At 34.1% G+C, this 114,871-nt stretch carries 121 protein-coding genes, 1 tRNA gene and 2 pseudogenes (1 of these 124 cut by a window edge); 68 read left to right on the forward strand and 56 right to left on the reverse strand.

Features of this window, described 5'->3' with window-relative positions:
- The 3 genes from VIX88_RS00775 to gcvT form a co-directional block, all read left to right on the forward strand.
- Window positions 1-540: the 3' portion of an IS982-like element ISRa1 family transposase gene (locus VIX88_RS00775; RefSeq protein ID WP_127919822.1), read on the forward strand. Its footprint begins 339 nt before the window's first position; only the last 540 of its 879 coding nucleotides appear in the window; its start codon lies off the left edge, out of view; the stop codon is at window positions 538-540.
- 109 nt (window positions 541-649) lie between these two features.
- Window positions 650-1,165, forward strand: a complete 516-nt coding sequence (gene idi / locus VIX88_RS00780; RefSeq protein ID WP_064970724.1) for an isopentenyl-diphosphate Delta-isomerase — start codon at window positions 650-652, stop codon at window positions 1,163-1,165.
- 25 nt (window positions 1,166-1,190) lie between these two features.
- A complete protein-coding gene (gene gcvT / locus VIX88_RS00785; protein ID WP_064970722.1) occupies window positions 1,191-2,270 on the forward strand; it encodes a glycine cleavage system aminomethyltransferase GcvT in 1,080 nt (359 codons plus the stop codon).
- A gap of 78 nt (window positions 2,271-2,348) precedes the next feature.
- Here the strand turns inward: gcvT and gpmI are convergent, their stop codons facing one another.
- On the reverse strand, window positions 2,349-3,878 hold the full coding sequence (gpmI, locus tag VIX88_RS00790; protein WP_064970720.1) for a 2,3-bisphosphoglycerate-independent phosphoglycerate mutase: 1,530 nt from the start codon (window positions 3,876-3,878) through the stop codon (window positions 2,349-2,351).
- Window positions 3,879-4,065: 187 nt separating this feature from the next.
- On the opposite strand from gpmI, the gene VIX88_RS00795 reads away from it, so the two are divergent.
- The 6 genes from VIX88_RS00795 to VIX88_RS00820 all read left to right on the forward strand — a co-directional run bounded on the left by VIX88_RS00795 (window position 4,066) and on the right by VIX88_RS00820 (window position 12,129).
- Window positions 4,066-7,026, forward strand: a complete 2,961-nt coding sequence (locus VIX88_RS00795; protein ID WP_214193948.1) for a tetratricopeptide repeat protein — start codon at window positions 4,066-4,068, stop codon at window positions 7,024-7,026.
- A gap of 30 nt (window positions 7,027-7,056) precedes the next feature.
- On the forward strand, window positions 7,057-8,826 hold the full coding sequence (locus VIX88_RS00800) for a TonB-dependent receptor (RefSeq protein WP_064970715.1): 1,770 nt from the start codon (window positions 7,057-7,059) through the stop codon (window positions 8,824-8,826).
- Window positions 8,827-8,837: 11 nt separating this feature from the next.
- Window positions 8,838-8,909: transfer RNA gene (locus tag VIX88_RS00805), tRNA-Arg, on the forward strand.
- Window positions 8,910-9,127: 218 nt separating this feature from the next.
- Window positions 9,128-10,483, forward strand: coding sequence for a tyrosine-type recombinase/integrase (locus VIX88_RS00810; RefSeq protein ID WP_214193949.1), 1,356 nt, complete (start codon window positions 9,128-9,130; stop codon window positions 10,481-10,483).
- Window positions 10,484-10,495: 12 nt separating this feature from the next.
- Complete coding sequence (locus VIX88_RS00815) at window positions 10,496-11,557, forward strand: Fic family protein (RefSeq protein ID WP_064969995.1); 1,062 nt, start codon at window positions 10,496-10,498, stop codon at window positions 11,555-11,557.
- A gap of 152 nt (window positions 11,558-11,709) precedes the next feature.
- On the forward strand, window positions 11,710-12,129 hold the full coding sequence (locus tag VIX88_RS00820; RefSeq protein ID WP_214194221.1) for a hypothetical protein: 420 nt from the start codon (window positions 11,710-11,712) through the stop codon (window positions 12,127-12,129).
- Here the strand turns inward: VIX88_RS00820 and VIX88_RS00825 are convergent.
- Window positions 12,109-12,987, reverse strand: a complete 879-nt coding sequence (locus tag VIX88_RS00825; protein ID WP_127919813.1) for an IS982-like element ISRa1 family transposase — start codon at window positions 12,985-12,987, stop codon at window positions 12,109-12,111. The genes VIX88_RS00820 and VIX88_RS00825 overlap by 21 nt on opposite strands.
- Before the next feature lie 755 nt (window positions 12,988-13,742).
- Between VIX88_RS00825 and VIX88_RS00830 the strand changes: the two genes are divergently transcribed.
- Together VIX88_RS00830 and VIX88_RS00835 are read left to right on the forward strand one after the other, a co-directional pair.
- Window positions 13,743-14,030: a helix-turn-helix domain-containing protein gene (locus VIX88_RS00830; RefSeq protein WP_013446715.1), complete on the forward strand. Its 288-nt coding sequence runs from the start codon at window positions 13,743-13,745 to the stop codon at window positions 14,028-14,030.
- A gap of 118 nt (window positions 14,031-14,148) precedes the next feature.
- Entirely contained in the window at window positions 14,149-14,769 is a 621-nt protein-coding gene (locus tag VIX88_RS00835) for an antA/AntB antirepressor family protein (RefSeq protein WP_214193950.1), read from the forward strand.
- On the opposite strand, the gene VIX88_RS00840 is transcribed toward VIX88_RS00835, so the two are convergent.
- A complete protein-coding gene (locus VIX88_RS00840) occupies window positions 14,750-15,031 on the reverse strand; it encodes a helix-turn-helix domain-containing protein (protein WP_214193951.1) in 282 nt (93 codons plus the stop codon). The two genes, VIX88_RS00835 and VIX88_RS00840, sit on opposite strands and share 20 nt — an antisense overlap.
- A gap of 153 nt (window positions 15,032-15,184) precedes the next feature.
- Between VIX88_RS00840 and VIX88_RS00845 the strand changes: the two genes are divergently transcribed.
- From VIX88_RS00845 to VIX88_RS00885, 9 genes are all read left to right on the forward strand, one after another.
- The gene (locus tag VIX88_RS00845; RefSeq protein ID WP_236682827.1) at window positions 15,185-15,463 is read left to right on the forward strand and encodes a hypothetical protein; all 279 of its coding nucleotides are present in this window, start codon (window positions 15,185-15,187) and stop codon (window positions 15,461-15,463) included.
- A 28-nt stretch (window positions 15,464-15,491) separates the two neighbouring features.
- Window positions 15,492-15,962, forward strand: a complete 471-nt coding sequence (locus VIX88_RS00850; protein ID WP_250206829.1) for a hypothetical protein — start codon at window positions 15,492-15,494, stop codon at window positions 15,960-15,962.
- 214 nt (window positions 15,963-16,176) lie between these two features.
- Window positions 16,177-16,599, forward strand: coding sequence for a hypothetical protein (locus VIX88_RS00855; RefSeq protein ID WP_310503738.1), 423 nt, complete (start codon window positions 16,177-16,179; stop codon window positions 16,597-16,599).
- Window positions 16,600-16,661: 62 nt separating this feature from the next.
- Entirely contained in the window at window positions 16,662-18,044 is a 1,383-nt protein-coding gene (locus VIX88_RS00860; RefSeq protein WP_214193952.1) for a hypothetical protein, read from the forward strand.
- Between the two features lie 466 nt (window positions 18,045-18,510).
- Window positions 18,511-18,792 (forward strand): hypothetical protein, encoded by a 282-nt coding sequence (locus tag VIX88_RS00865; protein ID WP_154136908.1) that lies wholly within the window; start codon window positions 18,511-18,513, stop codon window positions 18,790-18,792.
- Between the two features lie 338 nt (window positions 18,793-19,130).
- On the forward strand, window positions 19,131-19,463 hold the full coding sequence (locus tag VIX88_RS00870) for a type II toxin-antitoxin system RelE/ParE family toxin (RefSeq protein ID WP_052911093.1): 333 nt from the start codon (window positions 19,131-19,133) through the stop codon (window positions 19,461-19,463).
- Window positions 19,451-19,765, forward strand: a complete 315-nt coding sequence (locus VIX88_RS00875; protein WP_064968565.1) for a helix-turn-helix domain-containing protein — start codon at window positions 19,451-19,453, stop codon at window positions 19,763-19,765. Before VIX88_RS00870 ends, VIX88_RS00875 begins: the two co-directional genes overlap by 13 nt.
- 311 nt (window positions 19,766-20,076) lie before the next feature.
- Window positions 20,077-20,901, forward strand: coding sequence for a S1 RNA-binding domain-containing protein (locus VIX88_RS00880; protein WP_064970713.1), 825 nt, complete (start codon window positions 20,077-20,079; stop codon window positions 20,899-20,901).
- Between the two features lie 53 nt (window positions 20,902-20,954).
- On the forward strand, window positions 20,955-21,257 hold the full coding sequence (locus tag VIX88_RS00885) for an arsenate reductase family protein (RefSeq protein WP_081276920.1): 303 nt from the start codon (window positions 20,955-20,957) through the stop codon (window positions 21,255-21,257).
- Window positions 21,258-21,322: 65 nt separating this feature from the next.
- Here VIX88_RS00885 and VIX88_RS00890 read toward each other — a convergent pair whose 3' ends face one another.
- The 3 genes from VIX88_RS00890 to VIX88_RS00900 form a co-directional block, all read right to left on the reverse strand.
- Window positions 21,323-22,201 carry an IS982-like element ISRa1 family transposase gene (locus VIX88_RS00890; protein WP_214193953.1) on the reverse strand — a complete coding sequence of 293 codons (879 nt, stop codon included), beginning with the start codon at window positions 22,199-22,201 and terminating at the stop codon, window positions 21,323-21,325.
- A 96-nt stretch (window positions 22,202-22,297) separates the two neighbouring features.
- Window positions 22,298-22,903 (reverse strand): hypothetical protein, encoded by a 606-nt coding sequence (locus VIX88_RS00895; protein WP_109474973.1) that lies wholly within the window; start codon window positions 22,901-22,903, stop codon window positions 22,298-22,300.
- Between the two features lie 8 nt (window positions 22,904-22,911).
- Window positions 22,912-23,235 (reverse strand): lysoplasmalogenase family protein, encoded by a 324-nt coding sequence (locus tag VIX88_RS00900; protein WP_237190377.1) that lies wholly within the window; start codon window positions 23,233-23,235, stop codon window positions 22,912-22,914.
- A gap of 138 nt (window positions 23,236-23,373) precedes the next feature.
- On the opposite strand from VIX88_RS00900, the gene VIX88_RS00905 reads away from it, so the two are divergent.
- Complete coding sequence (locus VIX88_RS00905; protein WP_127919822.1) at window positions 23,374-24,252, forward strand: IS982-like element ISRa1 family transposase; 879 nt, start codon at window positions 23,374-23,376, stop codon at window positions 24,250-24,252.
- On the opposite strand, the gene VIX88_RS00910 is transcribed toward VIX88_RS00905, so the two are convergent.
- Together VIX88_RS00910 and VIX88_RS00915 are read right to left on the reverse strand one after the other, a co-directional pair.
- Window positions 24,245-24,550 carry a lysoplasmalogenase family protein gene (locus VIX88_RS00910; protein ID WP_237190375.1) on the reverse strand — a complete coding sequence of 102 codons (306 nt, stop codon included), beginning with the start codon at window positions 24,548-24,550 and terminating at the stop codon, window positions 24,245-24,247. The two genes, VIX88_RS00905 and VIX88_RS00910, sit on opposite strands and share 8 nt — an antisense overlap.
- A gap of 10 nt (window positions 24,551-24,560) precedes the next feature.
- Window positions 24,561-26,237, reverse strand: a complete 1,677-nt coding sequence (locus VIX88_RS00915) for a formate--tetrahydrofolate ligase (RefSeq protein WP_214193954.1) — start codon at window positions 26,235-26,237, stop codon at window positions 24,561-24,563.
- A gap of 259 nt (window positions 26,238-26,496) precedes the next feature.
- On the opposite strand from VIX88_RS00915, the gene rplS reads away from it, so the two are divergent.
- Window positions 26,497-26,853 carry a 50S ribosomal protein L19 gene (gene rplS / locus VIX88_RS00920; RefSeq protein WP_064971174.1) on the forward strand — a complete coding sequence of 119 codons (357 nt, stop codon included), beginning with the start codon at window positions 26,497-26,499 and terminating at the stop codon, window positions 26,851-26,853.
- 104 nt (window positions 26,854-26,957) lie between these two features.
- Window positions 26,958-27,833 carry a GTPase Era gene (gene era, locus VIX88_RS00925; protein WP_049334382.1) on the forward strand — a complete coding sequence of 292 codons (876 nt, stop codon included), beginning with the start codon at window positions 26,958-26,960 and terminating at the stop codon, window positions 27,831-27,833.
- 86 nt (window positions 27,834-27,919) lie between these two features.
- Here era and VIX88_RS00930 read toward each other — a convergent pair whose 3' ends face one another.
- From VIX88_RS00930 to VIX88_RS00945, 4 genes are all read right to left on the reverse strand, one after another.
- Complete coding sequence (locus VIX88_RS00930) at window positions 27,920-28,168, reverse strand: DUF6952 family protein (RefSeq protein ID WP_064971170.1); 249 nt, start codon at window positions 28,166-28,168, stop codon at window positions 27,920-27,922.
- 3 nt (window positions 28,169-28,171) lie between these two features.
- Window positions 28,172-28,480 (reverse strand): thioredoxin family protein, encoded by a 309-nt coding sequence (locus VIX88_RS00935; protein ID WP_014938864.1) that lies wholly within the window; start codon window positions 28,478-28,480, stop codon window positions 28,172-28,174.
- Window positions 28,481-28,558: 78 nt separating this feature from the next.
- Complete coding sequence (locus tag VIX88_RS00940) at window positions 28,559-29,191, reverse strand: peroxiredoxin (protein ID WP_153926813.1); 633 nt, start codon at window positions 29,189-29,191, stop codon at window positions 28,559-28,561.
- 124 nt (window positions 29,192-29,315) lie between these two features.
- The gene (locus tag VIX88_RS00945; RefSeq protein ID WP_222535117.1) at window positions 29,316-30,512 is read right to left on the reverse strand and encodes a pyridoxal phosphate-dependent aminotransferase; all 1,197 of its coding nucleotides are present in this window, start codon (window positions 30,510-30,512) and stop codon (window positions 29,316-29,318) included.
- A gap of 123 nt (window positions 30,513-30,635) precedes the next feature.
- On the opposite strand from VIX88_RS00945, the gene VIX88_RS00950 reads away from it, so the two are divergent.
- The 4 genes from VIX88_RS00950 (at window position 30,636) to VIX88_RS00965 (ending at window position 33,955) form a co-directional block, all read left to right on the forward strand.
- Window positions 30,636-30,782, forward strand: coding sequence for a hypothetical protein (locus VIX88_RS00950; RefSeq protein WP_004919138.1), 147 nt, complete (start codon window positions 30,636-30,638; stop codon window positions 30,780-30,782).
- Between the two features lie 157 nt (window positions 30,783-30,939).
- The gene (locus VIX88_RS00955) at window positions 30,940-31,524 is read left to right on the forward strand and encodes a Crp/Fnr family transcriptional regulator (RefSeq protein WP_004919136.1); all 585 of its coding nucleotides are present in this window, start codon (window positions 30,940-30,942) and stop codon (window positions 31,522-31,524) included.
- A gap of 58 nt (window positions 31,525-31,582) precedes the next feature.
- Window positions 31,583-32,974 carry a tRNA uridine-5-carboxymethylaminomethyl(34) synthesis GTPase MnmE gene (mnmE, locus tag VIX88_RS00960; RefSeq protein WP_064971173.1) on the forward strand — a complete coding sequence of 464 codons (1,392 nt, stop codon included), beginning with the start codon at window positions 31,583-31,585 and terminating at the stop codon, window positions 32,972-32,974.
- Window positions 32,975-33,076: 102 nt separating this feature from the next.
- On the forward strand, window positions 33,077-33,955 hold the full coding sequence (locus VIX88_RS00965; protein WP_127919811.1) for an IS982-like element ISRa1 family transposase: 879 nt from the start codon (window positions 33,077-33,079) through the stop codon (window positions 33,953-33,955).
- On the opposite strand, the gene VIX88_RS00970 is transcribed toward VIX88_RS00965, so the two are convergent.
- The 9 genes from VIX88_RS00970 to VIX88_RS01010 form a co-directional block, all read right to left on the reverse strand.
- Window positions 33,952-34,206, reverse strand: a complete 255-nt coding sequence (locus VIX88_RS00970; protein ID WP_127919817.1) for a hypothetical protein — start codon at window positions 34,204-34,206, stop codon at window positions 33,952-33,954. The genes VIX88_RS00965 and VIX88_RS00970 overlap by 4 nt on opposite strands.
- On the reverse strand, window positions 34,203-34,385 hold the full coding sequence (locus tag VIX88_RS00975) for a hypothetical protein (RefSeq protein ID WP_064970965.1): 183 nt from the start codon (window positions 34,383-34,385) through the stop codon (window positions 34,203-34,205). The genes VIX88_RS00970 and VIX88_RS00975 overlap by 4 nt, the downstream gene beginning before the upstream one ends.
- Window positions 34,370-34,501: a hypothetical protein gene (locus VIX88_RS00980; protein WP_255887025.1), complete on the reverse strand. Its 132-nt coding sequence runs from the start codon at window positions 34,499-34,501 to the stop codon at window positions 34,370-34,372. The genes VIX88_RS00975 and VIX88_RS00980 overlap by 16 nt, the downstream gene beginning before the upstream one ends.
- Window positions 34,488-34,799 carry a hypothetical protein gene (locus VIX88_RS00985; RefSeq protein WP_064970966.1) on the reverse strand — a complete coding sequence of 104 codons (312 nt, stop codon included), beginning with the start codon at window positions 34,797-34,799 and terminating at the stop codon, window positions 34,488-34,490. The genes VIX88_RS00980 and VIX88_RS00985 overlap by 14 nt, the downstream gene beginning before the upstream one ends.
- Window positions 34,800-34,806: 7 nt before the next feature.
- Window positions 34,807-35,451, reverse strand: a complete 645-nt coding sequence (locus VIX88_RS00990) for an AAA family ATPase (RefSeq protein ID WP_081276924.1) — start codon at window positions 35,449-35,451, stop codon at window positions 34,807-34,809.
- On the reverse strand, window positions 35,451-35,711 hold the full coding sequence (locus tag VIX88_RS00995) for a hypothetical protein (protein ID WP_261390767.1): 261 nt from the start codon (window positions 35,709-35,711) through the stop codon (window positions 35,451-35,453). The genes VIX88_RS00990 and VIX88_RS00995 overlap by 1 nt, the downstream gene beginning before the upstream one ends.
- Entirely contained in the window at window positions 35,662-36,309 is a 648-nt protein-coding gene (locus VIX88_RS01000) for an AAA family ATPase (protein ID WP_261390756.1), read from the reverse strand. The genes VIX88_RS00995 and VIX88_RS01000 overlap by 50 nt, the downstream gene beginning before the upstream one ends.
- A gap of 10 nt (window positions 36,310-36,319) precedes the next feature.
- Entirely contained in the window at window positions 36,320-38,299 is a 1,980-nt protein-coding gene (locus tag VIX88_RS01005) for a hypothetical protein (RefSeq protein WP_064970968.1), read from the reverse strand.
- 167 nt (window positions 38,300-38,466) lie between these two features.
- Entirely contained in the window at window positions 38,467-38,739 is a 273-nt protein-coding gene (locus VIX88_RS01010) for a hypothetical protein (protein WP_064970969.1), read from the reverse strand.
- Window positions 38,740-38,853: 114 nt separating this feature from the next.
- On the opposite strand from VIX88_RS01010, the gene VIX88_RS01015 reads away from it, so the two are divergent.
- A complete protein-coding gene (locus VIX88_RS01015; protein WP_214193956.1) occupies window positions 38,854-39,222 on the forward strand; it encodes a hypothetical protein in 369 nt (122 codons plus the stop codon).
- A gap of 289 nt (window positions 39,223-39,511) precedes the next feature.
- Here VIX88_RS01015 and VIX88_RS01020 read toward each other — a convergent pair whose 3' ends face one another.
- Window positions 39,512-39,712 (reverse strand): hypothetical protein, encoded by a 201-nt coding sequence (locus VIX88_RS01020; RefSeq protein ID WP_064970971.1) that lies wholly within the window; start codon window positions 39,710-39,712, stop codon window positions 39,512-39,514.
- Between the two features lie 114 nt (window positions 39,713-39,826).
- Between VIX88_RS01020 and VIX88_RS01025 the strand changes: the two genes are divergently transcribed.
- On the forward strand, window positions 39,827-40,525 hold the full coding sequence (locus tag VIX88_RS01025) for a LexA family transcriptional regulator (protein WP_064970972.1): 699 nt from the start codon (window positions 39,827-39,829) through the stop codon (window positions 40,523-40,525).
- Window positions 40,526-41,071: 546 nt separating this feature from the next.
- On the opposite strand, the gene VIX88_RS01030 is transcribed toward VIX88_RS01025, so the two are convergent.
- The 5 genes from VIX88_RS01030 to VIX88_RS01050 form a co-directional block, all read right to left on the reverse strand.
- Window positions 41,072-41,347 (reverse strand): TSUP family transporter, encoded by a 276-nt coding sequence (locus VIX88_RS01030; RefSeq protein WP_264308802.1) that lies wholly within the window; start codon window positions 41,345-41,347, stop codon window positions 41,072-41,074.
- Between the two features lie 21 nt (window positions 41,348-41,368).
- Complete coding sequence (locus VIX88_RS01035; RefSeq protein WP_064970974.1) at window positions 41,369-42,505, reverse strand: efflux RND transporter periplasmic adaptor subunit; 1,137 nt, start codon at window positions 42,503-42,505, stop codon at window positions 41,369-41,371.
- A 5-nt stretch (window positions 42,506-42,510) separates the two neighbouring features.
- On the reverse strand, window positions 42,511-43,746 hold the full coding sequence (locus VIX88_RS01040) for a TolC family protein (protein ID WP_064970975.1): 1,236 nt from the start codon (window positions 43,744-43,746) through the stop codon (window positions 42,511-42,513).
- 35 nt (window positions 43,747-43,781) lie between these two features.
- Window positions 43,782-46,922, reverse strand: coding sequence for an efflux RND transporter permease subunit (locus VIX88_RS01045; protein ID WP_214193957.1), 3,141 nt, complete (start codon window positions 46,920-46,922; stop codon window positions 43,782-43,784).
- A gap of 104 nt (window positions 46,923-47,026) precedes the next feature.
- Complete coding sequence (locus VIX88_RS01050; RefSeq protein WP_324711482.1) at window positions 47,027-47,344, reverse strand: hypothetical protein; 318 nt, start codon at window positions 47,342-47,344, stop codon at window positions 47,027-47,029.
- A gap of 215 nt (window positions 47,345-47,559) precedes the next feature.
- Between VIX88_RS01050 and VIX88_RS01055 the strand changes: the two genes are divergently transcribed.
- The 6 genes from VIX88_RS01055 to VIX88_RS01080 all read left to right on the forward strand — a co-directional run bounded on the left by VIX88_RS01055 (window position 47,560) and on the right by VIX88_RS01080 (window position 51,481).
- Window positions 47,560-47,760 carry a hypothetical protein gene (locus VIX88_RS01055; RefSeq protein WP_214193959.1) on the forward strand — a complete coding sequence of 67 codons (201 nt, stop codon included), beginning with the start codon at window positions 47,560-47,562 and terminating at the stop codon, window positions 47,758-47,760.
- Between the two features lie 5 nt (window positions 47,761-47,765).
- Window positions 47,766-48,146 (forward strand): c-type cytochrome, encoded by a 381-nt coding sequence (locus VIX88_RS01060; RefSeq protein ID WP_154136924.1) that lies wholly within the window; start codon window positions 47,766-47,768, stop codon window positions 48,144-48,146.
- 83 nt (window positions 48,147-48,229) lie between these two features.
- Window positions 48,230-48,952, forward strand: coding sequence for a lipoyl(octanoyl) transferase LipB (gene lipB, locus VIX88_RS01065; protein ID WP_154136923.1), 723 nt, complete (start codon window positions 48,230-48,232; stop codon window positions 48,950-48,952).
- 34 nt (window positions 48,953-48,986) lie between these two features.
- Window positions 48,987-49,838: a diacylglycerol/lipid kinase family protein gene (locus tag VIX88_RS01070; protein WP_154136922.1), complete on the forward strand. Its 852-nt coding sequence runs from the start codon at window positions 48,987-48,989 to the stop codon at window positions 49,836-49,838.
- A gap of 24 nt (window positions 49,839-49,862) precedes the next feature.
- The gene (locus VIX88_RS01075) at window positions 49,863-51,059 is read left to right on the forward strand and encodes an aminopeptidase C (protein ID WP_214193960.1); all 1,197 of its coding nucleotides are present in this window, start codon (window positions 49,863-49,865) and stop codon (window positions 51,057-51,059) included.
- A gap of 125 nt (window positions 51,060-51,184) precedes the next feature.
- Window positions 51,185-51,481 (forward strand): hypothetical protein, encoded by a 297-nt coding sequence (locus VIX88_RS01080; protein ID WP_014938653.1) that lies wholly within the window; start codon window positions 51,185-51,187, stop codon window positions 51,479-51,481.
- Here VIX88_RS01080 and VIX88_RS01085 read toward each other — a convergent pair.
- The 10 genes and pseudogenes from VIX88_RS01085 to VIX88_RS01130 form a co-directional block, all read right to left on the reverse strand.
- Complete coding sequence (locus VIX88_RS01085; protein WP_038694121.1) at window positions 51,461-51,769, reverse strand: type II toxin-antitoxin system RelE/ParE family toxin; 309 nt, start codon at window positions 51,767-51,769, stop codon at window positions 51,461-51,463. The two genes, VIX88_RS01080 and VIX88_RS01085, sit on opposite strands and share 21 nt — an antisense overlap.
- 101 nt (window positions 51,770-51,870) lie before the next feature.
- Complete coding sequence (locus VIX88_RS01090; protein ID WP_014938654.1) at window positions 51,871-52,623, reverse strand: hypothetical protein; 753 nt, start codon at window positions 52,621-52,623, stop codon at window positions 51,871-51,873.
- Between the two features lie 804 nt (window positions 52,624-53,427).
- Window positions 53,428-54,849 carry a metal-dependent hydrolase gene (locus VIX88_RS01095; protein ID WP_014938656.1) on the reverse strand — a complete coding sequence of 474 codons (1,422 nt, stop codon included), beginning with the start codon at window positions 54,847-54,849 and terminating at the stop codon, window positions 53,428-53,430.
- 40 nt (window positions 54,850-54,889) lie between these two features.
- Window positions 54,890-56,398 (reverse strand): tyrosine-type recombinase/integrase, encoded by a 1,509-nt coding sequence (locus tag VIX88_RS01100; protein ID WP_127919815.1) that lies wholly within the window; start codon window positions 56,396-56,398, stop codon window positions 54,890-54,892.
- A gap of 4 nt (window positions 56,399-56,402) precedes the next feature.
- On the reverse strand, window positions 56,403-56,657 hold the full coding sequence (locus tag VIX88_RS01105) for a hypothetical protein (RefSeq protein ID WP_214193961.1): 255 nt from the start codon (window positions 56,655-56,657) through the stop codon (window positions 56,403-56,405).
- A gap of 225 nt (window positions 56,658-56,882) precedes the next feature.
- A complete protein-coding gene (locus VIX88_RS01110) occupies window positions 56,883-57,098 on the reverse strand; it encodes a hypothetical protein (protein ID WP_014938659.1) in 216 nt (71 codons plus the stop codon).
- A gap of 18 nt (window positions 57,099-57,116) precedes the next feature.
- Window positions 57,117-59,210 (reverse strand): VapE domain-containing protein, encoded by a 2,094-nt coding sequence (locus VIX88_RS01115; RefSeq protein WP_014938660.1) that lies wholly within the window; start codon window positions 59,208-59,210, stop codon window positions 57,117-57,119.
- 16 nt (window positions 59,211-59,226) lie between these two features.
- Entirely contained in the window at window positions 59,227-59,625 is a 399-nt protein-coding gene (locus VIX88_RS01120; RefSeq protein ID WP_038694124.1) for a hypothetical protein, read from the reverse strand.
- Window positions 59,626-60,098: 473 nt separating this feature from the next.
- Window positions 60,099-61,880, reverse strand: coding sequence for a 30S ribosomal protein S1 (gene rpsA / locus VIX88_RS01125; protein ID WP_064970945.1), 1,782 nt, complete (start codon window positions 61,878-61,880; stop codon window positions 60,099-60,101).
- A gap of 225 nt (window positions 61,881-62,105) precedes the next feature.
- Window positions 62,106-62,516 (reverse strand): annotated as a pseudogene (locus tag VIX88_RS01130) (IS982-like element ISRa1 family transposase); the annotation flags it as partial.
- Window positions 62,517-62,604: 88 nt separating this feature from the next.
- Here VIX88_RS01130 and VIX88_RS01135 point away from each other — a divergent pair.
- A complete protein-coding gene (locus VIX88_RS01135) occupies window positions 62,605-63,483 on the forward strand; it encodes an IS982-like element ISRa1 family transposase (protein ID WP_267274608.1) in 879 nt (292 codons plus the stop codon).
- On the opposite strand, the gene VIX88_RS01140 is transcribed toward VIX88_RS01135, so the two are convergent.
- The 3 genes from VIX88_RS01140 to holA all read right to left on the reverse strand — a co-directional run bounded on the left by VIX88_RS01140 (window position 63,480) and on the right by holA (window position 66,124).
- The gene (locus VIX88_RS01140; RefSeq protein ID WP_237190372.1) at window positions 63,480-63,935 is read right to left on the reverse strand and encodes a hypothetical protein; all 456 of its coding nucleotides are present in this window, start codon (window positions 63,933-63,935) and stop codon (window positions 63,480-63,482) included. The genes VIX88_RS01135 and VIX88_RS01140 overlap by 4 nt on opposite strands.
- Window positions 63,936-64,034: 99 nt before the next feature.
- Window positions 64,035-65,057, reverse strand: a complete 1,023-nt coding sequence (locus VIX88_RS01145) for a glutaminyl-peptide cyclotransferase (RefSeq protein ID WP_064970580.1) — start codon at window positions 65,055-65,057, stop codon at window positions 64,035-64,037.
- A 29-nt stretch (window positions 65,058-65,086) separates the two neighbouring features.
- The gene (holA, locus tag VIX88_RS01150; RefSeq protein WP_064970577.1) at window positions 65,087-66,124 is read right to left on the reverse strand and encodes a DNA polymerase III subunit delta; all 1,038 of its coding nucleotides are present in this window, start codon (window positions 66,122-66,124) and stop codon (window positions 65,087-65,089) included.
- A gap of 4 nt (window positions 66,125-66,128) precedes the next feature.
- Here holA and VIX88_RS01155 point away from each other — a divergent pair, with 4 nt between their 5' ends.
- The 6 genes from VIX88_RS01155 to VIX88_RS01180 all read left to right on the forward strand — a co-directional run bounded on the left by VIX88_RS01155 (window position 66,129) and on the right by VIX88_RS01180 (window position 72,705).
- Complete coding sequence (locus VIX88_RS01155; RefSeq protein ID WP_064970575.1) at window positions 66,129-66,566, forward strand: type I restriction enzyme HsdR N-terminal domain-containing protein; 438 nt, start codon at window positions 66,129-66,131, stop codon at window positions 66,564-66,566.
- Window positions 66,567-66,635: 69 nt separating this feature from the next.
- A complete protein-coding gene (locus VIX88_RS01160; protein WP_064970573.1) occupies window positions 66,636-69,131 on the forward strand; it encodes an FtsK/SpoIIIE family DNA translocase in 2,496 nt (831 codons plus the stop codon).
- 11 nt (window positions 69,132-69,142) lie between these two features.
- Window positions 69,143-69,790 carry a LolA family protein gene (locus tag VIX88_RS01165; RefSeq protein ID WP_064970571.1) on the forward strand — a complete coding sequence of 216 codons (648 nt, stop codon included), beginning with the start codon at window positions 69,143-69,145 and terminating at the stop codon, window positions 69,788-69,790.
- Window positions 69,791-69,802: 12 nt separating this feature from the next.
- Window positions 69,803-70,558: a DUF4476 domain-containing protein gene (locus tag VIX88_RS01170; protein WP_064970569.1), complete on the forward strand. Its 756-nt coding sequence runs from the start codon at window positions 69,803-69,805 to the stop codon at window positions 70,556-70,558.
- Window positions 70,559-70,641: 83 nt separating this feature from the next.
- Window positions 70,642-72,096 (forward strand): LptF/LptG family permease, encoded by a 1,455-nt coding sequence (locus VIX88_RS01175; protein ID WP_214193962.1) that lies wholly within the window; start codon window positions 70,642-70,644, stop codon window positions 72,094-72,096.
- A 90-nt stretch (window positions 72,097-72,186) separates the two neighbouring features.
- The gene (locus VIX88_RS01180) at window positions 72,187-72,705 is read left to right on the forward strand and encodes a methylated-DNA--[protein]-cysteine S-methyltransferase (RefSeq protein ID WP_064970565.1); all 519 of its coding nucleotides are present in this window, start codon (window positions 72,187-72,189) and stop codon (window positions 72,703-72,705) included.
- Window positions 72,706-72,737: 32 nt separating this feature from the next.
- Here VIX88_RS01180 and VIX88_RS01185 read toward each other — a convergent pair.
- From VIX88_RS01185 to dapF, 3 genes and pseudogenes are all read right to left on the reverse strand, one after another.
- Window positions 72,738-75,334 (reverse strand): annotated as a pseudogene (locus VIX88_RS01185) (TonB-dependent receptor domain-containing protein).
- 58 nt (window positions 75,335-75,392) lie between these two features.
- Window positions 75,393-76,418, reverse strand: coding sequence for an endolytic transglycosylase MltG (gene mltG / locus VIX88_RS01190; protein WP_064969880.1), 1,026 nt, complete (start codon window positions 76,416-76,418; stop codon window positions 75,393-75,395).
- 9 nt (window positions 76,419-76,427) lie between these two features.
- Window positions 76,428-77,189, reverse strand: coding sequence for a diaminopimelate epimerase (gene dapF, locus VIX88_RS01195; RefSeq protein ID WP_064969882.1), 762 nt, complete (start codon window positions 77,187-77,189; stop codon window positions 76,428-76,430).
- Window positions 77,190-77,440: 251 nt separating this feature from the next.
- Here dapF and VIX88_RS01200 point away from each other — a divergent pair, with 251 nt between their 5' ends.
- Complete coding sequence (locus VIX88_RS01200) at window positions 77,441-79,111, forward strand: glutamine--tRNA ligase/YqeY domain fusion protein (RefSeq protein WP_064970563.1); 1,671 nt, start codon at window positions 77,441-77,443, stop codon at window positions 79,109-79,111.
- Window positions 79,112-79,180: 69 nt separating this feature from the next.
- Here VIX88_RS01200 and VIX88_RS01205 read toward each other — a convergent pair whose 3' ends face one another.
- The 4 genes from VIX88_RS01205 to VIX88_RS01220 all read right to left on the reverse strand — a co-directional run bounded on the left by VIX88_RS01205 (window position 79,181) and on the right by VIX88_RS01220 (window position 82,858).
- Window positions 79,181-80,119, reverse strand: coding sequence for a geranylgeranylglycerol-phosphate geranylgeranyltransferase (locus tag VIX88_RS01205; RefSeq protein ID WP_064964669.1), 939 nt, complete (start codon window positions 80,117-80,119; stop codon window positions 79,181-79,183).
- Window positions 80,120-80,136: 17 nt separating this feature from the next.
- Window positions 80,137-81,063, reverse strand: a complete 927-nt coding sequence (locus VIX88_RS01210; RefSeq protein WP_214193963.1) for a mevalonate kinase — start codon at window positions 81,061-81,063, stop codon at window positions 80,137-80,139.
- Between the two features lie 83 nt (window positions 81,064-81,146).
- A complete protein-coding gene (locus VIX88_RS01215) occupies window positions 81,147-81,758 on the reverse strand; it encodes a SanA/YdcF family protein (RefSeq protein ID WP_214193964.1) in 612 nt (203 codons plus the stop codon).
- Entirely contained in the window at window positions 81,758-82,858 is a 1,101-nt protein-coding gene (locus VIX88_RS01220) for a 2Fe-2S iron-sulfur cluster-binding protein (RefSeq protein WP_004920004.1), read from the reverse strand. The genes VIX88_RS01215 and VIX88_RS01220 overlap by 1 nt, the downstream gene beginning before the upstream one ends.
- 27 nt (window positions 82,859-82,885) lie before the next feature.
- Here VIX88_RS01220 and VIX88_RS01225 point away from each other — a divergent pair, with 27 nt between their 5' ends.
- The 4 genes from VIX88_RS01225 to VIX88_RS01240 all read left to right on the forward strand — a co-directional run bounded on the left by VIX88_RS01225 (window position 82,886) and on the right by VIX88_RS01240 (window position 86,501).
- A complete protein-coding gene (locus VIX88_RS01225; RefSeq protein ID WP_064970559.1) occupies window positions 82,886-83,425 on the forward strand; it encodes a TlpA disulfide reductase family protein in 540 nt (179 codons plus the stop codon).
- A gap of 4 nt (window positions 83,426-83,429) precedes the next feature.
- Window positions 83,430-84,407 (forward strand): iron chelate uptake ABC transporter family permease subunit, encoded by a 978-nt coding sequence (locus tag VIX88_RS01230; RefSeq protein ID WP_064970557.1) that lies wholly within the window; start codon window positions 83,430-83,432, stop codon window positions 84,405-84,407.
- A gap of 3 nt (window positions 84,408-84,410) precedes the next feature.
- Window positions 84,411-85,313, forward strand: coding sequence for an ABC transporter ATP-binding protein (locus VIX88_RS01235; protein ID WP_153926466.1), 903 nt, complete (start codon window positions 84,411-84,413; stop codon window positions 85,311-85,313).
- Between the two features lie 309 nt (window positions 85,314-85,622).
- Window positions 85,623-86,501 carry an IS982-like element ISRa1 family transposase gene (locus tag VIX88_RS01240; RefSeq protein WP_324711485.1) on the forward strand — a complete coding sequence of 293 codons (879 nt, stop codon included), beginning with the start codon at window positions 85,623-85,625 and terminating at the stop codon, window positions 86,499-86,501.
- A 19-nt stretch (window positions 86,502-86,520) separates the two neighbouring features.
- Here VIX88_RS01240 and VIX88_RS01245 read toward each other — a convergent pair whose 3' ends face one another.
- The gene (locus VIX88_RS01245; protein WP_310503727.1) at window positions 86,521-90,024 is read right to left on the reverse strand and encodes a T9SS type B sorting domain-containing protein; all 3,504 of its coding nucleotides are present in this window, start codon (window positions 90,022-90,024) and stop codon (window positions 86,521-86,523) included.
- Window positions 90,025-90,148: 124 nt separating this feature from the next.
- On the opposite strand from VIX88_RS01245, the gene VIX88_RS01250 reads away from it, so the two are divergent.
- From VIX88_RS01250 to VIX88_RS01260, 3 genes are read left to right on the forward strand one after another with little or no spacing between them, the layout of a single operon-like run.
- Window positions 90,149-91,822: an APC family permease gene (locus VIX88_RS01250; RefSeq protein WP_064968396.1), complete on the forward strand. Its 1,674-nt coding sequence runs from the start codon at window positions 90,149-90,151 to the stop codon at window positions 91,820-91,822.
- Window positions 91,823-91,870: 48 nt separating this feature from the next.
- Window positions 91,871-92,257, forward strand: coding sequence for an acyl-CoA thioesterase (locus VIX88_RS01255; protein ID WP_064970449.1), 387 nt, complete (start codon window positions 91,871-91,873; stop codon window positions 92,255-92,257).
- Window positions 92,258-92,305: 48 nt separating this feature from the next.
- The gene (locus VIX88_RS01260; protein WP_064970448.1) at window positions 92,306-92,761 is read left to right on the forward strand and encodes a phosphohydrolase; all 456 of its coding nucleotides are present in this window, start codon (window positions 92,306-92,308) and stop codon (window positions 92,759-92,761) included.
- Here VIX88_RS01260 and rluF read toward each other — a convergent pair.
- From rluF to truB, 3 genes are read right to left on the reverse strand one after another with little or no spacing between them, the layout of a single operon-like run.
- Window positions 92,758-93,480, reverse strand: a complete 723-nt coding sequence (rluF, locus tag VIX88_RS01265; RefSeq protein WP_064970447.1) for a 23S rRNA pseudouridine(2604) synthase RluF — start codon at window positions 93,478-93,480, stop codon at window positions 92,758-92,760. The two genes, VIX88_RS01260 and rluF, sit on opposite strands and share 4 nt — an antisense overlap.
- Window positions 93,481-93,483: 3 nt before the next feature.
- A complete protein-coding gene (locus VIX88_RS01270; RefSeq protein WP_064970446.1) occupies window positions 93,484-94,044 on the reverse strand; it encodes a hypothetical protein in 561 nt (186 codons plus the stop codon).
- Between the two features lie 3 nt (window positions 94,045-94,047).
- Window positions 94,048-94,746 carry a tRNA pseudouridine(55) synthase TruB gene (gene truB / locus VIX88_RS01275; protein WP_064970445.1) on the reverse strand — a complete coding sequence of 233 codons (699 nt, stop codon included), beginning with the start codon at window positions 94,744-94,746 and terminating at the stop codon, window positions 94,048-94,050.
- A gap of 208 nt (window positions 94,747-94,954) precedes the next feature.
- Here truB and pyrH point away from each other — a divergent pair, with 208 nt between their 5' ends.
- The 11 genes from pyrH (at window position 94,955) to VIX88_RS01330 (ending at window position 103,750) form a co-directional block, all read left to right on the forward strand.
- Window positions 94,955-95,662, forward strand: a complete 708-nt coding sequence (gene pyrH, locus VIX88_RS01280; protein ID WP_064970444.1) for a UMP kinase — start codon at window positions 94,955-94,957, stop codon at window positions 95,660-95,662.
- Between the two features lie 36 nt (window positions 95,663-95,698).
- On the forward strand, window positions 95,699-96,253 hold the full coding sequence (frr, locus tag VIX88_RS01285) for a ribosome recycling factor (protein ID WP_214193965.1): 555 nt from the start codon (window positions 95,699-95,701) through the stop codon (window positions 96,251-96,253).
- A 124-nt stretch (window positions 96,254-96,377) separates the two neighbouring features.
- The gene (gene tsaE, locus VIX88_RS01290; protein WP_038693267.1) at window positions 96,378-96,785 is read left to right on the forward strand and encodes a tRNA (adenosine(37)-N6)-threonylcarbamoyltransferase complex ATPase subunit type 1 TsaE; all 408 of its coding nucleotides are present in this window, start codon (window positions 96,378-96,380) and stop codon (window positions 96,783-96,785) included.
- A gap of 49 nt (window positions 96,786-96,834) precedes the next feature.
- Window positions 96,835-98,025: an alanine dehydrogenase gene (locus VIX88_RS01295; RefSeq protein ID WP_064970442.1), complete on the forward strand. Its 1,191-nt coding sequence runs from the start codon at window positions 96,835-96,837 to the stop codon at window positions 98,023-98,025.
- Window positions 98,025-98,396: a DUF4258 domain-containing protein gene (locus VIX88_RS01300; RefSeq protein ID WP_064970441.1), complete on the forward strand. Its 372-nt coding sequence runs from the start codon at window positions 98,025-98,027 to the stop codon at window positions 98,394-98,396. Before VIX88_RS01295 ends, VIX88_RS01300 begins: the two co-directional genes overlap by 1 nt.
- On the forward strand, window positions 98,396-99,238 hold the full coding sequence (locus VIX88_RS01305; protein ID WP_064970440.1) for a prephenate dehydrogenase: 843 nt from the start codon (window positions 98,396-98,398) through the stop codon (window positions 99,236-99,238). Before VIX88_RS01300 ends, VIX88_RS01305 begins: the two co-directional genes overlap by 1 nt.
- A 10-nt stretch (window positions 99,239-99,248) precedes the next feature.
- The gene (locus VIX88_RS01310; protein ID WP_154212617.1) at window positions 99,249-100,997 is read left to right on the forward strand and encodes a TrkH family potassium uptake protein; all 1,749 of its coding nucleotides are present in this window, start codon (window positions 99,249-99,251) and stop codon (window positions 100,995-100,997) included.
- 6 nt (window positions 100,998-101,003) lie between these two features.
- Complete coding sequence (locus VIX88_RS01315) at window positions 101,004-101,696, forward strand: potassium channel family protein (RefSeq protein ID WP_064970438.1); 693 nt, start codon at window positions 101,004-101,006, stop codon at window positions 101,694-101,696.
- Between the two features lie 3 nt (window positions 101,697-101,699).
- Window positions 101,700-102,320 carry an NUDIX hydrolase gene (locus tag VIX88_RS01320; protein WP_038693277.1) on the forward strand — a complete coding sequence of 207 codons (621 nt, stop codon included), beginning with the start codon at window positions 101,700-101,702 and terminating at the stop codon, window positions 102,318-102,320.
- Between the two features lie 28 nt (window positions 102,321-102,348).
- Window positions 102,349-103,155 carry a lysophospholipid acyltransferase family protein gene (locus VIX88_RS01325; RefSeq protein ID WP_064970437.1) on the forward strand — a complete coding sequence of 269 codons (807 nt, stop codon included), beginning with the start codon at window positions 102,349-102,351 and terminating at the stop codon, window positions 103,153-103,155.
- Window positions 103,139-103,750 (forward strand): L-threonylcarbamoyladenylate synthase, encoded by a 612-nt coding sequence (locus VIX88_RS01330; RefSeq protein ID WP_064970436.1) that lies wholly within the window; start codon window positions 103,139-103,141, stop codon window positions 103,748-103,750. Before VIX88_RS01325 ends, VIX88_RS01330 begins: the two co-directional genes overlap by 17 nt.
- Here the strand turns inward: VIX88_RS01330 and VIX88_RS01335 are convergent.
- Window positions 103,747-105,024 carry a replication-associated recombination protein A gene (locus tag VIX88_RS01335; protein ID WP_064970435.1) on the reverse strand — a complete coding sequence of 426 codons (1,278 nt, stop codon included), beginning with the start codon at window positions 105,022-105,024 and terminating at the stop codon, window positions 103,747-103,749. The two genes, VIX88_RS01330 and VIX88_RS01335, sit on opposite strands and share 4 nt — an antisense overlap.
- 117 nt (window positions 105,025-105,141) lie before the next feature.
- On the opposite strand from VIX88_RS01335, the gene VIX88_RS01340 reads away from it, so the two are divergent.
- From VIX88_RS01340 to clpP, 7 genes are all read left to right on the forward strand, one after another.
- The gene (locus VIX88_RS01340) at window positions 105,142-106,020 is read left to right on the forward strand and encodes an IS982-like element ISRa1 family transposase (RefSeq protein ID WP_127919813.1); all 879 of its coding nucleotides are present in this window, start codon (window positions 105,142-105,144) and stop codon (window positions 106,018-106,020) included.
- A 71-nt stretch (window positions 106,021-106,091) separates the two neighbouring features.
- Window positions 106,092-106,346: a membrane protein insertion efficiency factor YidD gene (gene yidD / locus VIX88_RS01345; protein ID WP_064969823.1), complete on the forward strand. Its 255-nt coding sequence runs from the start codon at window positions 106,092-106,094 to the stop codon at window positions 106,344-106,346.
- 7 nt (window positions 106,347-106,353) lie between these two features.
- Window positions 106,354-107,205, forward strand: coding sequence for a prolipoprotein diacylglyceryl transferase (gene lgt, locus VIX88_RS01350; protein WP_064970434.1), 852 nt, complete (start codon window positions 106,354-106,356; stop codon window positions 107,203-107,205).
- Window positions 107,206-107,365: 160 nt separating this feature from the next.
- Window positions 107,366-108,478: a peptide chain release factor 2 gene (gene prfB / locus VIX88_RS01355; protein WP_064970451.1), complete on the forward strand. Its 1,113-nt coding sequence runs from the start codon at window positions 107,366-107,368 to the stop codon at window positions 108,476-108,478.
- A gap of 77 nt (window positions 108,479-108,555) precedes the next feature.
- Window positions 108,556-109,233: a DedA family protein gene (locus tag VIX88_RS01360; RefSeq protein WP_004917711.1), complete on the forward strand. Its 678-nt coding sequence runs from the start codon at window positions 108,556-108,558 to the stop codon at window positions 109,231-109,233.
- A 15-nt stretch (window positions 109,234-109,248) separates the two neighbouring features.
- On the forward strand, window positions 109,249-111,171 hold the full coding sequence (dnaG, locus tag VIX88_RS01365; protein ID WP_064970433.1) for a DNA primase: 1,923 nt from the start codon (window positions 109,249-109,251) through the stop codon (window positions 111,169-111,171).
- Between the two features lie 79 nt (window positions 111,172-111,250).
- Entirely contained in the window at window positions 111,251-111,925 is a 675-nt protein-coding gene (gene clpP, locus VIX88_RS01370) for an ATP-dependent Clp endopeptidase proteolytic subunit ClpP (RefSeq protein WP_004917707.1), read from the forward strand.
- 65 nt (window positions 111,926-111,990) lie between these two features.
- On the opposite strand, the gene VIX88_RS01375 is transcribed toward clpP, so the two are convergent.
- The 4 genes from VIX88_RS01375 to VIX88_RS01390 all read right to left on the reverse strand — a co-directional run bounded on the left by VIX88_RS01375 (window position 111,991) and on the right by VIX88_RS01390 (window position 114,760).
- The gene (locus tag VIX88_RS01375) at window positions 111,991-112,695 is read right to left on the reverse strand and encodes a M949_RS01915 family surface polysaccharide biosynthesis protein (protein ID WP_064970432.1); all 705 of its coding nucleotides are present in this window, start codon (window positions 112,693-112,695) and stop codon (window positions 111,991-111,993) included.
- Between the two features lie 26 nt (window positions 112,696-112,721).
- Window positions 112,722-113,354: a hypothetical protein gene (locus tag VIX88_RS01380; RefSeq protein WP_064970431.1), complete on the reverse strand. Its 633-nt coding sequence runs from the start codon at window positions 113,352-113,354 to the stop codon at window positions 112,722-112,724.
- A gap of 74 nt (window positions 113,355-113,428) precedes the next feature.
- Window positions 113,429-113,992, reverse strand: a complete 564-nt coding sequence (locus tag VIX88_RS01385; RefSeq protein ID WP_064970430.1) for a hypothetical protein — start codon at window positions 113,990-113,992, stop codon at window positions 113,429-113,431.
- Between the two features lie 66 nt (window positions 113,993-114,058).
- Window positions 114,059-114,760: a hypothetical protein gene (locus VIX88_RS01390; RefSeq protein ID WP_127919814.1), complete on the reverse strand. Its 702-nt coding sequence runs from the start codon at window positions 114,758-114,760 to the stop codon at window positions 114,059-114,061.
- Window positions 114,761-114,871 lie beyond the last annotated feature (111 nt).

The following is a 114,871-nucleotide window of genomic DNA, read 5'->3' on the forward strand; positions in this document are numbered from 1 at the left end:
AATGCTCGTTCTACTCGTTCAAAAATTTGTAAAGAGCAATCCTATTCTTCACCAACATATGGTTATTGTGCTTCACAGAAATTATATTTCTATGGCTATAAACTACACGCAGTATGTTCTTTAAATGGTGTGATTAAGAATTTTGATATAAGCCCTGCATCCGTTCACGACATCCACTATTTAAAAGATATTGGTGAGCAAATGCGAAACTGTACTTTAATTGGAGATAGAGGCTATTTATCAGCAAAAGTTCAAATAGATTTATTTAACTATGCTAATATTAAATTAGATACACCAATGAGAAGTAATCAGAAAGATTATATTCCTCAATTTTCATTGTACAAGAAAAAGCGAAAACGAATTGAGACATTTTTCTCTCAACTTTGCGACCAATTTATGATTAAAAGAAACTATGCTAAAACTTTTGAAGGCTTTAAAACAAGGATAATCAGTAAAATAACCGCCGCAACGGTTATTCAATATATCAATAAATTTATCTTCCAAAGAAAATTAAATCATCTAAAAATCAGTATTATTTAAAATGCACAACGAGTTAGATAAAGTAATTTCGTATAAGTAATTGTTTGGGTATTAAATTCAGTTTAAACAGTTTCTTGTAAAGGAATAATACCTTAAATTTGCCACCATTATGTGTGAAAAAGTCGTTTTAGTAAATCCTAAAGATGAGGTTTTAGGTGTGATGGAAAAACTCCAAGCGCATAGAAGTGGCTTTTTGCATCGTGCTTTTTCGGTTTTTTTATTCAATACCAAAGGAGAGATGTTGCTCCAGAGGAGGGCAGATGCTAAGTATCATTCGCCTAAACTTTGGACTAACGCGGTTTGCTCTCACCCAAGATTAGGAGAAAGTTACAAGGCTGGAGCTCAAAGAAGACTCATTGAAGAGTTGGGTATTGATGCTGATATTTCCGAAAAATTCAGTTTCATTTATAAAGCCGAAGTTGGTGATAATCTTTGGGAACACGAGCTAGACTATGTGTTTACAGGGATTTACGAAGGTGATTTTAACCTTAATCCTGAAGAAGTTTCAGAGGTAAAATACATCTCTATGGAAACTTTGGATAAAGAGTTAGAAGCTAATCCAGAGCAATTTACAGAATGGTTTAAAATCATTCTCAAAGAATATAAACAAAAAATGTTGAAGTAATAAAATAATTTAATAATAAGTAATAATGAACAAAACCGCTTTATTTAACAAACATGTTTCGCTAGGAGCAAAAATGGTTCCTTTCGCTGGGTTTGAAATGCCTGTGCAATATTCTGGAGTAACAGAAGAGCATTTTGCTGTAAGAGAAAAAGTAGGAATTTTTGATGTATCTCATATGGGGCAATTCTTCATAGAAGGTGCTGGTGCTAAAGAACTTCTACAATATGTTACCTCTAATAATGTAGAAGCTTTAGAAAACGGCAAAGCACAATATTCTTGTCTTCCTAACGGAAAAGGTGGAATTGTAGATGATTTGATTGTTTACAAAATGGAGGACCAAAAGTATTTTGTAGTAGTAAATGCCTCTAACATAGATAAAGATTGGCAACATATCTCTAAATACAACGAGAAATTTGGAGCTAAAATGACTAATGCTTCAGATGAAATTTCCCTTATTGCAATACAAGGTCCTAAAGCATTGGATACTTTACAAAAACTAACGGATACTCAACTTGCGGATATTCCTTACTATCATTTTACCGTAGGAAGCGTAGATGGTGTGGCTGATGTTATTATTTCTAATACAGGTTATACAGGAAGCGGAGGCTTTGAGATTTATTTTAAAAATGAATACGCTGAGCAAATTTGGGACGCCTTGACTAAAGCAGGAGAGGAGTTTGGGCTTATCCCTTGTGGGTTGGCGGCTAGAGACACCCTTCGTTTAGAAAAAGGATTCTGTCTATATGGAAACGATATTGATGACACCATTTCTCCATTAGAAGCAGGTTTAGGCTGGATTACCAAACTAGATACAGAATTTGTAGATAGAGATTTTCTTGCTCAACAAAAAGAACAAGGCATTACGAGAAAATTAGTAGGTTTTGAAATGCAAGAAAAAGCCATTCCAAGACATGACTATCCTGTTGTAGATTCAGAAGGAAATATAATTGGTAAAGTAACTTCTGGAACCATGAGTCCTATGAAGAAAATTGGTTTGGGATTAGCCTATGTTGATCAGCCTCATTTTAAATTAGGGAGTGAGATCTTTATTCAGATTAGAAATAAAAATGTACCAGCAAAAGTGGTTAAGATACCTTTTGTTTAATGAGTTATTTACCCTAAATAAAAGCATCGCCTCGAATTTTATTCGAGGCGATGCTTTTATTATAATTAAAGTATTCTTTTAAGAAAGAATTACATTCCCTGTCATTGCTTCAGGTTTCTCTATATTCATTACTTTTAAGATACTTGGTGCAATGTCGCCTAATTTCCCTGGAGTTAAATTCCATACCTTGTCTTTATCCATAACAATAAGAGGAACTAAGTTGGTAGAATGTTGAGTATTAGGACTACCATCAGGATTTATCATAACATCAGAGTTTCCATGGTCAGCTAGTATAAATACAGTATAACCATTTTCGTAAGCTGTAGTGGCTACTTTTTCTATACATTTATCTACGGTTTCAGCTGCTTTTACAGCTGCTTCAAAAACGCCAGTATGCCCTACCATATCAGTATTAGCAAAATTAAGACAAACGAAATCTGCCGTTTTATTCTCTAGTTCAGGTACAATTTTGTTGGTAATGTCATAAGCAGACATTTCTGGCTTAAGATCATATGTAGCCACATCTTTAGGGCTTGGGCATAAGATTCTTTTTTCAGCATTAAATTCCTTCTCCCTACCGCCTGAAAAAAAGAAAGTTACATGAGGATATTTCTCTGTTTCCGCGACTCTTATCTGTGATTTCCCATTTCGTTCTAGTACCTCTCCTAAAGTGTCATTTAAAACTTCTTCATCAAAGACTACCTTTACCTCTTTAAAATCTTTATCATAATTGGTAAGTGTGATGTAATGGAGTTTTAGTGGTGTCATACCAAAATCAGGAAATGCTTTTTGAGAAAGAACTTCAGTAATTTCTCTACCTCTATCGGTTCTAAAATTAAAACAGAATACCACATCATCATTTTCTATCTTTGCAATAGGATTCCCGAGTTCATCTACACAAAGAATAGGCTTCAGAAATTCATCAGAAACGCCTTCTTGATAAGATTTTTCTATGCTTTCTATTGCATTTTTGCTAGGTTTTCCTATTGCATTCACCATCACATCATAAGCTAACTTTATCCTTTCCCATCTGCGGTCTCTATCCATCGCGTAGTATCGCCCCACAACGCTAGCAAGCTTTCCTGTGGTACTTTGCATATGCTCTGTAAGCTCTTTTATGAAACCTTTTCCTGAGTGAGGGTCGCAGTCCCTACCATCTGTGAAGGCGTGTACAAATACATTATCTTTTAATCCAAAATCACTCGCAGCAGACAATAATCCTTTTAAATGATTGATATGAGAGTGAACTCCACCATTAGATACTAAACCAATAAAATGTACTTTTTTACCGTTTTCTTTAGCATAATTAAAAGCCTCTAAAATAGCCTTCTCTTGCCCTAAGGTTTTATTTTCCACCGCCATATTGAGCTTTACCAAATTCTGATAAACCACTCTTCCAGCTCCTAAATTCATATGACCTACCTCTGAGTTTCCCATTTGTCCGTCTGGTAACCCTACGGCTAAGCCACTAGCCTCCAATGTGGTATTAGGAAATTTACTGTAACAGCTATCCATAAATGGTGTGTGTGCTTGGGCAATTGCAGAAACTTTATCATCTGTGCCTAATCCCCAACCGTCTAATATTGCTAAAAGTACTTTTTTTGACATAATATGTTGTATTTTCCTACAAAATTACAAATTAAAACTTTTATGATAAGATATGTTTAATATCATATTTACACTTAATTCAACTGAAACATATGGATCTCTCTTACTTCGAAAGTTGTTTAAATAATAAGTTTTGTTTATTTTCGTTCCTTTAAATAAATGCTAAAAACCTCATTTTAAAATCAAGATGAATAAAAATAAAATATGGATAGCTACGGCTGTGCTGTTTTTTGGACTTTCGGAAGGACAACAGTCGGCTGTTTTTAATCAAAAAAATACTTTTTCTTCGGATTTAGCGAGCCAACTCTACACCACTAAAGTTTTTGCGACTTCTCAATATCAATACACTCAGCAATATCTTTATCATCAGTCTTTAACTCAATCTCAAAAAGAGGTTGCTGGGTTTTACACTCATTTGATTGATGTTATTTTACAAAATCCTAATGCGGAAAAAGGGTTGGATACCTTCATAGCAAACCATCCTAATACAGAACATTTCGCAGAGGGACAAGCTCCTTTAGCTGATTTTTATTTAATAAAAAAAGATTTTCCAAAGGCATTAGAAATACTTAATAAATTAAATGTTAATCATTTATCATCTTCGGAACAGACCCAACATTCTTTAAAGCTAGGGTATGCTAAGTTTATGTCTGGCGATTCAAAAGCGGCTATTAAGGATTTGGAGAACGCTTACACTTCTTCTGAAGATTCAGAAAAAGGAGACATCGCCTATATGCTAGGACATTTGTACTACACAGAAGGACAAACAGGAAAGGCTTTTGAATACTTTAACGAGATTAAAGACAAGGAAAAATACAGCAAAATAGTAAAGCCTTATTTTGTTCAGATGTATTTTAATGATAAAAACTATGATTTAGCAATAGCTGAAGGAGAAATGCTTTTAAAAGAAAATTTAAGTAGTTCTTACAAATCCGAGGTTCATAAAATAATAGGAGAAAGCTATTTTATGAAAGGAGAATACAGAGCTGCATATCCTCACCTAAAGGTATTTTTAGACTCTAAAGAAGCTCCTAGTGAGTCCGATTTATACGAAATGGGGTTTGTAGCGGCACAAATGGGTTTGTATGATGAGGCGGTATCTTATTATAGTCAGTTGGTTAATAGTCAGTCTGCTTTATCTCAAAATGCCTACTATCAACTAGGAAATGCTTATTTAGAAACCAATAAAAAGCAGGAAGCTCTGTCTGCCTTCCGTTCTGCTTATCAGATGTCCTATGATGCTAAAGTTAAAAAGTTAGCTCATCTACAATATGCTAAATTAAGTTATGATATAGGAAACCCTTATGAATCTTCGTCTTCGGTGATACAATCTTATATCCACAGTTATAAAGATACTTCTCCAGAGATGCAAACTTTATTGGTGAAATCTTATCTTTATTCGGGTAATTATAAAGAAACTTTAAGTGCTTTAAATCAAATCAATACCAAAACTACCGAAACAGATAAAATAGAACAAGAGGTAGCCTATCTATTAGGAACGGAAGAATTTAATAAAGGAAATTACAAAGAAGCCGAACTATATTTTAAAAAGAGTTTAAAGTTTAATCATAATCAAGAGTTTTATCTAAAGGCTCAATATTGGTTGGCTCAAACTTATTATCAGTTGGAGGATTATCCTTCGGCTATTAGTTATTTTGAAAAACTACAAAAGACAGAAGGTAGCTTTGATGAACGCTCGCAAATCAATTATGATTTAGGATATGCTTACTTTAAGAATAAAGATTTCGGTAAAGCTAAGGAGTGTTTTAAACTTTACCTTAAAAATCCTAAAGCAGAGTTCAAAGCTGATGCGGAACTAAGACTAGCCGACACACACTATGCTGATAACGAACTAAACGATGCTATCGCTATTTATAACAATGCCGAAACAACCGATGAATACACTCTGTTCCAAAAGGCAATGGCGTTAGGCTTTAAAGGTGATACTGAAGCTAAAATTTCAGAAATGAAAAAGCTAGTTGCTCAGTATCCAAACTCGGAGTATAAAGATGATGCATTGTACGAAATAGGTACTGCTTATGCCGCTAATGATGAGTTTGTTCTTTCTAGCGAATACTTTGATAAAGTGGTTAAAACCAGTACAGATACTCATTTGGTAGCCAATGCAGAAATTTATATGGTACAAAATGATATCGAACAAAACCAAGAAGCCAAAGCGTTTTCTGGAATAAAAGCGTTAGCTAAAAAATACCAAAATACCGTTTATGCAGATAAGGTGTTAGTGGTGGCTCGTTCTCTTTATTTAAAAACAGGAGATACGGCAGGTTATCAAGATTTTGCTAAGAACTTAGGTGTTAGTCTAGACAAATCTGAAATAGACGAAATTAACCTATCTACCGCAAGACAGCTTTACGCCAAAAAGCAGTACGAAAAAGCAATCCCTTACTATGAGAAATATTTAGCACAAAATGTTTCTAGCAGTACAGCCTTCCAAGCTCAATACGAACTGGGAGAATCTTATTATCAAAATGGAGATGATGCTAAAGCATTGAAATCATTCAATTTCGTAACAGCTTATCCTAATGATTATCAAGAGGAAGCAAGGCTTCGTTCCGCTCAAATTCTTCTATCTAAAAATAAAGGAGAAGAAGCTGCAGAACATTTAGCCAAGTTAGTAGATTCTAATAACCCAAAAATAAAATCTTTCGCCCAACAAGAGTTGATGAAATATTATGCTGATAAAAAAGACTTCGCTAAAGCAGAAACTTATGCAGGTTTAATTTTAAGTAATACTAAAAACTCACCTGCAGTGTTAGAACAGGCTAAAGTCATTAAAGCTAGAAGCCTTATGAATCAAGGAAAAGACAAAGAGGCTCAAAAATCTTATACAGATTTAGAAAAATCATCTAATCCTAGCGTAGCGGCGGAAGCCCTTTATGCTAAGGCTTATTATCAAAATAAAGCTAAAGCCTTTAAAAATAGTAACGAAAGTATCTTTAAACTCGCTAATAATTACGCTTCGGAGGAATATTGGGGAGCTAAGTCTTTGGTATTGATGGCTAGAAACTATTTGGCGTTAAAGGACAAATATCAAGCGAGTTATACCTGTGACCAAGTGATAGCTAACTATCAAGACTTCCCTGATGTAGTGGCAGAAGCTAAGGAAGTCAAAAAAATGATTAAATAATTTTTAGCGATTAAAAAACTAGAATTGAAAATGAACAAACATAAAATAATAACACTAATATTGTTAGGTTGGGGAGGTATCTCGTTAGCTCAGATTAAAGAGGAAAAGCTTATCCTAGACCGCAAAAGAGAGCCCGAAGTTAAGCGTATAGAAAAAAAGAAAACTTCTGTAGCTCTAGAAAAAAATTATCCACCTGAAGAAAAACAGCAAGAGCCTATAAATTACGAAGTAGTAAATGTGCCTGTATTGTCAGATTTCAAAACTTCAGCAATACAAGGTGAAGATATTTCGCCAGAATTCAATAGAAATTATCTAAGAAACTACTTTAGAATAGGTTATGGTAATTACAATCAATTTTTAGCCGATGCTAATGTTTCTGGTAAGATGCAAGATAATTTAGAGGTAGGGGCAAATGTGCATTATCTATCTAATGAAGGTTTAAAAAAGCAATATGCTTGGGATTCCTCGCAGAAACAAGCGGAAATTTCAGGATTTCTTAATCATTTTGGAGAAAAAGGCAAGGCTAATCTTACCACTTCCGTAGGTCTTAATGATTATAATTATTATGGCATCTATGCCTTGGTGCCTAACGCTGATGCTGATTTGGGACAAAAATACAGTCGTTTTCAGATAAGTGGTAATTATGATTTTTACTCTAACGAAATTCTTAACGATATTACTGTAAAAACTTCGGCTATTAGAGATAGATTTAAAGCTAATGAAAGTCAAATAGACGCTCTTGTAAATCTGTCTAAGCATCATTTAAAATTAGGTCAAGATTTAGATGTTAATTTGGATTTGGGAGTAAAAATGGATATGGTAAATACTCAGTTTAATATTTTAAATCAACATAATTCTCGTTATTTTGGTGGTGGATTATCGCCCAAAATCACTTTTAAAAAAGGGCAATCTTACTTAAAGATTGGTTCTGGATTTAATCTATTAAGTTCTAGCTTAACAAAGCTGAATGAAACACAACAAAAATCTAATCGTTTTTATTGGCTCCCTCAAGCAGAACTATTTGTAGCGGCAACTCCAGAAGCTAATTTATACGGTGGGGTAGAGAGTGGACTTCAGTTCAATACTTATTCGGAACTATTGGAGCAGAATCCGTTTTTGGTATCTGATTTAGAATTAAAACCTACACATACTAAATATCAGTTTTATTTTGGGGTGAAAGGAGTTGTTTCTGAGCAAATTAATTATGATGTTAAAGCTAGTTATGGTAAATTGGACAATATGATGTTCTTTAGAGGTAACTCTTTGTTTTCTAATCTAATGGACGATAACTCAAGGCTAGGATATGATTATGCTAATACTTTTTCTACTACTTATCACAACGGTACTCTTAGTCAAATTAAAGGTGAAGTAGAGTATAAACCTCTAGCCTCTCTAGTTTTAGATGGAAATATTCAGTTCCAAAAGTATAATTTAGAAAACAATGCTAATGTTTATTATAGACCATTGTTACAAGCATCAATAGGAGCAAAATATCAAACGCTTAAAGACAAATTATTATTAGGATTTAGAGGCTTTTTTGTAAGTGATAGAACGGCTAATCGTTTTTCTATCAATCCTTCAGGCGTTTTACTTTCTCCTCCTATATATGCTGAAGAAGAGATTGATAACCAAAAAGTAGGTGGTTATGCAGACCTTAATATTTCAGCGGAATATCAGATTAGCAAGAATTTCAGTATTTTTGCACTCGGTAATAATCTTTTAGGAGCTAATTACCAAAATTACTATGGTTACAAAGTTTTGGGTACGCAAATTATGGGTGGACTTAAAATTAAGTTTTAAATAAAATAAGGGGCCCTATAGTTTAATGGATAGAATTAAAGATTCCGGTTCTTTAGGTTGAGGTTCGATTCCTCATAGGGCTACAAACCACGCTTTTAGGCACTTTTTACGAAGTGCCTTTTTTAGTGCATTTTTGTTTGCAAACCCTCTGTTTATGGTATATTTCAAAAATTAACCTCATTGCAATAGGTTGCAATAGATTTTAGTAAAATGCACTTCGGTGGTTACAACGGTGGTTACAAATTTGGAATTGTAACCACCAACCTATATATTTGTCTCGTTGAATTGTAATATCCCTATAATGGCAAATATCATTTTTTACCTAAGAGGCACTAAAGAGCCTAAAAAAGTTTATCTAAGGTACAGACCTAACAGGGATTTTAATTTATCTATAAACACCCCCTTTGTTATCCATTCTGAAAATTGGGACGACACAACCAAGCAATGGGACCACTCCCAAATTGTTAAAGGGGCAAAAACCATAGAGACCAAAAAACAAAACGCAGAAATTTTAGATTTCAACAAGCGTATAGAGACCTTTAAGCTAGATATATCTAATCAGATAGATAATAACCTCAACCTAACCGCTCCACAACTTAAAGAGCATTTAAAGGACTTTATTTTAAAACACTACTTTGCCCACAAGCTGGAGACAAAGAAGAAATACACTATCCCTGATAAATTAGACGCACTTATAGACTACTACATACAATTTAGAAGCGTAGAGGATAAAACGCAGGGTAAAAAACCAATATCAGCAAACACCATTAAAAAATACAGAGGGCTAAAAAGTACCCTGATGAAGTTTAATAAGAACCTCATCGTAACGGATATAAATAATATCTTCCGTAACAAACTAGTAAAATGGTTTAATGAGCAAGGGTACACGGCACAAACCCAAACTAAGTATTTGAAAGATATAAAAATGTTGTGCAGGTTTGCGGAAACAGAGCATAACATTAGCAAAGATGTTTTAGCGTGGAAGATAGACCGCAACCCTGATAATGTAACTAAGGGGCTTTACCTCAACTTTGATAAACTAGCTATCCTAGAAACGCTAGACCTTACAGGCAGTTTAGATGAGGTTAGAGATTGGCTTTTGATTTCGTGTTATACAGCGTTAAGGGTTTCAGAACTTTTCAGCTTAGATACTGCTAATATAGTAGAAGACCCCAACGGTCGCAAGTTTATAAAGGTTATAGAGAAGAAAAACCGCAACACAAAAGATAAGGGTATAAAGTACACGGCATTACTCCCTAAAGTAGTGGATATAATGAGCAAAAGAGGCGGTAAATTCCCTAAAGTGATAAGCGAACCATATTATAACCGTCAATTAAAAAAACTCTGCAAAATCGCAGGATTTGATGAGGTGGTGCAAAGTGCAAAGATAGAAGCCACCGAGAACGGAAATAGAAGAATAGAGGGCGAATATCCTTTTTATGAATTAGTAACCTCTCATATAGGGAGACAAACCTCGGTTACTCTATTTGGGCAGTTTATGGATACCGAAACTATGCAGATGATGACTAACCACCACGATAAAACCCTCCTAGAGCATTACAACAAAATAGATATAGACACTAAACAGCTACAAAAGGCAAAAAAGGTTTACGAAGCCTTTAAAAATATGAACATTACCCCTGAACAACTAAACTAATACTTTAAGACAATGGATTTTAATTTACCTCATCTACCGCCTACCGCAGAAATAGAGACCACCGTAGTATTAAAACAACTGACAAAGTCTCATAGATACCTAGCTGAACTAAAGGGCACGGTAAAGACGATACCCAACGAGCATATTTTAATCAATACTCTAGCGTTGCAAGAGGCTAAAGATAGTAGCGAGATAGAAAATATAGTAACCACCCACGACGAACTATATAAAGAAAACATTTTAATAGAGACTAAAAACCCTGCAACAAAAGAAGTATATAACTATGCTCAAAGTTTAAAGTTAGGCTTTGAAATAGTGCGTAAAGAGGGGTTATTATTAAACAAACATATCATAGCTATACAGCAAGAATTAGAGCGAAATAATGCAGGATTTAGGACGCAAGCAGGGACTAAATTAGTTAATTCTCTGGGCGAGGTAGTTTATACCCCACCGCAAGAGACTAAGGCTATTTTAGACCTAATGGCAAACCTAGAAAGGTTCATCAATGATAATAGTTTTTCAGACTTAGACCCTTTGACTAAAATGGCTATTATACACTATCAGTTTGAGAGCATACACCCATTTTATGACGGTAACGGTAGAACAGGCAGGATTATAAATATTCTATACTTGGTATTGCAGGGACTTTTAGATTTACCTGTATTGTATTTGAGCCGTTATATCACGCAAAACAAACAGAAATATTATCAAGTATTGCAAGGGGTAAGAAGTGAGAACGATTGGGAAAGTCTTATTTTATACCTCATCAAAGGCGTTGAGGTTACAGCAATACAGACCATTGATTTAGTCCAAAATATAAAAACACTAATGCAGGAGACTAAATATAAACTTCGTAACGATTTACCGAAGCTGTATAGTCAGGACTTGCTGAATAACCTATTTAAAAATCCTTACACTAAAATAGAGTTTTTGGAGAAAGATTTAGGGGTATCATACCAAACCGCAAGAAAGTATTTAGAACTACTATCAGAACATAAGTATCTAAATAAAATACAGGTAGGTAAGTACAGCTACTATATCAATGAGCCACTACTAAATTTATTTATACAATAACCCACCTTTATACAAAAACGCTGTTTTGCATAAACGAACCTCCTAACCTTTATGTAAAAACGCTGTTTTGTATAAACGAAAATAAGATAATGGAAAATAACCGCCATTTTTTACCATATAAAAAAAATTGTTGAATTGTAAACTTGAACACTATGGAAATCCCCTTTTATACCTCTTTTAAAGAGTTTAAGGATAATTACGAAACTGATTTAGAGAAGTGGCTAAGTATATACCCTGACGGCGATGAAATGGATTATTTAGGTTGTGTATATGAAAGATATTCCGATTATGCAGTAACCGACATAAGCGGTATAACGATAGATGAACGGTGTTATAAGGATAAAGAGGTGTTAGCATTAGTAAATTTTGTAGAGGTAGAGGGTCTTCCAGAAAAATACGAATATAAGGCAGAGGGTTTTCAGGTAAAATACAAATATTATGATGAGGGAAACGGCAAGTATTATAGAGTATTTACCATTAAAGAGTTGGTAAACAAAATAATTTTAATGATTAACAAAGTTAAAATATATTATACCTACTCGTTGTGCATTTTAAATAATACTGATTTTTAGATGATTTAATTTTCTTTGGAAGATAAATTTATTGATATATTGAATAACCGTTGCGGCGGTTATTTTACTGATTATCCTTGTTTTAAAGCCTTCAAAAGTTTTAGCATAGTTTCTTTTAATCATAAATTGGTCGCAAAGTTGAGAGAAAAATGTCTCAATTCGTTTTCGCTTTTTCTTGTACAATGAAAATTGAGGAATATAATCTTTCTGATTACTTCTCATTGGTGTATCTAATTTAATATTAGCATAGTTAAATAAATCTATTTGAACTTTTGCTGATAAATAGCCTCTATCTCCAATTAAAGTACAGTTTCGCATTTGCTCACCACTATCTTTTAAATAGTGGATGTCGTGAACGGATGCAGGGCTTATATCAAAATTCTTAATCACACCATTTAAAGAACATACTGCGTGTAGTTTATAGCCATAGAAATATAATTTCTGTGAAGCACAATAACCATATGTTGGTGAAGAATAGGATTGCTCTTTACAAATTTTTGAACGAGTAGAACGAGCGTTTTCACAAACTTTCATTGGCATGCTATCAACGATAAAAATATCTTCAAACTCATTGAACTCCATCGAAATACGCTGTCTAATTTGCTCTGTTTGTAGGGATAGTCTTCGTTTTCGCTTATTGTAAACACTTCTTTCAATTTTGTTTATCAGAGAGTTTGGCAATTTTCTAAATAACTGTAATTCGCTATCAATACTCAAGTATTCAGCAGTAATATTAAGACTTATGACTTCTAAATCGCTCATTTTAGGTGTTCTTCTCTGATAACTAATCAGTTGATTTTCTGAAAAAAGTCCTAAAACTTCCAAAATTCTTTCATATATTTGCTCTAAGTTGTTCATTTATATCGTTTTATAGCAAAAACAATATACTGATTTTCAGTCTAATAAACAACTCTTGTTTTTTTCATTTCATAATGCACAACGGGTTATACCTATATTGAGAATAAGGACTACAAAAAAATAAAGGAACTATTAGAGTTTAGTAGTAGTTACACTCCCTATAAGGAGAGCAGTGAGATATACGCACGTTATACTTACAAATTAGAGGATATTGTAGAGGTTGTTAGTTTTATACGACTGAACCATTATGACTATGAAATACTTTTTGATAATATTAAATACAATAATTTCAAGTTATCAATCCCTAAAATATATAAATTCATAAGCGACCGTAAAAAAGAAATAAACGGAGTACAAACAACAGATGAGGTAACGCCAACCGCAGAAGAGCAACACACAACAGGCGAAGAACACGAAAAAACATTTACCAACCCTCAAAAAATTAAAATATTAGATACTTTAAACATAAGGGGTTGGCTACAAGATAAGGGCTTAACAATGTTTCAAATAGAAGTATTGTTATCCGACTTATTTGATATATCAACAAAGAGCATAAGGAATGCTATGTCTAATGATATACATTCAGATTTTGCAGAAAATTACATTAAGGAACTTAAACAAAAAAAGGCAAAACGATAGTATAACATTAAATAACATATACTTAAAAAAATGGGAACATCACTTCGGAATGTTCCCATAATTGTTTTAAAACGCATTCTTTAAATCTTTGCCCCATAATTCTAAACCAAAAAATTATGGAGGCAATACAATTTATAGGGACGAACCCTAACGAACTAATCAAAGCGATTTCTAACGCTATTGTTCCTGAATTGGAGCAAAGACTATCAAAACAATTTCAACCCAAAGAACCCACAACCTACCTCACACGGAAAGAGGTATGCGAATTACTGCATATAGATTACTCCACTCTGAACCGTTGGGCAAAGGGAGGTAAGCTAACGGCGTACGGTATAGGTAATAGGGTATATTACAAACGCAAAGAAGTAGAGGCATTAGTAGATAAAGGTAAAATCAAATACTAATAAAAAAAGGAAGCCCAAAAGCCCCCTTTAATTGTTGAATTGTAACACCAATAAACGGCATTTACATAGGGCAAATATAGGTAAAAAAGTTATAAATCATAAACACTAAAATATAAAAATGAACGAGTTAATCAAAATTACAGAACAAAACGGCAAACAAGCCGTGTCAGCTAGAGAGTTACACTCTTTTTTAGAGATAAAAGATAAATTCGCAGATTGGATAAAGCGAATGTTTGAGTATGGATTTATTGAAAATATTGACTATCAGAGTTTATCGGATTTTTCCGAAAAACCTAACGGCGGTCGCCCCTTAATAAATTACGCCCTTACGCTAGATTGTGCAAAAGAGATTTCAATGTTACAGAGAAGCGAAAAAGGCAAACAAGCGAGGCAGTATTTTATAGAGTGTGAAAAACGCCTGAAAAAACCACTTTCGCAGGTGGAGATAGTGGCACAATCCGCTCAATTATTACTGCAACAATCACAACAACTAGAAACGCTACAAAAAGAAGTTAATCATATCAAAGCGAGGATAACCACAAGCGAGGAGAGTTTCATCACAATAGCAGGTTACGCCACACTAGAGAAAAAACGAATTGATAATAAAAGAGCCTCTATCATAGGGCGTAAGGTAGCGAAATACTGCCGTGATAATGATATTATCATAGGGCAAATATTTGACCCTCGTTTTGGCTATGTTAATACTTACCCTAGAGATATTATTCAGATATTTTTTTAGGACTAAGGGTATCTATTCTAAGACTACCTACCTCTACATAATCCCCTTGCTCGTTTTGGATATATAAAGGTGTTTCGTTATCAGAATGAGTGAATAAGTCTCTAACAGGAATATTTAAGGCGTTGGCTATTTTTTCAAGAGAAGACAAAGAGGGATTTCCATTTATTAACTTATTTAGTCCAACCTGAGAAATACCCAAAGTTCCTGCAAACTCTGTTTGCGTTATCCCTTTTTCCTTTAAAATTTCTTTAATCCTCAACATATACGATTAGGTTTATAAAGGTACAAATATAACCATAAAGCTATAAAATGAATGTAAAAATAACTGAAATGTTTAAAAATATTTTGTTGTTATAAATTAAGAGTATATATTTGTAGTTAAATTATAAACTTATAAGATATAAAATAAACCACTATGACAACCCAATCCAACAATGGGCAGGTAAGCCCCAAAAGAACCTATTTAGAGCCTTATATGGTAAAACACCTAGAGCAGTTACTCAACAGCGAAGAGGCTTATAATAACCTACTAGCTAACCTTTGGCGAGTGCGTTCAGGACTGCACGAGGTAGCCTCTAATAATCCACAAGTAAAGGAGATGACGAACTCTATAAATGAGATTATGGGGTGTTTATTACCCCTAGAACCTCAACGGATACAAGCTATATCAGACCGAGCAAAAGGAATTATCTAATCAATTAACTAACTAAAAAACAAATAAAATGAGAATAATAAACAGTATCAGCAATATTTATGAAAACGAATTGAAAGAAGCTGAAAACAAAAGACCAACCCTAGTATATGATGAGGATTTTGGAACAAATACGGACTATTTCAACAGCTTTGAGTTGTCTTTGTACTTGTTAGAGACAATGGATAACACCCATAACCTAAACCTATTCTTAGAGGGGTTGGGTATGCCCAAAGTAAATGCAGATATATTTTACACTTTGCTGAGGTGTATCATAGAAAACAAAGAAATTACAGAAGAACACAAACAAACCTATTTCAATACCACAAAGGAGTTGTACAGGATAAGTAATGTATTTTGGTATGTATCGCAAACTGTATCTTTTGTACCTGATTGGGATATAGACTGTTTCATTTTTGATGTAAGAAATGACCTTAACGATGACTACCCTGATATTTACGAAAGGGCAATGAAAGGGGATATAACTATGACGAGTTTTTAGATGAGATTAAGACACTCAACAACCGAGTATTTGAGAAATTAAACCAAGATACCGCCTAAAACAAACCACTAAAAACGCAATAAAATATAGGGGTGCAGGTTGTCAGCAAACCGCTGACGAACCGCCGACAAACCAAAGGTAAACCAACGAATAACCTAACTATAACCGAAAGATAACCTAACCATAACCAAAGGATAACCAAAATAATAAAATTATGAACACACAAAAGGAGGGCTACAAAGCCATAATAAAAGAACTACCTGAAAGAATGACAACGGTATTAAAACAGATAGAGCAATTAGGAGAGTGCACCTATACGGAACTCGCAAACGCCTACAATATAAACACCAATCTAGTAACCAACCGTATTAGCGACCTGCAAAAGGTGGGTTTAATCCGAAAGATAGGCACGAAAGAATGCAACGGTAGGCAGCAAACCATATTTAAGGTATGCAGTTTAGACGAAGCTAAAGAAATACAAAAACAGTTATACATAGAGTACCGCACCAAGCGAGAGGATTTGGAAACGGACTTTATAACCTTAGCCAATAAGACCGAAACTACAAAAGACCTCATCAGAGGCAAAATAGAATACTATAAAACTAAAATAGATTTACTGATGAGGTTTGCAGTATAACCTCATCAGATAAACCAAATAAAACGCTAATTGTCGCTAATCATCACTTAATAAAATGTAATATGATAGATTATATCCGTGCGAAGTACGAAGCCCCTTATCAACTTAGAACCGAGTTAATGGATTTTATCACAGAGGTAAACACCACAACAGGCGAAACGAGTGGTAAAATGGTAGGGTTATACAACCAAATGAAGATAATACAATACCCCTCTAGGAGTGTATATATAGAGGGCAGTTTGCATAAGTTTTTTAATAAGGCAGATTTTAACGGTAACGATTTTAATAGTCAGGATTTATCCGTAACCCTTTACGAGATAGAAAGGGTACTAGGTTTAACACCTCAACACCTAAAGCTGACTAACTTAGAATTTGGGGTAAATGTTACGCTCCCTTTTGACCCTCAAAAGGTACTCAATAACCTACTATTTTACCAAGATAAAGAGTTTACCAAGAGCATAACGGCGGGTAACTTTAGAGAAGTGGAAAAAACGCAGTATTTCGTAAAGATATACGACAAGTACAGGCAGTATAACGGCGATGATATAGAGGTAACCATAGTTAAGAACATACAGCCGAACACTTTTCGTTTTGAAATGAAGTACAGGAAAATGGAAAAACTCAACGATATAGGTATAACTTACCTTACGGACTTATTGGATACTGAAAAAGTGGAGCAATTAAAATACAGGCTACTAGAGTGTTTTAACGAGGTCTATTTTTACGATTTTACAATGCGTACCGATAAGATGAACAAGAGGGAGAAAGAAGCCATAAAAGACTACTGTAACCCTAATTTTTGGAGTAATATAGATGACAAGCGTAAAAAACATAAACATAAGCAGGATTATAATAAAATCGTTGTGAAACATAGCCAAAATATCAAGGCTAAAATATCCAATTTAATAGCTGAAAAATGGGACGAACTTTTGGCAAAAAGTGGTGACCAAATGACCGATATTTTAAATCAAAAGTGGCGACCAAATGACCAAGATTTAAGCAGTAAAAGTAGCGACCAAATGACCGATATTTTGAAACCTCAAAAAGCGACCAAATGCCAACTAGTATATAGTGTCATTCAGTCGCCTTTTACCCCTCTTGAAAAAACGGCTAAAAACGGAATAAAAAAAGAGGGTAAAAATGGGGCGACTGAATACGAAAAAAAAGAGAGGGTTTGCGAGGTTACGAAATTGGATATTTCAATGCAGAAAAAAGGGAGCAAATTTTTATGTTTCACGGGGCTAAAATATTATTGGAAAAATGAGCGTGAAATATTCAACAATTTAGAGAAAAAATATCTGCCGAGAAATAAGAGGGGTGTAAATTTGGAAGACAAGATTTATTTCATTGCTCACAATATCCGAAACGCTAAGTTTAACAAGAAACACAACAGGGCAAAGTTTGAGTCTAGGCATTACCCTGAATGGCAAATGCGGTTATTTTAACCAAAAACACCTCAAAAATCAATTTAAAAACATTTCTAATGTTAGGATATTACTTAGTAAAATATAATTGATTTTTGATACCTTAAAATCATTTTTAATGATAAGGGTAAAATATGAATCCAATAGGTACAGTTTAATTTACTTTTAGTTTAATCCTCTCCATATTACGAATTATTTACATTTACACTATCACTTACACTATCGGCATTTTTGGCATTGCTTGGTATGCGATTTATGCGAGTGCCATTTTTCGGTTACGCTCAATATACTAATAAGATTTCAACCTATCTAAATACTCAAAATACAGAAAAGTAAACTAATGGTTTACTTTTAATCCGCTTAAACTTACCGTTTGCGTCCGTATTATGGGCACTGTCTAAAATAACATCTATTTGATACAGTTTCTGACACGGTTCTTGATACGGTTGTTAATACAGTTCTTGATACAGTTGTTTATATTTGTAATATGGAAGACACAAAGGGACTAGGATATATGAGTGCAGATAATAAACCTTTATTTAAACTAATGGAGACGGTGTGTATCACTCGTAAGAGTAGAAACCCCTTTATAAACTTTGAATGCTTCGCTAGTGCCTTACAAGTAAACACAAAGAAGTTACATAGTATACTAAAAGATAGGCAAATTCCTGATGAGGTTATCGTTGGAGGTTATGAGGCTTTAAATCCAAAGAAACGCCCTTTATTCTACCGAGATAAGGCACTAGAGTATATAAAACAGTTGGGGTAAATATGGGGTAAAATGGGGTAAGTTAGAAAAGCGGTAATGTTCGGTAAATATTCGGTAAACTGCGGTAAAAGAGAAAGGAAAAAGGTTCGGCAAATATTCGCTAAACTTCGCTAAAACGAAATGTTCAGTAAATATTCAGTAAACTTCAGTAAAAATAACCTCATCAAATATTTAATGTTTTTAATATCCTCCAGGGGGAATTTTTGGAGTCCATAAAAAAGGGTAACATTTATTACATTCTGACACTATAAAAAGGGATTAGATGAGGTTATAAAATTACTTTACACTTTTGTATATATGTAACAAATTCATTACATTTGCAATATCATAACAACAAGATGAGGAAAATATATAGGACTGATGAATTTAATCTTTTCTTTGAAACAGCAGACCAAAGGTTAAGAGAGAAGATTGTTTATATATCAGAAATAATAGCAACGCAAACGATAATAAACACCAAAATAGCGAAAAGATTAGTAAATACTGACTTATATGAGATAAGGATAAAAACAGATAATGAGTATAGGATATTAACCTTTACAATGGATAACAAGGATATAAACCAATGCAAAAAGTTGATATTTATAAACGCATTCAAAAAGAAAGACACAAAGGACTATAATAAACATATTAAGGTAGCAATAAAAATATTAGAACAATGGGGGCAATAAAAATAAATTGGGATAAAGTAGAAAAAGAACTACCTACAATGAACGAGTATATAGATACTACTCACGGAAAAGTAGGAACACCACAAAGAGAAGAGTTCCAAGCAAAGGCACTAGCTTACTATTATGGGGAATTGATAAGAGAAGCTAGAAAAGAAAGAGACCTAACGCAGGAAGAACTAGCAAAAAAGGTAGGCAAAAACAGGGCGTATATCGCAAAAATTGAACAGGGTAAAACAGATTTGCAGTTATCTAATTTTTTAGCCTTATTGAGGGCATTGGATTTGTCTATGAATATCGGTTAAATATTAACTACGGTAACGAATAAAAAACAGGGGTAAAAATACCCCCTTTTCATTTATTCAAAATGAGGGTAAAAATGAGTAAAACGCACTTCGGTGGTAACAACGGTGGTAACAAATTTTCAAAAAATAAGTTAAAATATTGATTATCAATATATGGTTGTAGTCCTCATAGGGCTACAAACTACGCTTTTAGGCACTTTTCACGAAGTGCCTTTTATTTTTTCTATAAATAATCAAAAATAGAATTAAGTGAAAACAAAGAATTTTCTGAATAGAAAGCCCTAACTTTGCAAGACATAATTTTTTTTGAAATGCAAATCGGAATTACTCAAACACTTGAAATAAAAGAAAAAACAGATAATGGTTGGCTACTAACATCAGCTAGCGGTGAACAATGCCTACTCCCTAATATTTTCACTTTACCTAATATGGAGGCAGGAGATAGCCTAGAGGTATTTGTTTATCAAGATGAAGGAATCCTCAAAGCTACTACGGAAATACCTCTTTGTCAAGTTAATGAATTCGCCGTTCTCAACTGTGTGCAAGTATTGCCTAGCGGTGCTTTTATGGACTTAGGGATTATCAAAGATTTATTTGTACCTTATAAACAACAAAAGGGTAAAATGCAAGAGGGAAAACGCTATCTTATCTATGTTTATATAGATGAAGAAACAGGGTTACTTACAGGAACTACCAAATTTAAAAGAAATCCTCAGTATCAAAATTTATCATTAAAGAAAGGGGAGAAGGTAAACCTTATTCTTATGAATGAAACAGAATTAGGGTGGAATGTTATCATTAACCAAAAGTACATTGGATTGGTTTATAGTTCAGATGTTTACCAAAAACTTTATCCATTAAACGAAATAGAGGGGTATATTAAAAACATCAGAGAAGATGGTAAAATAGATGTAAGTCTGCAACCTGAAGGTTATACTAATATAGATGAATTCAAACAAAAAATATTAGATAAACTAGATGAAAATTATGGATTACTCTATCTATCTGACCAGTCATCTCCAGAAGAAATAAAGACTGAACTCCAGATGAGTAAAAAGAATTTTAAAAAAGCCATTGGAGGTCTTTATAAAGACAAAGTGATAGAAATTTTAGACGATAAAATTAAACTTCTATAAAAATGACTAAGACTGTTTTTTATCTAAAAACCTGTAGCACTTGCAAAAGAATTATGCAAGATTTAGATTTATCAGATTGGAATCTAAGAGAAATCAAAAGTGAGCCTATAAATGCAGAAGAACTTTCCCAAATGTATGCTGTTACAAAGTCTTATGAAGAGCTTTTTAGTAAGCGTTCTACTCAAATTAAAGCAAACAATATAGATGTGAAAGAGTTGAAAGAAGAAGACTTCAAAACACTTTTATTACAGCATTATAGTTTCTTAAAACGACCTGTATTTCTTATAGGAAAAGAAGATATCTATATAGGTAATAGCTCTAAAACTATAGAAGCGTTAAAACAAAAATATTTTTAAATAAACAACCGTTTCAGTACAATTTGAAACGGTTGTTTATATTTATATATAACTCGTTGTGCATTTTAAATAATACTGATTTTTAGATGATTTAATTTTCTTTGGAAGATAAATTTATTGATATATTGAATAACCGTTGCGGCGGTTATTTTACTGATTATCCTTGTTTTAAAGCCTTCAAAAGTTTTAGCATTGTTTCTTTTAATCGTAAATTGGTCGCAAAGTTGAGAGAAAAATGTCTCAATTCGTTTTCGCTTTTTCTTGTACAATGAAAATTGAGGAATATAATCTTTCTGATTACTTCTCATTGGTGTATCTAATTTAATATTAGCATAGTTAAATAAATCTATTTGAACTTTTGCTGATAAATAGCCTCTATCTCCAATTAAAGTACAGTTTCGCATTTGCTCACCAATATCTTTTAAATAGTGGATGTCGTAAACGGATGCAGGGCTTATATCAAAATTCTTAATCACACCATTTAAAGAACATACTGCGTGTAGTTTATAGCCATAGAAATATAATTTCTGTGAAGCACAATAACCATATGTTGGTGAAGAATAGGATTGCTCTTTACAAATTTTTGAACGAGTAGAACGAGCGTTTTCACAAACTTTCATTGGCATGCTATCAACGATAAAAATATCTTCAAACTCATTGAACTCCATCGAAATACGCTGTCTAATTTGCTCTGTTTGTAGGGATAGTCTTCGTTTTCGCTTATTGTAAACACTTCTTTCAATTTTGTTTATCAGAGAGTTTGGCAATTTTCTAAATAACTGTAATTCGCTATCAATACTCAAGTATTCAGCAGTAATATTAAGACTTATGACTTCTAAATCGCTCATTTTAGGTGTTCTTCTCTGATAACTAATCAGTTGATTTTCTGAAAAAAGTCCTAAAACTTCCAAAATTCTTTCATATATTTGCTCTATGTTGTTCATTTATATCGTTTTATAGCAAAAACAATATACTGATTTTCAGTCTAATAAACAACTCTTGTTTTTTTCATTTCATAATGCACAACGGGTTTATATATACTATCCTCTAAGTCTTTCTAACAAAACCATCATAAGGAAAGACAAAACAACCAAAGTTTCCTCTTCATCATCTATGTCTAACATTCGGTTAAGTTGAAATTTTCTACCAAAAAAAGAAGGCATTTTTTTCAACTGAAAATAAGTTTTACCCGAAGCATCTTTAACGGAGTAGCTAGGATTAAACAAATAACCCGTAAAAAAACTTAAAATAGGGATTTCACCTACAAAACTATCCAAAATCTTAACGAAAGCATTATCCTCCGAAATACTATACTTTAATTGGTTATTTTCGTCTATTATGTCATAATGAGCCTTCCATATAGAACGCATACCTTTTCTGGCCAGTCTTCCATAAAGTTTATTATTAACAATATCTAACATAGAATAAGACGCATTAAAGTCTAGCCATCTATCTGCCTTTATACGAAATAATTCTTGCTCTTTTTTCTCGTCATTATAAACTACTACATCTTCTTTTAGCTTAAACATTTTCTGTCTTACATAGGCTACATAATTGCCATTTTTATCCGTAATATTAAAATCACTGGCAAGGGTAGTTAGTTTAAACTTAAAGTCTAACGGATAATTTAAATTTTTAAGTACCATATTTAAAATTATTTAGGTTGAATCTCTCTTTGATATTTTACAATATTATAGATACCATAAGCTAAACATACTTGAGCTATAATATAAGTTATCATTACCGCAAGACCTTTGTACACATTATAATATTCAAAGAAAATAGAATGAGCAAGAATCGTATCCGATATTACAAAAAACAAAGCTCCAAATTTAATGTATTTATTTTTTAAGCCTAACGAAAAATAAAGCATTACCGATATAGCAGAAGCATACACAATTACAGGGATTTTCATCTCACCTAAATGACCCCAAAACAAGCTAATAAAAGTAACTAAATAAATAGCTATCGGTAACAATTTTACTAAAGAAAATTGAGGCGACTTTATTCTATAAAAACAGATAATATAACCCGTTGTGCATTATGAAATGAAAAAAACAAGAGTTGTTTATTAGACTGAAAATCAGTATATTGTTTTTGCTATAAAACGGTATAAATGAACAACATAGAGCAAATATATGAAAGAATTTTGGAAGTTTTAGGACTTTTTTCAGAAAATCAACTGATTAGTTATCAGAGAAGAACACCTAAAATGAGCGATTTAGAAGTCATAAGTCTTAATATTACTGCTGAATACTTGAGTATTGATAGCGAATTACAGTTATTTAGAAAATTGCCAAACTCTCTGATAAACAAAATTGAAAGAAGTGTTTACAATAAGCGAAAACGAAGACTATCCCTACAAACAGAGCAAATTAGACAGCGTATTTCGATGGAGTTCAATGAGTTTGAAGATATTTTTATCGTTGATAGCATGCCAATGAAAGTTTGTGAAAACGCTCGTTCTACTCGTTCAAAAATTTGTAAAGAGCAATCCTATTCTTCACCAACATATGGTTATTGTGCTTCACAGAAATTATATTTCTATGGCTATAAACTACACGCAGTATGTTCTTTAAATGGTGTGATTAAGAATTTTGATATAAGCCCTGCATCCGTTCACGACATCCACTATTTAAAAGATATTGGTGAGCAAATGCGAAACTGTACTTTAATTGGAGATAGAGGCTATTTATCAGCAAAAGTTCAAATAGATTTATTTAACTATGCTAATATTAAATTAGATACACCAATGAGAAGTAATCAGAAAGATTATATTCCTCAATTTTCATTGTACAAGAAAAAGCGAAAACGAATTGAGACATTTTTCTCTCAACTTTGCGACCAATTTATGATTAAAAGAAACTATGCTAAAACTTTTGAAGGCTTTAAAACAAGGATAATCAGTAAAATAACCGCCGCAACGGTTATTCAATATATCAATAAATTTATCTTCCAAAGAAAATTAAATCATCTAAAAATCAGTATTATTTAAAATGCACAACGAGTATAATATAAAAAATATGTGCTAATAAAAAACTAGCTAATCCATACAAAAAACCAGAGTCTTTTAGTAAGAAAACATCACCTAAAAAACTAAAAAACAACCCTGTTAAAAAAAGCTTATTATTACTTAGTGACTTAGTTTTATTAAGTTGATAATAAATTAAAGCTATTATAGGAATTAGTAGTGGCTTACTATATATTCTTATACCTATCTTGTCAAAATAGATTCCTAGTAAATCTACAATGAAAACAATACTCAATAGTATGATGTAGCCTATTTTTTTCATTTCTTAATTATTAGTTAAGCCCTGTAATTACACCATTATCATCTATATCCATTCCTTCGGCAGCAGGGATACTAGGCAACCCAGGCATACGCATAGTAGTCCCAAGCAACGGGATTACAAATCCTGCTCCAGCAGCAAATTCAAACTCTCTTACTGTAACTTCAAAATTTTCAGGTCTGCCAATTTTAGAATCGGTATCACTAAGAGATTTCGGTGTTTTTACCATACAAACAGGAAGTCCTGAAAGTCCTAAAGATTCTATCTTTTTCAATTGAGTTTTAGCTTTGGAAGTATAGGCAACAGATGATGCCCCGTAGATTTCTTTAGCTATTTTTTCTATCTTTTCTGGTATGGTTTCTGTGTAAGTATAAAGTGGCTTAAAATTGCAACTATTACTTTCCGCTAACTCAGCAACTGCTTTAGCTAATTCTTTCGTACCTTCTCCACCTTTGGTAAATCCATAGGAAACCACAGCTTCTATGCCTTTCTCTTTACATTTTTCTTTAATAAAATTTATTTCCTCCTCACTATCCGTATCAAAATGATTGATAGCTACCACAGGCTTCAATCCAAATTTCATTATATTTTCTAGATGTTTTTCTAAATTACCTATTCCTTTTTTTACAAAATCTAGATTAGGTGTACCATACTCCTCTTTTTTAGATCCTCCGTGATGCCTCAAAGCCCTTACCGTAGCCACTACAACCACCGCATAAGGTTTTAGTCCAGAAGAAACACATTTAATATTAAGAAACTTTTCCGCTCCTAAATCTGCTCCAAAACCAGCTTCAGTTACGGTATAATCAACTAAAGAAAGTCCCATTTTAGTCACTAAAACAGAATTAGTACCTTGTGCTATACTTGCAAACGGACCACCGTGTAAAATAGCAGGATTGCCTTCTAGGGTTTGTACGAGATTAGGTTTTATAGCGTCTTTTAGAAGTATAGCCATTGCCCCTACAACATTTAAATCTCTAGCATAGATTGGCTTTTTATCGTAAGTACTTCCTACATAGATGTTTCCTAAACGCTTTTTGAGATCCGAGAAATTTTCAGCTAAACAAAGAATAGCCATAACTTCAGAAGCAGGTGTGATATTGAAACCATCTTCTCTAGGAATACCATTTGCAGAACCTCCAAGCCCAATTACTATTTGTCTTAAAGCCCTATCATTCATATCCATTACTCTTTTCCAAACCACCGTTCTAGAGTCTATATTAAGCGAGCGAGATGCGTTTTGAATATTATTATCAATAGCTGCTGCCAATAGATTATTTGCTTTTTCTATGGCAGAAAAATCACCTGTAAAATGTAGGTTAATGTCCTCCATTGGAATCACTTGGGAATAACCACCACCCGCAGCTCCACCTTTAATTCCAAAAACAGGACCTAAAGACGGCTCTCTTAATACTGCTATAGTTTTTTTTCCAATTTTATTAAGTCCCTCGGTAAGTCCTATACTTACGGTAGTTTTACCTTCTCCTGCTGGTGTAGGTGTAATTGCTGTAACAAGAATAAGTTTAGATGTTCTTATTTTACTTTCGTCAATTAAAGATAACGGAAGTTTAGCTTTATACTTTCCGTATAGTTCTAAGTCATCTTCTGGAATGTTAACCTTTGCAGCAATTTCTTTTATCGGTAATATTTTTGCACCTTGTGCTATTTCTAAATCTGATGGAAAGCTCATAATACCTAGTTTTTAACAATTTAACTAAATCCAAATTTACTAAAACCTAAAGCAATTGGAAAATTATTAAACCTATATTTTATCATTGTTTTGTAAATTTCCAAATACTTTCTATTAAATTTACCATTGACTCCACGATAATTTTTTCTCATAAAAATTAGGCTGATTAAAAAAAATATTTTAATTTTGCCGACTGTTAATCAACCTCTGACGAGAGCCGTGTATGTTGTTTGGCATAAACTTATTTTATTTATTAAAAATGGATTTAATTAAGTACGTACAAGACAAGTACATTACAAAGAAAGAATTCCCTGAATTCAAAGCAGGTGATACCATCACTGTTTACTACGAAATTAAAGAAGGTCAAAAAACAAGAACTCAGTTCTTTAAAGGAGTTGTTATCCAACTAAGAGGAACTGGAGCTACTAAGACTTTCACTATCAGAAAAATGAGTGGCGATGTGGGCGTAGAAAGAGTATTCCCTATCAATATGCTTGCTCTACAAAAAATCACAGTAGACAGAAGAGGTAGCGTAAGAAGAGCTAGAATCTACTACTTCCGTGACCTTAGAGGTAAAAAAGCTAGAATTAAAGATAAGCCTTATATTGCTAAATAATTTAGGCTTTACTAGAAGATTTAAACCTAAATCCCTCTTAATTATTAGAGGGATTTTTTTATTTATACACCATTTCATAACTTTGTAGAATATAAAATAATATAATGCACAAAGCAGGATTCGTAAATATCGTAGGAAAGCCTAACGCAGGTAAATCCACTCTTCTTAATCAATTGATGGGTGAGAAACTAGCGATAGTAACTAAAAAAGCACAAACCACAAGACATAGAATATTCGGGATTTATAATGAACCTGATTTACAAATTGTTTTTTCAGATACTCCAGGAGTGTTAGACCCAAAATATGGACTTCAGGAAAAGATGATGGATTTTGTGAAAGATTCTCTACAAGATGCAGATGTCTTTCTTTTTATAGTAGATGTAACAGACAAAGAGGCTCCGTCAGAATTTCTTGTAGAAAAGTTGAATAAAATTCCTGTTCCTGTACTTATCCTTATCAATAAGATAGACCAAACCAATCAAGAGGAATTAGAGAAATCAATGCATTTTTGGCACGAACAAATACCTAAGGCGGAAATACTGCCTATATCTGCACTAGAAGGATTTAATACAGATGTTATTTTACCGAAACTAAAATCTTTACTTCCTGAAAATCCGCCATATTACGATAAGGAACAGTTTACGGATAAATCTGAACGCTTTTTTGTAAATGAAGCCATCAGAGAAAAAATCTTGCTTAATTATGAAAAAGAAATTCCGTACTCAGTAGAGGTGGTTACAGAAATGTTTAAAGAAAAAGAAGGCATTATTTTTATAGACTCTATCATCTATGTGGAAAGAGACAGCCAAAAAGGTATTTTAATAGGACATAAAGGTGAAGCTATAAAAAAGGTAGGCACACAGGCGAGACTTGATTTGGAAAAGTTTTTTGATAAGAAAATCCATCTTAATCTTTTTGTAAAAGTTAGAAAAGATTGGCGTAAAAATGAAAGAGATTTGAAAAGTTTTGGTTATAGATAAAACCAATTATTTACGAGTACAAAAAAAGACTATCTTAAATACTTAGAGATAGTCTTTTTTTATATATTCTTTAGAACCAAATCTTTTTATCTATCTATTGACCCCATTACTTTTTGGGCAAAGCTATTGAGGGCGTCTTTTTCAGCCATACCATCTTGTACATTATGATGTACTTCTATAGCTCCACAGATATTAGTTATCATTTCGCCGATTAAGTTCATTTCTTCTTCGGATACGCCTCTAAATTCGGTATAAGATTCTAAAACCTCTAGCGTTGCTGCTAAATTTTCAGCTGTATTATTTTGATAGAATTGTCTTATAATTGGTAATTTCATAGCTTATTTAATTTCGTTGAACAAATTATTAAGGCTTTCTGCTTGGTTGGTTTGCACTTGGTTTACCAATGCTCCATTTTTAAAAGCAGCAAAAGTAGGTAGGTTATCCACTTTAGCAAGCTTACGGCTCTCAGGCAGTTTTTCAGCATCTACATAGTAAAATGGTATATCTTCGTTTTCCGAAGCTAATTTTTTAAATTTAGGTTTCATTATACGGCAATTACCACACCATGAAGCACCGTATTGCACCATTACTTTTTCATTCTCGTTTACTATTTGTTGAAGTTGGTCTTCTGTTAATTCTTGATACATTGTATTATATTTTTAAGTTAAAAGTATTAAAAAAGAGGTCTGAGAAAAATCAAACCTCTTTTTATTAAATTACTATTTTTAGTGTTTTGCTAAATATTCTGCGGTTGATTTTCTATCAGCATGCATAGCCTCTTTACCTTCTTCCCAGTTAGCAGGGCAAACTTCACCGTGCTTCTGTACGTGAGTATAGGCATCTATAAGTCTTAAAAACTCTTTTACATTTCTACCTAGAGGCATGTCGTTTACTGCTTCGTGGAAAATTTTTCCTGTTTCATCTATCAAATAAGTAGCTCTGTAAGTTACATTTGAACCTGAAAGAATTTCATTTCCTTCTTCATCATAATCAAAATCTTGCTCTACAATTCCTAAAGCATTAGCTAGTTGTCTGTGAGTATCTGCTAAGATTGGGTAAGTAACGCCCTCAATACCACCATTATCTTTAGGTGTGTTTAACCAAGCAAAGTGTACTTCGTTAGTATCACAAGAAGCACCAATTACTTTAGTATTTCTCTTTTCAAACTCACCTAGAGCTTCTTGAAAAGCGTGTAATTCTGTTGGACAAACAAAAGTAAAATCTTTTGGATACCAAAATAATAATACTTTTTGTTGATTTTTTGTTGCTTCTTCTAGAATGTTAATTCTTAGATTATCTCCCATTTCAGACATTGCATCTACTGTAATGTTTGGGAAAGGTCTTCCCACTAATGACATATTTTTATATTTTTTGAGTTATTTAAATTTTTCTTTTACAAATTTTACAGATATAAAAAGATTCAGTTAATGAATTACATTATTATTGATAGTTAATATCTATCAATCAAAAAGAATTTATGAGTTAAACATTATATTTAGCTAAAGTTTCTTTGATACGCTTCATTGCTTCTATTATCTGTTCATCGGAAGTGGCGTAAGATAAGCGAATACAGTTGGTATCTCCAAATGATACACCTCCAACAGTAGCCACATGAGCTTTTTCTAAAAGGAACATCGCAAAATCATCAGAGTTATTGATGGTAGTATCCCCCAAGGTTTTTCCAAAATAGTAAGAAACATCAGGGAAAAGATAGAATGCACCTTTAGGCAGATTACATTTAAAACCTGGTATTTCGGATATAAGTTGATGAGCTAGGTTTCTTCTTTCTTTAAACTTATCTATCATAGGTTGTAGTTCTAATGGCTGCATTTCTAATGCCGTAATAGAAGCAATTTGTGCAATGGTATTAGCCCCAGAAGTTACTTGCCCTTGTATTTTATCGCAAGCAGATGCCAACCACTGTGGAGCAGCAGAGTAGCCTATTCTCCAGCCCGTCATAGCATAAGCCTTAGAAACACCATTGATGACTACCGTCTGATTAAACACTTGTGGAAACTGGGCTATAGAAGTATGTTTACCTTCGTAATTTAAAAACTCATAAATTTCGTCGGAAATTATCACAATCTCTGGATACTTAGCTAAAGTATTAGCAATAGCTTCCAATTCTTCATAGGTATAAAAACTTCCAGAAGGATTACAAGGCGAACTAAATAAAATCGCTTTAGTCTTTGGAGTAATGGCAGCTTCTATTTGTTTAGGAGTTACCTTAAAATCAGTTTCTATAGAAGTTTCTATAAAAACGGAATTCCCACCCATCATTCTTACCATTTCGTCGTAGCTTACCCAATATGGCGAAGGCAAAATGACTTCATCTTCGTCGTCTATAAGAGCGGCTAATACATTAGAAATGGACTGTTTAGCTCCCGTAGAAACACAAATTTGACTAGGAGAGTACTCCAAATTATTATCTCTTTTTAACTTATTACAAATAGCTTGTCTAAGTTCAGGAAATCCTGTTATAGGAGAGTAATGACTATAATTATCATCAATAGCTTTTTTAGCAGCTAATTTTATTTTTTCAGGAACATCAAAATCGGGTTCCCCAAAAGTCATACTAATAACATCTATACCTTCCGCTTTCATAGCACGGGCTTTATTAGACATTACAAAGGTTTGGGAATAGCTCAGTCTCTCAACGCGTTTAGATAATTTGCTCATAGTATATTTTTATTAGCAACAAAATTACGGATTTTGATTAAACATTTCACCATATTTATGGCTTAAATGTAAAGCTAAGTTAAATCAAAATAAATAATTATTTTTGCTAAAAATATCATCGCAATGAATAACACTTCTGATTCTAAATTTAAAAAATGGCTTAAACGAGTAGGTTGGGGAGGACTAATCTTCTTTACCGCAAAAGGGTTGGTTTGGTTAGCTGTATTTTATTTCGGTGCAGATGCTTTAAAGGGATGTGTGAATAATTAAACTCTGTATAAAATTTCTTTAAACTAAGTTATACTGCAAAACAGCTGTGAATTTTGAAATAAACCTAAGCTATAAAAAAGTATAATGAAACAAAAAAGCCGTTGAATAGTTTTAAAGTTTGAAATTATTTAACTACCCGTTATTGTAAATATCAAATATGATAAACTTTGAAAACCATTTGTCAGAAATTTTAGACTTACCAGATACTTGTCTTGATTTTTGTAAGGATGAATACGAAATAAAAAATGTTAAAAAAAACACCTTTTTATTAGGAGAAGGAGAGGTGGCTAAATGGGCTGTTTTTGTAGAAAACGGACTTTTAAGAATGTATTCTATAGACACCCAAGGTAAAGAACACATCATTCAGTTTGCTCCAGAAAAATGGTTGCTTTCAGACAGAAATAGTTTATTCTTTGATGAAAAATCTAAATTCTATATAGAAGCAGTGGAAGATAGTCAAGTCTTATTACTAAAACCTTCATTTTTTGCTCAAATAATAGAAAAGTTTCCACAAACAGCAGCATCACAAGAGATGTTGTTACAAAAACACATCAGAAATTTACAAAACAGAGTTAATTCCTTATTGGGTGCAACAGCCGAAGAAAGATACTTAGATTTCATAAAAATGTATCCCGATATTTTGCAACGAGTACCACAATGGATGGTGGCTTCCTATTTAGGGATTACCCCAGAAAGTTTAAGCAGAGTTAGAAAGAATATTGCAGAAAAAGGGAAACTTTAATCTAAAGATAACTTTCTTTAGAAAACCAAATTATTTTTCTAAGTCTTATATTTGCGGAATGAATCAGCAAGATACCATTTGTGCATTAGCTACAGCCAATGGAGTAGGAGCCATAGGCATTATTAGAGTTTCGGGAGATGACTCTATTAACATTACAAATACTATTTTCAAAGGGAAAGATTTAACTAAAGTTGACTCTCACACGCTTCATTACGGATTTATCGTCCAAGGCGAGGAAGTGATAGATGAAATCATGATAAGTATTTTTAAAGCCCCAAAAAGCTTTACTACAGAAGATTCCGTAGAGATTTCGTTTCATGGGTCGCCTTTCATTGGTAAAAGAATTTTAGATTTATTGATAGCCAACGGTTGCAGAATGGCTAAGGCTGGAGAGTTTAGTATGAGAGCCTTTATGAATGGTAGAATAGACCTTTCTCAGGCGGAATCTATAGCAGACCTTATAGCTTCTGAAAGTGAAGCAGCAAGAAAAGTAGCCCTAAACCAACTCAAAGGCGGTATATCTAATGAGATTTCTATTTTACGAAACGATTTACTTAATTTTACTTCTCTCATAGAACTTGAACTTGACTTTGCTGAAGAAGATGTAGAATTTGCTGACCGAACTGAATTGACTCAATTATTACAAAAATTAAAGTCTAAACTTGGTGGTTTATTAGAAAGTTTCCAATACGGAAATGCCGTTAAAAATGGAGTTCAAGTAGCTATCATTGGTAAGCCCAATGCTGGAAAATCTACCTTGTTAAATGCTTTACTTAAAGAGGAAAGAGCTATAGTATCTGATATTGCAGGAACTACCAGAGATACCATAGAAGAGGTACTACATATTGGTGGACACGCTTTTAGATTTATAGATACCGCGGGAATTAGAGATACCGCCGATAGAGTAGAGAGCATAGGTGTAGAAAAGGCTAAAGAAAAAATAAATACAGCAGATATTCTATTGTATTTATTTGATATAAAAGATAGTACTCCTAACGAAATTATAAATTTCATTACCTCTTTAGGGCGCCCTGACCTTAAGGTTATTTTACTCCAAAACAAAATAGATTCTAGTAGTGAAACTAAGACTGATGATTTTTGGAAACAGTTAAAAGAGGTTCTCGTTCCTGATTTTACTCAAACCATTTTGGGTATTTCGGCTAAGGAAGGTAAGAATATAGAAATTTTAAAAAACGAACTGGTAGCTTATATAGAGGAATTAAAAACCTCTGAAAGTACCATTATTACCAATCAGCGTCATCAAGAAGCAGTACAAAAATCGCTTCTTTCAGTACAAAAAGTGGAAGAAGCCATAACAAATAGAATCTCTACCGAACTTTTAGCCTACGAACTTCGTGCTGCCATGGAGCATCTAGGTGAAATTTCAGGGGAGTTTACCAATGACGAAGTGCTAGGCAATATCTTTGGAAAATTCTGTATTGGAAAGTAAAATTTATAAAACTTAACCCGTTGTGCATTATGAAATGAAAAAAACAAGAGTTGTTTATTAGACTGAAAATCAGTATATTGTTTTTGCTATAAAACGATATAAATGAACAACATAGAGCAAATATATGAAAGAATTTTGGAAGTTTTAGGACTTTTTTCAGAAAATCAACTGATTAGTTATCAGAGAAGAACACCTAAAATGAGCGATTTAGAAGTCATAAGTCTTAATATTACTGCTGAATACTTGAGTATTGATAGCGAATTACAGTTATTTAGAAAATTGCCAAACTCTCTGATAAACAAAATTGAAAGAAGTGTTTACAATAAGCGAAAACGAAGACTATCCCTACAAACAGAGCAAATTAGACAGCGTATTTCGATGGAGTTCAATGAGTTTGAAGATATTTTTATCGTTGATAGCATGCCAATGAAAGTTTGTGAAAACGCTCGTTCTACTCGTTCAAAAATTTGTAAAGAGCAATCCTATTCTTCACCAACATATGGTTATTGTGCTTCACAGAAATTATATTTCTATGGCTATAAACTACACGCAGTATGTTCTTTAAATGGTGTGATTAAGAATTTTGATATAAGCCCTGCATCCGTTCACGACATCCACTATTTAAAAGATAGTGGTGAGCAAATGCGAAACTGTACTTTAATTGGAGATAGAGGCTATTTATCAGCAAAAGTTCAAATAGATTTATTTAACTATGCTAATATTAAATTAGATACACCAATGAGAAGTAATCAGAAAGATTATATTCCTCAATTTTCATTGTACAAGAAAAAGCGAAAACGAATTGAGACATTTTTCTCTCAACTTTGCGACCAATTTATGATTAAAAGAAACTATGCTAAAACTTTTGAAGGCTTTAAAACAAGGATAATCAGTAAAATAACCGCCGCAACGGTTATTCAATATATCAATAAATTTATCTTCCAAAGAAAATTAAATCATCTAAAAATCAGTATTATTTAAAATGCACAACGAGTTATTGCTATTATTATTTTATCTATTTCACTTATAGCAGTTTCCTTATTTTCTAATTCTTTGAATACCTTATTAGCTTTTTTTCTTGATTTTATATTAAGACTAAATACTGGCATGACCCCTTCTAATTCAAATTGATAGGTTATCTTATAGAATTTATCTTCTAAATCATATTCCTTTGTTATGAGGATTTGTCCGTGCTTTTCAGTATCGTGTAGAATTGCAAATTTTTCTTTCATATCTCGTTATTTTTTATTGTTTCTTTTAGTTGCCTTTGTCTAAAAAGGAGTTCCTCGTGGATTTTAACCCACTCCTCCTCATAACTTTCATCTTCGAGTCTTCTCTTCAGCTCGGCGATGATTTCGTTGAGTTCCTCCTCCGTTGGAGGAAAAAATTCATTTCCTATACTTTCTTGCATTTGTTCTGTTTTTTGCGTTGTTCTTCTAACTCTTTGGCTTTTCTTAAAGCCATTTTAGCGTCTTGCTTCTGCTGATATTTCCTAAACTCAAATTGGAAATTATTAAAGGTCTTCATCTAGTAAATCGTTTATTTGGTCTGGTATGTAGCTGTGCTGAATGATATATGCGTCTATCAATTGCCAATTTCCTTTTTTGTTTTCAAAATGAAGGAGGCGGTCTTGTCCGTATTTCATTATTGGAGCTTCCCATTTAGCGTGGGCTATCCAATCACTTATGACCTGCAATTTCAGAGTGAATTTCATTTCCTTTCTTTTGGATATGCCGTGATGTAGCAGAAGTCTCTCTTGCCATGTTAGTAGCCTAAAAATACTATCTAGGCTTAGGATGTGGATATAAGTGTTATATGCTTTCATTTTGTGTTTAGTTTAGTATTACATTTTCTTTTCGATAACCTTCTTCCCAAATAATCATTGGCTTGTTTCCACCGTATCGGGTGGTTTCTGCTGGGGAGGCGAGAAACTTATGCACTCGTATTTTTACATCCGAATGATAGCGTATTTCATCTGCTACTTCGCCTTTTGGCTGTGAACCTTGGGCGTGGCTGATGAAGATAAATAGCTTGTTTTTAAACTCATTTAAAAGGGCTTTTAAATCCTCTCTATTGGCAGAGAGATATTGCAAACTGTCTATAAAGATGATATTCGGACTTCTCTCTTTTCTAAGTCTTGCTTTTAATTGCTCCAAATCATCGGAGTAAAAACTAAACCTACTCCCCACGGATTGCATATTATTTGCCTCTAAAGCCTTTCTAAAAGAGAGTTTCATTCCCTCCTCTAAGGTATTGTAAAATACTTTTTGAAATTTTGTCAGATATTTGGCTAACTGCAGGGCAAAGCGTGTTTTTCCGTTGCCCGAAAGCCCCCAAATAATCCAACACCCCAAAACTTCGGGTTCGCCTATTAATTCTAGCCAATCGCCCTCGAATTTCATCGTGTTAAATTTGCGTTTGGCTATATCTTTATAAGAAAAAGCAGGCGGTACTTTTATTTTGTTTTCTTCGTTCATTATGCTGCTTGATTAAGTAATAAGTGTTTTTTCACCTTTTGTTTTACTATTCTCAAATCGCCGTTTGATAAATGATATATCATTTCGGCTTCCTCTCTATCGTTTAACCCATTAGCCTCACATACTGTTATTACATCTTCAAGGCTCGTTGGGTTCAGTTTGATAAAAGTACCTCCAAGGCGAGAGAGTACCTCTTTGTAGCCTATTTTGTCAATTTTCGCCCCTCTGATAATCCTTTTCTCTAAGGCAGGAACACCCACAACAACGAAATAAGTCGTTGTATAAATCCATAAAGAGGTCAAACGCTCCCTCTTTTAGTTTATCCATTTGGTCTATTATTATGAGTGGGTTTTCTAAAGTCATCACATGGGAAATAAACGCCTCTATCATTTCTTCTTTCGTCCCTTCCGCTTTGATACCGCAGGCATTCAAAAGGGCTTTTATATAAGACTTTGTTTGCCAGTAGTTTTTACATTCGACATAAATTACATTGTCGTTGTTGCGTTCATACGCTTTGTATGCTTCACTTTTTCCAATACCAGCGTCGTAACTTATAGCGGCTGTTAGTTGCGTTTCTTGAGCTTTTCGTAAAAGTTCCGTAAGCAATCTGAAATTAGAAGTTTCAGCCGTTTTCCAATTGAGGTCAATCTTCAAAGTCGCCTGCACTTTTCGCCACATACTATCGGCGATGTTCTGCCATTTGCCTGCAATCATATTGCTCACGGTTCCGTTAGAAACACCTAGTTTCACAGCTAGCTCTACTTGGGAGAATTTGAATTGTTCGGTCTTTCTCTTACCGTTTCCTGCCAGTCTAAATAGCTCCGTTGCAATCGTTGTTTTTTGTGCTTCTGTTATCATATCGTCTTGTTTAAAGTTGATGCAGAAGGCTTTCGCCACGGTCTGCTTTTATGTTTAGTTTTTTGCTATTCACATTTTGTGTTTTTATCGCCATTTCTTGCTCGGCGATAAGGCGTTCGGTGCTAATACCCGTTTTCTTTTCTAAATCACGGAGTAGTTGTAAATCTCTTTGATACTCCAGCTCTGCCACTCGCATATCCTTTTGGGCTTGTTCTTTTTCGCCGTCGGGCATTAGTTTTGGTACAACCTCAAAACTTCGTTTTGGTTCCGCGTATGCCACAAAATATTTTTCCCCGTTTTGGTTCACTTTGATTAGTTGAATGTGTGCGTCCATAGCATCAGGGTCATAACGAACGATGAATTTATCGCCGACATACTTTCTTCTAAATTCAAGGTCTATATCGCCGTTGTGGTCATACACCTCGTATGTATATGCTTTTTTATCCACGACCACCTCTATCCCGTGAGCTCTATAAGTGATTAGTTTTTTCTTTTCTTCCACCCACATCATTCTCATAATCTCCATTAAATCTAATGGCTCACTTACGAGCATTTCCTCTGCAAATACCTCATTTCGTGTTTTATCTTTTTTGTCGAAGTGTTCGCTATTGTTCCATTGTTTTACTATGAATTTCCATTGTGCCTCCACTTGCTCCTTAGTCGGCATTTTATCTATGTTTGCCGTGATGAAATCGGCGTTCATTCGGCTTTGGTCGCTTTTGGTTTTCACGCCCAAACCGTCGCTATTGTAGAGTTTTGTAACGCATTGCTGTTGTAGTCTTCGGATAATTCCCTCAGCAGGCGAGCTGTGTCGTCTTGCTTGGTGTGGATAGTGAGTTCCTCCATCTTTCGCCACTAACTCCGAATAAATCTCTTGCATCTTTTGCGACTTATGCCCCGCTTGCTGGTCGTAAGTGAATAGGTAAGGTCTTACGCCCGCCGTTTGTACCGCCATTTTTACCGCCTTAAAGTGGTCGGTCATGCTTTCAGTTTCAGAGAAGCTCCAGCCGATAATCTTTTCTGAGTACACATCAAACAGAATATTCACACGCTTGTAAGCCTCCAGCTTGTTGGTCTCGGTATTTAGATAGAGTAAGTCCAGCTTAGTCCCGTCAATTGCCCAGTAGCAATTCGGAAACCAACGGCGTTTATCTCTTTTCAATGTATGTTTAAACTTGCGGTCGTAGGCTTCTTTGCCGTTTCGTCCGATAGTCCAAATACGGACATTTTCTTGCTTATTCAGAAAACGATTAACTGCAGATTCTGAAATAGTACCCCAGCCGTTTTCCTCTCTAATTTCGTTGTATTTGGCAATGAGTTCGGGAATGGTGTATTTTATAGGTAAAGCGTAAACCGCTAAAATCCAATCGGCAATATCGCCTTTTATAATTGCGGTGTTTTGGTTGCCCTCTCCTTTATGTATGAAAGACGAAAAGCCCTCTTTGATATAGCGTTTGTATCGGATTTTTAGGTTCTTGGTTGTGGTAGGCAAATTATGCTTCCATTTCTCTGTATCTAAGCTATTTACCGCATCGGATACATTGTCCCATATTTTGGTCTTTTGCTTATTGTTCTTTACTGCATAATTTTTTTGCTCCAAAATAGCTGTTATAGCATTGAGTATACAGCAATTAGTGGCTCTTTCTATTTGCTTTTTATCCGATAGTTTTCGCCCGTCGGGGTTTCTATGTTTAGAGAAAAAACGAATAGCGGCTGCATCGGGGACAATGTAAGGCTCTAAATCATTTCTTTGTACTACCTTGTTGTAATCCCCTAATTTTTCTTTGCACATCGTTTTTATTTCTTCTGGCAAGTCATGGTAACTTAATAGAGCGTAGTTACCTTCTCCTTTTCCATCTCTACTCCTTACTAATACCTTTTTTTGGCATTTTTTCTTATATACATCATACGACATTACACCCCAATCCTCATACAACAGGCTGGCTGGTATGCTTAGGATATTTTTGTAATATTCGTATGTCTTGCTCATTTTAATTATTTTATCACTTAGCTCCCGAGGCGGTTTCGCTCCGCTTAACTAGTCTTACTAGCTCGGGATAAATCACTAAATTTGTGGTGTCTAATCAAAAAATTATAGTGATATGTTAAAAAAGAATATTAGGGCAGATGTTAAAAATTGCCTTCTTTCCATTTCTTTTAGAATTGAGTGTTCCGCTTCCGAAGTTCAGGCGTTAAAAGAACATTACGAATGCCTTTTGCGTTTTTATAAACTGCAGGGCAACTTTCACCTAGAGGATTTATCTGACGCATATAGCATATTTCTATTTTCTTTGGATATTGAGAAGTCAATAAAGAGCTTCCATCTTTCCGTAGTTGCTCTTCGGAATATTTTCTTAAATGATTTAGAAATAATTCGGCAGCTTCATTATATACATGAGCCGGAATTTTCATATCGGGTGTTACCTCCATTTTTAAATACATAAGTTCTGTTTTTTTTTGTTCCCGCTGGGGGCTTGAACCCCAGTGCCTGCCTGTCGGGATAAATCACTAAATTTGTGTCGCTAAACTTTAAATTTTCGTGATATGCATATTCTTAAATCTCAGTTCTATGAGTGGTATCATTTGTTTTTTACTGAAGAATCAAAAAATCGTTTTTTAGATGCTAATTCAGAATTTTACAATCAATTAGCCTCTATTGGTATTCCTCTTTCAGATTTGGCTTGTTTGGAGGTATTGGCAACCTACCGAAAGGAATGCTATTATTTACCCTTATACTGGAGTGATAATGCAAAGGTGCAGGGGATTCTATTGGAAAATATAGCTCGTAATTATAGGGCTGTACCCGTTGATAAAAGCCCCGATTTACTTGATGCTGACGCACCCCTTCAAACCCCACTATTACCAGATGAGCAACCAATCTTGAAACAATATCTAATGTTTTTTGATAGTTAAAAGCCCGTAGCTCCACATCGGTTATCTCATCGTAGTAGCAAGTGTTTACAAGATTTTCTCTGAAAACACTCTCGCCCTCTTGTGTCTGTATATCAAATGATATGAGAAATTTGTAACCTTTCATTTTAAAGTAGTTTTAAAAATAGTTTAAAGACCTAAGTGCTTCTTCTCTTGTGGCAATTCGCTCTCTTAGAACAAAGAGCTTTTTTCCAAAAAGAGTGAACCAATATTTTTTTATGCAATACCTCTCTACTAAAGGGTGGTGGTAAGTAATTGTTATCATATCTTATTATTTTATTATTTCTTTCAATACTTCATCGGTCACTTTGTTTAAAGCATTTAGTGCTTTGTGATAATCCTTTTTTATATTTTCGGCGGTTTCACTATGTCTGTCTCCACGAAGACTTTTTCTCACGGTGTCCGCCTCTACATTATACTTTTCGCATAGCTCTGCTATAATGCGTTGATTGTACTTATGTTTTTTATTCATACTTTTGTCGGTGGTTTTGTTTGTATTATTTAACAGGACAAAATTCGAAACTTATTTCGATATTACAAAATATAATTCGAAATATTTTTCGATAAATATTTTAAAATACTGATTATGAGTGATATTAATTTTAGAATAAAAGAGCTTGTTGTTCACTTTTCTAATGGAAACAATAGTGATTTCGCTAAAAAATTAGGAGTAAATGAAGCCAATGTTCGTAATTATATAGCTGGAACAGAGCCTAAATTTAATTTTTTAGAGAAGATAGTAAACGTATTCGAAATAAGTTACGAGTGGCTCCTTACAGGTAGGGGCGAAATGTTTAAAAGGGAGCAAAATGGAGATATAGAAAAATCTAGAAACCTAATACCTTTCTATGATGATGTGGCTACTATTGGAGGGACGGATTTAGTCGCAGATACCTACAACGCAGTATCCGTAGCTACAGACTATATAGACGCAGGAGATTGGTTCCCGAGTGCTACTGCTGCAATTAGACACTATGGTACCAGTATGATAGAATATCCGAACGGGTGCATACTAGCCTTAAAGCGTATCTATGACACTAATAGCATTGTTTGGGGTAGAAATTATGTTATAGAAACTGACGAAATAAGAGTAACAAAGCGAATGCAAACCTGTAAAACAGATGATGAGTGCATTATGGCGTATAGTACCAATACAGAAACTTATCCCGACGGACAACTAGTCCACGAGCCATTTAAAATAAGAAAAGAAAACATTAGAAGAATTTTCTTGGTATTGGGTAGAGTGGTAAAAGAGTACAGTTCAGACCCTGTATTTGTAGGATAATAGTAAAAAAATACTACAAAATATCCTTCTATTACTGTTTTTTACATCTTTAAAACATTAAAATGCTGAATATCAATAATATAAATAATAAGCAATATTGTTTATATGTAGTTACACCCCCTTTAAACCCTATTTTTTGCGTGTTTAATTCGTGTTTAATGTAATTACACCCCATTTAAAAGGTTAAAAAAATACGCTTTTTGTCCCCCTAAGTATCCCCCTAAGTGTCCCCCTAAATATAAAAATGCGGTTTTTGGGTTGGGTTAGGGCAGCGGTGGTCTGGCATTGGGGTATTGTTGTTATTGGGGTTCCTTTTTAGGTATAAAAAAAGCCCCAAAAGGGGCGTTTTTACGGTATTTTTTGGGTTTTGTAGGTGTATCTTATATAATCCTAAAATAATTCATTTTAGTTGCATTTTTCAGGGTTTCAAAAACTCAATTAAAACTCAATTATTCTCAATTAAATGTATATTTCGTTTAGTTTGCTTTTTTGGGGCTTTTTTCGCTAAAACGCCTTTATTTTCGGGCTTTTTCGGGCTTTTTTATTCTATTCTAATTTAGATATTTTGTTATAAGGGGGATAAGGAATAGAAAAGGGCACAAACCAAAAAAATATTTTCCAACTAATATGTTTTTTGAATACCACAATCCTAGAAGCAGAGTTGGTAAAAGTTCCTATCGTTAATGAAAAAGGAACTACAGATGAAGGTAATAGCAAATTGAGTATCGGGATAAGTATAAGGCTAGCTCCGCCACCACAAATCGCACTAACCCAAAATGCTAATATAGTTCCTATAAACAGTAATGAAATTTTTAGTAACATTTATTTTCCTACTATTCTTTTTTATTCTTCTACATTTTTAAGTCCCATAAGGAGGTTATAAGCTCCTTTAGTAACAAATTTTTTATTCATAAGTTTGGTTAAATCTCCTGAAATTTCGGTATAACCATTTTCTGAATTTCCTATAGTAACAGGTACCATTCTAAATGTCTTCGGCTTTATTTCTTCAAAGATATACTGCTTACCTTCCCAAGTAAGAACGGCATCATCTGGCACAGACAAACTGTTTTGAGCATTAGCTTCTACATCAGCATTCATGAAAGAACCTGGAACCAAATCTGGCTGTCCACCAACAAAATGGCAGTGTACAGGAACACTTCTATCTGAATCAAAATTTTTACCAATTAAAATGATAGAGGCAGTGTATTTTTTATCTGGGTTTTGATTGGCATATGCATATACTTTCTGACCTATTTTAAGGTGCGATAAATCCTTCTCAAAAGCCTTTAATATCAGGTGAGTATCCTGAGTGTTTACTATTTCAAATAGCTTATCTACAGGAGAAACATATTGTCCTATATTTACATTTACCCTTGTGATGTATCCTGATATTGGGGCTCTTAATGCCACACTTCTTTGGATAGATTGAGGTGTGATTTTATCAGGGTTTACTCCTAAAATTCTAAGTCTTTCCGCTAAAGCGTTGATAGAAATATTTTGGTTTTTAGCTTCTGTGTGAGCCATTTGCATCGCCTTATCACTACTTGCTTGGCTTTGGTTAAGGTCTTTTTGACGCTGATAGTCTTTCTCTGCATACCCAAAATTAGACTTTGCCAATAAATAATCCTGCTGAAGCTGAACTAAATTAGGGTCTTCTAATATCGCCAAAACATCTCCTTTATTTACAAAATTTCCAGGCATAAACTTCGCAGACTTTACATAACCTCCACTAGGTGAAGATACGCTAGCCATACCTTGTGGCGGAACATCTATATTACCATTAAGGGTAATTTTAGAAGAAATTTCCTGTTCTGATAATAAAGTGGTTTGTATCCCAACGCTTTTCATTTGAGCATCGGTAAGGGTAATTTCGTTCTGATTGGCAGAAACTTCAAATGCAGGTTCTTCCGTAGTGTTTTCTTTTTTAGAGCAAGATAAAACAATGCTCCCTATGCTAAGTATTATTATAATTTTTTTCATTAGATTTAATATTGAGAGTTATCTAATAAGGCATTGATTTCTATAGCTCTATCATTAATTTCCTTTAACTTATCTATATACATATTTTGTATATCTAATGCTTGGTTCATTAACAAGCTCCACTCTAGGTAGTTAATCTGCCCTTCATATAATTGGCGATTAGCTGTTTTAATAATGGTTTCAGAGTTTTCTAAACCTTTAGATTGGTAGTAGTTAATTTCGTCTTTTAACTTATTGTAAGCATTACTTAGCTCTACATATTGTCTTTTTAGATTGTTAAGACCTAGTTTCCATTGGTTTTCTGCTATTTCCTGATTGATTTTTTGTCCAGAAATAATAGATTTTTGAGCCGAATTAAAAATAGGAATAGACACCCCAACTACCACCGAGTGGAAGCGAGTGGAGTGGTCATAAAGCAAGTTATCAGCACCCATACCATACATAGTCATAGTATTGTAACCAATATTGAAAGAGGGAAGGAGTTTAGACTTCTCCGTAGCAAGTCTAGCCATTTCCACATTTTTTTGTTGGTTCATAATTTCCAAAACTCTATTGTTTTGTAATTGGGATTCTTCTGATAAGTTGGCAATACTCATCATAGACAGAGCTTGAGAATCATTAGTATATACTTGCCCATCATTGATTAAAAAACTTAGCTGTTTTTGAGTTATTTCTCTATCTCTTTTTATGTTGTTTACTTGTATTTCTGCTTGTGCCTTAAAGTTTTCCGCTGTGGTTTTTTCTAAAATGTTAGATTCTCCTTTCTGTAACCTTAGATTAGCTCTGCTAAAATACTGCTGATAAATCTGTTCTATCTTTTTCAGTAGAGCTTCTTTTTCGTCTAAATAGCACAACTGGTTATAGATTAGGCTTATTTCTCTTTTTAACTGCCACTTTTCTAATGAAGAAAGCATTACGCTAGTTTTCCATTCTTCTAGCAGAAGTTGTTTTTGTTTTTGATAAACCCCAGGAAGTCTAAATCCTTGAGAGACAGAAAATCTATTATCCTTATATGATGAGTTGATTTGTCCATATTCTCCTGATACATTCAAAGGGTCTATCGTTAAAAAAGACTTCTTTATCTTTTCTTGATATTTTGATCTTAACTCTGCATTTTTGAGAGTCAAGTTGTGCTCTAAAGCTTTTTGGTAAGCCTCGTCTAAGCTAATCTTAGTCTGTGCATTGGCAATACCACCAAAAAACACAGAAGATAACAACACGAATTTTATATTTAGTTTCATTGTTTTCTGTTTATTAAAAAATTAATACAGTTGGGTTAGGCTTTGGCCTTTTTAATTTTTAATCCTTTTTTACTTTCAAACCAAATGTAAAGAATTGGTAGAAGATAAAGCGTTAAAAATGTAGCTAATAAAAGCCCACCAATAACTACTGTTGCTAACGGACGTTGTACTTCGGCACCTTCTCCTGTACTTGTTGCCATAGGTAAGAATCCTAACGAAGCCACGAAAGCAGTCATTAGTACAGGGCGAAGTCTGTTTTTACCACCAGCTCTCACGGTATCTTTTAAAGAGGTTTGTAGAGCTTTTTGTCTGTTAAATTCGGCGATGAGTACAATACCATTCAGTACCGCTACACCAAATAAAGCAATAAACCCTACACCAGCTGAGATACTGAAATTCATTCCTCTAAGCCAAAGAGCCAAAATTCCCCCAATAGCAGATAACGGAATTGCCGTGAAAATAAGCATACCATATTTGATAGAACGAAATGCAAAATAAAGCATTAAGAAAATCATAAGTAAACTTGCAGGAACAGCTATTGATAGTCTTGCTTTAGCTTGTTGAAGATTTTCAAAAGTACCTCCATATTTAATAAAGTAGCCTGGTGGCAATTTTAGTTTTTGTTCTACTTGAGTTTGCAAGTCTGCTACCGTCGTTTGTATGTCTCGGTTTCTAACATTAAAGCCTACAATAATTCTTCGTTGAGCGTTCTCTCTTTGAATTTGGTTAACACTTTCCTTTAATTCTACATCAGCAATGGAGCTTAATGGAATTTTAGTGCCTGTAGGAGTGCTTATCAGTAGGTTTCTAACATCATCTATATTCTTTCTTTGCTCTCCACTAAGTCTTACCACGAGGTCAAATCTCTTTTCGCCTTCATAAACGGAGCCTGTGGACTGTCCAGCAAATGCGGTATTTACAATACGGTTGATTTCGCTGATATTCACTCCATACTGTGCTATCTTAGCTCTATTATATGAAATTACAATCTGTGGAATACCAGAAATAGGCTCTACATAGATATTTTGAGCTCCTCTAATGCTTTTAGATATTTCTCCTAATTTTTCAGAATAAACCTTTAAAGTATCTAAGTTTTCACCAAATATTTTACAAACTACATCTTGTCTAGCTCCCGTCATAAGTTCGTTAAAACGCATATTAACAGGATATTGGAAAGAGTAGGTTACACCTAGCATATTCTTTTTAAGTTCGGCAGACATTTTTTCTGATAACTCTTCATAGGTTTTAGCAGAAGTCCATTCTTCACGAGGTTTTAGAATTACCATCATATCACTCGCATCAATAGGCATTGGGTCGGTAGGAATTTCGCTACTACCTGTTTTACCTACAATTTTCTCTATCTCAGGGAATTTTTTTAATAAAATTTGAGATGACTTTTGTACAGCATCTGTAGATGTTTTAAGATTACTCCCTGTAAGCACTCTAGTATCTACCGCAAAATCTCCTTCTGGAAGACTTGGGATAAACTCTCCACCCAAACGCGTAAGAATAAATACCGAGAACACAAACAATGCTAAAATAGCAATAACGACTACTTTTGAACGATTGAGTATTTTGGCTAAAGTTTTCTCGTAGAAGACTTCTACTTTCTCCATCATCTTGTCAGAGAAATTCTTTTTAAAGTTTATTTTTTTACTTAATACCAAACTACTCATCATAGGTACATAAGTTAAGGATAGAATAAACGCCCCTAAAAGTGCAAACGCTACCGTCTGTGCCATAGGTTTAAACATTTTACCTTCAATCCCTTGTAGTGTAAGTATTGGTAAATAAACTATTAAGATAATGATTTGTCCGAAAACAGCAGAGTTCATCATTTTTCCAGCAGAAGATTCTACTTCATCATTCATCTCTTGTTGAGAAAGTTCAGATTTATCAGATTTCTTTAACTCGTGGAGTTTATGCAATACAGCCTCCACAATAATTACGGCTCCATCTACAATTAAACCAAAATCTAATGCTCCCAAACTCATTAGGTTACCACTTACACCAAAGATATTCATCATTATAATAGCGAATAACATAGAAAGTGGTATAACTGAAGCTACCAAAAATCCTGCACGGAAATTTCCTAAGAATAAAACCAATATAAAAATTACAATTAAAGCCCCTTCCATAAGGTTCTTTTGTACTGTTCCTATGGCGTTGTTTACCATTTTTGTACGGTCTAAGAAAGGCTCTATCTTTACACCTTCTGGTAGTGTTTTTTGAATTTCTTCAATACGTTCTTTTACATTTTTGATAACTTGGTTAGAGTTAGCTCCCTTCATCATCATTACTACTGCACCAGCTACTTCGCCTTTACCGTTGTAGGTCATAGCACCATACCTAGTGGCATTTCCATAATCTACCTTGCCTATATTTTTTACTAAGATAGGAGTTCCATCAGGAAGTGTTTTTACTACGGTATTTTCTATGTCCTCAATTTTTCCTACCAAACCTTCTGTACGGATAAATAATACTGTAGGACCTTTTTCTATGTAAGCTCCACCTGTATTTTGGTTGTTACTTTGTAAAGCGTTAAAAACCTCTTGCATTGTAACGCCCATCGCCTTTAGCTGAGAAGGATTAACGGCTATTTCATATTGTTTAAGATAACCACCGAAACTCGCAACATCGGCTACACCTTCTATTCCAAGGAGTTGTCTTCTTACCACCCAATCTTGTATGGTACGAAGTTTCATTGCATCATAACGGTGCTCGTAGCCTTTTTTAGGGCGAACCACATATTGGTAAATTTCACCTAACCCAGTGGTAATGGGTGCCATTGTAGGAACGCCTAATTCGGCTGGAATATCTTTGGATACCTGTTGTAACCTTTCTGATACTTGTTGACGAGCTAAGTGTATATCTACATCATCTTTAAAAACAATGGTAATTACAGACAAACCAAAGCGAGAAAAACTTCGGATTTGTTTAATCCCTTGTATGTTATTATTTGCCTGCTCTAATGGGAAAGTGATGAATCTTTCCACATCAGGAGCTCCTAAACTAGGAGATACAGTGATGATTTGAACCTGATTATCCGTAATATCAGGTACAGCATCTATGGGGAGTTTTCTAACCTCAAAAATACCGTAGATAATAAGTGCTAAAGTAAATAGACCAATTATTAGTTTATTTTTGATAGAAAACGCTATAATTTTATTTAACATATTCTTTTAAGAGTTATTAATTTATAAATAAAGTAATTGGTTAAAAGCAATTTAACCAAACGAACACCTTTAAAAAAGAAAGAATAAAGGGTTTAAGTATAAAACTAAATAAGCCTAGGAGGACGAAATACAGAAACACTACTTCCCATAGTAAAACCTTCGGAGTAGCCAAAATTTTGTGATTTTTCTTTGTGTATTTTTGACGATTTTATATTAAAATCAAAACTGGCAGGGGGTATGGCTAATAGCATGACCGCAATAGTTTGATTTTGAGATTTAAACGGAAGTTTCATATCCTCGTTATAATCGTCATCGTGTACATCTCCACTGAGGTAGTGGAGTGTAATAAATTGTCCAAAAGACATTTCTGGATTACTGCTTCTATGTTCTATAAAATGTTCTATCAATACAGGTAATTTCAAAACTTCTCTCACCTCTGAAAAAGAAACGAGATAGCATGTGATAAAACCGTATATAATAAACTTTCTGAACATATCTTGCGACAAAGGTAAGCATTAAAACAATAGATTTTCTATTGGGTATAAATTTAGAATGAGTTTAATTTAACATAGCTGAGATTTAATATTTATCAAAAATTATTACTTTTGTAGAAATAATGTAAATAATATTTAGCCTTATGAAAAAAATATTTGTGATAGCCTTAGTTTTAGGTTTAACTTCAGTAGCGTGTTCTAAAAAAGAAAATGCAAATGCAGAGGGTAATATTATGCTTCCAGAACCTGAGGTTGCTGTAGCTGTTGATACTACTAAGACTACAGTAAGCACATCTGCTGCTGGAACAACAACTCCTACAACTGATTCTACAGCTACAAAATAAACCGTATGAAGTATACTTATTTCGGAATATTAACTTTGGTTCTATTTTCTTGTACTCAGAAAGAAACCTCTCAAGTAGAGACAGTGGAGGAGAAGCCACGAGTGGTATCAGAAAGTGCTGTAGAGCCTAACCTAGAGCATCAAGGATATCAGTTAATAAAGGGGTCAGACTGTTTGAGTTGTCATAGTATTGATAAGAAAATGGCAGGTCCTTCTTTTAAAGAGATTGCAGATAGATATACTCAAGAAGATTTAGGAACACTATCGAAAAATATTATTGAGGGCGGTAGTGGTAATTGGGGCGAAATACCGATGCAACCACATCCTCAACTATCTAAAGAAGAGTCGGATAAAATGGTAGAATTCATCATGAGTCTTAAAAAATAGATAGTACTTTAATTATAAATAAGAAGACCCTACTGTAAAAGAGGTCTTCTTTTATTTTTTAATTTAGTTTATAAAAAGAATTCATGGATAAAAAATATAATAAACAGCTAAAGTTTAGAGATTTAGGTTTGATGGATTATCCTGATGCGTTTGAGTATCAAGAAAATCTCATGAAAGAAATTATAGAACTAAAACTCAAAAATAGAGATAGGGTAGATGGGGTACAGGAATTAACGCCAAATTATTTTTTATTTGTGGAACACCCTCATGTATACACTTTAGGAAAAAGTGGTAATGAAAACAATATGTTGGCAAATACAGATAAGTTAAAAGAAATTAACGCCACATTTATAAAAACTAATAGAGGTGGAGATATCACTTATCATGGCTTTGGACAGATTGTAGGTTATCCTATTTTAGATTTGGATAATTTTAAAACAGACATACACGCTTATATGCGTAGTTTAGAGGAAGTTATCATAAGAGTAATTGCAGAATATGGCTTGAAAGGAGAGCGTTCCGAAGGAGAAACAGGGGTTTGGCTAGATGTAGGTAAACCTTATGCTAGAAAGATATGTGCCATGGGGGTTAAAACTTCTAAATGGGTTACTATGCATGGTTTTGCACTAAATGTAAATACAGATTTAAGGTATTTTGAATATATTATTCCGTGTGGGATAAAAGATAAATCCGTAACCTCTATGGAGCGAGAGCTAGAACGAAAATTTACTGATAAAGAAATAGTAGATTTAAAGGAAAAAATAAAAAAACACTTTACACAAATATTTGGTTCAGAATTTATATAGAAACTAAAGGTAAAAGTGTTATATTTGTTAGATTATGCAGAATTTAGCGTTTATCATCAATCCTTTTTCAGCAAAGGGGAAATATCAATCTTTTCTAGAAAAAATGGAAAAGGAGTTTCCTCAGGCATTGTACTATATTTCAGATTCGGTAAAAGGGACGGAGGCTTTTATAGAAAATAATTTCTCAAAAGTTGATATGTTTGTTGCCGTAGGGGGCGATGGAACTATTTCTAGTATTGCTAAAAAACTGATAGGTACAGATAAAATTTTAGGAATTTATCCAGCGGGGTCGGGTAATGGTTTTGCTTACGAAATGGGTTTTACTAAAGATATAACTTCTTTAATCAATAAAATAAAAAATCCTAAAAGTAGAGAGGTTGATACTTTTACAGTGAATGGTCAGCTTTCCATCAATGTTTCAGGTATTGGTTTTGATGGTGCCGTTACCAAAGCATTTGAAAATACAAATAGAGGATTTGCCAATTATATTAAAACGAGTATTAAAACTTTTTTTAAATATCGTCCCATTCAGATTAACTTTAAAGAAGAAGAACTAAAAAAATATAATGGCAAATATTTGATGTTCAATATTGCAAATACTAGGCAGTTTGGAAATCACGCTTACATAGCTCCGAAGGCATTGGCTAACGATGGACTTTTGGATTTAGTTTTGGTTAAAAAATTTCCACTTTGGTATGCTTCAATATTTGCAACGAGAATGTTTAAAAAACAACTGAAAAATGACCAATTTGTAACCTTTTTGAAAAAAGAGAGTTTCTCTTTTGAGGCGAGTGCTAAAGATTGGCATCTAGATGGTGAGTATCACGAAATATCTTCACCCATATCGGTAAAGGTTTCAACTGAAAAACTAAAAATTTTATACTAAAATTAACCTTTTATACTATATATTATGATAAAAACGAAACTAACAGCTTTAGCAATGGTATCTTGTGCAACTTTTGCGTTTGCTCAAGATGGCTTAGTGAATAGCCTGAAAAACAATCAATCCGAAAATCCTGATTTTAAATTTACGGTAATTAAAGAGAACGGTGTTACGGCTGTAAAAGACCAAGGTTCTTCAGGAACTTGTTGGAGCTACTCAGGAAACTCTTTCTTAGAATCTGAAATGATAAGAATGGGGAAAGCTCCTGTAGATTTAGCAGAAATATTTACTGCTAGAAATTCTTATCACGATAAAGCCAAACTTTATGTACTTAATGGTGGAGCTATTTCTTGGGGAGACGGTGGCGAATTACACGATGTTATCAATATGTATCGCAAATATGGTGCAGTTCCGCAAGAAGTATATTCAGGTTTAAAGGAAGGACAAACGAGAAACAATTTCTCTGAAATGCAAGCAATTATAAAATCAATGCTAGATGCTTATGTTAAAAATCCATCAGGGAAATTATCGTCTAACTGGTTGTCTAATATAGATGCTATTTTGGATAGTTATTTAGGTAAGTATCCAACTCAGTTTACTTATAAAGGTAAACAATATACACCTCAAACTTTTGCTAAAGAGGTAGTTGGGATTGTTCCTGAAGATTATGTAGGCATATCATCATATAAAGATTATGCTTATTATGAGAGATTTGTAGTGCCTATTCCAGACAACTGGAGTCACGAAACTATGTGGAATGTCCCAATGGAAAACCTTACAACTATTATAGATTATGCTATCAAAAATGGACACACTGTGGGTTGGGCAACAGATGTATCTGAACCTTATTTCTCATATAAAAATGGGGTAGCTTATGTACCAGATTTAGATTTGGATAATCTTAATGCAGCTACTAAAAAAGATTTATTTAAAGGTCCAAAACCTGATAAAAAAATTACGGAAGAAATGCGCCAGGAAGCTCTTAACAATCTTACAACAACAGACGACCACGGTATGCACATTGTAGGTATTGCTAAGGACCAAACAGGTAAAGAATATTATATGGTGAAAAACTCTTGGGGAACAACCAACGATTATGAAGGTTATCTCTATGTAACTAAGCCGTATGTATTGTATAAAACAACAGGTATTTTACTTCATAAAGATGGTATTCCTAAGAATATAACTAAGAAGTTTAAAATAAACACTAATATAGGTTTATAAAATACTCGAAGAGACCGAATAATATCGGTCTCTTTTTTCAGTTTAGATTTCTCCTATAATTTATATTATGTTTTATCATTTTTAATTCATATCTTTGTTGCAAATATAATAAAAAAGTTTCAAATATGATACAGGAAGTTATCGCATACAAAAATGTTTTGAATGGTATTGAAAGCCTTTTGGATAATAGCCCTTTTAAGAAAAATTATATTATAGAACAGGTAGGGATTCCTGCTCCTACTTTTTATAGAAAGCTAAAGGCTCTGTCTTTTACTCCTGATGAAGTACTGAAAATCCTTACCCTTGTGAAGCCTCAAGAAGCACTCTTATATGAGATAGAAATGGCTGAAAATGATTATAAAAATGGTAGGGTACAGGAACATAAAGAATATATGAAGGAACTAAGAAAGAAGTACCTCTAGTTTATAAGGATTCTGATAGTTGTTGAAAAAGGTAATTAAAAGTATCTCGTGGCTATTTACAATACGATAAACTAGACTTATTTGTGGGACAACTAATAGACTACGGTATTCTGAATGACCATTAAGGGGTTTACCTATATAGGGATGAAATCGAAGATTGTCTATTGCAGTATCTGTCTTATCTATAAATGTAGCTATTTCTTTGTCTGTCCAGTCTTCTAAGAGGTAAGCTATGTTGTCGTCAAAAGAGGTCTTAGCTGTATCCGTCCATAAAATTACTCTATCCATTCTAAGTGCTTATATCAAATGTGATACAAATATAGTAAAAAAAGACTATCTACAGTGATAGCCTTTTTTTGCTGAAATGAATTAAGAATTGTTATGAAAATTTATTGTACATAGTAGAAAGAGTTGCCTTGATAGCCTAAATTAGCGTCTGATAAATCTACCTTATAATGTGGATAGGCTTTATTATCCTCATTTACAAAATCACAATAGGTAAATTTAGAGTTTTCAAATGTAGGTACTTCGGTAGGTGTTTTTTGAACCACAAATTGTATGAAAATTCGTTTACCTACAGGTAGGCTTCTTTTAACTTCGTTTTCTAGATTGAATGAGGTTTGTAGTTTGCCATTAATTTCTCTATGGTTAATATTGAGTACTACATAGGGATAAATGCCTTCAAATAAGCCTCTATCAAACCCTAGATAGTGATTTCCGCTTTGTATTTGTTGTTTTGCTTGCTCTACCTTGTTATCTCCAATATCAAAGACAAATACTCTAGCATAGGTAATGGGCTTAAATAGTTGTTTTGAGTCTGTACCGTAAAACCAAAAGTGAGTGGCTTTGGTTTTAACATTTGCTAATGTTTTTGGTGATGCAGATAGTGTAATTAAATCTGAATTTTTGTGCTGACTATTGCTATTAGCGGGAACTGAAATAACCTCTATACCTGGCCCTGGTTTACAAGTGGTACGGATGAGTGTCCCAAATGTATTAAGTGTAGAAGCGGTGTTATAGGTTTTGTTACACATAGCGACTGGGCTAAGCTCGTTAAGTTCATTGTCTTCATTGTGAAGCTCTCTTTTACACGCTACTAATGTTGTAAGTGTAATCCCTGTAAGTAAAATTAGCTTTTTCATGATAAAATAAATTAATGGTTAAGTGGCTGTAAGATAGCACTAATACGATTAAAAACAAATGTTTTTTTTTAAAACTTATGAGGATTGAAAGGAGCGACGAAATTGCTATTTTGTCGCCCTTTCAATCCTCTAAAAAGTAGACAAAATTCTGATTCTAAAATGGGGAAAAGGGGTGTTTTTTGAGAGGCTAGTGGTTAAGTTACCTAGAAATCGGTGCTTTTTTTTGTTGGTATTGGGGCGTGCTTTCTGCGGAGCGACCAGATGTGGGAAAGGGTAGGGGTTGGCTTGGGAAAGCGAGGGAGGGGGAGCGGAGTAGCGTGCGGAGGCGATGCCCGAAGGTGCGGAATGGTGGAGCGAAGCGGAACTGATGAAGCACCGTAGGTGAAAGGGAACACCATAGATGCCAGCAGGAGCGGAGCGGATGCGAACTAAATATAATAGTGGAATCAGCGCCGACTAAGCGGCACGCCCCCAATGGGTGGAGTGTGGCAACGAGGGCTCTGCCCGAAGTAACGAAGTGGTGCCACGCGGAACGATGAGGGGGAACGGAGCCCACAAGGTGCGAAGGTATAGGCAAGGGCGTAACGAAGTGGAGCTTTGTATACCCTTGCCGATACCGAAGACACCGCAGGGTGGGGAGTACCCCCGAACACCTTATAACCCTCTACAAGAGCTATAGCCGAGAAACTGGAACAAATGGTTTTTTCGGCTATGGCGATATAAAATAACTTGTTTTTTTATAGAGCGGTTTTTGTAGGGCGAAGCGGAGCGGAGACGTACAAAAAGCAAGATTTTTTTTTTGGTCTAACCACCCCCACTCCCTCCTTTTTTCTCTTGCTTGGGGAGTACAAAATAATCAAAATATCCAGAGAAAAGCAAAGGGGATTTAGGTGTGTTTTTTTTGTTACTGATGTATTGGAATGGTTTGTTTAGTTGGGCATTGAGCCCTGATAGTTGTACTTTGAGTAAGGCTAGGTTACGGCTGTCTTTTGGGTGGTTATTTTCTAAATATTTCTGAAGGGTTATGATTTGGTTTTTTAGTTCGTTGATTTGGTAGCTGTCGGTCTCGGTAGCTAGTTTTTGTTTGGCTGTTTTGATTTCTTCTAAGGCTTTATAATAGGGTTCATTTATGGCTTTGATATTGGCTTCTTCTTGGGCAATTTGGGTTTGTTTTTCTAGAATTTGCTGTTGTATTTTTAGGCGATTTTCTTCGTATTTTAAACGTTGATTGGCTTCTGAGTGGTCTATGGTTTCTATTTTTAGGGTGTCTTTTAGGGATTTTGAAAAGTATAGGTTATGTTCGTTTTTGAGTTCAAAATAGTAGTCGTGTAGTTTTCTTTCTAGTGTGATAACATCGGCTTTTTCTGTGGCTGTAATTTTGGTGTAGGATATGAATTTATCATCTACCAATATATTTAAACTATCGGCTGTAATATGGCTAAAGGATACTCTTTTGGTGGTAAGTAGATGATTGGTATTGTATGGTTTTAGGGTGTTGATTTTGAGCCCTTGCTGCCCTTCTCGTAGTCTTATAATGGTGTCGTTTGATACGATGTATAGTTGTTGGAAATCTGCATAGACTAAATAGCCTGTTCCTTTGATTGGTTTTTGGAAGTGGTATAAATCGTAATCTATTTTGTAGAGTTTGTTTGATTTTTTGAATTCTCTGTAGATGTGTGTAATGTCGTTGAATTGTTGGTTATAGGTAAGCCAAAAGCCTTGTGTAAATAGGTTGTTCATAAGTGCGGAACTGCATAGGAATACGATAAATAAAACGCCTTCTTGCTTGAGGTTGCCTGTGCTAAATCTGTAGTTGGGGTTACCTGGTATAACGCAGGGGTTTCTCCAGAATGGGTAGAGTAGGGGGACGCCAGTGGTGGTAAGCATATCTAGGAGTAAATGCCCAAAGTAGGCAAAGAAGGTAATGAGGGCGTAATGTTCTGGAATGATTTGTAATTTTTGAAATATGAAGGCTAGCAGTGTAATGATGATGGTTGCGAGTAGGGAGTGGGTGATGGTTCTGTGTCCGTATCTTCGGTAGAGCCATTTGGATATGGGGTAAAAGGGTTTGCCGATGATGGATTTTGGGGTGTCTATATCTGGTAGTAATGAGATGAGTATGGTGGTGGCTAAGTAGGTGGGTTCTGCAAAGATATTGACATTCCAAAGGCTGGTAAATATGCCTGTGAATAGTATGCCTCCTGCGATGTGGTTGGGTGCTGTCATTTGATTTTTATTTAATTACAGAAACAAAAAAATATTAGTATTAGATGAATTTTCGTTTGAGCTCTTTGAATAATGGGCGTGAGATGATGAGTAGGATTAGGCCTATGGAGCCTATCATACGGAGTGCGGGCTCGTCTAGCTCTCTGCTGGCATAGCGTAGTGCTGTGATGATGCCTAAGAATACGACGATGATAAAGGTAAAGTCTATTTCGGGTAATGCTCCAGAGTGTTTGATGTTTTTGACTATATCTAGGGTTAAGAATGGTTCTTTTCTGTAACGGTCTATCATTTCTGCCATTGCACGAGGGTTGCCGTTGGTTTGTTGGTAGATGTGGTTTCTAAAGTCTTCCCAAGATTCTACTTCTAAGCCGAAGGAGTTTTGCTGAATGAATTTGATGGCGTTCTCTCGAGATAGGTTTTTGAGGTCTATTTTTTCAAAGTTCCAAAGGAATGAGGTGTTGCTATTTTTGATATACCTGGCTGCACAAATGATAACAAAGGTGTCTTTTAGGCGTTCTATAATTCTTTTACTAGCGGTTGTGATGTCTGTGATATTATCTATTAGCAATATGTATTCTTTGGGTTCTACGATGGTCATAATTTTATCGCAAATGAATAGGGCTGATTCTCTTTGTATTTTTTTTTCTACGGCTTCTATGCCTATATCGCCATAGAGTAGGGACAGCATATTTTCTTTGTCGCCTTTGAGTAGGTGTAACATCATATACATTAGGGATTTTTTTGCCATTCTGTCGTCTTCAAATTTTAGGATTTTTTTGTTTGTTTTGAGGTTTTCTAGGAGATGGGTTTTGCCTGTGCCTATATCGCCTATTATGATGGTGTTGATGCCTAATTCTGCATTGACATTTAGTTTTGATAGTTCTTCATTTCGCCCAATGGTAAAGTAATTTTTGTTGAATGATAGATTGATAAGTTTTGTTTTTTTAGGTGGGAAGAATTTTTGTTGAATCCTAACCCAAAAGTTTCGTTTTTGTGTGGTAACGGCTTCTATTTTTTTGCTTAGTTGTTCGGTGGGGATTTGTGCGTATATGAGTGTGGTGTCATAAGAGCTGTGTCCTAGCATGGTTTTGATTTCTTCTAATTTAGTGCCATTGTTTAAGTGGTGTGTGGCGAAGGTATGCCTAAGGGTATGAGGGTGCAGGTTTTGTATGCCTAATTTTTTTCCGTAGGCTTTAAGGACTTTCCAAACGGTTTTACGGCATAGATGCCCTTTGTGGGTGTAGCTTGGGAATAGGTAGTTTTCGGGTTGTGTAATGGGGATTTTGGTTTGTTCTAAATAGTGGGCTATGGCTCTATATAGGCGGTCTGATATGGGTATGGTACGGTAGTTTTCGTTTTTCTTTTTGAGTGATTTTACTGTAATGGTTCTTTTTTGAAAATCGAAGTTTTTAAGCCTAAGTGTTACGGTTTCGGATACTCTAAAGCCACAATCTAACATTAAAAGAATGATGCATTTGTACTTTGGGTTTTTGCATTTTTCAATGAGCAATAGGCTTTCTTCTTTTGATATGTAGTCTATGGTCATCATAGGTTTAAAGGTCTTCTGGGGTATTGTTTTGGTATTGTTCTTCTTTGAATTCTTGGGATAAGTCCTGCTGATGTGCTTTTTGTATGCTGTCTGCAATTTCTAGTTTGCGAGCTCTGACTAGGTGCGAGTAGCCGTTGTGAGAGAGGTAGGTTTCTGGGTATTTTTTTAGTAATGCTCTGTCTTCTTGGGTGAGCTGATAGTGGTTGCAGGTGGTGAGTAGTAATACTGCTGCTGTTAAAAGTGTGATTTTTGATTTCATAATATTTTTATTTAAACTGTTTTTGCTAAAAAATCTTACCTATATTACCAAAGTCTTTATTGATAGGGGTTAAGGCTACCTACCTATACTTACCTGAACTTACCCAACCTACCTAAATGGTTTAGGTAACTTAGGTAACTTGTAGGTAACTTTATTTTATTATCTTACCTAAATTTAGGGTGCTGATTTTCATTTGATTATATTTGTTAGGTAACTTTGGTAAGTTTATTTATTTTTTTGTTGCTGTAATTGGTTTAAAAAATGGTTAAATTCTTTTTCTGAAATGTTTTTCCAAATTTCGGAGTGTATGATTTTTTTGATGATTTCTTTTTCGTGATAGAGATAGTCTGTGTCTTTGTCTATGACTTCTAATATATAGCTTAGTGCTTCTCTGACCCCATCTATATATTCTACTTCGTTTTTGATTTCTACTTGTTTCATATTTGAAATATTTTTATATTATAATACTTTTACCCAGTATCCGTAGGTTTGTTTGGTTTTGTGTTTTTTTCTTTCGAAGCCTAGGGCATTAAATGCTTTACCAATCTGTACACTAGAGAGTCTAACGCCTAGTTCTGATAGCCTTATGAGTACATCTGTACTTGTTACAAATACGCCTTCGTTTTCTTGAGCTGGTTTGTAATTGCTGGCGATGAGCTCTTGCTCGGTGCTTAGGATTTGGTATTTTTTGTTTCTATCTTCGTTGTCTTGTATTTCTTCTAGGGTCATTTCGCTATTGAAATTGTTATCAAATGCAAGGGCATAGGCTTGGGACCAGAATAAGTCTATATTGCACTCTTGGCGGTAGTTCCAATTGATACCTGTAATTTGAAAGCATAGCCATCTGACAGAACCTGTTTCGTCATCTAAAAATGTATCTCTGTTGGTGGAACCTATAAAGCTGCATATTCTGGGTAGTATGCTGTTTTTTCTGTCGTAGGGTAGGCGTTCGTTGATTTGGTCTTTTGAGAAGTAGGATTTTAGGGTATTGATTTCCTTTTTGGCTAGGCTTGAGAGTTCGTCTAAATTGATAAGGAAGTTTTTGCATAATAGTATTCTTGCATCTTTATCATTACTGATGTCTTCGGCTAAATATTGTGATAGTTCTGGTGGGCATAAGAAACGACAAAAGGAGCTTTTACCAGAGTTCTGTGCTTTGTGTACCAAAACGAAGGCTTGTTTGTTAAAGTATCTTTCTAGTAGGGCACATTTAACGGTTCTGACTGCCCATTTTTTAAAATGATGATTGAATTTTTCTCGGTCTAATGGATAGACATAGTTGGCAAGGTTGCTGATATAATCGGTTTTACCGTCCCATTTTGGTAGGTTTTCGAAGTATTCTTGTATAGGGTTGTAATGGGGTACAAACTCGCTTTTTAGTATGGCTATGAGGTTGTTTATGCTGATTTTGATGCCTTTTTTCTGAAGTTCTAAATACAGTGAGTTTTCATTGAGTGATTTCCATTCGTGTGTTGTTTTTTTGCAATATTCTATGTCTAGGGCGATGGTATTGTATCTGAATTTGTAGTAAGTGGATAAATATTCTTCTGTGATATGAAATATAGTGTTTTGAGTGTCTTTTTTTGTTTCGGCTTCTTCTAGTTCTCTTATTTCGTCTATTAATTTCTGATAGTGTGATTTGTCGTACACTAAGAAATAATCGGCTATATCGTTGTATTTTTCGGGTAAAATAATTTGTTTGATGGAGTAGGAGTTACAGAGTTTTAGGGCTGTTTCTAGACCTGTTTTATCATTGTCGTAGCATATGTATATGTTATCTGTTTTCTGCTTGAGCTTGAGTATTTCTTCTTCTTTTATGAAGCCACTTTCTGACCTAAAGGATACGGCAGGGAAGCCGTTGGCATTGAGTATTAGGCAGTCTTTTTTGCCTGCGGTAATGATGATATAGTCTTCTTTTTCTTTGAGTTGCTCGTAGCCGAATATGTCGGAAAATTGGAGGTTATTGTAAAAGATTTTTTTGTTTTTGCCTTGGGCAGGGATATAAATTTCGGCATTGCTATTGACTTTATAAATAAATCCCACGATGCCAGAATAAAGTTTTATTTTTTGTATGGTATTTTTTTTGGAATTAAAGTACTCGTATTTATCAAGGTTTTTGACATTGTATTTTTCTAAAATGGCTTTTGTAACCTTCCAATTTCCTTGTGTCCAAAATTCTAAACTTTGGGAAGTATATGGCTTATCATAATATTTAAAGTGATGATTGTCTGTATTTTTGCTGATAGACTGATGAGAGCTATTTTTTTGTTGCTGTTGTAGAATAACTCCCATATCATTGGAAATTGTTTTGAGTACTTCTGCAAATTGTGTTTTGCAATCTAAGCCTTTTATGTCTGCTACAAACTGCCAAACATCGCCTTGTTTACCTGTGCTAAAGCATTTGAAAGTTCCATTTTTAAAGACTTTGAAACTTGGATTTTGGTCTTCTGAAAAGGGAGAGGATATTTTGGTATAGGGCTGAAAATGTGAACCGTAATAAAAGTTATAAATTTCTATTTGGTTGGTTTGCTGTAAAATTGTATTTTTGTCCATAGAGAATAGAGTTTTATCATAGGCCTAAGAAATCTGTTGATTTTGAGGGCTTTTTTAGTTTATTTATGAGTTTGTTTCGTCTATTGATATAGTTTATTTTTCTGATTTCAAATGTGTTCTTACTGTTGTTCAGATTCATCTGATGTCTGATTTTTTCTTCTAAATTGATTTGATTTTGTTCATACTGTTTTAATTTTATGGTGTTTAGTTCTTCTAATAGGGTAATGTTTTGATATTCGTATGCTAGTGCAATAGAGTCTCTTTGTAGGTCTAATATTTCGGCATCTATGGTATTGATTTCTGAAGATAATTGCTCTTGTAGTGAAATGGCTAGCTTTTCGCGTTCAATACGATTGCGATTTGAAACTTGGATATATGTAGATAAATTGGATAAGGTTATTCCAAAATTGACCATAGGTCTATATACCTGTGTGAATGGATCCCAAGTGCTGGATACTGATACTGATGGTAATAATGATAACCAACGCCATGACTTTTTTTGTGATGTGAGTGATAATATTTTATTATGTGTGCTCATACGATTGTCTATGTAGTTGATTCTTAAACTGTCTATGCTTTGTGCTCGAGTTTTTAAAATATCTAATGTGAGAATAATTGATATTACTAATTTTATATAACTTATTGATATGTATGTTTTTATATTTATATTTTTCCTATAATTTATATTATGTTAAATATATATTTACTGTATGTCATCTAAATAAAATGACATATATACATATAGAAAGTTCTTTATACATTAAACTTCATTTTTTATACACTTATTTCTTTTGTTTTGGCGTCAAAATAATGGCAAACTAAAAAACCGCCTCAGAATTGAGGCGGTTTAAAGATATTTTAGAAAAGTATCTAATCTAATTATTTAGATTATTTACCTTCTTCCATTTTCTTTTTAAGTTCTGCAAGAGCATCAATATCTCCTAGAGTTGTTTTCTCTTCAGATGCAGAGCTTTTAGTAGCAGCTTCTTTTACATTTTTCTTTTCTTCTTCACGGAAAAGACCTGTGTGAGATACTACCACTCTCTTAAATTCTTTATTGAATTCAATTACTTTAAATTCAGCTTCATCACCTTTCTTGATTTTAGAACCATCTTCTTTTTCAAGTAATCTAGCAGGACAGAAAGCTTCTACCTCTACATCTTCAAATTTAACTTGAGCTCCTTTATCAAAAACATCAGATGCTACACCTGTGTGTACAGTACCTTCAGCATATTTAGTTTCAAATTTGTCCCAAGGATTTTCTGTAAGTTGCTTATGACCTAAAGAAAGTCTTCTAGCATCTACGTCTAACTCTAGAACTACTACATCTAACTTGTCTCCTACGCTGCAGAATTCAGATGGATGTTTGATTTTCTTAGTCCAAGAAAGGTCAGAAATATAGATAAGTCCATCAATTCCTTCTTCTAATTCTAAGAATACACCAAAGTTAGTAAAGTTTCTTACAGTACCAGAATGCTTAGAACCTAATGGATATTTATCTTGAATGTTAGTCCAAGGATCTTCAGAAAGTTGTTTCATACCTAAAGATATTTTTCTCTCTTCCTTATCCAAAGTAAGTACTTGAGCTTCAACCTCATCTCCTACTTTTACGAAATCTCCAGCACTTCTAAGGTGTGTACTCCAAGACATTTCAGAAACGTGGATAAGACCTTCTACACCTGGAGCTACTTCTACGAAAGCACCATAGTCAGCCAATACCACTACTTTACCTTTTACTTTATCACCTACTTTTAGGTTTTCATCAAGAGCGTCCCAAGGATGAGCTTCTAACTGCTTCATACCTAATTGGATTCTTGTTTTATCCTCATCAAAATCAAGGATAACCACTTTCACAGTTTGTCCATCTTCTAAGATTTCTGTTGGGTGGTTTACTCTAGACCAAGAAAGATCTGTGATGTGTACTAGACCATCAACACCACCTAGGTCGATAAACACACCGTAAGAAGTGATGTTTTTAACTGTTCCTTCAAGAACTTGACCTTTTTCAAGCTGAGCGATGATTTCTTTTTTCTGATCTTCAATATCAGCCTCGATAAGAGCTTTGTGAGATACCACCACATTTTTGAATTCAGGGTTAATTTTAACCACTTTGAACTCCATAGTTTTACCTACATACTGGTCGTAATCTTTAATAGGCTTAACATCTATCTGAGAACCAGGTAAGAATGCTTCGATACCAAATACATCTACAATCATACCACCTTTTGTTCTAGACTTAACGAAACCGTTTACTACTTCACCACTTTCGTGATATTGGTTTACTTTATCCCAAGCCTTAAGCGTTCTTGCTTTTTTATGAGAAAGTTGTAATTGTCCTGTTTTGTCCTCTCTTCTGTCTACCATTACTTCTACCTCGTCACCTACTTTTAAGCTAGGGTTGTAACGGAATTCGTTAAGAGAAATAACACCTTCTGATTTGAAATCAATGTCAACGATAGCTTCTTTGTCTGTAAGTCTTACTACTTTACCTACGATAACATCATCTTCTGCTAAATCGCTTAAAGAACCTTTGTAGATTTCCTCAAGCTCTTTTTTCTCGTTTCTGTCCTCAGCATTAAGACCAGATTCAAAAGAATCCCAATCAAAATTTTCAGGTGCTACATTTTGGTTCATAAGAACCTCTTCTTGTTGTTTTGTCTGTTCTGACATAATAAAATAATTTGTATCCAAAACTACCATTCTTTGAGCTAAAACGGATAAATGGGCTTTGAAGTTGGTTAAATATTATAGTTTTTTACTTTTTGCTCAAAAAAAGTCCGTAAAAAGTGGTGCAAATATATGTAAAATTTATTATCTGACAATATGATTTTTAGACTTTTAAATCAAAATTATTATCAGATATAATATTTAAAGTAAGTTTACTCGTTGTGCATTTTAAATAATACTGATTTTTAGATGATTTAATTTTCTTTGGAAGATAAATTTATTGATATATTGAATAACCGTTGCGGCGGTTATTTTACTGATTATCCTTGTTTTAAAGCCTTCAAAAGTTTTAGCATAGTTTCTTTTAATCATAAATTGGTCGCAAAGTTGAGAGAAAAATGTCTCAATTCGTTTTCGCTTTTTCTTGTACAATGAAAATTGAGGAATATAATCTTTCTGATTACTTCTCATTGGTGTATCTAATTTAATATTAGCATAGTTAAATAAATCTATTTGAACTTTTGCTGATAAATAGCCTCTATCTCCAATTAAAGTACAGTTTCGCATTTGCTCACCAATATCTTTTAAATAGTGGATGTCGTGAACGGATGCAGGGCTTATATCAAAATTCTTAATCACAACCCGTTGTGCATTATGAAATAAAAAAAACAAGAGTTGTTTATTAGACTGAAAATCAGTATATTGTTTTTGCTATAAAACGATATAAATGAACAACTTAGAGCAAATATATGAAAGAATTTTGGAAGTTTTAGGACTTTTTTCAGAAAATCAACTGATTAGTTATCAGAGAAGAACACCTAAAATGAGCGATTTAGAAGTCATAAGTCTTAATATTACTGCTGAATACTTGAGTATTGATAGCGAATTACAGTTATTTAGAAAATTGCCAAACTCTCTGATAAACAAAATTGAAAGAAGTGTTTACAATAAGCGAAAACGAAGACTATCCCTACAAACAGAGCAAATTAGACAGCGTATTTCGATGGAGTTCAATGAGTTTGAAGATATTTTTATCGTTGATAGCATGCCAATGAAAGTTTGTGAAAATGCTCGTTCTACTCGTTCAAAAATTTGTAAAGAGCAATCCTATTCTTTACCAACATATGGTTATTGTGCTTCACAGAAATTATATTTCTATGGCTATAAACTACACGCAGTATGTTCTTTAAATGGTGTGATTAAGAATTTTGATATAAGCCCTGCATCCGTTCACGACATCCACTATTTAAAAGATATTGGTGAGCAAATGCGAAACTGTACTTTAATTGGAGATAGAGGCTATTTATCAGCAAAAGTTCAAATAGATTTATTTAACTATGCTAATATTAAATTAGATACACCAATGAGAAGTAATCAGAAAGATTATATTCCTCAATTTTCATTGTACAAGAAAAAGCGAAAACGAATTGAGACATTTTTCTCTCAACTTTGCGACCAATTTATGATTAAAAGAAACTATGCTAAAACTTTTGAAGGCTTTAAAACAAGGATAATCAGTAAAATAACCGCCGCAACGGTTATTCAATATATCAATAAATTTATCTTCCAAAGAAAATTAAATCATCTAAAAATCAGTATTATTTAAAATGCACAACGAGTTAAATAATCATTTTGCAAATAATATAAGAAGCCATTATCTACGATAAAATCTTTAATATCGTTAAAATCTATATCTAAAACAAAAGAGTTAAGTAATCTATTTTCTCTGAAATGATACTGCAACAAGGTTTTAGACATAGGATTAAGCAACCACATAAATTGTAGATTTTCCATATACAAATGGCTGATATAGCTAGGACTCTGGCTAGGCTTAAGACTTTGGATTTCGTTAAGGTTTTGGTCTAGCATTTTTATTTCCTGCTGATTTTCCGAAAACAAAACGATATTAAGAGGATTTTGCACCGATTGAACCTTAAACGGAAACACCATCATCATTCGTCCTTGCTTTTGCCCTTGTATGTTATATTTGGTAAAGCTAAAATCGTTATTCTGATATAGGTAGATATTTTCATAATCGTCTATAAAAATATCTTGCACAGATTTTAATATCTTCTCATCTATAGGTATAATAACCTGCGCAGCAAGGTTTGCTACCCAAAAACTTATAACGAAGACAAGGGTTCGCACTTCACTAAATTATTTAATCTTAACCTCGTAGATTTTATCCCAATTTTTTCCTGTAACTAGCATATTTTCACCTTTGAAGGCAATTCCATTTAAAACATCATCTTCTCCTGTGGTGTGTTTTTTAGCTATCTCCGAAAAATCAAATTTCCCTACCACTTCCCCTGTGTTTGGATTGATTTTCAGTATATACGGCTGTTGCCATACATTAGCGTAAATAAATCCTTGATGGTATTCTAGCTCATTAAGTCGGTCATAAGCTTGGGTGTTTCCTGCTACGGCAATCTGCTTAACAATTTCAGACGGGTTATTAGGATTTAAAAAATAAAGATTTTTTGTTCCATCTGACAAAATAAGACTTTTACCATCATAGGTAAGTCCCCACCCCTCGCCTATTGCACCAGGATAAGGGAATTCTGATAAAAGTTTTAAACTAGCCTTATCATAAATAAACCCTTTTTTGTTTTGCCAAGTGAGTTGATAAACTTTATCGCCTACAATAGTAGAACCCTCCGAAAAAATATCGTTAGACTGTGGCGTTACAGCCAAAGGCGTTATACTTCCTAAGTTATATTTTAAGATTCTGGAGCTACCGTGTTGCCCATCACTTTCGTAAATGGTATTACCCTCTAACTGAAATCCTTGTACGAAGTTTTCGGTACTATGCGGATATTCGTTCACGATAGTATAGCTTAAATTTTGTTCTGGATTTTTAGCAAAAACATAGATAGTGGCGTCTTGAGTTAATGTTTCTCCACTTTTAGTTTTAATAACAAAAGATACCTCGTTATCACCTAGGCTAAAAACTTCAGGCGTAACCTTAAGGTCTGATATTTCCTTATCTCCAAAACTAATACTTATTGTTTCAGCGTTTTTGGTAACCTCTTCTGGAAGTTTAATAGCATCACCGAAATGATACCCTTTTTCTTCCATAGAAAGGTTATACTCATTAAGTGTATTTAATATCTCTTTATCTTTATTACAAGAGGCTAAAAGCATTAAGCCTAAACAAGCCACAATAATATTTTTTTTCATAATTAGAATCTTTATTTTTCAGTTTTTAATTATACTTTAACTTTTGTTTTATCTACATTCAAAATTTTATAAACCATTTCTTTAAGAAGCTCAGCGTCCGTCATATTTACCGCTCCTAGACCTTTACTTTTCATATCAAATTCTCTAAGAATGGATATAATTCTAGTAGCGTGTTTTAGCGGATAAAGTCTCGCCGAAGTTTCATAATCTTTAATAAAATAAGGATTAACGCCCATCTCTGCCGCAATACTCTGTGGCGACATACCTTTAAGACTATGAAAAACAATGAGGTTAGAAAAATAATTGTACAAACTACCCAACATCATCACAAACGGATTAGATTTTGGATTTTTACCGATGTAATAAGCTATTTTCATCGCTTGTTCTTCATTCTTCGTTCCTAATGCCTTTTGTAATTCAAATACATTATAATCTTTACTAATCCCAATATGTTTCTCCACTAGAAGGCTATTAAGTACCTCGCCTTCCTTTAAAATCAGTTTAAGTTTATTGATTTCATTAGCTATTCTAGAAAGGTCGTTTCCTAGATATTCGGCTAAAATTGTAGGGATATTAGGTTCTGCTTTCAGCCCTGCTCTAGAAATTTCATCTTGTATAAATTGAGGCAAATTCCAATCTTTGACAGGTTCGCTAAGGAAAAGCATTTTGTTCTTAGCCAAAGTTTTAGCAAACTTTTTTCTAGAATCTACTTTTTTATGCTTGTGAGCAATTACCAAAATGGTAGACGGCACAGGATGATTAACATAGGCTTCTAGGGCTTCTATCTCTTTTTCCGTAAGTCTAATATCTTGAGCTTCTTTGAGTACAATAAGCTGTTTATCGCCCATCATTGGGAACTGTCTTGCTAACGCCAACACTTCCGAATAGGTAGTATCCTTACCATAAACTACGGTTTGGTTAAACACTTTTTCGTCTTCCGTAAGGACTTCATTTTCGAAATGTTTTACCGCTACATCTATATAATAGGGCTCTTCCCCATAAAAAAAATAAATAGGGAGAAGTTCTTTATTTTTAATATTTTTGAGGATTATTTCTAACTCTTTCATAAAAATGCAACTTCCAAAACTTAATTTTTCGGAAACTTTTGATTTCCAGTTTAGGAAAGACAAAGATACATTTTTTATTTACGATTTACCAAGAAAATCATGGTTGATGCTTACACCCGAAGAATGGGTGCGACAACACTGGATACATTATTTCCACAAGACTAAAGGTTATCATCTCTCTGCTCTTATTACAGAACAAAAATTAGAGCTTAACGGAACAACAAAACGCCTAGATTTACTAGTTACAGAAAAGGCAAAACCTAAAATTTTAATAGAGTGCAAAGCTCCTTCCGTTCCTCTTACCGAAACCACTTTTGAACAAATTGCAAGATACAATAGCATTGTAAAATCTCCTGAAATTATTTTAAGTAATGGCGTGCAACACATCTATGCCAAATATGAGAATGAAAATTACACTTTCTACAAGAGAGAGTTATACTAATTTATAAGTAGTCTAGCCTATTTTGTCATTGTTAATTGTTAAATTTGCAATTCTTATAATTTTTAGAGTATGAATCCAAAACAAGATATAAAAACTCCTAGTAAAACCTTATCCAAAGGGCGTATTATTATAGGTGTAAGTTTAGTTTTAATTTCTGCCATCTTAGTTCTTTCTTTCATTTCTTATTTGGGAAGTTGGAAGTCTGACCAAAGCCAAGCAGGAATGCTTACGGACAAATCTGTAAAATCTTCTAATTTTATAGGAAAATTTGGAGATTGGCTAGGGAATCTATTCATCTTTGAAAGCTTCGGAATAAGTGCGTTTATTATTGCTTTCTTAATCTTTATGCTAGGAACTTTAGTTCTTAAAAAGAAATATTTTAAACCTTTAAAAGCATTCTCTCATTCGTTATTTTTTATTTGTTGGTTGCCTATTTTTATTGGAGCCATTACCAAAGGCGAAGGAGTTTTAAGTGGTGTATATGGTTTCCAAATATATGATTATCTAAGCGTATTCATCGGAGATTTTGGGCTTTGGCTTATCCTTATCACTAGTATTACTTTATACTTTGTTTTAGAGTTTAACCTTCGTCCGAGCGTTATTAAAGCTAAGTTTGACCATCTTAACGATAAAGCGACTTCTACTTTAGAAAACATTAAAGCTAAAACAGGTTTCCAAGATGACGAAGAAAATGAAGATGCTTCTTCTGAGGATACCACAGATTTAGACTCTGATACAGATAACCTAGTCAAAGAAGAACCCACTAATAATATTATCTCTACTCCAAAAGTAGAAATTCCTACTAAAAAGGAAAATATCTCCTTTGATAATATCAATTTTGATTTAGAGCCTCAATCTACAGCCGAAATCATTGCGACACCTAATAAAACTTCGGAAACTAAAAAGGAAAATATTGTAGAAGTTTCTTTAGAATCAACTCCTAAGGAAGAGGTTTTAAATGATGATGATATTGATTTCAGTATAGAAAAAACAGCTCCTGTAGAAGTTGTGGAAAGTGAAGATATCGCTAGTGAATTAGTAAAAAAACACGGACTGTATGACCATAGACTAGAATTAGCTAAATTCCAAATGCCTAGCATTGAACTACTAGCCGACTATGGCAACGAAGAAATTACCATCAATAAAGAAGAACTAGAGGAAAACAAAAATAAAATTGTAGGACTTCTAAAAAACTTTAATGTAGGTATCGCACAGATAAAAGCAACCATCGGTCCTACCGTTACTCTCTACGAAATAGTACCAGAAGTAGGTACAAGAGTAGCGTCTATTAAAAAACTACAAGATGATATAGCTCTTAACCTTTCGGCGTTGGGGATTCGTATTATTGCACCTATGCCTGGTAAAGGGACAATAGGTATAGAAGTACCTAGAAAAAATGCGTCTATGGTATCTATGCGTTCGGTAATTGCTTCTCAAAAGTTCCAAACCACGGATATGGATTTGCCTATTGTATTCGGTAAAACCATTTCTAACGAGGTCTTTATGGCAGATTTAGCCAAAATGCCTCACCTCCTAATGGCAGGAGCTACAGGACAAGGTAAATCCGTAGGAATCAATGCGATATTAGCTTCTTTACTTTATAAAAAACACCCTAGCGAACTTAAACTAGTATTAGTTGACCCTAAAAAAGTGGAACTTTCGCTTTATTCCAAAATAGAAAGACACTATTTAGCCAAACTACCTGATACCGAAGAGGCTATACTTACAGATAATTCTAAGGTTATCAATACACTTAACTCTCTGTGTATTGAGATGGATAACAGGTACGATTTACTTAAAAATGCTTTCTGTAGAAACCTTAAAGAATACAATAAAAAATTCACTGAAAGAAAACTAAATCCAGAAAACGGACACCGTTATTTACCTTATATCGTTTTGGTAGTAGATGAGTTTGCAGACCTTATTATGACGGCAGGTAAAGAGGTAGAACACCCTATTGCTCGTCTAGCACAGCTAGCTCGTGCGGTTGGGATTCATTTGATTATTGCAACCCAAAGACCATCGGTAAATGTTATCACTGGTATGATAAAGGCTAATTTCCCTGCTAGAGTATCTTTCCGAGTAAATGCAAGTGTAGATTCTAGAACGATATTAGATGCTACTGGTGCTGACCAACTAATAGGCAAAGGAGATATGCTCTACACCAATGGTAATGATATTATCCGTGTACAATGTGCCTTTATAGATACACCTGAAGTTGAGAAAATAGCTGATTTTATAGGCGAACAAAAAGGCTACCCTGGAGCTTACGAACTACCTGAATATAGTGGAGAAGATAACGGTGGTTCTAGTAGCGATTTTGACCCTAATGAAAAAGATTCCCTCTTCGAAGAGGCTGCTAGAATTGTAGTTTCTACACAACAAGGCTCTACTTCCATGCTACAAAGACAGCTTAAATTAGGATACAACAGAGCTGGTAGAATTGTAGACCAGTTAGAAGCAGCTGGAATTTTAGGTAGCTTTAATGGTTCTAAAGCAAGGGAAGTCCTCATTCAAGATTTAACATCATTGGAACAGTTTTTGGAATCAATGAGACGAAATTAAAAAAACAATCTATGAAATCTATATTAAAAAAAACAGGATTAGTCGTTTTATCTCTAGGAGCTATTTCTTACCTATCAGCTCAAAAAGTTGATGCAAAGGCGAAAGCTCTTCTAGATGGTGTATCAGCTAATTATAAATCAAAAAAGAATACCTACTTTAAATTTTCATACGGTTCTGGTAAGAATAAAGTTCAGAAAGCTGAGACAGGTATTTTCTATTCTAATGGTTCTCAATACAAACTAAAAATAATGGGAATTGAGCAGATATTTGACGGAAAAAAAGTTTACAATATCAGTGATGAAAACCAAGAGGTTACCATAGCAATGCCCAACAATGATACAACAATGTTTTCTCCTATAAACTACCTAGACGATTACAAAAAGGGCTACAATATTGAGTATCTAGGCAAAAAGAAAATCAGTACAGGCAAAGTAGCCGACTTAATAAGAATGAAACCCACTAAACAAGGTGAAATAAAATATGTTTATCTTTTTGTAGATGCTGGTAAAAAAGAACTCTTAAAACTAGAACAACAATCTAAAGACAATGATATTGCAGTGATTGATATTAAAGACTTTAAGTATAACCAAAATTTAAGTGTTGATATCTTTAGCTTTAATAAATCAAAATATCAAAACTACATCATTACTGAACTCTAAATATTTATACAAATGAAATCTTTAATATTAACATTAGGGCTTCTCTCCTCCTTTGCTTTAGGGCAAAACCATAATTTTAAGAGAGAAATGCTTCCAAATGAAATAGAGACTCAAAAGCTCAATCGTATTAAAAATGATTTTTATAGAAATAAAGATAATGATTATAGCAGAGCTAATACTTATGCCGAGTTGTTTATAAGAGTTCCTAACCCTAATTATAGGAGATACACCATTAGTATTTCTGACCAGACTATTGAAAACAGAACAGGTTTCTTTAGGTTCTTTGATTTGGAGGCGGGCAGACATCAGCTTACGGTACTTAGAAACGGTATTCCTATTTACAAAACTGTAGTATTTTTGAGAAACAATCAGCGTTCTTTATTAGATTTTTATCCTTTTGAAGGTCTATTTCTAGTAGATGAAATACCTATACAGCAGGAATACCCTGAATATCCCAATTGGAGACCAAACGAAAATGTAATGAACTCCACCGAATTTCAACAATTTTTGGAATATTTCAAAAAACAAAATTTTGATGACAATAAAAAGGAGGTATTTTTAGTTCAAAGTCAGACCACCAGCTTCACTTCCCAACAAGTATTAGAACTCATAAAGATAATGAATTTTGATAAAGGAAGGCTAGAAGTTGCCAAAGCTGCTTACATCTATTGTCCCGACCCACAAAACTATTACATAGTCTCGGAAGGGTTTTCTTTCAGAAACTCTAAGACGGAACTTTCTGACTTTATACTAAAAAATAGACGCTAAAAATTATTATTAAAAAAACTATAAAAATTGCCACAGAGGTTTTATCTTTGTGGCTTTTAAATTGATTTTGTAATCATAAACATATGCTGAAAAAACTAGATCGCTATATCATTAAAACTTTTTTTGGACCGTTTTTGTTCATATTCAGCGTATTGTTTTTTATTTTCTTGGTTAATATCATTTGGATTAAACTCTATCAGTTTACAGGAAAAGGGCTTTCTCCCTTTGAAATAGGCAAACTTTTGTTCTATATGGGCGTTAGCGTAGTTAATATGGTACTCCCTCTTACGGTACTCCTTTCTTCCATAATGACCTTCGGAGCATTTGGTGAACGCTATGAACTCGCAGCAATGAAAGCGGCAGGTATCTCGTTATTTAGAATTATGCGTCCGCTCATATTCGTTGTAACGCTACTCTCCATCATTTTATTTATCTTTTCTAATAATGTAATTCCAGATTTCAACAGAAAAGCCAAAAATATGCTCTACAATATTGCGGTTACCAAACCTGCACTCAACTTTACTGCAGGTCAATTTATCGGAGTAATACCTGGAGCATCTGTAAAATTTGATAAAATTTCTGGAGAAAATGGCGAGAATTTAGAAGGCATCATCATCCATAAAGAAGTAAATGGAAACAATCCACAACAAACTATTATTGCTCCTAAAGGGAAGTTTGTACCTGCACAAAACAGAAACTATCTAAAACTCATCTTATATAAAGGTTATGTTTATGAAGATGAAAATACTAGCTACAATTATAATGAAAGGACTAAACAACCTAACAAAAGTATAAAATTCGATAGTTTAGTAGCCCATTTTGACGTAAGTGAACTTGTAAACAAAGCCATAGAAGAAGAAAAAATTACCGAAAATTATCAATTCCAAACCTATCTAGACATCAATGGTTCTATCGCTCAGCTAGAAAAAGAGCAAAAGACTAGGTTTGATAATATTAGTAACGAGCTAGTGGCTCAGAATAATTTTTATGTCAATTATTTAGATAAATCAAAAAATAAAAAAGCTACACAACCTTTTAAAATTGATACGCTAAAAAAAGAGAAGAAAATAGAGATTCTTTATAATGCATATAAAAAAATAAACACTCTTAAAGAGGACAAAAAAAGTAATAAAGACCCTGAATTATATGAGATGCTTAAACAACGTAGCAAGATGATTATGTATCAGCAAAGGATACTTTCATTTTCCATAACTTGTATTATTTTCTTTTTAATAGGCTCTAGCTTGGGTTCTATCATAAGAAAAGGAGGTATTGGCTTTCCTGTGGTTATTGCGATTGTAATATTCATTATTTTTTATGTTCTTAACTTGACCGTTGAAAATCTATCTTGGAAAGGGAAACTCAACCCTTATTTAGCAGCGTGGCTCCCAAACTTAATACTAGCTCCTCTAGGTATATGGTTTACTGTAAAAGCACTTACAGATTCGCAAATTTTAGATGCTGAAAAGTATAAAGCTTTCTTTAAACCTATAATACAGAAATTCTCAAAGAATAAAGAACATAAGAGGTATCAATAGATTCATTATTCTTTTTATTTTCAAAATATGTCAACTACATACTTTAATTAACTTTTTTATAGCTAGTTTAGCTTTACAATTTTTATCAAAATGCTCTATTCAAAAACTATAAATACTCCTTTAGGTGAAATGATTGCTATTGCTGATGATAATGGGATATATCTATTAGAATTCACAGATAAAAAACATTTAGATACAGAACTAAAAAAACTATATTCCACTCTAAATAATAGTAATATTAAAGAGACCTCAAACCCAAATCTAGAAACCTTAGAGAAAGAATTAAATCTCTACTTTAATCAAAGTTTAAAAGAATTTTCTGTCCCAATACAACTATTAGGGACGCCTTTCCAAAAACAAGTTTGGCAAACTCTACTTAAAATACCTTACGGAAGTACCAAAAGCTATCTACAACAAGCCATAATGATGGATAGTCCAAAAGCAGTGAGAGCTGTAGCTAACGCTAACAGCCTCAATAAGATTGCTATTATAGTCCCTTGCCACCGTGTTATTGGGAGCAATGGTACACTCACAGGCTATGCTGGTGGACTTTGGCGTAAGGAGGAATTACTACAACTTGAAAAAAGCCTTGTCCACCAACAAGATTAATACTTATTTAATACTTAACACATCAATCTCAATTAGAGCATACCGCCACCACCTTCAAAGTCTTCTGAATTGTTTCCTTCCCTCTTTCGTTTAGGTTGTTCTACCTTTTCTCCTTGTTTGAAACGATAAGTTAAAGATAGATTGATTTGTCTTGGTTGCCATTGCATATAAGACTCTCTAGTTGTATTTTCTGTGAAAGTATTTACCGTTCTGTTTCTGGTATTGAATATATCCTGAACATTAAACGCTAAAGTACCATTGCCATTCCAAATAGTTTTAGAAGCTCCAAAATTAAGGGCATACATTGCTTTTCTATCTTGAAACTCGGTTCTAGTACCACCTCTGTAAAATCCTTGTAGCTGAATGCTCAATGTCCTATCTATTCTAAAAGTAGAATTAAGTCTCATTATGCTAGAAAAACCTTTCCCTACAAACGAAGCATTTCTCACCGCAGATGCTCCATCTCTATCTATCACGTTATAAGAAGTTTACCCATCTAGCTTATAGGCAAATAGATTAACACTTGCCATAATCTTCCACCAAGGGTAAAGGTCTGCCGTACCATTAAGATCTAGCCCATATCTAGTATCTGTACCTAAGTTGATAGGCGTTACATAAAAGATATTGGTTCTTTCGTCTTCCCTATAGACCAACATTTTATTGTCATCTGTCGTGCGTCTTAGATAAAAGGTTGGGTTAATGGTAAATTTTTTCTTCTGTATGCTATAACCTAGTTCGTATGAGTCCACATAAGACGGATTCAAATCCATATTTCCTCTAAAGACATTTTGGTCGTCTGTTAATGAAAAATATGGAACTAAGAAAAAGGCTCTAGGTCGGTCTATCCTCCTAGAATAATTAACCAACAACTGATTATTTTTAGCAAAATCATAACTCAAATATACACTAGGGAAAAGATTATTGTAATTTTTGATTTTGTTATCAATAATTTTACCCTCCGACATATTCTGATAATCTATTTTAATGTTAGAAAATTCGTCTCTCAATCCTACTTGATAGCCTAAATTCCCAATTTTACTCTTGAACTGAACATACGCTGCATTGAACAACTCATTATAAACTGTATTATTAGTAAACATACCCAACGGCGAAAACGCTCCACTAGCCCCTAGACTTCTATTCGCTGTATTATCATATTGATTATTATTACTATCCAAACGGTAACCTAGTTCTAATTTAGAATTTTCACCAATGTTAAGTTCATAATCTGCCTTAGCTATAATAGTCTGATTCTTTGAAGCTTGAGAGTTGTCATTAGTTTGAAAACTAAGATGTGGAGTAGCTAAATCTGCCAAAAACAAGGCATCAAAAATATTATTAGACTCTTGACTAATGATAGTATAAGCATCGTTTTTACTTTTTTGATAACTTAATGATAAGGAAAAGTTGTCTTTATCGCTAAACTTATGGTCTAAACCTAAATCTCCTTGAAACGCCAAATTATCATTAGTCCCTTTACTATTCCTTACTGTATAAGGTGTTGGCAAAGTAGTATTATTGTAAAGATAATTAAAATTATTAAAGGCGTCTTCAGTCCCTTTAATACTTCTTATCGTACCCGAAGCATTGATGGAGGTATTTTTACCCAAATCATAGACTATACCTGTAGTAGCATTATAGGTTTTCATTGCGGTATTTCGCTCTCCATTCTGTCTAGACTCTAGCAACTGATTAACTTGGGTATCATTTTTCTTATAAAAGTTGTTATTCCTCGTAGTTCCTTTAGATTCTCTATAACCGCCGCCGCCATTAACAAACCAAGTAAAATTACCTTTTCTCCAACTCAAATTAGCATTAAGGTTAGTCTGTGGCAAATAACCAATAGCCCCAATAACGCTACCATTAAATCCTGTTTTTTTATTTTTTTTCAGAATAATATTGAGAATCCCAGAAGTACCCGAAGCTTCAAATTTAGAAGACTGATTTGTGATAACCTCAATTTTTTCTATTTGTTCCGCAGGGATTGATTGTAATGCATTAGCACCATCATCTATACCCAACATAGATGAAGGTTTACCATTGATTAAAAATCTCACATTAGAGCTTCCTCTCATAGAGACCGTTCCATCTGTATCCACATCTACCGAAGGTACATTTTGCAGTACATCTTGTAAACTCCCTCCCTTACTTACCAAATCAGAAGATACATCATAAGTCTTCTTGTCTAGAGCTCTACTTTGTATGGCTTAGGAGCATTCACAGTAATGGTAACTCTTTCTATTTCCTTAGTCTTAGCATGGGTTACAGTAGTCTCCTTTTCTATTTTAAAATCACCTAAACTTCCACCTGAAAGAATTTCTTTAGTGAGGATTTTTTGTTTAAAATCTATAGCTTCGATAGTAATTTTATAAACTCCTGCATTAAGTGGCAATTTATAATTCCCCTTTTCATCTGTTAACGTAGCATCACTATAAAGTTTATTAGACTGGTGCTCAAAACTTACAGAAGCATAAGGTATTGGCTGGTTATAGGCATCTACTACTCTACCCAAAACTATATTTTTTTGTTGAGCAAAAGAAAAACTCGCCACTCCCACTGTAAGGGTCAGAGCTAAGGTTCTTTTTTTAATAATGCTAACAATTTCTATGTTGTGATTAGGTATTTTCATTTCTAAATATCTTAAATTAATTGTATGATTATATTATTCATAAAGCATAAAGCATTTTTTACTTTATCTGTTTTTCATTAAGCCAATCTTGATATGCTTCTGCGTTTTTTGCATGCTCTACATCGCTGCTTGTAAATTTATGAAAACCCATTCTCTGTGGGTCTGCACACATATAGATGTAATCGTGGTTTTCGGCATTTAGCACTGCATCTACTGAGTTTTTATCTGTTACACAAATAGGTCCAGGAGGAATCCCGACATTAGCATAAGTATTGTATGGCGAAGGCGTTTTTAAATCCTTATAATACACCCTTTTAATAACTTTATTAAAACCACTTGACTGGTTAATAGCGTAAATCACCGTAGGATCAGACTGTAGTTTCATACCCTTTTTATAACGGTTAAGATACAGTCCTGCAATGGTTTTTTGTTCATCTACCCTCCCCCCAGACTCTTTATACACAATAGAAGCCAAAGCATAAATTTGATTTCTATCTAAACCTAATTTATTTTCTTTCTCTAGACGTTCAGCATTCCAAAAATCGTTGTATTGTTTCTCAAAAACACCAAAGAACTCCTTCGGACTTACCGTCCAAAAAAACTGATAAGTATCTATAAAGAAATACTTTTTTAAGTCTTCCGCTTCCGACAAACCTTTAGACTGAGCAATTTGGTTAAACTCTTTTATAAAGGTTAAGGAATCTGCCTCCGTTTTTTTGGCTACACGCCCCATCATTTGGTAAACATTATCAAAAGCAATAATTCTAAAATTATCAGGCGACTGATTGCCTGCTTTTATCATATTTACCAAAGCGGTATTATCCATACCTTCGGTAATTTTATAACGTCCCGTATGAAAAAAACGCTTCATATTTTTGCTCAATGCTACCTGTTTAAAGCTTTCTTTATCTTTAAGATAAGGAGCAACAGAGTCTAATATTTGTTCAAAATGAGCCTCTTTTGGGATATAAAAAACACCTTCTTTTGAAACATTATTCCCATAGTATTTCTTATAAAAACTGTATCCGAAATAACCGCCCACCACAAGAGCAATAGCTAATATAAATCCGATTATTTTTTTCATTTTCTAATTTCAAATAGTTCCTTTAAAAACCTGCAGTGCAGGACCTTCTAACCACACATTACAAAAACCCGCATCTTTCTTTTCGGCATAAACTTTGAGATTACCTCCTAGAGTTTTAATATCTACAGAATTTTTATCCTTATCCTGAATAAAAGACAATGCAGATGCCGTTACTCCTGTACCACAACTATAAGTTTCATCTTCTACACCTCGTTCATAAGTACGCACAAAAAGAGTCTCATCATCTATTTTCTCAACAAAATTGACATTGATACCTTCCTGCTGATATTTTTCAGAGTACCTCACTTGTTTACCTTCTTTATAAACATCTAACTTTTCTACCTCCGAAACAAATCTCACATAATGAGGCGAACCTGTATTAAGCACAAAATCAGACGCATCTCTACTTATATTAGAAACATCTATCATTTTAAGTTTTACCACATTTCCATTTACTTCAGCTTCGTGCAGTCCATCTATTGCATTGAAGGTACATTTATTTTCAAAAACACCTAGAAAATGCGCAAAAGCCACCAAACAACGCCCACCGTTACCACACATTGTGCTTTCTGCTCCATCTGCATTATAATACACCATTCTAAAATCAGTATCAGGGCAATTTTCTAGCAAAATGAGACCATCTGCTCCCACCCCAAAACGCCTATGGCAAAGATGTGCTATATTTTCTTTGCTTTTATCAAAATTCATTTGGCGGTTATTCACCATAATAAAATCATTACCAGTCCCTTGATATTTATAAAAAGTAAGCATAAAGATATTTTAATATTGCAAATGTAACCTTTTTATTTTATACCAAAATCATAAAAACAAGATAAGGCTGACTTCTATTAAAACAATAGATGAACAGCCTAACCTTTCTTCAGCATTTGTGTTTTGAAAAAACTATTTATGATGGAGTTCTATATACACAATCTATGCCAAAACTGTACACAAATAAAAAAAACAAAGTTTTTAACTCACAAAAAATTTCTAAATTTGCATCTTAAGTTATTACAACCCTTATGAAAGAAAAGAAATCACTCAATTTTATTGAACAAATTATAGAAAACGATTTAGAAAACGGACTCCCTAAAGAGAAACTAAGATTTCGTTTTCCACCAGAACCTAATGGTTATTTACATATTGGACATACTAAAGCCATCTGCATCAATTTTGGTTTAGGCGAAAAATACAACGCTCCCGTAAACCTAAGATTTGATGATACTAACCCAGAGAAAGAAGAACAAGAGTTTGTAGATTCTATAAAGAAAGATGTAGAATGGCTGGGCTTTAAGTGGGACAAAGAGCTGTATGCGTCTGACTACTTCCAACAACTCTACGAATGGGCAGTAGAAATGATAAAACAAGGCAAGGCTTATGTAGATGAACAGCCTTCGGAAGAAATTACAGCTCAAAGAAAAACACCTTTTGAAGACGGAGTAGAATCTCCTTACAGAGATAGACCAATAGAAGAGTCGTTAGACTTGTTTGAAAGAATGAAAAACGGGGAGTTCCCAGAAGGTAGCATGAGTCTTCGTGCTAAAATAGATATGACTTCTCCAAATATGAACATGAGAGATCCTGTGATGTACCGTATCTTGAAAAGACCACACCACAGAACAGGCGAGCAGTGGAAAATCTACCCTATGTATGACTGGGCTCATGGTGAAAGTGATTATTTGGAGCAAATCTCTCACTCGCTATGTTCATTGGAGTTTGAAAATCATCGCCCATTATACGAATGGTACTTATCTAATGTCTATGAAGAAGGAAAAAATGCTCCTAAGCAAATAGAATTCGCTAGAATGAATGTCTCTTATATGATTACTTCTAAAAGGAAATTACAGCGTCTAGTAGCTGAAAAAGTAGTTACTGGTTGGGACGACCCTAGAATGCCTACCATCTCTGGTATGAGACGATTAGGCTATCCACCTATTGCCATTAAAAAATTTATTGAGCGAGTAGGCGTTACCAAAAGAGAAAATTTAATTGATGTACAGTTACTAGAGTTTTTTGTGAGAGAAGAACTCAACAAAAAAGCCAAAAGAGTAATGGCAGTGGTAGATCCTGTAAAACTTATTATAGAAAACTACCCTGAAAATGAGGAAGAATGGCTAGAAACGGAAAACAACCCTGAAGATGAAAATGCAGGAACGAGAACCGTTCCTTTCGCTAGAGAACTTTACATAGAAAGAGAGGACTTTAAAGAAGAAGCTAACAAGAAGTTCTTTAGGCTAAAATTAGGAGGCGAGGTACGTTTAAAGTCAGCTTATATAGTTAAGGCAGAGCGTGTAGAAAAAGATGAAAATGGAGAAATTACTACGATATATGCGACTTACGACCCTAAATCAAAATCTGGAAGTGGAACGGAAGAAAGTCTTAGAAAGGTAAAAGGGACTCTGCATTGGGTTTCAGCAAAGCACGCTTTGCCTATAGAAGTGAGAATTTACGACCGCTTATTTACTACGGCACAGCCAGATGCAGAAAAAGAAACCGATTTCTTAGAATACCTCAACCCTGATTCTCTAAAAGTAGTACAAGGCTATGGTGAACCATCATTAAAAGATGTGGATACAGAAGCACCACTTCAGTTCCAAAGGATAGGATATTTTACGAAAGACCAAGACTCTACAGAGGAGAAACTAGTTTTCAATAGAACGGTTACTCTTAAAGACTCATACAAGCCTGAGTAAAATAAATATTTTTAAATCATAAAAAAGGTCAAATGCAATTTCAAGTATTTGACCTTTTTATTTTATAACTTACGCTATCCTCTCAAAAATACCATTGAGCAACATAAAAACCACACCTATGAAAACCCACACTCTAAGAGCGTTGATAAGCCTAGACATTTTAGAATATCTAAAAAAGTACAGTGAAATTCCAACTAATAAATAAACCAAAATAGATACTGAAAAATAATAAGCAACTAGATTAAAATATTTTAATTCATTTACTATTAAATAAGAAGTCAATGAATTAGTTATCAATAGTAAATATAACAAATATATTGTTTTAGTTTTTCCCAATAATACAGGTATAGTAGTATATCCAAACAGTTTATCAGCGGCTCTAGTTACAATATCTTTGATAACATCTATTATCAAAAGTAATATAAACAAGAAAACAGACATTAGAAACAACAAACCTGAAAAATGCCGATAGTAAACCAATAATCCAAAAAAAGGATATAATGATAACGATACATAAGTTAGATTATTCACTACTGCTATTCGGCTCAGTTTATGGCTATAAAACCATATCAGAAACTGATAAATAAGAAAAAATATTAAAATTCGATAAGAAAGAACCAAGGCTATCCCCAACGACAATACATTAAGTAATAAATAAGAGTAAAGAATATATTTCTCTTTAACAAAAGACTGAAAATAACTTCTAAAAGGTTTAGTAATTTGGTCTTTCTCCTTATCGTAAAACTGATTGATAAGCCCTCCTGCCGCTATGGAGAGCAAGGAACAAGCTATAATTCCGTGGACTTTATAATCAAAGACAAAGGCTCTAAGACTTTCTTCTTGATTAAACAAAAAAAAGGTGGATACATAAAGTGTAAACACATAAAAAGCCAAAACAAACACCCTAGCCCCAAGCATTAGGCTAACCATCTGAGAGGCTCTGTAAAACCATCTACGGCGTTCTAGTTTAGACCTTAATTTTTGAAAATCAGAGTTGGATAGCTGCATTTAATTATCATTACTCATCAAAAACGATAAATTACTTCTTTTTTGAAACCTTCCAACATTTTTTCTGCCTTATCATAATCTTGAGTAAAACCTAATATATAGCCTCCACCGCCACTACCACAAAGTTTGAGGTAATAAGTATTGGTGTTTAAACCTTTTTTCCATGCATTAAATATACCTTCTGGAATCATTGGTCTAAAATTCTCGTAAGCCCATAAAGACAGCTTCCTTAAATTCTTAAAAAACGGATTCATATCCTTTTTTAGAAAGGCTTCTATACAAGCATTATTGTAACGAATAAACTCCTCTTTTAAAGTCTTTCTAAACCCTTCTTGTTTTAACTTTTCAAAGAAAATCTGAACCATTGGTCCCGTCTCACCCACCACACCAGAGTCTATAAGAAAAATTGCTCCTTTACCTTGCTGTTCTTTAGGAATAGAAACTCTGTCTACATTTTCTTTATTTTCTATAAGAATAGGTAAATTCATGTAACAGATTAGCGGATCTATACCCGAACTTTTACCATGAAAATAGCTTTCTAACTCTCCAAAGACCTTTTTTAACTGCTTTAAGTCTTCTTTACTAATGTGTTCTGGATTATATTTTTTAAGAGAATAACGCTCAAAAATAGCCGCCACCAACGCACCCGAACTCCCCACTCCATATCCTTGTGGAATATTAGAATCAAAGAATAAACCTTTATTTATATCCTTTTTAAGCTCAGATACATTTAGTTCAAAGTCTTTTGGCAAAGCTAAACTCTGAAGATAATCAGTATATTTTAATAACGATTGGTTAGATTGGCGTTCAAAATCAGAGGATAAATCAGAAAATTTTAAAGTCCCCTTATAAAAACTGTAAGGTAGCGTAAGCCCTTGAGAATTTTCTATAATGCCATATTCTCCAAAAAGTAAGATTTTAGCATAAAAAAGTGGGTTAGCCATTCGTTATCATATTTTGTGATGCAAAGATATAAATTTATTAAAAGTTTTTAAATAAATCTTAAAATATTCTTAGTGCTTGTGATTTAGTCTATCCCTAAAATAAAATAAGCCACTGCTTGTACCCTTGCCAAAAACTCCCGAGTATGATTTCTATAAAAACTTTCTGGTTTGGTAACATCTTGAGCACCAAAAGCTAAAGCATTCATATTCAAGTTTCTTGCAATAAATAAAGCTCTCAAATTATGAAATTCTTGAGAAATGATGATGACCTCATTTTTCTTATAATTGTTCTTACATCTTACAATGCTTTCCTTTGTACTAAAGCCTTTAGGGTCTTGTATAATGACACCTTCTGGGATACCTTCGGTTCTAATGAGATAATTAGCCATAGCTTGAGGTTCATCGTAATACGGGCTTTTTTCGCCACTTACTATAATTTTCTTTATTTTCCCATAATGATAAAGTGCTGAAACAGCCTCCATTCGTTTTGTAAAGTAAGGGTTGGCAATTCCCGACCTCATCTTAGGCGACGTCCCCAAAACCAAAGCTACCTCTCTAGCTGGGATTTTACTAACCTTAGTATAAGTTCTACCGTTGGTAAGGGCATACACCCACAGATTAGCTAGCATCATAGCCAATACCATCAGCTCTGCCAATCCTAAAATAGTTTTAATTATGCCCTTTAGTAGCCTCACTAATCAAAATTAAGTTTTATTTTATCCGACAGAACAACCGAAGTACAAGTTAATATCTTCCCTTGCGAAAGTTCTTTATCGGTAAGATATTCATTTTCGGTCATTTCTACTTCGCCTTCTTCTAGCATACATCTACACGCCCCACATCTACCCGACTTGCAAGAATATGGCAAACGATAACCTTTATCTAAAATCTGTTGCAATAGCTTCCCATTATTATTTTCTAGCACCACTCCAGAGAAAGAATTTCCATCTATTTTCCATTCCACCTTAATATTTTCTACTTTAGGGAAAGTTTCTTCTTCAGGGAAGATAGTTCCTTCGTAAGTATCAAAAAATTCAAAATGAATATTCTTCTTACGAATACCATTTTCATAACTTCCTATTGCCACTTCCTTTATCATTTCCGCAGGACCACAAATCAAAATTTCGTCCACAGCGTCCCAAATAGTAGATTCTTCATCATCTTCGTCCAAATGTAATATTTGATTGATGATAAGGTTCATTTTATGTCTATCTATCCTACCCGAAAATAAAGCGTTGGCATCTTCTTGAGTATAGAAATAATAAACTTGCAATCTATCTCCGTAGAGTTGCTCTAAAGCCTCCAATTCCTCCTTAAGAATAACCTCCGACTTGGTTTTATTAGAATAGAAAAGGTAAAAACGAGTGCCTTTTTCTGTATGTAAAATATGCTTTAAATGCGAAATAATAGGCGTAATTCCTACACCTCCTGCATAGCCTAATATAGTACGCTTTTCACTCGGTTTATCTGCCAAAGTAAAGCGTCCTTTGGGAGCAGAAACCTCAATAATATCCCCAACTGAGTAATGGTTAAATATCTTCTGCGTAAAAGATTGAGGACTATGGATTTTAAGCACTAGCTCTAGCTTACCCTCATAAGGAGCATTGATAATACTATAATCATTCATTTCTCCCTCATGCCTTAGCTTTACATACTGCCCAGATTTAAAACAGAAATGCTCTTTATCCTCATACTCTAACGCTAGAAGGAAGGCATTTTTGGTAATTTCTTCTTTTTTAATTATCTTTAGCCCTTTGAATTCGGGAGTTTTAGTCTTCGGATTTAATTCATTCATAATAGTGGACAAATTTATAAAAAAATTATGAGAAAAATCTTAGTAACACTCGCACTTACGGCTCTAGTAATAAGCTGCAACGACAAAAAAACAGAAACTGTAACTACTCCATCTTCTAGCGATAGCACCAAGGTAGAACAAACTCTTAAGGAAGTATCTAAAGACAAACTTAGCCAACTACTAAAGGCTAAAGAAAACGACACTATCTATGTAACTAATTTCTTTGCAACTTGGTGTGGACCGTGTATGATGGAAATCCCTCATTTCAAAGAAAAAATGAAGGAACTAGACGGTAAACCCGTTAAATTTACTTTTGTAAGTATAGATGATAAGAAAGATTGGGACACAGAGGTTAAAAAATTCGGAGAAGAACAACAACTTTCTAAACATATCCTTTTGTTTGACGGGCAACAATTTGATGATGCCTTTTTCAGCCAGAATTTTAAAGTTTGGCAAGGGCAAGGCATTCCGTTCACTCTAGTTAGAAAAGGTAACAAAACTGAAGAAATAGAAGGCAGTATGTCTAAGGAAGACCTAGACCAACTCCTTGCTGAATTCTTAAAATAAATTGATGCTTAGAGGCAAATTCGGTATTTTAATGGTTAGTATTCTATTGGCGATAATCGTTTTGGTTATCGTCAATTTGAATATAGGCTATATAGATTTAAGCCTAAACGATTTCTTCCAAAATACACCTCAATCGGATATTGCTTCGTTGAGAATCAATAGGACTTTAGCCGTTCTCCTCGCTGGTATGGCGATACCTACCTCTGGCTTTCTGCTACAAGAATATTTCCAAAATCCGTTGGCAGGACCATCAGTATTGGGCATTACTTCCATCGCCAGTTTGAGTGTGGCATTTTATATCTTTTTTTCGCATCAACTTCTCATTCCCGAGTTTTTACAAAACGGATTTATCAGCCTCGTGGCAATTATGGGCAGTTTGGGACTGATGTTCTTCCTTATACTTCTCTCTAATAGATTTCGAGACAATACCTTTCTTGTGATTTTTGGATTTTTAATCTCCGCTTTGGCAGGAGCCATCATTTCCATTTTGCAAGTGTACGCCGAAAATCAAAGCCTAAAAAACTACATTCTCTGGAGCTTTGGTGCAAATAACCAACTCAACCATAACCAAATGATAATCCTTATTACCCTTATCGGTATTGGACTATTCTTTAGCTTCCGAAGTATAAAACCGCTCATCGGTAGCACTCTAGGAACCGCTTATGCCAAAAGTTTCGGCATCAACACCAATGCTCTTAAAGTATCGGTGATTTTAGCCTCATCTCTACTTTCTGCTAGTGTAACGGCTTTCCTTGGACCTATCCTCTTTATAGGTATTGTAGTACCTCATTTTTGTAGAATGATTTTCAGTCCTGCCCTACTTTGGCATCAGTGGGTGCTTAACCTCACGCTAGGCATTGCTATTATGGAGTTGTTTTCTATCCTGTCCGAAATCAGTAAATTGCCTTTAAATATCATCACTTCCTTATTTGGAATCCCGGTGATTTTAGTAATGATGATGAAGCAACGCTCTAAGTATTAAACTATGTTTTTGGAACTTCGCAACCTCAATATTGGCTACCAGCAGCCACTCATTAAAGAAATCAACGCCCAAGCCCATTTAGGCGAAGTGGTTCTCATTATGGGGAATAATGGCATTGGTAAAACCACCTTAATAAAATCTATACTCAACCAGCTCAAGCCTTTAGCAGGGCAGATTTTCATCAATCATCGTGCTATTGCCACTTTAGCTCCAAAGGAAATGGCACAGCTAGTTTCCATTGTTTTTTCTAAATACACCCTTCCCGAAAATTATACTGTAACCGATTTGGTGGCTTTAGGCAAACTCATTCACTACCCATATTATTTTCAACTGACCTCGCAAGACCAAGCCGAAATACAAAACATCATTACCCATCTTGGGCTGGAGCATTATAAAAATCAAAAACTAACCACCCTATCCGATGGCAACTTGCAGAAGGCTTTTATAGGCAGAGCTTTAGCTCAAAACACGCCTGTAATGGTACTAGACGAGCCCACCACCCATCTGGACGAATACAACAAAATGGCTATCCTGACACTCCTACGAGAGTTGGCTCAACAGCACCGTAAACTTGTTTTATTCTCGTCCCACGATTGGCGATTGGCGAAAGATTTTTCCGACCAAATTTGGTTTCTAGAGCACGGCAAACTAACGGCAGGTATGGCAGAAGATGTCTTGTTAAAGCTACCACTACACACTCCACTAGCCGAAACTTACGCAATGCCACTCATCAATGCCCCAGAAAGAGAAAAAGAACTGCTATTGAGTTTCATTAAAAAACACACCAAAGCCAATCTTTCTTGCTATGAGTTTACCTATACCTCTACCGAATGGCTCATCACTACCCCACTTGCCACACACCGCTGCGGCTCCTTTGCAGAAATGTTACCACTATTTAAAGCCTAGATTGAGGGCTTTAATCCTAAACTTCGCACTTAAAACCATAAGAATTTATAGAGGCTAATTTACGGTCTAAAGGGTCTAATTTAATACCCAAAACCTCTACTTTAATGCCCATAGGCTCAAATGTAAGACCTAGAGGGTCTAATTTAATACCTAAAGGATTGATTTTAATATCTAGTAAAAGTTATCAAATAGCCCAAGGGATTTATTCTAAAACCTAATTTAACCCGTTGTGCATTATGAAATGAAAAAAACAAGAGTTGTTTATTAGACTGAAAATAAGTATATTGTTTTTGCTATAAAACGATATAAATGAACAACATAGAGCAAATATATGAAAGAATTTTGGAAGTTTTAGGACTTTTTTCAGAAAATCAACTGATTAGTTATCAGAGAAGAACACCTAAAATGAGCGATTTAGAAGTCATAAGTCTTAATATTACTGCTGAATACTTGAGTATTGATAGCGAATTACAGTTATTTAGAAAATTGCCAAACTCTCTGATAAACAAAATTGAAAGAAGTGTTTACAATAAGCGAAAACGAAGACTATCCCTACAAACAGAGCAAATTAGACAGCGTATTTCGATGGAGTTCAATGAGTTTGAAGATATTTTTATCGTTGATAGCATGCCAATGAAAGTTTGTGAAAACGTTCGTTCTACTCGTTCAAAAATTTGTAAAGAGCAATCCTATTCTTCACCAACATATGGTTATTGTGCTTCACAGAAATTATATTTCTATGGCTATAAACTACACGCAGTATGTTCTTTAAATGGTGTGATTAAGAATTTTGATATAAGCCCTGCATCCGTTCACGACATCCACTATTTAAAAGATATTGGTGAGCAAATGCGAAACTGTACTTTAATTGGAGATAGAGGCTATTTATCAGCAAAAGTTCAAATAGATTTATTTAACTATGCTAATATTAAATTAGATACACCAATGAGAAGTAATCAGAAAGATTATATTCCTCAATTTTCATTGTACAAGAAAAAGCGAAAACGAATTGAGACATTTTTCTCTCAACTTTGCGACCAATTTATGATTAAAAGAAACTATGCTAAAACTTTTGAAGGCTTTAAAACAAGGATAATCAGTAAAATAACCGCCGCAACGGTTATTCAATATATCAATAAATTTATCTTCCAAAGAAAATTAAATCATCTAAAAATCAGTATTATTTAAAATGCACAACGAGTTAGTTTCAATAGTTTTTAAGCAAAATCCAACCTTGTTTAACTTCGTTTCTTTGGGTAGCAGGGTCGTACCATTTTATAACATACCAATAAGTGGCACTAGGTAGTTCTCGTCCTTTCTCTGTACCGTCCCAAACCAAGTTACCACCAGATTCCGCTTTAAAAACAGGTTTCCCATAGCGGTCCATTATAATCATACTTACTTCTTTCATTTTATCTAAATGTTCCACCGTCCAAACATCATTTTTACCATCTCCGTTAGGCGTTATCACATTAGTAAATTTCAGAAAATAAACGGACAAAGGAGCTCCTAAACATCCAGTTGCCGACCTTACTTGTATTGTGTATTGGCTACCAGCGGGGTTCAAAAGTATATTGGACTGTTGCGGGACTCCGTTAAAAATGTAGGTGTAGGGCTGAACGCCTCCTTCGGCAGTAACTTCTATCCTATCATTATCGGTTGTAACATTTACAATTTTAGGTTGATTTTCGTCTGTTATCTTAAATGTTATTGTTGATGGGCAACCCACAGCGTTAACTGCTTCTACCGTATAAACACCCCACTGAACCTCAGAGTAATTTAAATTAAGACTTGTACCTGTTTTGATAGTACCGTCTGGTAGCTTCCATTTAATAGAAGTGAAATCAGATGCGTTGGATACCGAAACAGACACAGGTTCACCATAACACAAATGCACATCGCTAATAGGCAATATTTCGGTTGGTATTTTAACCTTTAAATCAAATTCAAAATCGCTAGGACATTGTCCTGTTTTTTTAGCAATACCATAAATTCTCTCTCCAAAAGCAATTTGATTTTGATAGTTCTGTGGATTACTTATTAAATTTGTTCTTGCTACATCTCTATAAAATTCGAGTGCAGCAGCATTGTCTGACGTAATTTGAGATTTCCAATCGTTAAGGTTAAAGGTGGCTATTCCGTCAAAGTTAGTATCACATATTTCAAATGTATTGATAGTATGATTAACCGTTACAGATGTATTTTGCACAAATGAAACTTGCTGTAAATCAGATATACAATCTGTTTCATTATTTTTAATGTAGAATTTTACTACATAAGGCAAAGCACTCCAAGAAAAATCTGAAGTGAGTGGATTTCCGCTCTCGTCTAAAAATGTATAGCTACTAGGATTACTGATAACCTTTGATTTAAAATTATCTAAAGTATAGCTACTTTCAGTACAGATTAAAATCTGATTACTTATCGCTTGTGGCTTCACTTTCTCTAGTAAATCATAATTGACTTGCCCAAAATATCCTCCATAATAAAAAATTTTTGCATAAGCTCGTCCTCGAGTGCTAAGATTATAGCTTCTCCACTCGGATTCTGTTAGCTTTTGATTACTACTATCATAATACTCAACAGTTAAATAGCGATTGCATCTTCCTCCATCACTAGTAAACCTCGCCAAATCTGTAATTGTTAAATCAAAAATAGAAGAACCGCAAGTAGACTCCCTTTGCTCTCTTTGACTTATAAAAGAAGGCTTAGGATTTACCTTCAATATCAAAGGATCTTGCACAATTACAAAACACTCTGTAACCTTATTTTTTACTTTTATATAAATCATTCCTCCTCCCCTATAATTAAGATTACTAATTAACTGTGTTAAAGCTGCATCTGTATAAAATGTAGCTTCAATATCCGGACTATATTCTAGCTCTCTTTTAGTTTGGTTAAGGTCAAAATATTCTGTAGAGTTAAAACAATGTTCAGGAAAAGGTGTTATAGGCATTACTCTAACTTCGTCCAAAAACTCAAAGTTTAGGTTTATGACACTTTCACAACTAAAATTAGGGTGTTTTATTTTTACCATAAGTTGTGTGTTTACTCTAGGATTTACCTCTTGCAAAGCACTATAAGTATTGCCTCCATCTACCGAATAAAGAAAGGTATAACCTCGACCTCCGAAATAAACATTTTCAAAACTTTCTCTAAGGTTATAAGTAGTTGTATCAAAACACACTCGCTCCGCTATTGGGTCTTTAGGTAAAGATAGATAACTTAATTTAAAACTTCTAATCTCTGTACAGTTGCTAGAAGACACTTTCATTTGCAATGTTTTTTCAACTCCTGTAGCAATGGTATACTTATAACCATTAGCTTCTGTAGCTACTACATTACCTTGTTCATCTAAAAACACTACTGTATATCCTGCTCCAGTTAGGTAACCTACCTTATCCAAAAGGTTAATTTCTCTTTGATTATTCCCTAAAGCATCACACTCTGTAAAAATCTGATTCTCTAGAAAGCCTATAGGTAGTAAATCAGAACTAATATCTACCGTTGTTCTAGCCGATTCTTGGCAACCATTGGCTTTAACATAGTAATTACCGTTTGTAGTCGCTATAAAAGAATTGCCTGTTGCCACTGCAAAAGATTCTCCTTCTTTGTACCATTGGTATACGATACCCGTAATAGGGTTTTGTACAGAAAGTTTATAACCCGCAGCACAACCTGTTTGTCTTTCAGAGCTAATACTTGGTGTTAATACTTTTTTAAACTCAACCTCTTGAGAAATGGGATTCCCTACAGGTGTGGTACCGTCTGAAAAAGTGATTTCGGCTTTTAGTCTTTCTGCATCATTTACAGGCAGGTAGGTGAAATTTCTATCTGTAGAGCGTTCTACACCATCTACAAACCATTTTGCACTCGGTGTAAGTGTTTGGTTAGGCGTAAATAAATAGGCTATATTTCCACTTTCAGTCCAGTTGGTGTTGTTGTAGTTACGAACAAATTTATGTTTACTTGCATCTGAATTTTGAATTCCTAGAATAGCGTTTTGTCCCAATCTCTTAACTACCCTAACAATAAAAGAATTATCTTCTAACAATAACACTTTAGAGCTAATTGTTCTATTATAGTCAGAATGAAGTTCTATAATATTCTCAAACGAAATTAACAAGCCCCTTTTACCGCTATAAATGGTTTGTGAATAGGTTATTTTATCATAATCGCTAGAGTTATAGTAACCTATATCTGTAAAACCTAAAAATAAATTAGCTAAACTTAAAGCCCTTGAAGGGTTTGAAGTATCTACCTGATTATAAATAATATTAGGCAACTGACGATTAGCCTCTGTACCATTACCACTATAAACTTTATCTTGATAATTGCTTTGATATAAATTCTCTAAATCAGCATTATCACCAAAAACCAATCTACCATTAGAACCTACAACAACTTTAGTATAGGTTTTGCCATAAAAACTAAAGGGAAAGCCAATATCTATAGCTTTAGAAAAATTACTATTTCCTGTTCTCCTTTCAAAAGGAACAAAAGTAGAAGGATTAGCTATATTTAAAGTAGTTTCTGTAATGCTATAATCTCCCGTACTCGTGGATTCAGCGTTCAAAGTTAAATTATAAATACTGCCTTCACAATAATGTACCGTCGCTGGCAAAGCTGTATTATCAGCACTATTTATAATTATTTGACTAAAAATAACAGAACTCCAAAGAAGTAAATAGGTAAGTATTAACTTTTTCATCTTACAAATTTGCGAAATTTATAAACAACTCTACTGCCTTGAATACGAAAAAAATAAACAAGTAGCATTTTTAAGAAAAAAACTTTTACATTTGTTCCCTTTTTAATGTTCATCTTTATAAGGTATGAAACAACTATTTAAAACAAAATCATATAACCCTAATGACCTAGGAAGCTCCTTTGTGAGAACCTTAGGGGTTTGGGACATTGTATTCTTCGGGATTGCTGCCATTATAGGAGCCGGTAGCTTTAGTAGTCTAGGCGAAGCTATTTTTAGAGGTGGTCCTGGAGTTATTACACTTTATATTATCTGTGGTGTAGCTTGTGGTTTTACGGCTCTATGTTATGCTGAATTTGCTAGTAGAATCCCTGCCGCTGGTTCTGCCTACACCTATGCCTATGCTAGTTTTGGAGAGCTTATAGCTTGGATAATAGGCTGGGCTCTAATTATGGAATATTCTTTTGGAAATATTTATGTTGCCTTTTCTTGGTCAGATTACTTTACTTCGTTTCTTTCTAGAATAGGAATTAATATACCTGACTACCTCACTTGTAGCTACTCCGAAGCTAAAAAAGCCTTTTTCAAAGGGTCTACTCACCCTGCCCTTATTTCGGCTTGGAAAAACGCTCCTGTTATTGGCGGATTAAAATTTATAGTGGATATTCCTGCCTTAGTTATCAATGGGTTAATTACTTGGGTATGCTACATTGGAATAAAAGAAAGTAAAAACTTTAACAACTTATTGGTAATCTTAAAACTTGCTGTTGTTATATTAGTGATAGCTGTAGGTGTATTTTACATCAATACAGATAATTGGACTCCTATAAGCAACATTACACACCAGCCTACAATGATGCCTAATGGATTTATTGGAGTGATGAGTGCCGTTTCTGGCGTATTTTTCGCCTATATAGGTTTTGATGCTTTGAGTGTTTTATCCGAGGAAACCAAAGACCCTCAAAAAACTCTTCCAAAAGGTATGATAATCGCTTTAGTACTTTGTACAGCCATCTATATGGTACTTACACTAGTACTTACAGGTATGGTAGATTATAGAAAGTTTGATGGTGTGGGTGACCCACTTTCATTTATTTTTGAACCTTCCAACGCCAATGTCGCGTGGATGGAACTTGTAGTTTCTGTTACTGCAATTATTGCGATAACCAGTGTTCTTCTCGTATTTCAAATGGGGCAACCTAGAATATGGTACTCTATGAGCCGTGATGGACTGCTTCCTAAAAAATTCCAGCAAATACACCCTACAAGAAAAACCCCTTCTTTTGCTACTATCATTACAGGGTTTGTAGTCGGTATTCCTATACTGTTTACGGATAAATCTTTCATCTTAGATTTTACGAGTATCGGTACTATATTTGCCTTTGTTTTGGTGTGTGGCGGCGTTCTACTTTTACCAAGAAAAGAAAAAGTAGAAGGTCGTTTCCAGATGCCTTACATCAATGCTAAATATATTTTCCCAGTTTTATTTACCAGTGGAGTCGTTTTCTTCTATAATCTCATTCCTGAATTTTTCAGTACTTTGATGGATTGGAACGACCCTGAAGAAGGAGAATTTAGATTGGCCATATTTATTTATCTAATCATTAACCTAGTTTTGTCTCTATTAGCTTTTGTTAAAAATCTATCTCTTATCCCTCTACTAGGATTAAGTTCTTGCCTTTATCTCCTTACGGGAATGACTCACGAAAACTGGTTCTGGTTTATTGTTTGGTTTGGGATTGGGTTGGTAGTTTACTTTGGTTATGGCTACAAAAACAGTAAACTTAGAGTACAACAATAAGTCAAAAAAAGATTATATTTGTAAGATGGCTAGAAACACTTAATTAAAATGACTTACGAAGAAAGAATAAAACAATCTGAAACGCACACTTTTAAGGTAGTATTTCCTGACACTACTAACCACCATAATACTATGTTTGGAGGTACTGTTATGAAAATGATGGATGAGGTTGCCTTTATTACTGCAACTAGATTTTCTAGAAAGACCATTGTAACAGTAAGTTGTGATAAAATTGATTTCAAAAAACCTATTCCTGCAGATACTTTAGTAGAACTTATAGGGAAGGTAAAATCTGTAGGAAACACCAGCTTAAAAGTAAGTGTAGAGGTTTTTATCGAAGAAATGTATGCTAACACAAGAGAAAAAGCAGTATTTGGTGATTTCACTCTCGTTGCTATAGATGAGAACAAAAAACCTATTAAAATACTTGACTAATTCTATCACTAAAAATAGTTTAATTCTTTTTGTTATTAAAATTATCAGATGACAGACAAAATGATGAAGGAAGAATTACTCCATAAAGCTATTAAAATAGCTCAAAATGCCCACCGTGGACAAACCGACAAATACAAGGCTCCTTATATAGGGCATGTGATGAGGGTAATGAATTACGGTAAAACTCTAGACGAAAAAATAGTAGGTGTACTACACGATGTTGTAGAAGATTGTCCAGAATACAGCATAGAATATCTAAAAAAACAAGGCTTCCCAGATGAAATATTATTTGCTATAGAATGCCTTTCTAAAACTAATCCAGAGGAAAGCTATGACGATTTTATTAAACGCATAGAACAGTCGCCACTAGCCATTGCTGTTAAAATAAATGATTTAACCGACAATATGGACCTGAAGAGAGTAAATAAGCCTCTCACAGAGAAAGATTTAAAAAGGTTTAATAAATATCTAAAAGCCTATCATTATCTTATAGAAAAATACTAATCGTAGGTTTTCGCTGAATCTTTAATCAGATGGTTGAGGGTTTTCATCTCGTTGGGTGTCAGCTCTCGCCACTTTCCTATTGGTAAATCTAGGTGGATATTCATAATTCTGATACGCTTTAGCTTCTTCACTTCGTATCCTAAGTATTCACACATACGGCGGATTTGTCTGTTTAATCCTTGAGTAAGCACAATCCTAAATTGCATTTTATCTAACTGTTCTACTTCACATTTTCTAGTAACTGCACCTAGTATTGGCACTCCTGCTCTCATCTGCTCTAGAAATTTATTGGTAATAGGCTTATCTACTCTTACAATATATTCCTTTTCGTGGTTGTTTCTTGCCCTTAATATTTTATTAACAATATCACCATCCGAAGTCAGCAATATTAAACCCTCACTGGGTTTATCTAATCTCCCTATCGGGAAAATGCGTTTGGGATATTTGATGTAATCAATAATATTATTCTTCTCTCGTTTAGTATCCGTTGTGCAAACAATACCCACAGGCTTATTAAATGCAATATAAACATGCTCTTCATTTGGTTCAGCAATAAGTTTTCCATCTACTCTTATTTCGTCTTCCGCACTTACTTTAGTCCCTAATTCTGGTATTTTACCATTGATGGTAATTCTCCCCTGTTCCAATATTTTATCCGCTTCCCTACGAGAACAAAAGCCTACTTCCGATAAATATTTATTGATTCTAACTTTTTCCACCCACTATAAATTTTTATTACTATAAAATACAATACCATAAGAGAAACCTATAAACCAATTCCCCATACTATAGCCTTCTAAAGACAGCTCAAACTTCTGCCCTAAATTGCGATAAATAGAAGCATCAAACTTGCCAACACTTAGTCCCCAATACGCCGTATCATTAGCTGCGGAACGATTGAACTGTTTACCCAATTTTAGCCCAATGTAGCCAAAATCGTGGTCTTCGGCTTTGGTAACAAAAATATAGGGATTGATGGTGTAATACAATAAATGATAATTATCCGAAACATAGCTATACTTAATTCCTCCAGAAATAGCCAACCAATTAAAAGGTTGTACGCCCAATTCAGAAGCAAACCCGTAAGCAAATTTTTCATCGCTTCGGCTATTATTTAATGTATGATTATTGGTGTTAGTATTATCTCTTCTAAGAATAGAGGCTAAATCTAAGCCTACATTGGCATTTACTCCCGTAAATATCCCCAACTTATCTGACTTTTGTTTTTGGGCAAAACCTCCTAAAAAGATAAATGTAAAACAGAAGACTAAAAATTTATACATTTCTTAAATATCATTAGCAAAACTAAACTCATTCGTTAAAAATTGCTCCGAAGCCTGTTCCACAGAAAAATCACCAATTTTGGTTCTTCTTAGCTGTGTAAGGTAGGCTCCTACGCCTAAAGCCTGACCTATGTCGTGTGCCAAACTTCGGATATAAGTCCCTTTAGAACACCCCACGCTAAACCTCACAAAAGGCCAATCAATCTCTATATTATCTATAAAGTAAATGGTGGTTTGTCTCTTCTTCAATTCTACTTCCTCTCCTGCTCTAGCAAGATTATATGCTCTTTCGCCATCTACTTTAATCGCAGAAAATATGGGTGGCGTTTGGTCTATCTCTCCCACAAAACTACTCAATGTTTCTAAAATTTGCTCTTTAGTGATGGCACTAATATCTTGTGGTAGTATTTCTGGTTCTTCGGTGTCATAAGAAGCCGTCTGGACTCCAATTTTTATTTCGGTGTGGTACTCTTTTGGAGCGTTTTGTATTTCTGGGATAGTCTTAGTTGCTTTGCCTGTACATACCACCAAAAGCCCTGTGGCTCTAGGGTCTAATGTACCTGCATGACCAATTTTAATCTTCTTTAGCTTAAACTCTCTTTTTAGTTTGAATTTTATCTTGTTAACCGCCTGAAAGGAAGTCCAATCCAAAGGCTTATCTACCAAAAATACCTGTCCAGCCTGTATTTCTTCTAATATCATCACTTCTATATTCTCTGCTACAAAAATAACAATTAAGTTTTACTCATTAACATCATCATAAGGTTTATTCATAAAATTAACATAGCTTAAAGAAATACTTTTTTGATATTTAATTAAATCAAATGAGAGTTAATTCTGTCGTAATACTTATATTTGCAGAGGAAATTTTAGTCCAAAGTAAATATTGATTTAATTAAAAAGTAAACCTATGAAATATAAAAGAATCCTTCTCAAACTTAGTGGTGAAGCACTTATGGGAAACCTACAATACGGTATAGATAACGACAGACTAAAGGAATATGCCGCAGAAATTAAGAAAGTAGTAGACCAAGGTTGCGAGGTCGCTATCGTGATAGGAGGAGGTAATATTTTCAGAGGGTTAGCAGGTGCTGCTAAAGGAATGGATAGAGTTCAGGGCGACTATATGGGAATGCTAGCAACCGTTATCAATGGTATGGCTCTACAAGGTGCTTTGGAAGACATTGGTATTAAAACAAGACTACAATCTGCCATTGAAATGGATAAGGTAGCTGAGCCTTTTATTAAAAGAAGGGCAACTAGACACTTAGAAAAGGGGCGAGTAGTCATCTTTGGAGCTGGTACGGGTAACCCTTACTTTACTACGGATACTGCGGCTACACTAAGAGCTATAGAAATAGGTGCTGATGTTATCCTTAAAGGTACTCGTGTAGATGGCATCTACGACAGCGACCCTGAAAAGAATAAAGATGCAGTAAAATTCAACAGCCTTTCGTTTGATGAAGTTTATGAAAAGAATTTAAAGGTAATGGATATGACTGCCTTTACTCTCAGCCAAGAAAACAAACTCCCTATTATTGTTTTTGATATGAATAAGGAAGGAAATCTACTAAAAGTAGTTCAGGGCGAAGAAGTGGGAACTGTGGTAAGAAACTAAGAATTTTATATAATTAAAAAATAATCATTAAATAAAATGGAAGAAATACAGTTGATATTAGACAATGCTCGTCAGGAAATGGACGCTGCGATTAAACACCTAGAACACGCTTTCTTAAAGATTAGAGCTGGGCGTGCTTCTACGGCTATGGTACAAGATGTAATGGTGGAATATTATGGTAGCCCTACGCCTCTTAACCAAGTTGCGAATATTTCTATCCCTGATGCGATGACTATTGCTATCCAACCTTGGGACAGGTCAGCTATTAAGGATGTAGAGAAGGGGATTATTAACTCTAACTTAGGGTTTGCTCCGTCTAACAATGGTGATACTATTATCCTAAATGTACCCCCGCTAACTGAAGAGAGAAGAAAAGACCTTGCAAAGCAAGCTAAAGCGGAAGCAGAACAGACTAAAGTAACTGTAAGAAATGCAAGACAAGACGCTATGAAAGACCTTAAGAAGCTAGACGGTGTATCCGAAGATATTATTAAAGATACCGAAAACGAGGTTCAGCAACTTACAGATAAGTACATCAGCATGATAGACTACCACTACAAACACAAAGAGGTGGATATTATGAAAATATAAAAACTAAAGCTACCTTTTTAGGTAGCTTATTTTTTCAAATGTTACTGTATATCATCTACTTTTCTTCAAAAGATTGATTAGTCTATAATAAGTTAAACTCAACCCTATCTAAACTTCCTAAATTATGGAATTTAAAATATCTACCATCGAAGAGTGGCAAGAAGTTATCCATCAAATTTTGCCTCAACTAAAACACCCTATCCTTTTATTAAAGGGAAACTTAGGTGTTGGTAAGACCTCTTTTACTCAATTTTTATTGAAGACTCTTGGCAGTACAGACGAGGTTTCCTCCCCTACTTACGCCATTGTAAATGAGTATGCTTGCCCAAAAGGCAACATCTATCATTTTGATTTATATAGAATGAAATCCATTGATGAGGCATTTGACATCGGTATCGAAGAATATCTAGAAACAGGTTTTTTATCTATCATTGAATGGCCAGAAATTTATGAGCCTGAACTTGAAGGAATCCCCTATCACGAGATGAAGATAGAAAATATAGAAGGAGAAAGGCATATTGTGTTTAAATGATTCTTATATTTGCTTATATTTTTCATATACTGAATAATCCCTAATAACTATGAGTAGCACTATATTTACTCCATTTAAAGAAGAGCAGCTTCTACCAAAAGAAGAAAGATTAGAAATTATAAAAAAAGGACAAAGACTTTTTATAGGTGTTCCTAAAGAGACTTGCCTAAACGAGAAAAGACTATGCCTAACTCCTGATGCAGTACAAGTTCTCACACAAAATGGTCACCAAGTAGTCGTAGAAAGTGGAGCAGGAAAAGGTTCATTTTTTACAGATTTACAATACTCCGAAGCAGGAGCTATCATCACTAACGACCCTAAAGAAGCTTTTGGACAGCAACTTATACTAAAGATAAACCCACCTACAGAGGAAGAGATTGATTATTTAAAGCCTTCAGCTTTTTTGATTTCAGCACTACAAGTTAACCTTCAGACGCCTCATTATTTTAAAAAATTAGCCGAAAGAAAAATCACTGCTATTGCTTTTGAATTTATTAAAGATGAATATCAACAATTAGCTTTAGTAAGGCTTATTGGAGAAATTGCAGGTAATGTTTCTATCCTTTATGCTTCAGAACTTTTAGCTCAGTCTAACGGCTTAATGCTTGGCGTCATTACAGGTGTAAGACCTACCGAAGTAGTGGTTTTAGGAGCAGGTATTGTGGGCGAGTTTGCTACAAAAACGGCTATCGGTCTAGGTGCTAATGTTAGGGTTTTTGATAATTCTTTAGCCAAATTAAGAAGATTACATAATTTTATAAACAATAGGGTTTCTACCTCAATTATTGACCCTAAAGAACTGACGAAAAGTCTCAGAAGAGCCGATATTGTAATAGGAGCTTTGCAAAGGCATAATCTTCCTCCTGTTGTAACGGAAGAGATGGTACAACTCATGAAAAAAGGCAGTGTAATTATTGACCTTACTATTGATTACGGAAAGTCTATTGAAACCGCCGAACTTACCACCCAAGAAAATCCTACAATTATAAAACACGAGGTGGTTCACTCTGGAATTCCAAACCTGACTTCTAAAACGCCTAGAACTACAACTAAAGCTATTAGCAACTTCTTCCTAAGTTACCTATTACAATCTGACCATGAAGGAGGTTTAGAAACTATGCTTCTAAAAAATACCAGCAGCAAAGATTCTATATACATGTACAAAGGCAGACATACAAAGAAAATTATTTGTGAAAAATTTGGATTAAACTATCACGATATAAACTTATTAACCTTCTAATGAGAAAACTCAAATTTTATTTAATAGGAGTTATACCAGGATTTATTATTGTATTTTTTGTACTTAATCAGAAAGGAGTGAGTTGTAGTGGCTACCTTCCTAACAGCCGTGTAATAGCAGAAACCCTATCTAAAGAGTTCAGCTATTCTGAGGAGTTTAAAACTCAAATGCAACACCTACAAATCACTGAAAGTTTTTTAAAAGATAGCCTTATTACCCACGGTGAAATAGATTTCCAAAAGAGTAATGCTCAAAAAAAGCCTTGCCCTTCTTATCTACTCTACTATCCTAAAAAAAATCCGATGTACGAAATCAGTTTTGAAAAATGTGAGAAAGAAGCTCGTTTCTTTAACCTTAAATCTCTTAAATAATGGTTGTAGGACTAATTGGCGTTGGGTTAATTGGTGGTTCAATGGCTTTAAAGCTGAAAAGTAAAAATACCTCAATAAAAATATGTGGTACAGATAACTCCATAAACCACCTCAACGAAGCCTTAGCATTAGGCATCATAGATGAAGCTGATGATTTAGAAAATACGGTAAAAAAGGCTGACCTCATCATCATAGCGATTCCTGTAGATGCTACCCAAAAGATACTACCTAATGTATTGGATTTACTAGACCAACATCAAACCGTAATGGATACTGGTTCTACAAAGTTAGGGATTGTAAATGCTATCAAAAATCATGAAAATAGAAATCGTTTCGTAGCTTCGCACCCTATGTGGGGGACGGAAAACAGCGGACCTAAGTCAGCCCAATTAGACTCTTTTTCTGGTAGAGTAGCTGTTCTTTGCGATGCTAAAGATTCTGCAAAAGACGCTGTGGAAAAGGTATCCGAAGTTTACCAACTTTTGGAAATGAACCTCGTGGAAATGACTTCCGAACAGCACGATATACACACGGCTTATATTTCGCACATTTCACACATTACCTCTTATGCTCTAGCCAATACGGTTTTAGAAAAAGAGAAGGAAGAAGATACTATTTTCCAGTTAGCCAGTTCGGGATTTTCTAGCACGGTAAGGTTAGCAAAATCTCACCCCGAAATGTGGGTTCCTATCTTTAAACAAAATAAAGAGAATGTACTAGATGTACTTAATGAGCATATTTCTCAATTAAGAAAATTTAAAGCTGCATTAGAGAAAGAAAATTATGATTTCCTAGAAGAACTCATCAAAAATGCCAACAAAATAAGAGGTATTTTGAAATAAATTTTTAATAATGATTATTAACTTTAAACTTCTCTATATATTTTCCTTTATCATCAGCACCCTAGGGATTGTTGCTTTCTTTGGCGATTTTGGTTTTAACCAATCTAAAGATTCTAGAATGATGTTTGATGGCTACTACCACTTCGCTATTGCCATAGGACTCATCTCCACTGCTGCCAGATATTATGAGAAAAGAACTTCTGTTAATCGGAAAGCCTTTATTTTTGATTTAGCTACAGTAATATTTACGGTGGTTATTTTCTACTTTCATTTTTTAAGCCCATTGTACGGTAGCCTAGACCGTTTTTTTGAAAGTAGATATTGGGTTATTATGGCAGTGGTATTTACTTTTATAAGAGAGTTTTCGGATTTGAAAATCAATTTTAAAAGGACGATACTCAATCCAGCCCAATTATTCATCAGTAGTTTTATTGTGATTATACTAATGGGAGCTTTTCTGCTCACGCTCCCCAAAGCTACCACACACGGGATTTCGTTTTTAGATGCTTTGTTTACCTCTACTAGTGCGGTTTGTGTTACGGGCTTATCGGTACTGAATACGGGTAGTGATTTTACAACTTTTGGTAAACTTATCATTATTATTTTAATTCAGATTGGAGGTTTAGGGATTTTAACTTTCGCAAGTTATTTTAGCTACTTTTTCAAAGGTGGCACTTCTTACGAAAACCAATTGGCTCTAAGCGATATGACGAGTTCAAAAAAACTCGGCGATGTGTTTTCCACTCTAAAAAACATTATTCTCATTACTTTTGGGATAGAACTCTTCTCTGGAATTTTGATATATACAAGTGTAAGCTCCACTCTGTTCACCTCGGAGTTTCAGCATATCTTTTTTTCTATTTTCCATTCCGTATCTGCCTTTTGTAATGCAGGATTTTCTACGCTAGATGCTAGTCTTTATGATGAGGCTTATCGGTACAATTACTACTTGCATTTAGTTATTATTTTCACCTTTGTGTTCGGTGGTTTAGGCTTCCCTATCGTGGTAAATATCATCAATTATATTAAATACAAAATTGCCCATATAAGTCCATTCTCCGAACAAAAAAGAATGTATAGACCGTGGGTATTAACCTTAGATAGCCGCATCACTTTGGTAACCACCGTATCGCTCACGATAGTTGGTACTATTATTTTTTACATTTTAGAATATCACAATACCTTAGCAGAACACGAAGGTTTTGGGAAATTCGTAACCGCTTTATTTGGTGCTACTACGCCTAGGACAGCAGGATTTAATACCATTAACAACGCTTCTATGTCCTTCCCTACCATTATGGTTATATTTTTACTTATGTGGGTAGGAGCTTCGCCACAATCTACAGGTGGTGGTATTAAAACGAATACTTTTGCCATAGCATTTCTTAATGTATTAAGCCTTGCTAAGGGTAAATCTAAAGTAGAAATTTTCCGAAGAGAAATCGCGGATATTTCTATACGAAGAGCTTTTGCTATTATGACTTTATCTCTTATGGCGATAGGATTGGGCATTATGCTCATTACTTTTTTTGACCCAGACAAAAACCTTCTAGATATTTCTTTTGAATGTTTCTCTGCTTATAGTACCGTAGGACTAAGCTTAGGCATTACCGCCTCTCTAAGTGAAGCCTCTAAAATGGTACTCATAGGCATTATGTTTGTGGGGCGTATCAGTATGTTGTCATTAGCTATTGCCATCGTTAAAAAATCTAAGTATAAAAATTACAGCTATCCAAAGGAAGAAATTACCATAAATTAAAGACAAATGAAATATATTATAGTAGGATTAGGAAACTTTGGAGCTTCTTTAGCTCAAAAACTAACGGCTCAAGGCAACGAAGTTATCGGGATAGATAATAGTGCCGCCAAAGTAGATGCCTATAAAGAAAAAATATCGCATACCATCTGTATGGATTCTACCGATGAATTTACTGTTTCGGGGCTTCCCATCAAAGAAACTGATATTTTCGTGGTTGCTATTGGCGAAGACCAAGGTGCTAATGTAATGACCACCGCTCTCCTTAAAAACTTACAAGTAAAACGACTCATCAGCCGTGCCATCAATCCTCTTCACGAAAAAGTATTACAAGCCATTGGCGTTGATGAAATAGTACACCCAGAAGAAGAAACAGCCGAAAGATGGGCAAAAAAACTATGTCTAAGCAATGTTGTAGATTCTTTTGAACTAAACCAAGAATATAGCATTATAGAAGCTAAAGTACCAGAAGAATATATTGGGAAGACTATTCGTGAGATAGATTTCCGCAAAAAATACAACTTAGCCGTTCTTACCATTATAAGGAAAGTAGAAGTTAAAAGTCTTTTAGGCAAAACCAAAACAGAAAACAAAGTACTAGGTGTGGCAGCTACAGATACTCTACTAGAAACTAATGATATACTAGTAATTTATGGTTCTAACAAAGATTTAAAAGGTTTTTTAAAACAAAAAATGGATTAAAAAATGAAACTTGGTAGAGATTTAATCAAACGAATTAAAGCTGCTCCTCTAGAAGGAGAAAATGCTCATAAAATTTATGCTCCTCCCCAAAGACCTCTCTACTCTTATGACGAAATAATGGCTAAAAAACCAAAGTTAGCTGCTGTTAACATTTTACTTTATCTCAAAAATAACCAATGGCATATCCCACTTATGGTAAGAACAGCTAATGTTAATGACAAACATAGTGGACAAATCTCTTTACCTGGTGGAAAAAAAGAAGTTTCTGATGAAACATTTGCCCACACCGCTCTGCGTGAAACTACAGAGGAACTAGGCATTATTCGTCCTTACTTGAGGTTGATACGAAGTTTAAGTCCGTTGTATATTCCGCCTAGTAATTTTTATGTTCATACTTATGTTTCGTATACTAAAAAAAATCCAAAATTCACTCTACAAGAATCTGAAGCCCAAGAGCTGATAGAACTACCTCTATCCTTACTTTTAGACCTACCAAAACAACCCTCTAAAATTTTATTTGACAAACATATAGAAGTCCCTGTGATACAATATAAAAACTATAATATTTGGGGTGCTACTTCTATGATTTTGTACGAGTTTAGCCAGTTGTTAAAAAATATGTAAATTTGCATGCTAAACATAGGCGTAACCAATGGCAAAAAAAACAATATTTACCGATTCATTCGGGAATTTATACTTTCTTAAAAGATTTATTATTTTCATTTTAGGACTAATATCTTACAGAAGGTTCAACGGATTTAATAAACTTAAAATATCAGGTACTGAACATTTGGTAGACTTACCAGAAAGTAATGTTTTGTTTGTATCTAACCATCAAACCTACTTTGCTGATGTTGCAGCTATGTATCACGCTTTTTGTGCCGTAAATAATGGTTATCATAACACGATAAAAAATCCTGTTTACCTCCTTAATCCTAAAGTAGATTTCTACTATGTGGCCGCTGAAGAAACGATGAATAAAGGTATCCTTGCCCGAATTTTCAAACTAGCAGGAGCCGTAACGGTAAAAAGAACATGGCGTGCCGAAGGCAAAAATGTTAATCGTATGGTAGATATGAGTGAGGTAGAAAACATCATTAAAGCTTTGGATAATGGTTGGGTAATTACCTTTCCACAAGGGACTACCTCTGCATTTGCACAGGGAAGAAAAGGAACTGCCAAATTGGTAAAACAACAACGTCCTATTGTGATACCTATCAAAATCAATGGATTTAGAAGGGCTTTTGACAAAAAAGGGCTTAAAATTAAAGTAACAGGCGTAGAACCAACTATGGAATTTAAACCTGCTCTTAACATTGATTATGAAAACGAATCTGCACAAGAGATTTTACAAAAAATAATGGAAGCTATAGAACAAACTCCTGAACATAATATCCTCCACGAATACGACGAGGAACTGAAACGAAAAAAAGAAAAAAACTATGGCGAAAGTCATTAAAATCTATCCCGAAAATCCCCAAGAAAACCTTATAAAAGAGGTAATTAAAACCTTAGATAATGGAGGTCTTATCATCTATCCATCCGACACGGTTTACGCCATGGGGTGCGACATCAATAATATCAAAGCTATGGAAAAACTAGCTACTCTAAAAAAAATAAAACTAGAGAAAGCTCATTTTTCTATTATTTGTAACGATTTAAGTCATCTTTCGTCTTTCACCAAACCCATTGACAATTCTGTTTTTAGATTATTAAAAAGTCATATTTCTGGACCGTTTACCTTTATTCTAGAAGCTAATAAGAATTTACCTCTTGCTTATAAAGGTCATAAAACCGTTGGTATTAGAGTGCCAGACCACCCTATTCCGCAACTTATTGTAGAAAAATTAGGTCGTCCTATTGCTTCAACCTCTATAAAAGATGATGATGAAATTATAGAATATTCCACAGACCCAGAATTGATTGCTGAAAAATACGACCACTTGGTGGATATTGTAATTGATTCAGGCTATGGTGATAATGTAGCTTCTACTATTGTAGATTTAACTTCTGGCGTTGCAGAAATCATTAGACAAGGTAAGGGCGAACTCTAGTATTTATCGCCCCATTTTTTAGAAATTTGTTCTTTTATTTTTCTTTCGGTGGCATTATCTCCTGAACAATAAAAAGAAACTCCAGATAATTCTTCAGGAAGAAATTCTTGTGGCACAAAATTTCCCTCATAGGCGTGAGCGTAGCGGTAATCTTTACCATAGTCCATTTCTTTCATCAGTTTTGTAGGAGCATTTCTTAAGTGCAATGGCACGGGCAAATGAGCTGTTTTTTTCGCCATTGCCATTGCCTCATTAATGGCTTGATACGCCGAATTACTCTTAGGTGAAGCCGCTAAATAAATCACACATTCGCTAAGGATAATACGAGATTCTGGATAACCTATAACATTAACTGATTGAAAACAACTGTTAGCCATTGTGAGAGCGTTAGGGTTAGCCAAACCTATATCTTCTGCCGCCAATATCAAAAGTCGCCTTGCAATAAATTTAATATCTTCGCCTCCCACGAGCATTCTCCCTAGCCAGTACAAAGCGGCATTAACATCACTCCCTCTAATAGATTTAATAAAAGCTGAAATTACATCATAATGTTGCTCACCATTTTTATCATAAACAGGTACGGTTTCTTGTAAAATTTTCAGAATAGCCTCACTAGATAACTGGTTTTGCCCAGAGCCTTTATACTGATTAAGCACCCACTCTACTGAGTTAATGAGTTTTCTAGCATCGCCTCCCGAATATTGTATAAACCCTTGATTGTTTTCAATAGTAAAATCTGTATTTTCATCTTGATTAAAACGAGCGACCGCAATAGTAGCCAGTTCTTCCAATTTTTCGTAACTCAATGGTTTCAAAATATAAACTTGAGAACGAGACAATAATGCCGAAACCACCTCAAAGCTAGGATTTTCGGTAGTTGCTCCTATCAAAACCACCCAGCCTTTTTCCACAGCGTGAAGCAAAGAATCCTGTTGTGACTTGTTAAATCTATGAATTTCATCTATAAATAAAATAGGAGATTTACCAGAAAACAAATGTTGCTTTTGGGCCTCATCTATCACTTCTCTTACCTCTTTCACCCCACTAGAAACCGCAGAAAGTTTAAAAAATTTTCGTCCCGATTGCTCCGAAAGAATTTCTGCTAAGGTAGTTTTACCCGTTCCTGGAGGTCCCCATAAAATCAGAGAATTAAGTCGGTCAGTATCCAACATTTTTCTTATCGTTCCGTCTTTACCTGTAAGATGTTCTTGCCCAAGCATTTCATCTAAGGTTTTAGGGCGTAATTTCTCTGCTAAAGGAATATTTGAATTCAAAGTATGAGGTATTAAAATTATTTAAACTAGACCCGTTGTGCATTATGAAATGAAAAAAACAAGAGTTGTTTATTAGACTGAAAATCAGTATATTGTTTTTGCTATAAAACGATATAAATGAACAACTTAGAGCAAATATATGAAAGAATTTTGGAAGTTTTAGGACTTTTTTCAGAAAATCAACTGATTAGTTATCAGAGAAGAACACCTAAAATGAGCGATTTAGAAGTCATAAGTCTTAATATTACTGCTGAATACTTGAGTATTGATAGCGAATTACAGTTATTTAGAAAATTGCCAAACTCTCTGATAAACAAAATTGAAAGAAGTGTTTACAATAAGCGAAAACGAAGACTATCCCTACAAACAGAGCAAATTAGACAGCGTATTTCGATGGAGTTCAATGAGTTTGAAGATATTTTTATCGTTGATAGCATGCCAATGAAAGTTTGTGAAAACGCTCGTTCTACTCGTTCAAAAATTTGTAAAGAGCAATCCTATTCTTCACCAACATATGGTTATTGTGCTTCACAGAAATTATATTTCTATGGCTATAAACTACACGCAGTATGTTCTTTAAATGGTGTGATTAAGAATTTTGATATAAGCCCTGCATCCGTTCACGACATCCACTATTTAAAAGATAGTGGTGAGCAAATGCGAAACTGTACTTTAATTGGAGATAGAGGCTATTTATCAGCAAAAGTTCAAATAGATTTATTTAACTATGCTAATATTAAATTAGATACACCAATGAGAAGTAATCAGAAAGATTATATTCCTCAATTTTCATTGTACAAGAAAAAGCGAAAACGAATTGAGACATTTTTCTCTCAACTTTGCGACCAATTTATGATTAAAAGAAACTATGCTAAAACTTTTGAAGGCTTTAAAACAAGGATAATCAGTAAAATAACCGCCGCAACGGTTATTCAATATATCAATAAATTTATCTTCCAAAGAAAATTAAATCATCTAAAAATCAGTATTATTTAAAATGCACAACGAGTTAAACTAGAAACAAAATTAAACTAATTTTCATTTTTTTAGTCTATTTTTGCAATGTTTTGAAAGCAAATTTTAATAACATATTGATTTTCCCTTTGGTAATTCTCATCAAGTTTTACCAAAATGCCATTTCTCCTTGGCTAGGAAATAATTGTCGCTATCAGCCCACCTGTTCACATTATATGCTACAAGCCTTGAGAAAACACGGATTTTTAAGTGGATTTTGGCTAGGCATAAAAAGAATTGGGCGATGCCACCCGTGGGGAGGAAGTGGCTATGACCCTGTACCTGAAAAGAAACACAAAATAAACTAAAAGCATAATGACACAATTTTTATACATCACATGGGACCCATCTAAAGGAATAGAATTAGGCAATTTTTTCACTATTCACTATTACAGTCTAATGTTTGTTTTAGCATTCGGCTTAGGCTTTTTGATTATGAAAAAGTTTTTCAAGATAGACGGTGTAGATGAAAAATATTTAGAACCTCTATTCACGTGGACTCTAGTCGGCACCATCTTTGGGGCGAGGTTAGGACATGTTATTTTTTATCAACCTGAACTTTTTAAGGAAGACTTTTGGTCAGTTTTTCTGCCTATTCGTACACAGCCTAGCTTTGCCTTTACAGGTTTTTCTGGACTTGCAAGCCACGGAGCTGCCATTGCACTCATACTTACCACACTATATTACAGTTTAAAAATCATCAAAAAAAATCCGTTTTGGGTATATGATAGGCTAGGTATTGTAATCGCTTTAGCGGGGGTTTTTATTAGGATAGGAAACTTTTTCAACTCAGAAATCATCGGAAAACCAGCTCCAGAAGATTCTCCTTTTGCCGTATTATTTCCTCAACAAAGTATGGAATACGGTGCGATAGTCCCTAGATACCCTACACAATTATTCGAGTCTTTCGGCTACCTATGTCTATTTATTTTACTCATTTTCTTATACTTTAAAACCCAAAAGAAATATCAACAAGGGTGGTTATTCGGTTTATTTTTGGCTCTATTGTGGGCAATAAGATTTACTGTAGAGTTTTGGAAAGAACCACAAGGTGACGAGTTTATTCAGTTTGCAGGACTTAACACAGGACAAGTTTTATCTATACCATTTATGATAGCTGGAGTAGCCATTATGTTCATATCAAAACGATTTAAAATCAATAAATAACATCAGTTTTAGGTTATATCTATTTAAGTATTCTTTTGATTTTAAAAGAAATACTACTTTCGATATTCATAGAAAAGGAAATCAGGGTGGTTTTAAGGTCTTATTAAAGCCTGTTTTGATTTAACGGAATTTCGTTATTTTTGTGGAAATTTTCGTAAAAGTGGTTACATTAGATCAAGTAAAAAACATCAGTCAAAGAGTATCAGACCTTCACAAATATCTTCAAATTGATAAAAAAAAGTTAGAAATTACAAATGATGACGAAAAAACTGCTGCTCCAGAGTTTTGGGATAACCCGAAGGAAGCAGAAGTTTTTTTGAAACAACTTAGGTCTAAAAAAAAATGGGTAGAAGATTACGAAGAAATCCATACAGGGCTGGAGGATTTACAAGTTTTACTTGAGTTTTCTAAAGAAGACCCAGATAGTGCACAAGAGTTAGAAACCGCCTACCCTACTCTATTAGAAAAAGTAGAAAGTTTAGAGTTTAAAAACATGCTTTCCAACGAAGGCGATGAACTTTCTGCTGTGCTCCAAATTACTGCTGGAGCTGGTGGTACAGAATCTTGCGATTGGGCGAGTATGCTAATGAGAATGTATCTGATGTGGGCAGATAAAAACGGATATAAAGTAAAAGAACTCAATTTCCAAGAAGGTGATGTAGCTGGTGTAAAAACCGTAACCTTAGAAATAGAAGGAGAATATGCCTTTGGATATCTTAAAGGAGAAAATGGAGTACATCGTTTGGTGAGAATTTCTCCATTTGATAGCAATGCTAAAAGACACACTAGCTTTGCATCGGTTTACGTTTATCCACTAGTAGACGATTCAATAGAAATCAACATCAACCCTGCCGATATTAGTTTTGAAACCATGCGAGCTTCTGGTGCAGGTGGACAAAATGTAAACAAAGTAGAAACTGCTGTACGACTAAGACACGCTCCAACAGGAATCATTATAGAAAACTCCGAAAGCAGGTCTCAACTACAAAACAAAGAAAAGGCTCTACAACTTCTTAAATCTAGGCTTTATGAGATAGAACTTGAAGAGCGAATGAGGGCTAGAAACGAAATAGAAGCCAATAAAATGAAAATAGAATGGGGCAGCCAAATCAGAAACTATGTCATGCACCCCTATAAATTGGTAAAAGATGTAAGGTCAGGGCATGAGACTTCCGATGTAGATGCTGTAATGAATGGAGAAATCACACCTTTTCTAAAAGCCTACCTTATGGCAGACGGTACAGCCGTTACAGATAACGATTTAGAATTATAAAATTTGTTAAATCTCTTTATAGATAGGACTAAAAAGAATTTAATTAAGTATTTTTGTGCATCAAGTAAAAAATAAGTATGGATCATTTTGAAAGTTGGAAAGACCTCCTAAATCCTGAATTTTATATCAAAATGGGAGGATTTTGGTTAGTGTTATTTATCATATTTGCAGAAACAGGACTTTTTGTAGGGTTTTTCTTACCAGGAGATAGTTTACTTTTCATCTCTGGCATCTATGCCGTTCCTATGATTACGGAAACTTTTGGTATCATTGAAAGTGATTTCTTAAGCACCGTTATATTAGCTAGTGCTATTGCTATTGCTGCTATTTTAGGAAATATGGTGGGCTATTGGTTTGGTAAAAAAAGTGGACCTGCTTTATATGAAAGACCAGACTCTTTCCTTTTCAAGAAAAAATATCTTTTTAAGGCTCATGATTTCTATGAGGAACACGGTAGAATAGCCATTATAGCGGCTAGATTTTTACCCATCGTGAGAACCTTTGCACCTATTGTAGCTGGTATTGTAGGAATGGAGAAAGGTAAATTTATGCTTTATAATATTGTAGGAGCTATTGCGTGGTCATTTTCACTTATTTTTGCAGGACACTATTTGGATAAACTATTTTTGGAGCAGTTTGGTATCGATTTAAAAAGACATTTGGAAATAATAATACTGTTTATTGTAGTCATTACAACAGCACCTGTAATTATTAAAATGTTTTTCGGAAAAGATAAGAAGCAAAACAGCATCTAATTTTATCATAAAAATTTGATAACTAAAGAGACGATAGACAAAATTTTTTCCGCCATACGAGTGGAAGAAATTGTGGGTGAATATGTTCAACTCAAAAGAGCTGGGTCTAATTATAAAGGACTCAGCCCTTTTGTAGATGAAAAAACACCTAGTTTTATTGTGTCTCCTTCCAAGCAAATTTGGAAGGATTTTTCCTCTGGAAAAGGAGGTACTGCCATTTCTTTTTTAATGGAGATAGAGAATTTCAGCTATCCCGAAGCCCTCAGATTTGCCGCAAAAAAATACGGCATCGAAATAGAAGAACACCAAAGAGAGCTCACCGAAGAAGAAAAAACAGCCCAAACCGAAAAAGATTTACTCTATAAAATACACGAAGTAGCCAACCACTACTATCAAAAACAAATTTGGGAAACCGAAGAAGGTAAAAGTATCGGTCTATCTTATTTCAAAGAAAGAGAGTTACGAGAGGATATTATAAAAAAATTCCAGCTAGGCTACTCTCCTATTCAAAAAAATGCCTTCACAGAATATGCTATTTCTAAAGGCTACACCAAAGAGATTTTAGAAAAATCAGGATTATCCATCTTCACAGATTATGCTCCTGATGGCGTAGACCGTTTTAGAGAAAGGGTTATATTTCCTATCCATAGTTTTTCTGGAAGAGTTTTGGGATTTGGAGCAAGGATTTTAAAATCTAATGCTAAAACTGCCAAGTACCTCAATTCTCCTGAAACAGAAATTTATCATAAATCTACTGTTCTCTATGGGCTTAACCAAAGTAAACAAGCCATTTCTAAACAAAATTTATGTTTACTGGTAGAGGGCTATATGGATGTGGTAGCACTGCATCAGGCAGGGATAGAGAATGTGGTAGCGAGTTCTGGGACGGCACTTACCACAGAGCAAATTAAACTCATTAAAAGGCTTACAGAAAATGTAACCATACTTTTTGATGGAGATGCCGCAGGAATTAAAGCCAGCTTTAGAAGTATAGATATGCTCCTTTCCGAAGGAATGAATATCAGAGTATTGCTTTTCCCTGATGGGGACGACCCAGACTCGTTCTCTAGAAAACACCCAAAGGAGTTTGTAGAAGATTTTATACAAAATAACGCCCAAGATTTCATCAATTTTAAGGCTGAAATTCTACTCAAAGATGTAGAGCACGACCCTATAAAAAAATCCGAAGCCATTAGAGATATTGTAAAATCGGTGGCATTTGTCGGTAATGTGTTAAAACAGGAGATTTACCTCAAGGAAATTTCTAACAAGTTTGGGCTTTCGGAGCAGAGTTTATTTAACGAGCTAGGCATACAACAACAGGTTAAAGAACAGCAACATTTAACGCCTAAAAAAGCTACACCTCAGACACAACCTAAGCTGGAGATTATTACTTCGGACTTTACTAAAGCCAACACCGCCCTACTCTATTTGGAGGAACAAATGGTAGAACTGATGTTAAAGTATGGAGATTATATTATTGAAATGAAAGATGCCGAAGATAAAGTTTACCAAACCACCGTTATTGAAGAAGTAATATGCCGAATGGAAGAGGATAATTGTGAGATACAATCTGAAACCAATAGGAAAATCATCAACGAAATAAAACAAGGTATCCAAACCAATGAACTGAGGTCAGAGCGTTTTTTCATTACTTTAATGGATGAAGAAATTACCAATAAAGTGGCCAATGCTTTAGTAGAGCCTTATCAGCTAAGTGATTGGAAAAAACATAACATTTACCTTCTACCAAAAGAAAAATCTATCAATAAATTGGTTACCGATACCATCTATCGCTATAAGCGAGAGTATATTATGAAAATGATAGAGGATTTGAAAAATACCGAAGCTGAAGATAAAACGGAGATTTATCAAAAAATAATTAAACTAACGATGCTAAAAAACACTATAGACCAAAAATTGTTTCGTGTTTTATGACAGAATGACTATTTTTACCGCTTAAAAAACTTCGGGTACAGTATTGGTATTTGAACTTGAAAATAAAATATAACACAATATGGATATTAAAAAGGAATTTAGAGATTTTTCGGTAAAGCACCTAGGAAATAATGGACTAGCTACCGACCAATATATGGGGACTTTTAACCCAACCAACCTTACACCATACATTATGGAAGAACGCCGTATGAATGTAGCACAAATGGACGTTTTTTCTAGATTGATGATGGATAGAATTATCTTTTTAGGCACTGGAATAGACGACCAAGTGGCAAATATTGTAACGGCTCAGCTTTTATTTTTAGAAAGTGCAGACCCTACTAAAGATATTCAGATTTACATTAACTCTCCTGGCGGAAGCGTATATGCAGGACTTGGAATTTATGATACGATGCAAATCATTAAGCCTGATGTAGCTACTATCTGTACGGGTATGGCTGCTTCTATGGGAGCTGTACTTCTTGTAGCTGGTGAAAAGGGTAAACGCTCTGCTCTTAAACATTCTAGAGTGATGATACACCAACCTAGTGGCGGTGCTCAAGGTGTAGCCAGCGATATGGAAATCAACCTTAGAGAAATGCTTAAACTGAAGAAAGAGCTTTATGATATTATCTCTGAACATTCTGGACAATCTTATGAATGGGTTGAAAAATCTTCCGATAGAGATTATTGGATGACCTCCGAAGAAGCTAAAGAATTCGGAATGATAGACGAAGTTCTAGCTAGAAAATAATAAACAAAACACAAAACCCTAGAAATTCTAGGGTTTTATTATATTTTTACTCAATATCTCTATCTTTAGTTTAATTTCTGTATATTATTATTTCGCCACATTTTTAAAGCAAATTCTTTTATTTCTTTTGATGCTTTTGATAAATTTTCGTCTAATTGATAGTCGCCTTCCTCAAGCTTGTCTTCACCAGCCATTAGAGTAGCGTGTCCCCTTAAAGCATATTTCTGTTTGCCTTCATACATAATAATTTTCATCACATCTGGACTGATGTCCGAAGTACACAACATGGAATACATCGTCCAAATTTCGGCGATACCGTTGTTGTTTAAATCCGTGATTTTAAAAGTATCTTTAACGAAATCCATGGATAAATCAAACTCGCAGTTCAAAATAAAATCTTGTATTTTCCAGTTTAATTTATATTTATTTTCGTTTTTATCATAAAGATAATCATACACGAAAATTTTTGCATCTTTTTCATAGTCTGCGTTGACCACCTTTTTGCTAGGCACGATGCCCGTTTCTGTTAATAGAATGATATGTTCTCCTTGTAAATCCTCTACTCTAGCAACCTCTTTAACCTTGCCTTCAAAAGAAATCCCCTCAGGAATAGATTTATCTGAAAGTTTTTCATACGAAATTTCAAAGTTTTCCTTTTTTTCTAATTTTTCCGAGATCCCTTCTGTTGGTATTTGCTTTTCTTCTATTTTACTCTCTGTCGTATTACACGATAATAATGCAAGAGCGATTAGCAGTTTAAAATACTTCATTTTACCTTCAATTTATTATGTTGATTTTATGCGGAACAAACCTCAAATCGGTCGATAGCCGTTAGATACCATATGTTATTGAAATAACCAATATAGAAAATAAACTCCTTTTGGTTTTGCCCAATTACAATGACTTTATGACTGCTTCTCTCTATGGTTTCTAACTTTTTAACCTCACTATCGGACCATGGTTTCTCATCAAAGTTAGCATTTTCAAACTTTGCAATTTCAGAAAATAAAGATTCTTTTTGATTAAGGTCGATATAAATTCCCGCAGGTTTATTCCAGCTTTCTGTTTCACAGCTATATATCGGTAGCTTTTCTTGGATAATTTTATAGTCAGTTATTATATTAGGGTCAAAAGGCAAATAACTGGGAACGGATTTGGCGAAAGAAATCTTTTCAAGATTAGCGATATTGTCCTGAGCTCCCATACGAAACAGAAAGGTGATCCCAAACTTTTTATGGATAAACTTATTTAAAGCCTTTTCATCTTTATTCTGATAAGCTTTAATAATATTGATGATAACCGTTTGCATTTCCTTCTCCTTTTCGGAAAATCTAATTTCTTTAACCAAAGTAGGTTTACCTTCGTTAACTAACTTAGAATTCTGACAAGAAATAAAACACACTACAAAAAATAACAAAAATTTTTTCATCGAATTTCTAATATAAAAAAACACAAAAGAGCCTAAACGTTACATTTTTTTGACTATTTTTCAAACATATCTTTTTAATTTTTCAGTATTTCTTCAAGCTTTTCATAATCTCCATTTTGACCAAAATTCTCAGTATTCGCTTTAGTTCCTATAATTTGACTTTTAAAACATTCAAAACATATTTTGGCAATTCCCACAGTTTTATTTTGTTTTCTGAAAATTAATATATCTCGATAAACAGCAGGACATGCATAATCTAAATTTTGACTTACTGTTTTTTCAACAAAAATTTTATTTATTTCTTCAAATTTAGACTGACTAATTTCAGATTTTTTATAGCCAATTTTTTCCAAACTTTTGAAAAACTCAGTGTCATTTAAATCTTTAGGTTTATCACCTAAAACAATTTCAGATTTTAGATTATTAAGTTTTGAAATTTCTCTATTACTCGTTAATTCATAAATGCTGTCTATTTCGTTTTTGTAGTGGTCTATTTTGTCATATTCAAAAAAAATTCTTCCGTGTTTTGGAACAGAATCATTTTCAGCAGATTTTATATCAACTCTTTTATTTTCCTCAACTTTTTTACAGGAAATAAAAAGTAACAATAAAATGGATAGTATAATTTTTCCTTTCATGTTGGTTATTTAACAAAATATCACATAATTTTTGTAAAGGCTATACATGTTATTGGCAAATATTTATTATTCTCTGCTATAAATATTTGTCAATAAAAAACCATAATTACTATCCATTAGAGTTACATTTCCTCCAGAGAAACCAATTCCAATTCCTCCAGATGGTGTAGATATTGAAGAAGCACCGAATCCCGAAAAGCTTATAAACATTGAGTCTCCGTTTTCATTCGGTTTAACTTTTACAGATGTGCCAAATGCTTTTCCTTTTGTAACTTTCATAGGTTTATCAAATTCCATTACCGTGTAATGAAAAGATTTGATTTTTCTTGGTTCATCATTTAAAGAATATTCCTCTATAATTTCTTTACCTAAATTATCTTTACCAAAGAAAAAAAAATTATTTTTTGGAAGATTATCTTGATTTATCTTTTTTATCTCATCTCCAATAACATAAACATCAATAACTAACTGGTTTATTCCATCTTTATTTTTAAAATCAACAAATTTGAATGAATTAGCACCTCTCTTTTGTGCTTGGTCTTTCAACAAATAGATTACCATGTCAATATAGCTGAATTTGTTCGTTGCTTTAAGTCTTCCAATATATTTAGCCTTTGTAATATCAGTTTCTTTTGCCAAGTAAAAAAAATCTTTCTTTTCTCTTTTAGGGAGAGAATCATTTTTTATAACATGTTCAATTTTTATTTTTTGAGAAAAACAAAGATTTATTATAAAACTCATTAATATTAAAATTGTTATTTTTTTCATTTTCATAATTGTTTTTGATATTATTTTACTACACCTGACACTAACGAGAAAAGTATTTGCTATATTGCTAAGTTAAATAAATTAGTGAAAGAGAAAAGCATTATATGATGA

Origin of the sequence: Riemerella anatipestifer (assembly GCF_035666175.1) — a bacterium.
In the GTDB taxonomy this organism is placed as follows: domain Bacteria; phylum Bacteroidota; class Bacteroidia; order Flavobacteriales; family Weeksellaceae; genus Riemerella; species Riemerella anatipestifer_D.

Excerpts from the sequence above, each read along its gene's own strand:
- idi (WP_064970724.1), top strand. The coding sequence starts at position 650 with ATGTGTGAAAAAGTCGTTTTAGTAAATCCTAAAGATGAGGTTTTAGGT.
- gcvT (WP_064970722.1), top strand. The coding sequence starts at position 1,191 with ATGAACAAAACCGCTTTATTTAACAAACATGTTTCGCTAGGAGCAAAA.
- gpmI (WP_064970720.1), bottom strand. The coding sequence starts at position 3,878 with ATGTCAAAAAAAGTACTTTTAGCAATATTAGACGGTTGGGGATTAGGC.
- VIX88_RS00795 (WP_214193948.1), top strand. The coding sequence starts at position 4,066 with ATGAATAAAAATAAAATATGGATAGCTACGGCTGTGCTGTTTTTTGGA.
- VIX88_RS00800 (WP_064970715.1), top strand. The coding sequence starts at position 7,057 with ATGAACAAACATAAAATAATAACACTAATATTGTTAGGTTGGGGAGGT.
- VIX88_RS00810 (WP_214193949.1), top strand. The coding sequence starts at position 9,128 with ATGGCAAATATCATTTTTTACCTAAGAGGCACTAAAGAGCCTAAAAAA.
- VIX88_RS00815 (WP_064969995.1), top strand. The coding sequence starts at position 10,496 with ATGGATTTTAATTTACCTCATCTACCGCCTACCGCAGAAATAGAGACC.
- VIX88_RS00820 (WP_214194221.1), top strand. The coding sequence starts at position 11,710 with ATGGAAATCCCCTTTTATACCTCTTTTAAAGAGTTTAAGGATAATTAC.
- VIX88_RS00825 (WP_127919813.1), bottom strand. The coding sequence starts at position 12,987 with ATGAACAACTTAGAGCAAATATATGAAAGAATTTTGGAAGTTTTAGGA.
- VIX88_RS00830 (WP_013446715.1), top strand. The coding sequence starts at position 13,743 with ATGGAGGCAATACAATTTATAGGGACGAACCCTAACGAACTAATCAAA.
- VIX88_RS00835 (WP_214193950.1), top strand. The coding sequence starts at position 14,149 with ATGAACGAGTTAATCAAAATTACAGAACAAAACGGCAAACAAGCCGTG.
- VIX88_RS00840 (WP_214193951.1), bottom strand. The coding sequence starts at position 15,031 with ATGTTGAGGATTAAAGAAATTTTAAAGGAAAAAGGGATAACGCAAACA.
- VIX88_RS00845 (WP_236682827.1), top strand. The coding sequence starts at position 15,185 with ATGACAACCCAATCCAACAATGGGCAGGTAAGCCCCAAAAGAACCTAT.
- VIX88_RS00850 (WP_250206829.1), top strand. The coding sequence starts at position 15,492 with ATGAGAATAATAAACAGTATCAGCAATATTTATGAAAACGAATTGAAA.
- VIX88_RS00855 (WP_310503738.1), top strand. The coding sequence starts at position 16,177 with ATGAACACACAAAAGGAGGGCTACAAAGCCATAATAAAAGAACTACCT.
- VIX88_RS00860 (WP_214193952.1), top strand. The coding sequence starts at position 16,662 with ATGATAGATTATATCCGTGCGAAGTACGAAGCCCCTTATCAACTTAGA.
- VIX88_RS00865 (WP_154136908.1), top strand. The coding sequence starts at position 18,511 with ATGGAAGACACAAAGGGACTAGGATATATGAGTGCAGATAATAAACCT.
- VIX88_RS00870 (WP_052911093.1), top strand. The coding sequence starts at position 19,131 with ATGAGGAAAATATATAGGACTGATGAATTTAATCTTTTCTTTGAAACA.
- VIX88_RS00875 (WP_064968565.1), top strand. The coding sequence starts at position 19,451 with ATGGGGGCAATAAAAATAAATTGGGATAAAGTAGAAAAAGAACTACCT.
- VIX88_RS00880 (WP_064970713.1), top strand. The coding sequence starts at position 20,077 with ATGCAAATCGGAATTACTCAAACACTTGAAATAAAAGAAAAAACAGAT.
- VIX88_RS00885 (WP_081276920.1), top strand. The coding sequence starts at position 20,955 with ATGCAAGATTTAGATTTATCAGATTGGAATCTAAGAGAAATCAAAAGT.
- VIX88_RS00890 (WP_214193953.1), bottom strand. The coding sequence starts at position 22,201 with ATGAACAACATAGAGCAAATATATGAAAGAATTTTGGAAGTTTTAGGA.
- VIX88_RS00895 (WP_109474973.1), bottom strand. The coding sequence starts at position 22,903 with ATGGTACTTAAAAATTTAAATTATCCGTTAGACTTTAAGTTTAAACTA.
- VIX88_RS00905 (WP_127919822.1), top strand. The coding sequence starts at position 23,374 with ATGAACAACATAGAGCAAATATATGAAAGAATTTTGGAAGTTTTAGGA.
- VIX88_RS00910 (WP_237190375.1), bottom strand. The coding sequence starts at position 24,550 with ATGAAAAAAATAGGCTACATCATACTATTGAGTATTGTTTTCATTGTA.
- VIX88_RS00915 (WP_214193954.1), bottom strand. The coding sequence starts at position 26,237 with ATGAGCTTTCCATCAGATTTAGAAATAGCACAAGGTGCAAAAATATTA.
- rplS (WP_064971174.1), top strand. The coding sequence starts at position 26,497 with ATGGATTTAATTAAGTACGTACAAGACAAGTACATTACAAAGAAAGAA.
- era (WP_049334382.1), top strand. The coding sequence starts at position 26,958 with ATGCACAAAGCAGGATTCGTAAATATCGTAGGAAAGCCTAACGCAGGT.
- VIX88_RS00930 (WP_064971170.1), bottom strand. The coding sequence starts at position 28,168 with ATGAAATTACCAATTATAAGACAATTCTATCAAAATAATACAGCTGAA.
- VIX88_RS00935 (WP_014938864.1), bottom strand. The coding sequence starts at position 28,480 with ATGTATCAAGAATTAACAGAAGACCAACTTCAACAAATAGTAAACGAG.
- VIX88_RS00940 (WP_153926813.1), bottom strand. The coding sequence starts at position 29,191 with ATGTCATTAGTGGGAAGACCTTTCCCAAACATTACAGTAGATGCAATG.
- VIX88_RS00945 (WP_222535117.1), bottom strand. The coding sequence starts at position 30,512 with ATGAGCAAATTATCTAAACGCGTTGAGAGACTGAGCTATTCCCAAACC.
- VIX88_RS00950 (WP_004919138.1), top strand. The coding sequence starts at position 30,636 with ATGAATAACACTTCTGATTCTAAATTTAAAAAATGGCTTAAACGAGTA.
- VIX88_RS00955 (WP_004919136.1), top strand. The coding sequence starts at position 30,940 with ATGATAAACTTTGAAAACCATTTGTCAGAAATTTTAGACTTACCAGAT.
- mnmE (WP_064971173.1), top strand. The coding sequence starts at position 31,583 with ATGAATCAGCAAGATACCATTTGTGCATTAGCTACAGCCAATGGAGTA.
- VIX88_RS00965 (WP_127919811.1), top strand. The coding sequence starts at position 33,077 with ATGAACAACATAGAGCAAATATATGAAAGAATTTTGGAAGTTTTAGGA.
- VIX88_RS00970 (WP_127919817.1), bottom strand. The coding sequence starts at position 34,206 with ATGAAAGAAAAATTTGCAATTCTACACGATACTGAAAAGCACGGACAA.
- VIX88_RS00975 (WP_064970965.1), bottom strand. The coding sequence starts at position 34,385 with ATGCAAGAAAGTATAGGAAATGAATTTTTTCCTCCAACGGAGGAGGAA.
- VIX88_RS00980 (WP_255887025.1), bottom strand. The coding sequence starts at position 34,501 with ATGAAGACCTTTAATAATTTCCAATTTGAGTTTAGGAAATATCAGCAG.
- VIX88_RS00985 (WP_064970966.1), bottom strand. The coding sequence starts at position 34,799 with ATGAAAGCATATAACACTTATATCCACATCCTAAGCCTAGATAGTATT.
- VIX88_RS00990 (WP_081276924.1), bottom strand. The coding sequence starts at position 35,451 with ATGAACGAAGAAAACAAAATAAAAGTACCGCCTGCTTTTTCTTATAAA.
- VIX88_RS01000 (WP_261390756.1), bottom strand. The coding sequence starts at position 36,309 with ATGATAACAGAAGCACAAAAAACAACGATTGCAACGGAGCTATTTAGA.
- VIX88_RS01005 (WP_064970968.1), bottom strand. The coding sequence starts at position 38,299 with ATGAGCAAGACATACGAATATTACAAAAATATCCTAAGCATACCAGCC.
- VIX88_RS01010 (WP_064970969.1), bottom strand. The coding sequence starts at position 38,739 with ATGGAGGTAACACCCGATATGAAAATTCCGGCTCATGTATATAATGAA.
- VIX88_RS01015 (WP_214193956.1), top strand. The coding sequence starts at position 38,854 with ATGCATATTCTTAAATCTCAGTTCTATGAGTGGTATCATTTGTTTTTT.
- VIX88_RS01020 (WP_064970971.1), bottom strand. The coding sequence starts at position 39,712 with ATGAATAAAAAACATAAGTACAATCAACGCATTATAGCAGAGCTATGC.
- VIX88_RS01025 (WP_064970972.1), top strand. The coding sequence starts at position 39,827 with ATGAGTGATATTAATTTTAGAATAAAAGAGCTTGTTGTTCACTTTTCT.
- VIX88_RS01030 (WP_264308802.1), bottom strand. The coding sequence starts at position 41,347 with ATGTTACTAAAAATTTCATTACTGTTTATAGGAACTATATTAGCATTT.
- VIX88_RS01035 (WP_064970974.1), bottom strand. The coding sequence starts at position 42,505 with ATGAAAAAAATTATAATAATACTTAGCATAGGGAGCATTGTTTTATCT.
- VIX88_RS01040 (WP_064970975.1), bottom strand. The coding sequence starts at position 43,746 with ATGAAACTAAATATAAAATTCGTGTTGTTATCTTCTGTGTTTTTTGGT.
- VIX88_RS01045 (WP_214193957.1), bottom strand. The coding sequence starts at position 46,922 with ATGTTAAATAAAATTATAGCGTTTTCTATCAAAAATAAACTAATAATT.
- VIX88_RS01055 (WP_214193959.1), top strand. The coding sequence starts at position 47,560 with ATGAAAAAAATATTTGTGATAGCCTTAGTTTTAGGTTTAACTTCAGTA.
- VIX88_RS01060 (WP_154136924.1), top strand. The coding sequence starts at position 47,766 with ATGAAGTATACTTATTTCGGAATATTAACTTTGGTTCTATTTTCTTGT.
- lipB (WP_154136923.1), top strand. The coding sequence starts at position 48,230 with ATGGATAAAAAATATAATAAACAGCTAAAGTTTAGAGATTTAGGTTTG.
- VIX88_RS01070 (WP_154136922.1), top strand. The coding sequence starts at position 48,987 with ATGCAGAATTTAGCGTTTATCATCAATCCTTTTTCAGCAAAGGGGAAA.
- VIX88_RS01075 (WP_214193960.1), top strand. The coding sequence starts at position 49,863 with ATGATAAAAACGAAACTAACAGCTTTAGCAATGGTATCTTGTGCAACT.
- VIX88_RS01080 (WP_014938653.1), top strand. The coding sequence starts at position 51,185 with ATGATACAGGAAGTTATCGCATACAAAAATGTTTTGAATGGTATTGAA.
- VIX88_RS01085 (WP_038694121.1), bottom strand. The coding sequence starts at position 51,769 with ATGGATAGAGTAATTTTATGGACGGATACAGCTAAGACCTCTTTTGAC.
- VIX88_RS01090 (WP_014938654.1), bottom strand. The coding sequence starts at position 52,623 with ATGAAAAAGCTAATTTTACTTACAGGGATTACACTTACAACATTAGTA.
- VIX88_RS01095 (WP_014938656.1), bottom strand. The coding sequence starts at position 54,849 with ATGACAGCACCCAACCACATCGCAGGAGGCATACTATTCACAGGCATA.
- VIX88_RS01100 (WP_127919815.1), bottom strand. The coding sequence starts at position 56,398 with ATGATGACCATAGACTACATATCAAAAGAAGAAAGCCTATTGCTCATT.
- VIX88_RS01105 (WP_214193961.1), bottom strand. The coding sequence starts at position 56,657 with ATGAAATCAAAAATCACACTTTTAACAGCAGCAGTATTACTACTCACC.
- VIX88_RS01110 (WP_014938659.1), bottom strand. The coding sequence starts at position 57,098 with ATGAAACAAGTAGAAATCAAAAACGAAGTAGAATATATAGATGGGGTC.
- VIX88_RS01115 (WP_014938660.1), bottom strand. The coding sequence starts at position 59,210 with ATGGACAAAAATACAATTTTACAGCAAACCAACCAAATAGAAATTTAT.
- VIX88_RS01120 (WP_038694124.1), bottom strand. The coding sequence starts at position 59,625 with ATGGTCAATTTTGGAATAACCTTATCCAATTTATCTACATATATCCAA.
- rpsA (WP_064970945.1), bottom strand. The coding sequence starts at position 61,880 with ATGTCAGAACAGACAAAACAACAAGAAGAGGTTCTTATGAACCAAAAT.
- VIX88_RS01135 (WP_267274608.1), top strand. The coding sequence starts at position 62,605 with ATGAACAACTTAGAGCAAATATATGAAAGAATTTTGGAAGTTTTAGGA.
- VIX88_RS01145 (WP_064970580.1), bottom strand. The coding sequence starts at position 65,057 with ATGAAAAAAAATATTATTGTGGCTTGTTTAGGCTTAATGCTTTTAGCC.
- holA (WP_064970577.1), bottom strand. The coding sequence starts at position 66,124 with ATGAAAGAGTTAGAAATAATCCTCAAAAATATTAAAAATAAAGAACTT.
- VIX88_RS01155 (WP_064970575.1), top strand. The coding sequence starts at position 66,129 with ATGCAACTTCCAAAACTTAATTTTTCGGAAACTTTTGATTTCCAGTTT.
- VIX88_RS01160 (WP_064970573.1), top strand. The coding sequence starts at position 66,636 with ATGAATCCAAAACAAGATATAAAAACTCCTAGTAAAACCTTATCCAAA.
- VIX88_RS01165 (WP_064970571.1), top strand. The coding sequence starts at position 69,143 with ATGAAATCTATATTAAAAAAAACAGGATTAGTCGTTTTATCTCTAGGA.
- VIX88_RS01170 (WP_064970569.1), top strand. The coding sequence starts at position 69,803 with ATGAAATCTTTAATATTAACATTAGGGCTTCTCTCCTCCTTTGCTTTA.
- VIX88_RS01175 (WP_214193962.1), top strand. The coding sequence starts at position 70,642 with ATGCTGAAAAAACTAGATCGCTATATCATTAAAACTTTTTTTGGACCG.
- VIX88_RS01180 (WP_064970565.1), top strand. The coding sequence starts at position 72,187 with ATGCTCTATTCAAAAACTATAAATACTCCTTTAGGTGAAATGATTGCT.
- mltG (WP_064969880.1), bottom strand. The coding sequence starts at position 76,418 with ATGAAAAAAATAATCGGATTTATATTAGCTATTGCTCTTGTGGTGGGC.
- dapF (WP_064969882.1), bottom strand. The coding sequence starts at position 77,189 with ATGCTTACTTTTTATAAATATCAAGGGACTGGTAATGATTTTATTATG.
- VIX88_RS01200 (WP_064970563.1), top strand. The coding sequence starts at position 77,441 with ATGAAAGAAAAGAAATCACTCAATTTTATTGAACAAATTATAGAAAAC.
- VIX88_RS01205 (WP_064964669.1), bottom strand. The coding sequence starts at position 80,119 with ATGCAGCTATCCAACTCTGATTTTCAAAAATTAAGGTCTAAACTAGAA.
- VIX88_RS01210 (WP_214193963.1), bottom strand. The coding sequence starts at position 81,063 with ATGGCTAACCCACTTTTTTATGCTAAAATCTTACTTTTTGGAGAATAT.
- VIX88_RS01220 (WP_004920004.1), bottom strand. The coding sequence starts at position 82,858 with ATGAATGAATTAAATCCGAAGACTAAAACTCCCGAATTCAAAGGGCTA.
- VIX88_RS01225 (WP_064970559.1), top strand. The coding sequence starts at position 82,886 with ATGAGAAAAATCTTAGTAACACTCGCACTTACGGCTCTAGTAATAAGC.
- VIX88_RS01230 (WP_064970557.1), top strand. The coding sequence starts at position 83,430 with ATGCTTAGAGGCAAATTCGGTATTTTAATGGTTAGTATTCTATTGGCG.
- VIX88_RS01235 (WP_153926466.1), top strand. The coding sequence starts at position 84,411 with ATGTTTTTGGAACTTCGCAACCTCAATATTGGCTACCAGCAGCCACTC.
- VIX88_RS01240 (WP_324711485.1), top strand. The coding sequence starts at position 85,623 with ATGAACAACATAGAGCAAATATATGAAAGAATTTTGGAAGTTTTAGGA.
- VIX88_RS01245 (WP_310503727.1), bottom strand. The coding sequence starts at position 90,024 with ATGAAAAAGTTAATACTTACCTATTTACTTCTTTGGAGTTCTGTTATT.
- VIX88_RS01250 (WP_064968396.1), top strand. The coding sequence starts at position 90,149 with ATGAAACAACTATTTAAAACAAAATCATATAACCCTAATGACCTAGGA.
- VIX88_RS01255 (WP_064970449.1), top strand. The coding sequence starts at position 91,871 with ATGACTTACGAAGAAAGAATAAAACAATCTGAAACGCACACTTTTAAG.
- VIX88_RS01260 (WP_064970448.1), top strand. The coding sequence starts at position 92,306 with ATGACAGACAAAATGATGAAGGAAGAATTACTCCATAAAGCTATTAAA.
- VIX88_RS01270 (WP_064970446.1), bottom strand. The coding sequence starts at position 94,044 with ATGTATAAATTTTTAGTCTTCTGTTTTACATTTATCTTTTTAGGAGGT.
- truB (WP_064970445.1), bottom strand. The coding sequence starts at position 94,746 with ATGATATTAGAAGAAATACAGGCTGGACAGGTATTTTTGGTAGATAAG.
- pyrH (WP_064970444.1), top strand. The coding sequence starts at position 94,955 with ATGAAATATAAAAGAATCCTTCTCAAACTTAGTGGTGAAGCACTTATG.
- frr (WP_214193965.1), top strand. The coding sequence starts at position 95,699 with ATGGAAGAAATACAGTTGATATTAGACAATGCTCGTCAGGAAATGGAC.
- tsaE (WP_038693267.1), top strand. The coding sequence starts at position 96,378 with ATGGAATTTAAAATATCTACCATCGAAGAGTGGCAAGAAGTTATCCAT.
- VIX88_RS01295 (WP_064970442.1), top strand. The coding sequence starts at position 96,835 with ATGAGTAGCACTATATTTACTCCATTTAAAGAAGAGCAGCTTCTACCA.
- VIX88_RS01300 (WP_064970441.1), top strand. The coding sequence starts at position 98,025 with ATGAGAAAACTCAAATTTTATTTAATAGGAGTTATACCAGGATTTATT.
- VIX88_RS01305 (WP_064970440.1), top strand. The coding sequence starts at position 98,396 with ATGGTTGTAGGACTAATTGGCGTTGGGTTAATTGGTGGTTCAATGGCT.
- VIX88_RS01310 (WP_154212617.1), top strand. The coding sequence starts at position 99,249 with ATGATTATTAACTTTAAACTTCTCTATATATTTTCCTTTATCATCAGC.
- VIX88_RS01315 (WP_064970438.1), top strand. The coding sequence starts at position 101,004 with ATGAAATATATTATAGTAGGATTAGGAAACTTTGGAGCTTCTTTAGCT.
- VIX88_RS01320 (WP_038693277.1), top strand. The coding sequence starts at position 101,700 with ATGAAACTTGGTAGAGATTTAATCAAACGAATTAAAGCTGCTCCTCTA.
- VIX88_RS01325 (WP_064970437.1), top strand. The coding sequence starts at position 102,349 with ATGGCAAAAAAAACAATATTTACCGATTCATTCGGGAATTTATACTTT.
- VIX88_RS01330 (WP_064970436.1), top strand. The coding sequence starts at position 103,139 with ATGGCGAAAGTCATTAAAATCTATCCCGAAAATCCCCAAGAAAACCTT.
- VIX88_RS01340 (WP_127919813.1), top strand. The coding sequence starts at position 105,142 with ATGAACAACTTAGAGCAAATATATGAAAGAATTTTGGAAGTTTTAGGA.
- lgt (WP_064970434.1), top strand. The coding sequence starts at position 106,354 with ATGACACAATTTTTATACATCACATGGGACCCATCTAAAGGAATAGAA.
- VIX88_RS01360 (WP_004917711.1), top strand. The coding sequence starts at position 108,556 with ATGGATCATTTTGAAAGTTGGAAAGACCTCCTAAATCCTGAATTTTAT.
- clpP (WP_004917707.1), top strand. The coding sequence starts at position 111,251 with ATGGATATTAAAAAGGAATTTAGAGATTTTTCGGTAAAGCACCTAGGA.
- VIX88_RS01375 (WP_064970432.1), bottom strand. The coding sequence starts at position 112,695 with ATGAAGTATTTTAAACTGCTAATCGCTCTTGCATTATTATCGTGTAAT.
- VIX88_RS01380 (WP_064970431.1), bottom strand. The coding sequence starts at position 113,354 with ATGAAAAAATTTTTGTTATTTTTTGTAGTGTGTTTTATTTCTTGTCAG.
- VIX88_RS01385 (WP_064970430.1), bottom strand. The coding sequence starts at position 113,992 with ATGAAAGGAAAAATTATACTATCCATTTTATTGTTACTTTTTATTTCC.
- VIX88_RS01390 (WP_127919814.1), bottom strand. The coding sequence starts at position 114,760 with ATGAAAAAAATAACAATTTTAATATTAATGAGTTTTATAATAAATCTT.